Here is a 113,594-nt window from a genome sequence, read left to right as displayed (position 1 = left end):
CGGCGAAGCACTCGATAAAGGCCTCGACCGTGGTGGCGTGGCCGTCCCATCGATCGAAATAGAGGTCCATGCCCTTCCGGAAAGCCTCGGCCCCGATCAGGGTCTTGAGCATGCCGATGACCTCGGAGCCCTTCTCGTAGATGGTTGCGGTGTAGAAGTTGTCGATCTTCAGATAGCTCGACGGCCGCACCGGGTGGGCCAGCGGTCCCTGGTCCTCAGAGAACTGACGGGCGCGCAGGGCTTTCACATCCTTGATCCGCTGGACGGCGGCGCCGCGCATGTCGGCCGAGAAGCTCTGGTCACGGAAGACGGTCAGGCCTTCCTTCAGGCACAGCTGGAACCAGTCGCGACAGGTGATCCGGTCGCCGGTCCAGTTGTGGAAATACTCGTGGGCGACGACGCTCTCGATCCGCTCATAGTCGAAGTCGGTGGCGGTCGCCTGATCGGCCAGGAGGAGCGAGGAGTTGAAGATGTTCAGCCCCTTGTTCTCCATCGCGCCGAAATTGAAGTCCCGCACGGCGACGATCATGAACAGGTCGAGGTCGTATTCCCGGCCAAACGCCTCCTCGTCCCATTTCATCGAGCGCTTGAGGGCGTCCATGGCGTAGAGGGCGCGATCGGCCATGCCGGGATCGACATAGATGCGCAAATCGACCTTGCGGCCGCTCATGGTGACGAGGCTGTCTTCCAGCATGTCGAGCTCGCCGGCCACAAGGGCGAACAGGTAGCAGGGCTTGGGGAAGGGGTCGTTCCAGACCGCGTAGTGGCGGCCGTCGGCCGTCTGGCCAGACTCCATCAGATTGCCGTTGGACAGCAGGCGCTGGAACGCCTTGTCCGCCGTCATCCTCACTGTGTAGCGGGCCAGCACGTCAGGACGGTCCGGGAACCAGGTAATCTTGCGAAAGCCCTCGGCCTCGCACTGGGTGCAGAACCGGCCGCCGGACATGTAGAGGCCGTCCAGCGAGGTGTTGGCGGCCGGATCGATCTCGACCTCGGTCTCCAGCACGAAGGCGTCGGGGACATTGGCGATGGTGAGATGCTCGGCGTCGATGACGCGGTCGGTCTCAGCCAGGGCCCGGCCATCAATGGCCACAGAGATCGGGGTCAGCCGCTCGCCGTTCAGCACCAGCGGCTCGGCGTGGTCGCCGTTACGGCGCAGGCTGAGCCTGGCCTTCACCCGGGTGGCGCTGGGCTTCAGGTCGAAGTCCAGATGAATCTCGTCCACCAGGAAGGCCGGCGGGCGATAATCGGACAGGCGGATCGGCTGGGGCGTTTCGGTGCGCATCCCACCGATGTAACGCCCCGGGCGGCCGGTCGCCAGAGGCGGCGAAGGCCGAAGTGGCTCAGGCGGCGTCTTCTGCGATTTCCGGCGGCGCCTCGGCCGCAGCTGGGATCTGCTGAAGGAAGCGGTCGACCTTTCGGGCCTCCTCCGACAGGCGGCGAATCTCCGGCGGGGCGTCTTCAGGCGCCTCGTCCACCAGCGCCGACAGGTGACGGGCGATGGAGAGCAGGCGCTGAGTAGAGGTGATCAGCCGGGCCTGGAATTCGATCTTCAGTGGATCACGATCGTATTCCGCGCCTGGCACGCGCCAGCCGCCCCAGTCATTGGCGTCGGTCACCACCACCGGATAGGTGCCTGGATAGGGGTGGTGGGCGCAGTCGTCGGGCTGCTGCCACTTGTTGCGGGCCCGCAGCAGACGCCAGCTTGGCGCGTCATCGTCCACGAGTTCGTGGCTGGATTGCTCGGCGCGGAGCTCATGGGCGTGGAAATCGCGGCCCAGTCCCACGTCGTAGGTCACGCGCACGGGCTCGTCGAAACCCCGGGCCCAGACGGGCACGATCTTCTCGATCACGGCCCAGGCGCCGACGCTTTCGACCCACACCTTTTGATTACGTTGGAAGACAGCCTTGGCCATACGCACCCACCGATACTTATTTCCGCCCATAAGACCCTGAAATCCTTGACGCGAGGTCAATCTTTCCACGCCGGCTGCGATGCGTATGGTGGGGTTTCAAGGGAAACGCAGGCGCCGTGAACGCGGCGGGACAAGACGGGCATGAATTTCGATTTTTCCGACGACCAGAAGTTTCTGAAGAATGAGGCGCGAAAATTCCTCGACGCCCAGTGTCCGACCAGCCGGGTGCGCAAGGTTCTGGATGAGGATTCCAGGTCCTATGACGAGGACCTCTGGAGGGCGGTGGGCGAGCAGGGCTGGCTCGGCGCGGCCATACCCGAGGAATATAACGGCCTTGGCCTGGGGCGCCTGGAGCTGTGCGTGATCGCCGAGGAGCTCGGCCGCGCCGTGGCGCCGATCCCCTTCGCCTCCACGGTCTATTTCCTCGCTGAGGGGATCATGCTGGCGGGCTCCGAGGAGCAGAAGGCCTACCTGCTGCCCCGCATCGCCGCCGGTGAGGTGATCGGCGCCATGGCGGTCTCCGAAGGTCCCGGCGTCACCACCGCCTCGACCCTGCAGGCCACGGTCGAGGGGGGAAAGCTCAACGGCGTGAAGCTGCCCGTCACCGACGGCGATATCGCCACCGTCGCCCTGGTGCTGGCCAAGGAGAACGGCCGGCCGGGCCTGTTCATCGCCGACCTGACCGACGCCTCGGTGACGCGGGACGCGCTGAAGACCCTGGATCCGACCCGGGATGCCGCGCGGCTGACCTTCAAGGATACGCCGGTCAAACGACTGGGCGACGCTGGCCAGGGCTTTGAGGTCCTGGAGCAGATCAACGACCGCGCCGCGGTGCTGCTGGCCTTCGAACAGTGCGGCGGCGCTGACCGCTGCCTGGAGATGGCCAAGGGCTACGCCCTTGAGCGCTACGCCTTTGGCCGGGTGATCGGCTCCTACCAGGCCATCAAGCACAAGCTGGCCGACATCTATGTGAAGAACGAACTGGCCCGCTCCAACGCCTATTACGGCGCCTGGGCGCTCAATACCGGGGCCCCTGAACTGCCCGTGGCCGCCAGCGCCGCGCGGATCGCCGGGTCGGAGGCCTACTGGTTCGCGTCCAAGGAAAATATCCAGACCCACGGAGGCATCGGCTTCACCTGGGAGATGGACTGCCATCTGCACTACCGGCGCTCGCGCCAGCTTTCCCTCGTGGCGGGCGCGCCGCGGGTCTGGAAGGAACGGCTGGTCAGCCAGCTCGAACGTCGCAACGCCGCCGCCTGAAAGGGATCATGAACATGGACTTCAACGACACCCCCGAAGAGGCCGCCTACCGCCAGCAGGTCCGCGAGTGGCTCACCGCCAACGCACCGAAAAAGCGTGAGGGCGAACCCGATCCGCTGGGCGAATCCAGCGACGGTCTGGCCGCGTCCAAGGCCTGGCAGGCCAAGAAGGCCTCTGCCGGCTACGCCTGCATCACCTGGCCCAAGGAGTGGGGCGGGCAGGGCGGCAACCCGATCCAGCAGGTGATCTTCGGCCAGGAGGAATCCACCTTCCCGACGCCGGGCAACCCGTTCCAGATCGGCCTGGGCATGTGTGTGCCCACCGTGATGACCTTCGCCGATGAGGACACCAAGAAGCGCTTTGTCGGCCCCGCCATGCGCGGCGAGGAAATCTGGTGCCAGCTCTTCTCCGAACCCTCGGGCGGCTCCGACGTGGCCGGCGCCCGCACCCGGGCCGAGCAGGCTCCGGACGGTTCGGGCGACTGGATCATCAACGGCCAGAAGGTGTGGACCACGGGGGCCCAGTTCTCCGACTTCGGCATCGTCATCTGCCGCACCAATCCGGACGCGCCCAAGCACAAGGGCATGACCATGTTCTGGATCGACATGAAGGATCCGGGCGTCGAGATCCGGCCGATCCACCAGATGTCCGGCGGCTCAGGCTTCAACGAGGTCTTCTTCACCGACCTGAGGGTCAAGGATAGCCAGCGGCTCGGCGCCGTCGATGATGGCTGGCGGGTGTCCCTGGTCACCCTGATGAACGAGCGCCTGGCCGTGGGCGGCTCATCCGGCGCCGGCTGGAGCGCCTTCCTCGAAGCCGCCCGGGAGACCCCTGGCCTGGACGGCGGCGCGGCCATCAAGGACCAGGCGCTCCGCGAGAAGCTGGCCGATTGGTATGTCCAGGCCGAAGGCCTCAAGCACACCCGCAACCGCACCATGACGGCGCTCTCCAAGGGCGAGACCCCTGGACCAGAAAGCTCCATCGGCAAGATCATCTCGGCGGTGCAGATGCAGGAGCTGGCCCATTCGGCCGTGGAGATGCTCGATCAGTACGGGATCATCAATGATCCCGCCCTGGCGCCCCTGCGCGGGGCCTTCCACGCTTCACTGATGTCTGCGCCAGGCATGCGGATCGCCGGCGGCACCGACGAAATCCTGCGCAACATCATCGCCGAACGCGTGCTCGGCCTGCCCGGCGATATCCGGGTCGACAAGACTGTGGCCTTCAAGGATCTGCCGACCGGACGTTAGGCGGTGAAGGGCGGGACCCCAGCGGGTCCCGCCCTAAGCGCTCAGAGCCATCGGGCGGCGGGGGGCGAAGGTCCCCGCCAGGCGCCCGTAAAGACCGGTGAGCCCGCGGAAGGTCGAATCCCAACCATGGCGCTGCTCGGCCCGCAGCCGGGCGGCGTGGGCGCGATCCTGCAAATCCCCATCAAACAGGGCTTCAATCGCCTCGGCCAGGTGGTCGGCCCGCGCGCTCTCCGCCCTTTGGCCCACGGTCTCGTCGATCAGCTCGCCGATCCCGCCCCGGCGGGGACCGACCACCGGGGTCCCGGAGGCCAGGGCCTCAAGCACCGCCAGGCCGAAGGGCTCGTGTTCATTGGCGTGCAGAAAGGCGTCGGCGCTGGCCACGAAACGCGCCAGGGCGCCGGTGTCGCGCACATAGTCCAGGGCGATCACCTGGGGGCAGGAACGCGCGTCGCGGCCGGCGCCCACCAGCAGCAGGCGGTAGGGATCGCCCAGGCGCTCCACCGCTTCGATCATCGCCTCAATGTTCTTTTCCCGCGCCGCCCGCCCCGCGAACACCAGCAGGCGTGTGGCGGGACCAAGGCCCAGCTCTTCCAGCAGGCCCGCCCGGTCGGCCAGCCTCGGGTGGAAGCGGTCCAGATCAACGCCGAGGGGCTGCACGACCACGTCCTTGACCCCGGCCTCGGCCAGACGACCCGCCATATGGCGGCTGGGGGCGACCACGGCGTCGAAGCGGGCGAAGGTCTCCGCCCACTGGCGTCGCGCCGGCGCCCGAGCCCACTCGCCCAGGTGAAGCGCCGCCAGGGCCGCGGCGTCGGTGTGACAGAAGCCCACGACCGGCCGGCCCAGGGCCTGACCGGCGTCCAGGGCCGCGAGACCCGGAACAAAGACGTCACCAGCCTCGATCACATCCGGGTCCAGACGCCCGATCGCGTCAGACCATTTGGTCAGGCTGGCGGGCATCCGATAGCCGTCGCCAAAGGGCAGGCGGGCGGCTGCGATGGTTACATGTCCATCGGCGCCCCTGCGATTGCGGGCTCCGGGAGCGACAATGGTGTGGTCGATGTCGGGGCGGTGGGCGCTGAGCCAGGCGCGCTTGGCCAACAGGTAGCGTTTCACTCCGCCTGATCTGGGGGCGTACATCATCGTCACGTCCACCAGGTGGAAGCCCTGCCCAGCGGCTCTGAGGGCCCGCCCTCGGCCTGGCCAAATCGTCTGGATTTCCTCCGACTCCTGATCCCCAAACACCCTTGCGTCCTCGCGTCACACGTCAGCCTTGTCTGAGGACACAACGGGCGGCGACGGGCTTTCGATCCCGGGTCTTCAAGGCGCCCCAGGCCGCACGCGGGCGTCAGCGGCGCTTCGCACCAGGGTCACGAACTCGGCCCGATCACCATCGATGTCCTGTCCGCGGGCGCCCTGAGCGAGAGCCTCGATCTCGGTCCAACCGAAGCGCGCCGAGAGCCAGGGGTCCCCCCGCAGTTTCTGGCCGTACGCCGCGACGGCCAGCGCCCAGCGGGTGGCCTCTGGCGCGGCGGCCAGGCTGCGCGCCCGGTCGCTGGCCGTGACGGGTCGGGTCATCAGGTTGGACGCGCCGCCGCCTGGCGGCTGATAGCGCACTTTGACGAAGGCGAGCTCCGACCCCTGGCCCGGGCTGCGGGGCTCGGCCTGGTAGCGCAGGGGATCGCTGGAGCCGGGCGCGCCGACTGGCGTGATCTCATAGAGGGCGGTCACCGAGGCGCCCGAGCCGACTTCGCCGGCGTCGACCTGGTCATTGTTGAAGTCCTCCCGGTTCAACAGCCGGGTCTCATAGCCGATCAGCCGATACTCGCTGACCCGGGCGGGATTGAACTCCACCTGGATTTTCACGTCCTGGGCGATGGGGAACATGCTGGCCGGCAGATCCCGCAGGAACAGGCGACGGGCTTCGGCCAGGGTGTCGATATAGGCCGCCGTCCCGTTCCCGTTCTGCGCCAGGGTCTGCATCATCTGGTCGTTGTAGTTGCCCCGACCAAAGCCATAGACCGACAGAAAGACGCCACTGGCGCGCTTTTCAGCCACGAAGTCCTCAAGCCGGGCCGGGTCGGACAGGCCGACATTGAAGTCGCCGTCGGTCATCAGGATCACCCGGTTGATCGCCTGGGGATCAAAGTTCTGCTGGGCCAGCTCATAGGCCAGCGCCAGGCCCTGGCCGCCGGCCGTGGATCCGCCGGCCGACAGGGCGCCCAAGGCGCAGCGCATCATCAGTTTCTGCCGCCCATCGGTGGGGGGCAGGACGGCGCCGGCCGAGCCGGCATAGGCCACCATGGCCACCCGGTCCTGCGGGCCCAACTGGTCGATCAGCACATTCATCGCCTTGCGGGCCAGGGGCAGGCGGTCGGCGCTCTCCATCGAACCGGACGTGTCGATCAGGAAGACCAGGTTCAAGGGCGGCTTGGCCGAGGCGGGAAGCTCATAGCCCTGCAGGCCGATGTGCAGAATCTCCCGCTGATCGGACCAGGGGGAGGGGACGACGGAGATGCTGGTGGCGAAAGGGGTGTCGCGGCTGGCGGGCGCTCGGTAGCCGTAGTCGAAATAGTTGACCAGCTCCTCCACGCGAACCGCATCGGTGGGCGGTCGCTCGCCGTCGTTCAGAAACCGCCGGACATTGGCGTAGCTGGCCGTATCGACGTCGATGGAGAAGGTGGAGACGGGCTCCTCAGCTGTTCGCTTGACCGGATTGGCGGTGGCCTCGGGATAGCGCTCTGTGTCGATTGTCCCTGGCGCGGGACCAGACGGAAGGACGATGGAAACCGGGGGTCTCGGTTGCATCGCCGACTGCTCGGCCACCATGGGCGGTGGCGGGGGGGCGGGGGCCATTCGCGCCATCGGCGCGGCCATGCCCGGGGGCGGCGGCGACCCGCTCGCCCACAGGCCGCGGGGCTCTGGCGCGCGAAAGCCCAGGCGGGCGCAGGCCGCAGCCGTCGGTTCGCCATCCAACGGTCCTCGGGGGGCGGCGCTGCTGGCCATGGGCGCGCCGGCCATCAGGGCCGCCAGGCTGAGGGTGAGAAGGTTGCGAATCGCCATTGGCGCCATGCGCGTGGTCCCCGTCTGATGCGTCCCTTGGAACCTAGCTTGTCCGTGCGACTAGGGCGAAAAAATGGACGAACCCGGGTCATTGACCCTGATTGGGCTGAGCCGGGGCGATCGGGGGGAAATCTCCCCCACGGCTCTGGGGCAAGCTTGACAGCGCGGCTCCCCGGACGGCTACTGCCAAGGTCAAAATTATGGTTAACGCGCTCTGAACGTGGGGGAGCAACGGGCCATGGTCCCATCGACGGACCCATTGCTGCACGGGGGCCTGCGCAAGGGCATGACCGTGGCTGTGCTGTTGGCCCTGGTCCCTCTGCTCGGCTGCGAGCCGGGCCCCAAGGGCCCCGGCGGCCCGTCGGCCGGAGTGGCGTGTCCGCGGCCCCAGACCTTCCTCACCACCCAGGCCTTCAACGTCCAGGAACAGGAAATCCGCGCCCTGCGGCGACAGGCCTTCGCCGGGGACTTCTTCGCCCAGATCGACCTCGCCCGCCGCTATGGCGGGGCTGAGGCCGAGGCGCGCAAGATCCACGATCCGGTCGAGGCCGCCAGCTGGTATCAGCTGGCCCTGTCCAATCCCGACGGCTTCGCGCCGATTGTCACCGGCGCCCAGGGGCAGCGCCGGAACGGCCGACTTCAGGACTGCCGGGAAGCCGAGCGTCAGGGCGCCTACAATGCGCTCGAGCGTCTGCTGGAGCGGATGAGTTCCGAGGAGCGACAGGACGTTCGCGACCGGGTGATCTATGTGCTCTCCACCCAGGGCGCCCCGGGTTTCCGCACCCTGGCGCGACTGCATGACGTGGGGTTCGGCCCCTTTGGCGATCCGGTGGACAGCTCGCCGATTGAACCTCGAGACCTGAATGGCCGAAGACCACCGGCCGCCGCGACCCTGTTCACCCGCAATGACGTGGACGTCTACCTGTTCAACTACCTCGCCGCCCAAAGCGGCGATGTGGCGGGCTTCGTCATGCTCAAGGACTTTGAACGCTCGTCCACGGGGCGCGCCGCCTTGGGCGCTGACGCCCAGGCCAAGGCCAAGCGCTGGACGCCGCCCTTCGAATTCTACCCGCCCCAGGCCCCGGAATCGGGCGTACCCCTGTCCGATGAGAGTCTGCGCGCCGGTGAGGCCGAGGCCCTGGCCCTGGCGCGGGTGGACGAACTGCCCTTCGTCCATGTGGGTCACGCCCTGGCCTTCCTGCGGGTGACCGACAAGCCGGCGGTGACCAAGGCCAGCCTGACGGCCACCGAGGTCCAGGCCTTCCAGGCCATGCTGGGCCGCCCCGCCACCGGGCGGCTGTCCAGCCTGGAGGAGGTCCGGGCCATCCAGTACGCCGCCGTCAACGGTCAGGCCCGCTCCCAGCTGACCCTGGCTGTGATGTACGCCGAAGGGGTCGGGGTGCCGAGGGACTACGCCCGGGCCTTCCACTGGTTCTCCCAGGCCGACCGGCAGGGTAACGCCGAGGCCAAGTACGCCATGTCCACCTTCTTCTCCCTGGGAATGGAGGGGGTGGCCGACCAGGACAAGGCGAGCGCGGTGGTCTATCAGATCGACGCTGCGCTGGCTGGTTTCAAACCCTCCGCTCAAAGGCTGCGCGAGCTCCTGGCTCAGGTCTCCCGCGCGCCGCGAACCTGACAAAGGCGCAAAGACGGTGACTGCTCAACCTCTGCGGCCCGGCCGCCTTCTCCCCTTCATCGCCGGCGCCTGCGCGCTCCTGGTCCTGGCCCTGGGCGCCCCGGCGCAGGCCTATCCCGACGCCCGGGTCGATGCGCAGATCCGGCCCAATTTCGGGGGCCTGATCACGCCGCCCCTGCGCTCGCCCTACCGTCCCAACCAGTGGCGCAAACCTGACCACAAGCCCAAGCGGCCCTATCCACACCCCGGCCGGCCGCACCTGCCGCTGCAAGGGGGATATCTCAACAGTCTGAGCATCGACTGCGCTGACCCAAATCTCGGGCCATATCCGGTCTCCGACGCCCTGTGGGCCCTGGCCGACGGCGGCGTGCTGTTCATCCGCGCCCGGGGCGGGGTGTGCCGCGAGACCCTATATATCGACCGCCCGGTGACCATCATCGGCGAGAGGGCCCCGGCCTTCTCCACGGGGCCCGAGCCTCAACCGGCTCGACTGTCGCCGCCGGCCGGGGCGCCCTGTATCCGCGTGGCGCCCGGGACAAAGGGCGTCGAGATCCGCGACATGATCATCGAGGCTGACCAGGGCGGACGCAGCGCCTGCATCGAGGCGGTCGACGCCGAGATCGCCCTGGTGAACACCTATGTCCGCTATGCGGGCGAGGCCGCAGCCATCTTTGTGTCCGGCGGCCGTCTGATCGGACGCCAGAGCACGATCGAGGCGCGCACCAATGACGCCGCGGTGCTGGTGGACACCGCGACCCTCGACTTCGTCCAGGTGCGTATCGCCGCTGATGTCCGCGGGCTCGACGTCACCCCAGCTGCTGGCGAGAGCCGTCTGGTCCAGGTGGGGGTGGTCGCCGAAGGGGGAACCCTGCCGGGCTCCACCGGCGTCACCGTGCGCGGTCTTCGCAGCGGCGGCGGCAAGCTTGTGGTGCGAAACTCCTATGTCGGCGGCTGGATCACCGGGCTCTATGTGGACCGGGGCGCCAAGCTGGAGCTGATCCGCACCCGTGTGCGCGCCCGACGCGGCGTCATCTCCGACTGGGGCGAGGTGGTGGTGCGGGAGTCCGCAATCTGGGGGGATGAGTACGGCGGCTATTTCGCCGGCGGCGCGCCGGTGATCGAGCACAATCGCTTCGGCGGTCCCCGGGGCGGGCTGATGTTCGACAGTCAGACCCGGCCGGCCCTGGCGCCCAACTATCTCTACGCCTCAGACCTGTGCGATCCCTACGCCCAGCCGCAGGGCCTCTATTGCCAGTCCCTGGGGGCCGGGCCGCTGCAGGCCTTCGCAGCCCCCGACCCGTATGGTCAGCCCGCCTATGGCCCCCCGTCCTATGGCTGGACACAGGACGGCTATGATCGCGGCTATCAGCTGGACGGGGCTCCAGTCGCCCTGCCGCCGCCGCCGCCGCCCAGCCGTCGGGGGCTTTTCGGGCGCCCCGCCTACTGAGGCGTGGCGTGCGTCACTGGGAGTCGAAAAAGGCCTCCGGCCCCTCTACCTCGATCAGCCGGCCCTTGCGGATTTCCAGGAAGCGGGTCGCGGCCGTACGGGTGAAGTGCCGGTCGTGGGAGACGAACAGGCAGGTCGTCTCGGCCTCCTCCAGCTGGCTCTCCAGGGCCTCCTGGCCCTCGATGTCCAGGTGATTGGTGGGCTCGTCCAGCAGGTAGAGGTTTGGCCGGGCAAGCTTCAGCCGCAGGAAGATCAGCCGGGCCCGCTCCCCGTGGCTGAGATCGCCGATCGGACCGCTGACCCGGGCATGGGAGAAGCCCGCCTTGGCCAGCAGGGCGTTGGTCTGGGTCTTGGTCGCCGCGTCGGCCTGCGCCACATAGTCGAACAGGCTCATCTTGAGGGGCAGGTCGCGCATGGCCTGGTCGAAATAGACCATGCGAATGGCCGGGTTGAACCGGATGGGCGCTGAGCCGTCATAGTGGGTCTGGGCCGGGTCATAGGCCCCCGCCAGGGCGTTAAGCAGCATGGACTTTCCGGCGCCGTTGATCCCCAGCACGGCGATGCGATCGCCGACCGCCACGTTCAACCGGTCAATCCGGTACAGCGGGCGTGCGTCAGGGGTGGCGACCGTAACCCCGTCCAGTCGCAGGGCGACCTTGGCGTCCATCTCGCCTTCGCCGAGCTCCAACCGGCGCTCGCGCCCTGTATAGGTTTCGGTCCGCTCGGCTTCGATGCGGGCGATCCGTTTTTCTGTGGCCTTGGCCCGCTTGTGGAACTTGTCGTTCAGCACCCCCCACTGGCGATAGCGGCGGGCGACGGCCTCCAGCCGATCGATTTCCTTGGTTTCCAGCTTGCGCCGGGTCGCCTCGGCGGCGTCGCGGGCCATCAGTTCGGTGCGGGCGGCCACGAAGGGCAGGGCGAAGCTGTGCGCCCCATCTGAGCGCAGGAAGATGGTGCGGCTGGTGGTCCGCTCCAGAAAGGCCCGGTCATGGCTGACGATCAGCATGGGCAGCCGGCGCTCGGCTCCCAGCCAGCGCTCCAGCCGGTTGATGTTGGAAAGATCGAGATGGTTGGTAGGTTCGTCCAGGATCAGAAGATCAGGCTCGGCCAGGCGGACGGCTGAGGCGATCAGGAACAGCCGTCGCCAGCCGCCACTGAGGGCCGAGAACTTCGTCTCCGCCAGCGCCGCGGGAATTTCGAACTCGTCCAGCAGGACGTCGATACGCCAGTCTTCCGAGCCGTCCTGCGGCAGGGCGGTGGCCAGCACCTCCCGGGCGGTGAGATTCAGCAGATGATCGGGGGCCTCCTGGGGGACGTAGCCGACCTTCAGACCCCGTGAGCGGATGATCTTGCCGCTGTGCAGTTCCAGTTCCCCGGTCAGGCACTTGAGCAGGGTCGATTTGCCCGCCCCGTTCTCCCCCACCAGGGCGGTTCGAGCGGCGTCCAGACCGAAGGTGACGCCCTCGAAAATGCGGGTGGCGCCATAGTAGAAGCTGGCCTCTTCGACCCCCAGAACCGCGCTCGCCATGTCAGCCTCCCCGCCACCTGCGCCAAGATCGATCCCCGCTGTCGCCTCGGCGCGCGCCCCTTGCGGCGGGCTAGACTAGCCGGGCCAGGGCGATCTGCGAAATGAGCGTCACGTCGTCCGGGGCCGTGGCGGTGTCCAGGCGCAACTGGTCGATGCGACTGCGCCTCCAGTCGCCGCCGCCCTTGGCCATGCGGGTCATGTCATAGACCAGGACGCTCGCGGCCCCCTCCGGCGGCGGGCCGTTGAGGGGGGCGTTCATGTAGTGGCCCGTCTCGCCATGCCGCTCAGTGGCGTAATAGAGCGCACCATCCCAAGCGCCGACGGCCCGTCGCCGAACCAGGCGAACCAGGACGAGGTCGGCGGCGGCGCCGGCGATGTCGAGCCCTGCAGGGGAGCGGAGGATCGGGTCAGGGCTCTCGCTCGTCACCTCGTGACCCTCCCCTGGAATGTGCCGCGCCCGGGCGCCGGCGACGGTGAACCCATGGGAATTGGCGGTGAAGTCCCAGGCCCGGCTGACCGGCAGGTCTTCACCCATGAGCTGGAAGCTGCGGGTTTCCGGGTTCCAGCCGAAGTCGCTGGCCAGGCGGGGGCGGCCGGCGACGGGGGGCTTGTCACAGGCCGCCAGCGCGGCTGCGCCCAGCTGGGCGAGCAAGAGGCGTCGGGGGATCATCGGAGCGCCTCACGCGGCGGCTCGGGCAGCGCGCCTGGACGCGCATAGAGGCTGAGGGCCTCGCCAGAAAAAGTCGCCGCCCAGGGGGCGGGGGGCGGCTGGTCGCCCATAATCGCCACCTGTTCGACCCCGTCCAGCAGGGCGGCGGGAATAGGCCCGGGCGGGCGCACGATCACGCGGACCTTGCCTTGATAGGCCAGGAAGGCGGTATGGCTGGCGTTATGGTCGAAGGCGACCAGGACCGGCAGGCTCTGGTCGGGCGCCTGGGCGACCGCGACCGGCAGATCACGCTCCAGCGCGGCCCGGTGAGCCGCGACACCGGTGCTGACCCAGCTGTGATCATAGTGGGTTGAGACCAGCCCAAGACCCACCAAGGCCCCTGTCCAGACGCGCAGGGGCGCAGCGCCGCGCAATAGGGCCAGGCAGAGAAGGCCAATGATGGCGGCGCTGATCCCGGCATAGGGAAGCGGCGCAGGAAAATTCCAGGCCGTCAGATGCGGAATGTAGAAGGCCGACAGGGCGGCGCTGTCCCAGGGGGTCAGGGTGACGCCAAGGCCCCAGGCGATTAACAGGCCCAACAAGCCGACCGCGGGCATGGCCGCCAGCCACAGCCGGGCGCCTCGACCGCCGTCCGTCCACAGGGCGTTCACCGGGCCAGCCGCCGCGATCCAGAGCAGCGGCGTGTAGAACTCAAAGTACCGTCCCCATAGCCGGCCGCTCTCGCCGGGTATGGCCGAAATTCTGACGGCGAACAGCACGATCATGGCCAGGGTCGCCAGCAAGGCGGCGGCCAGCACCAGGAAGGCCACCTCGTCGGGGGCCGGCGCTTCGCGACGGCGCCATCGGCCAGCCAGGGCCCGTCCGCCGGCCAGCAGCGGCGCGCCGGTCAACAGCAGAGTCGCCGACCCCAGGCTGAGCGAGGTCACAAAGGCGGTGCGCAGGGGCTCTGGCGGAATACGGGCGAAGTGGTCGGCATAGGCTGAGCCCAGGAAGAAGGTGATGGCCGCATCCCCCCGGCCGGTCATCACCTGAATCGTGGCGCCGGTGATCAGAAAGGCTCCGGTGAACAGCGCCCCCTGGCCGGCCGCCTGCCAGATGCGGCGCTGGTCAAGGACAACCAAGGCCATCAGCAAGACCCCCATGGCAGGGATGATGACCACCCCATGGGGCTTGACCAGCACCAGCGCTGCGCAAAGCGCGCCAAGGACCGCCGCCAGCGCCCAGGGTCGCGACAGGGCCCACCGGGCGGCGGCGGCGGCGATGACAGCCAGAACCAGGACGAACAGGCCCTCGGGCATGGCGGTGACGACGAAGCGGTGGAAGGGGTAGGCCAGCCCGGCCGCCAGCCCCCAGAAGGCTATGCGGCCTGGCTGCGACGGCCGCAGGGTCCGGTGAAGAAGGGCCAGGCCCCCAATATAGGTGGCCAGGCCGATCAGTCGCATCCAAGGCAGCAGATTGGCCGACATGGCGTCCACCAGTCGGATCAGGGCCATATAGAGGGTGTTGCCGACGGGATGCAGGGTTGGGTGACGCTCTGGCCGTGCATCCAGCAGATCGCCATAGAGGGCGCGGATGAGGTATGCGCCCTCGTCCCCGGCGTAGAGTGGCCAGGGGGTGAAGATCCGGTTCAGGTAGAACAGGCAGACAAGGGCCGCGCCGATGATAAGGACCGCGCCAACGAGGCCTGCGTGCTTGCCCGGCGCCCTCAACATGCCCACGCTCTGTATCACGCCACACTCCGCCTACAGGCTGGGCCCGGAGCCGGCTCGGCGCGGCGCTTATCGATGTTTGGTGACAAAATCTGGACCGCCGCCGCCAGACCGCCCGGACGACGGTGAGGCCAAAGAAAAGGCGCCGACCCTGGGGGCCGACGCCTGATACGAATTGATGCGAAAGCCTATTTCTTCAGGGCGTCGCGGGCGCCTTCCTTGAGGTCGCCAACGCCCTTTTGAACCTTGCCCTTGGCCTGGTCCATATGGCCTTCGGCTTCAAGGCGCTCGTTGCCGGTCACCTTGCCGGCAGCTTCCTTGACCTTGCCGCCCATATCCTTGGCGGCGCCTTCGGCTTGATCCTTATGCATCGGAATCTCCTTGAGTTTCTGGAGGAGCGGGGGCGCCTCGTCTGTTGCAAAAGGAATGCGCGAAGCCCCGGGCTTGTTCCCTCCGATGTGGCCCGCCCGGTTGCGCCGAGGCCGGCAGGCGTCTATTTCCTGCTCCAATTCCGAAATCGCAATTTAAAGGCGGGCGCGGCACCATCCATGGCGCAGCAACATATTTTTCAGATGCAGGGCCTGACCAAGGCCTATCCCGGCAGCAAGAAGGTGTTCGAGAACATCTGGCTGTCCTTCTATTCCGACGCCAAGATCGGGGTGGTGGGGGTCAACGGCTCGGGTAAGTCCTCTCTGCTGAAGATCATCGCCGGGATCGACAAGGAGTTCACGGGCGAGGCCCGCGCCGCAGACGGCGTGAAGATGGGCTATCTCGAGCAGGAGCCGCACCTGGACGAGAAGCTCGACGTCTGGGGCAATGTCATCTCCTGGTGCGAAGAGAAGAAAATCTTCGACGCCTTCAACGCCGTCGCCGCCAAGATGGGCGAGGAATATACCGACGAGCTGATGGAGGAGATGACCGCCCTCCAGGAGAAGCTGGACGCTGGCGACCTCTGGGACATCGACAGCCGCATCGAGATGGCCATGGACGCCCTGCGCTGTCCGCCCAACGACTGGCCGGTGGACAAGCTGTCCGGGGGCGAGAAGCGCCGGGTGGCGCTGGCCCGCCTGCTGCTGTCGAAGCCCGACATGCTGCTGCTGGACGAACCCACCAACCACCTGGACGCCGAGAGCGTCGCCTGGCTGCAGCACCACCTGGAGGCCTTCCCGGGCTGCGTCATCCTGGTGACCCACGACCGCTACTTCCTGGATCAGGTGACCAAGTGGACCCTGGAGCTCGATCGCGGCAAGGGCGTGCCCTATGAGGGCAACTACTCGTCCTGGCTGGAACAGAAGGCCAAACGCTCGGCCGTCGAAGACCGCGAGAGCGAAAGCCGCAAACGCACCCTGGAGCGGGAGCTGGAATGGGTGCGCTCCTCGCCCACGGCCCGCCGGACCAAGTCCAAGGCCCGCCTGGCGGCCTTCGACGAACTGGTCAACGCCTCCGAACGCGAGAAGCAGTCGTTCGCTCAGATCCAGATCCCGCCCGGCCCGCGCCTGGGCAATATGGTCATCGAGGCTGACCATCTGGAAAAGGCCTATGGGGACAAGCTGCTCTTCAAGGACCTGACCTTCCGCCTGCCGCCGGGCGGCATTGTCGGCGTCATCGGGCCCAACGGGGCGGGCAAGTCGACCCTGTTCAAGCTCCTCACCAAGCAGGAAGTCCCTGACGCCGGCGATATCCGCCTGGGTGAGACCGTCCAGCTCTCCTATGTGGACCAGAGCCGCGACGCGCTGGATCCCAACAAGAACGTCTGGGAGGAAATCTCGGGCGGCCTCGACATCATGAAGGTCGGCGCCCGCGAGATCATCAGCCGCGCCTATGTGGGCTCGTTCAACTTCAAGGGCGGCGATCAGCAGAAGAAGGTCGGCCTGCTCTCGGGCGGTGAGCGCAACCGCGTTCACCTGGCCAAGACCCTGGCCTCTGGCGGCAATGTCATCCTGCTCGACGAACCGACCAACGACCTGGACGTGGAGACCCTGCAGGCCCTGGAAAGTGCGCTGGAGGACTTCCCCGGCTGCGCCGTGGTCATCAGCCACGACCGCTGGTTCCTCGACCGCCTGTGCACCCACATTCTCGCCTTCGAGGGCGACAGCCATGTGGAGTGGTTCGAAGGCAACTTCGACGCCTATGAGGAAGACAAGAAGCGTCGCCTCGGCACCGACAGCCTCATCCCCCACCGTCTGAAGTTCCAGAAGTTCAGCCGCTAGAAATTCTCTCGTTTGGCGACTCTGGGTTGTGATCTCCTGAAGCCGGCGATAGGTCTCCGCGACCGAATGTCGCGTATGGGGAGATTACGCTGTGGCCATCATCAGCGCGGGCGCCGAGCTTAACTTTGACACCTTGCATCTGGGCGCCCTGGGCGACCGGATCATAACATCCTATTCGACCACCTTCGCCCGAGCGGAAGGCGGCGGGGTCACCGACAACTACTGGGGTAACTTCGTCTATAACGGCGCCGGCGAGCTCGTTGGCGGCACGATAACCCAGTATAGCCAGGTGTCGGCGGGGGTTGTGCTCCTGCAGATTTCCAATGTCGCCGTCCCCGTCGTGGAAGTAGCCTTTGGCATCTTGAACGACATCTCCCTGGGCCAATTGCAGATCTTCTCAGGTCCTGACCTGATCACGGGGTCTTCGGCCAATGATCTGATACGCAGCCAGGGTGGCGACGACCGGGTCTATGGCGATGGCGGGGCTGATACGGTTTTCGCCGGGACGGGCAATGATTCCGTCTGGGGCGGCGAGGGGCGCAACTATCTGCGTGGCGACGACGGGAACGACAGCCTGACGGGCGGCGGCGATTTCGACGACCTGCATGGCAACGCCGGCAATGACACGGTCCGTGGCGGCGCGGGCGACGACTGGGTCGTGGGCGGCAAGGACCAGGACGAGCTCCATGGCGAGGCCGGAGCCGACATCGTCTACGGCAACCTCGGCAACGACACCTGCTATGGCGGCGACGGCAATGACCTGATCCGCGGAGGGCAGCAGAACGACATCCTCTATGGCGGGGCCGGCGATGACTGGCTGTCGGGCGACCGGGACAACGACACCATCAGCGGCGGGTCCGGCGCCGACATCTTCCACACCTTCGGCGACGCCGGAATCGACCGGGTGCTGGACTTCAACCGCGCCGAGGGCGACCGGGTGCAACTGGACCCCGGCACGACCTACAGCGTCGCCCAGGTCGGCGCCGACACGGTCATCAGTATGGGCGGCGGCGCCCAGATGACCCTGGTGGGCGTCAGCATGGCCAGCCTCACCGAGGGTTGGATCTTCATCTGAAAAGATAAGGCCGGGGGCGAAGCTGCGCTGAGGAACCTCCGGCCATTCCACCTGTTCTCCGCGGGACATTCCAATCCCAAAGGAGAACGCCATGGCGAGCCCTCGTATCGAAGGCGCCAAGGTGGCTGTGCTGGCCACCGACGGCTTTGAACAGTCCGAACTGGAACAACCGGTCGCCGCCCTGACGGCGGCCGGCGCCACCGTCCATGTGATCGCCCCCAAGGGCCCTGAGATTCAGGGCTGGGAGCACCATGACAAGGGACGCGCCACCCCCATCGATCTGGAACTGGCCAAGGCCAAGGCCGCAGACTACGACGCCCTGGTCCTGCCGGGCGGGGTGATCAATCCCGACGCTCTGCGCCTCGAGAAAAAGGCCATCGCCTTCATTGGCGAGTTCGTGAAGGCCGGAAAGCCGATCGGCGCCATCTGCCATGGTCCCTGGACCCTGATCGACGCCGGGGGCGTCGAGGGCAAGACCCTGACCTCCTGGCCGTCGCTGGAGACCGACTTGAAGAACGCCGGCGCCAAGTGGGTGGACAAGGAGGTGGTGGCCGACCAGGGCCTGGTCACTTCGCGCAAGCCCGACGATCTGCCAGCCTTCTGCAAGAAGCTGATCGAGGAAATCGCTGAGGGTCGCCAGGCCGCGGCGGCCTGACGACCCGTGGCCACCCTGGCCACAGGGTCGCCGCACCGGCTATAGGGCGGGGAGCAAGCTGGAGCATCGCCCATGTCAAACGCCCCGCCCGTTGTCCTTCTGTCCCACGTCATGCTGGCCCCGATGCAGGCCGGCCTGGAGGCGAAAGGCTATCGCGTGGTCCGTCGCTGGGATCTGGCCGAGGCCGACCGCGGCGCGGTGGTCGCCATCGCCCATGCAGGCGAGGTGGTGCTGGAGCCTGAGTTTCTCGAGACCCTGCCGGGCCTTACGCTGATCGCCAATATCAGCGTCGGCTATGACGGGGTGGACGTAGCCTGGTGCCGGGCGCGGGGGATCGAGGTCACCCATGCTGATGGCCTCAACGCCGAGGACGTGGCCGACCATGCCGTGGGCCTCTTGATCGCCTCGTGGCGCAACATCGTCGAGGGCGACCGCCACGTGCGCGAGGGCCGCTGGGCGCCCGACGACCGGCTGGGCGCTCGCCCCGCCCTCAAGGGCCGCAAGGTCGGCGTGGTCGGCATGGGCCACATCGGCCAGGCCTGCGCCACCCGCGTGGAGGCCTTCGGCCTTGAGGTGGCCTGGTGGGGCCCCAATCCCAAGCCGGACCTGCGCTGGCCCCGGGCCGAGGGCTTGCTGGCCCTGGCGCAGGCCAGCGACATCCTGATCGTCGCCTGCCGCGCCGACGCCGCCAATCGCGGCCTGATTTCGCAGGACGTGATCGAGGCCCTCGGCCCTCGGGGCCTGCTGGTCAATGTGGCCCGGGGCTCTGTCGTGGATGAAGACGCCCTGATCGCGGCCCTGAAGGACAAGCGCCTGGGCCGAGCGGCCCTGGATGTCTTCTGGCAGGAGCCGACCCCGGCCGCCCGCTGGACTGATGTGCCCAACATCGTGCTCTCGCCCCATTCGGCGGGCGGCACGCTGGAGTCGATCCCGAAGATGATCGGCCAGGCCCTGGAAAACCTGCGCCGCCACTTCGCCGGCGAGCCGCTGCTCAGTCCTGTCCCCTGACATTCCCGTGAATCGCGCAAGCGGCGTGAACCTCGGGGCGCAAGAGGCATTTGGACTGGCCAGCAGGTCCTCAGGTCAGTTCCATGTTTGCGTTGTCTTCACCGCCGCCCGCCATGCTCGATGCGGCGCTCATCGACTTGTGCGCGGTCTATGACGTGCTTCTGACGGACGGCGCGGCAGTTCTCTCCAAGGCGGCGCGGACAGACCTGTGGGCCTTTTCCCGGCTGTTCGATCTGCCGCTTGAAGGGGCCAGCCAGGTCGAGGTCTGGCGGGAGGTGCGGCTGCGGCTGACAGAGGACCTGGAGACGCCGCTACAGATAGCGCCCGAATGGGGTTATGAGGATCAGAAGCGAGCGGCCTGACGGCGCTCAGCGCCTTGACATAACCACATAAGGATATCTTTATGTGACCCATGTCGATCTCCACTGTCCAGATCGTTGATGTCCTGCGCGCGGCCGGCGAGCCGACGCGTCTGCGCATACTTGCCCTGCTGGCCCATGAGGAGCTGGCGGTGCTGGAGATTTGCCGTGTGCTGGATCAGAGCCAGCCGCGGGTCTCCCGCCATCTGAAGCTGCTGGCGGAAGCGGGTCTGGTGGAACGCTTTCCCGACGGCGCCTGGGTGTTCTACCGCCTCGTGACCGCCGGCGACGCCCGCCGGCTGGTGGACGAGGTCCTGGACCTGATCGAACCCGATGACAGCGTGCTGGCCCGCGACGCCGAGCGCCTGCGCAGCGTCCAGGCTGAACGGGAGACCGAGGCCGGCGCCTACTTCGCCCGCAACGCCGCCCGCTGGGACGAGATTCGGGCTCTCTATGTGGCTGACGAGGCCGTCGAGGCGGCTATTCGTGGCGCCGTCGGCCCCGGGCCGTTCCGCCGCCTGGTGGACCTGGGCTCTGGCACCGGCCGCATGTTGACCCTGCTGGGTCCCCAGGCTGAGCAGGCGCTCGGCCTCGACCTGTCACAACAGATGCTGAACATCGCCCGCAGCCATGTGGGCAAGGCTGGCCTCGACCATTGCGAACTGCGCCACGGGGACATTTTCGGCACCCGCCTGCCCGGCGAGAGCGCTGACCTGGTGGTCGTCCATCAGGTGCTGCACTATCTCAGCGAGCCCGCCGCCGCCGTGCGCGAGGCGGCCCGCCTGGTTGAGCCAGGGGGGCGTCTGCTGATTGTCGATTTTGCGCCCCATGGCCTCGAACACCTCCGGGACGAACACCAGCACCGCCGCCTGGGTTTCTCCGACGCCGAGATCGAGCGCTGGCTGCACGACGCGGGCCTGGGTGAGGTGAGGGCCGACGCCCTGCCGCCGACCCAGGCCGCCGGCCTGACCATCAAGATCTGGAGCGCCGAGCGCGTGCCGCTCCGCAAGAGGACCGCCGCATGACCTTTGTTCCCCCCAACGCCCTGGGCCCCGTGGCCCGGGCCGGCGCCGGCGTCGGCAAGCGCCCCTCGGTCTCCTTCGAGTTCTCGCCCCCCAAGGGGCCCAAGAGCGAGGCCAGCCTCTGGGAGGCGATCCGGCGGCTGGAGCCGCTCAACCCCAGCTTCGTGTCGGTGACCTATGGCGCCGGCGGCTCCACCCGTGACCGCACCCACCGCACGGTGGTGCGGATGCTGACGGAGACCACGCTCAAGCCCGCCGCCCACCTGACCTGCGTCGAGGCCAGCCGCGACGAAGTGGACGAGGTGATACGGGACTACTGGGCCGCCGGCATCCGCCACATCGTCGCCCTGCGCGGCGACCCGCCAGGCTCCCTGGGCGGCGCCTATACGCCGCGCTCCGACGGCTATCAGAACGCGACGGAGCTCACCGCGGGCATCAAGGCCATCGCCCCCTTCGACGTCAGCGTCGGGCTCTATCCGCAGATCCACCCGGAAAGCCCGTCGGTGGACCACGATATTGATGTGCTGAAGGCCAAGGTTGACGCTGGAGCGACCCGGGCGATCACCAACTTCTTCTTCGATATCGACGGCTATCTGCGCTTCATCGACAAGGTGCGAAAGGCCGGCGTGACCATCCCGATCCTGCCTGGGATCATGCCGGTGTCCAGCGTCGAGGGCCTGTCCAACATGTCCCAGCGGATCGGGGTCACCATCCCCGACTGGCTGTCGAACCTGTTTGACGGCCTTGATCAGGACCCTGAGACCCGCAAGCTCGTCGCCGCCTCGGTCGCCACCGAGATGTGCGCCCGCCTGGCGGAGGAGGGGTTCTCTGACTTCCACTTCTACACGCTCAACCGCGCCGACCTCGTCTACGCCATCTGCCGGGTGCTCGGCGTGCGCGAGGCAGATCCCCAGCCCACCACGGAGGCCGCATGACCAAGGTCCATCCCGGCCGCGCTGCGCGCATCGCCGCGCTCAAGGCCGCCGCCAAAGAACGCATCCTGATCCTCGACGGCGCCTGGGGGGTGATGATCCAGAAGCGCAAGCTGGAGGAGTCCGACTATCGCGGGGACCGGTTCAAGGACCATCCCGTCGACATGAAGGGCAATAACGACATCCTCTGCCTGACGCGGCCTGACATCATCGCCGAACTGCATGAGGCCTACTACGCCGCCGGCGCCGACATCTCCGAGACCAACACCTTCTCGGCCACCACCATCGCCCAGGCCGACTATGACGCCGGCCAGGCGGTCTATGACATCAACTTCCAGGGGGCCCGGATCGCCCGCGAGGTGGCCGATCGCTGGACGCAGAACGAGCCGGACAAGCCGCGTTTCGTGGCCGGCTCCGTGGGTCCGCTGAACCGCATGTTGTCCATGTCCTCGGACGTGAATGATCCCGGCGCGCGGACCGTCACCTTCGACCAGGTCTACGAGGCGTACCGCCAGCAGATGATCGCCCTGCACGACGGCGGGGTGGACCTGTTCCTGATCGAGACCATCACCGACACCCTCAACTGCAAGGCGGCGATCAAGGCGATCCTTGATCTGGAAGACGAGGGCTATGAGCCCCTGCCGATCTGGATTTCCGGCACCATCACCGACCGGTCTGGCCGCACCCTGTCGGGCCAGACGGTGGAGGCCTTCTGGAATTCCGTGCGTCACGCCAAGCCCTTCGCCATCGGCCTGAACTGCGCGCTGGGCGCTGATCTGATGCGGCCGCACATCGCCGAACTGGCGCGGATCGCCGACACCCTGGTCTCAGCCTATCCCAATGCCGGCCTGCCCAACGCCATGGGCGAGTATGATGAGAGCCCCGACCAGACCGGCCACCAGCTGCACGAATGGGCCAAGAGCGGCCTGGTCAATATCCTCGGCGGCTGCTGTGGCACGACGCCGGACCATATCCGCCACGTGGCCGACGAAGTCCGCGGCATGACCCCACGCCAGCCGCCCGAACGCGCCACCGCCCTGCGGCTGGCAGGGCTGGAGCCTTTCGAGCTGGCCTGAACCCTTGGCTTGGCCCTTCCCATGCGGGAGAAGGGCCTGAACGAACCTACCTGACGTCGCAGCTTTCGCCGCGGCGCGACCGCCTATCGGAGCCTCATGCGTCCCACCTTCATCAACATCGGCGAGCGGACCAATGTCACCGGGTCGGCGAAGTTCAAGAAGCTGATCATTGAGGGCGACTTCAACGCCGCCCTTTCGGTGGCCCGCCAGCAGGTGGAGGCCGGCGCCTCGGTCATCGACGTGAACATGGACGAGGGCCTGCTGGATTCGCAGCAGGCCATGGTCATATTCCTGAACCTCATGGCCGCCGAGCCCGACATCGCGCGGGTGCCGGTGATGATCGATTCATCCAAGTGGGAGGTGATCGAGGCAGGCCTGCGCTGCGTGCAGGGCAAGTCCATCGTCAATTCGATCAGCCTCAAGGAGGGCGAGGCCAAGTTCGTCGAGCAGGCCAAGGCCTGTCTGCGCTATGGCGCGGCCGTGGTGGTCATGGCCTTTGACGAACAGGGCCAGGCCGACACCGCAAAGCGCAAGGTCGAGATCTGCACCCGGGCCTATCGCAAGCTGGTGGACGATGTCGGCTTCCCGCCGGAGGACATCATCTTCGACCCCAATATCTTCGCCGTGGCGACAGGGATCGAAGAGCACGACAACTACGCCGTCGACTTCATCGAGGCGACCAAGGCGATCAAGGCCAGTCTGCCCTATGCGCGGATTTCGGGCGGGGTCTCCAACGTCTCATTCTCGTTCCGCGGCAACGAACCGGTGCGCCGGGCCATCCACTCGGTCTTCCTCTATCACGCCATCCAGGCGGGCATGGACATGGGCATCGTCAACGCCGGCGACCTGCCGGTCTATGACGAGATTCCGGGAGAACTGCGCGAGGCGGTGGAGGACGTGATCCTCAACCGGCCGCAACGGACCAACATCACCAATACCGAACGGCTGGTGGAGCTGGCGCCCAAGTACAAGGGCGGCAAGAGCGAGGCCAAGGGTCCTGATCTCGCCTGGCGCGAGGCCGATGTCGCCGAGCGGCTGAAGCACGCCCTGGTCAAGGGCATCACCGAGTTCATCGAGGCCGACACCGAAGAGGCGCGCCAGCAGGCCGAGCGTCCCCTGCACGTGATCGAAGGCCCGCTGATGGCCGGTATGGACGTGGTCGGCGACCTGTTCGGTTCAGGGAAAATGTTCCTGCCCCAGGTGGTGAAGTCCGCCCGGGTGATGAAACAGGCCGTGGCCTATCTGATGCCCTTCATGGAGGCCGAGAAGGAGGGCAAGCCCCGCGAGGCCGCCGGCAAGATCCTGATGGCCACGGTCAAGGGTGACGTCCACGACATCGGCAAGAACATCGTCGGCGTGGTCCTCCAGTGTAACAATTACGAGGTCATCGACCTGGGCGTGATGGTGCCGGCCGACCGCATCCTGGATGAGGCCAAGGCCCACGGGGTCGATATCATCGGCCTGTCGGGGCTGATCACGCCGTCCCTGGACGAGATGGTCTTCGTGGCCGCCGAGATGGAGCGCCGCGGCTTCGACATCCCCCTGCTGATCGGTGGAGCAACCACGTCTAAGACCCATACGGCGGTGAAGATCGCCCCCTCCTACAAGGCCGGCTCCACCACCTATGTGCTGGACGCCAGCCGGGCGGTGGGCGTCGTCTCTGGCCTGCTGTCGCCAACCGAGCGTGACCGGATTCAGGCTGAGACGGCGGCGGAATACATCAAGGTCCGCGAGCAGTACGCCCGAGGCCTGACCAATCGCGCGCGCGCCAGCCTGGCTGAAGCCCGCGCCAAGGCCTTCTCCATCGACTGGGCCGACTATGATCCGCCCAAGCCCAGCTTCACGGGGCTGCGCAGCTTCGAGGCCTGGGACCTGGGGGATCTGGCCGCCCATATCGACTGGACGCCGTTCTTCGCCTCGTGGGAGCTGGTGGGACGTTTCCCGCAGATCCTGGACGACGATGTGGTCGGCGAGGCCGCGACCAACCTCTATGCCGACGCCCAGGCGATGCTGAAGACCATCGTTGATGAGAAGTGGTTCACCGCCAAGGGCGTGGTCGGCTTCTGGCCGGCCAACGCCGACGGCGACGACGTCGTGGTCTATGCCGATGAGGCCCGGGTGACCGAGCTCGCCCGCTTCCACACCCTGCGCCAGCAGATCGCCAAGACCGGTGATAAGGCCAATGTGGCCCTGGCCGACTTCATCGCCCCCATCGGGACCAGGCCAGACTGGATCGGCGGATTCGCCGTCACCGCCGGCCACGGCGAGGCGGCCATCGCTGAGCGCTACAAGGCGGCCGGCGACGACTACAACGCCATCCTCTCGGCGGCTCTCGCCGACCGTCTGGCCGAAGCCTTCGCCGAGGCCATGCACCGCAAGGTCCGCACCGAGCTGTGGGGCTTTGCGGCTGACGAGCCCTTCGACATCGACGCCCTGATCTCGGAAAAATACCAGGGCATCCGACCGGCGGCCGGCTATCCGGCCCAGCCCGACCATACGGAAAAGGAAACCCTCTTCCGCCTGCTGGACGCCACCGACAAGACCGGCATCGAGCTCACCGAGAGCTTCGCCATGACGCCGCCGTCCTCGGTCTCGGGCCTCTATTTCGCCCATCCCCAGTCGCACTATTTCGGGGTCGGCCGGATCGAGAAGGATCAGGTGGAAGACTATGCCCGTCGTAAGGGCTGGGACCTGAAAAAGGCCGAGCGCTGGCTGGCCCCCATTCTCAACTATGAGCCTTGAGGTCTCCCCCGAGACAGCCCCTGACCCGGAGCTTCCCATGACCGAGATCGACGACAAGACCGCGGCCGAGGCCTTCCGCCGACTGTTGAGCCATCTGCAAATGCGCACCGACGCGCAGAACGTCGATCTGATGGGCCTGGCGGGCTTTTGCCGAAACTGTCTCGCCGACTGGGTCAGCGAAGCCTCTGATGGGGTTCTGGACCGCGACACCGCTCGCCAGGCCGTCTACGGCATGCCCTACGACGCCTGGAAGGCCGATCAGCCGGGGGCGACTGCAGAGCAACTGGCGAAGATGGACGCCAGCCTGGCCCTCAACGAGAGTCTCCGCCGTCAGGCCGACTGACCAAGTCTGACGAGGCATAAATCTCGCCACCACCTTGGCCTTGAGGCGTTGAACCCACCGGAATGCCCAGTCCGCAAAGTTGGCGGTGGGCTCTTTGACGGAGGTTCACGTGCGACGCTTGATCTATCCCGCCCTGATCACGGCCCTGGCCGCCCTTGGCGCCTGCTCGACGGAGCGCGCCGCCGAGACCGATCCCTATGCCGGGTTGAGCGAGGCGGTGCGCGACTGGCGCCTGGCCCTGGTCGACTCCCCGGCCTGTCCTGCGCCGGCCCCTGAGGCTGGCGTCGAGGGACCGGGCGCGCGGGAAGGCTGTCGCAGTTTCGCGGAGACCTGCAAGGTCGAAGCCCCGCTCACCGAGGCTGAGCGCGCCAGCGGCGCTCAGGTCAAGGCCTTGACCGGCCTGCGGTGGGAGGCCTGGGATCCCGTGGCTTCAGAGTTCCGGAACGCCTCAGCGGCGGCCTACTTCACCCGTGCAGGGGAGACCTGGACCCGGAGCGACGCCCCGCCGGTCAATCTCAGCACCTGCCAGCCCTTCGCGGCGGGCTGACGAAAAAGGGGCGGCGCCTTGCGGCGCCGCCCCCGATCCGTCGTCCGTGAGGTCTGCGCCTAGAAGCGCTTGGTCACGTTCAGCTTGAAGTGACGGCCGTAGGGGTTGGCCGTGAAGGGGTCGTAGGACAGGTCCAGCCGCGCGAAGGACGGGTCCTGGTCGAACATGTTGATCACCGAGGCGCTGACCGTCGTATCCCAGGGCAGGAAGACCCGGTAGGCGAGATCTGCGGTCACGAAGGCGTCGATCTTCTGGCCTTCCTGATTGGTGGCGAAGGTCGCCGAACCCGCGCGGGTGTCGATCATGTTGTCCAGGTAGCGGATGGTGGCCCGCACATTGTGGATGCTGCGGTTGTACTCGGCGAAGAAGGTGCCTTTCCACTGCGGCTGCGAGCCGTAGCCGAGGTAGTCCATCGTGCCGACATAGTCGGTGGCCTCAGCCACCGCGACGCCTTCGATGGTGTTGGCGTCAACCTGGTACTCGAGCACATAGGTCAGGTCCGCGCCGAAGGTCATGTCGCCACCGACGACATCCCGGGCCCGGTAGCTGGCCGAGAAGTCGAGACCGCTGGTCTTCACATCCGGGCCGTTCACGAAGTTGATGCGGACGCGGTTGATGTTGGCCGCGCTGCAGGCGCCGGTGAAGGTGACCCGCGACAACAGGGGCGCGAAGGCCGGGTTTGCGCAGTTGTTGGCGCCAGCGGGCCCGTTGGGGAACAGGGCGTTGACGATGTCGGAGCCGGACTCGTTGTCGATCGGACCTTCGAAGTCGAAGCTCCAGTAGTCCACCGAGGCGCGGAAGTCGCCGAAGTCGAACAGGGCGCCCAGGTTCAGCGTGATGGCTTCTTCCGGGGCCAGGTTCGGGTTGCCGAAGGTGTCATAGGCCCGGTAGCCGCCCGCCGCGGTGGTGTAGGCGAGGTTCGTGGTCGAGGCCGGGCTGATCTGAGTGGTCGGCGGGGCGCGGAAGGTCGAGCCGGCCGAGGCGCGGAAGGCCAGCCAGTCGGTGGCCTGGTAGCGCAGGGCGATCTTCGGGTTGGTGGTCGAGCCGACATTGCCGCCGTAGTCCTCGTGACGCACCGCCAGGGTGGCGTTGAGGCTGTCGGTGATCGGGATCGCCATTTCGCCGAAGAACGAGATGACCGACTGATCGAGATCATAGTCGGGCAGGGCGCCGAAGAAGGTGAAGGGGCCATTCTGCGCCACGCAGGTGGCGGCCGGATTGACCGAAGAGTCAGCGCAGGGGTTCACCGCGATATTGGTGAAGTCGCTGTTCTGACGCTCCAGGCCCGACCAACGGTACTGCGAACCCGCCGCCCAGCCGATCTGGCCCGCGCCGAAGTCGATGGGCAGGCGGCCGTTGAACACGATGTCAGCCGTGTAGAGCTGCGAGCGGATGTCGTAGGCGTATTCCTCGAAGATGTAGTCGAGGACTTCGCGGCTGTTGGCCGTGCCGGCGACGAAGTTGGGATTGGTGCGGCCATCGACGGCGTTGCCCGAGGTCCCCGACGAGAAGGGGTTGAACCACAGGCAGCCATTGGCGCCCGGCGTGGAGCCGTTGCAGTTCGCGCCGCCCAAACCACGCAGGGCCAGTTGGAGACGGCCGACCAGGATGTCCTGAGTGGCGATGGAGCTCCAGTTGTCCATGTAGGTCATGGAGGCGTCCCAGCCGATGCCGCCGCCGAACTCGAACTCGCCCTTCAGGCCAGCCGAGACGCGGTAGGCGTCGAAGCGACGCTTGTCTTCCTTGCCGCCACCGCCGAACAGGTCGTTGCCGTCCACGCCGATCGGACGCCAGGCCACCGAGGTGAACAGGCCCGCCGTCGCGGCCGAGGCCGGGATCTGGCCGGGGTTGGTCGCCAGCAGGGCCTGAAGGCCCGGGTTGCCCGCCGGGATGAAATAGCCATTCCCCTGGATCTTGGTGGTCAGGGCTGACGAGGGGAAGTTGTTCGGCGGGTAGGACGGCGAGGAGTTCTCGGCCGACACGTTGTGGCCGGCGTAGAGAACCTCGGCATGGAAGGTGGTGGTGTCGGTGACGTCGAAGTTGAACTCACCGTACAACTGCCAGTAGTCCTCTTCCTCAACCAGATTGTTGAAGCCGATGTACTGGAACTGGCACAGGGTGCCGGTCTGGGGGCCCGAGATCACGTTACAGGCGGGATCGACCACGGGGTTCGTATAGGTGAAGCCGGCGTTGGCGCTCGACAGATAGAGGCCGGGATTGCCAAAGGAGGACCAGCCGCCCTGCGGGTTCTCTGCAAACGAACGCACGGCGAAGTCGCGTTCGACGGTCGGCAGTTCCGAGCGGTGGCGATAGCCGCCGCTGAGCAGCAGGCTGGAGCGGTCGTTGGTGAAGCCGTAGGTCAGGCTGGCGTTGTAGTCGCCGTCCGAGCCGTCGACATAGGTGTAGCCGCCCTGCAGTTCGAGGCCGCTGAAATTCTTGCGGGTGATGAAGTTGATGACGCCGCCGATCGCGTCAGAGCCGTAGGTCGCGGCCGCGCCATCTTTCAGCACCTCGACGCGGCCGATGGCCGACTGAGGCAGAAGGTTGGTGTCGACGAAGATCGAACCAGGCGAGGTCGCCATCCGGCGTCCGTTGAACAGCACCAGGGTCCGCTCGGCGCCGAGGCCGCGGAGGTTGGCGCTGCCGACGCCGGTCGTCTGGCCGGCGCCAAACTGGTTGGATTCACCCACCGCGCCTTGCACGGCCGGAATCGACTTGAGCAGGTCAACCGTGGAAGGCGAGCCTTGCTTCTGCAGTTCGTCGGCGCCGATCACGTTCACCGGCAGGGCGGCGTCTTCAGGTGTGCCGGCGATGAAAGAGCCGGTGACAATGACTTCTTCAACCATAGCGGGGGCGTCGCCGCCCGAAGTCTGGGCCGTGGCGTGACCGGCTGACAGGGCCGTGGCGACGGCGAGGACCGAAGCGGTCACCAGATAATGCGAGCTTCTCATACGTTTCCCCGTTTTGCTTAATTAGTAGGCGTTGCGGCCAAATCTGACCGCGAGGCGGCTTTGTTGCGGACTTGGCGGGCAAAAATCAAGGTTCTTGATGCGAGGCGTAAGAAACGTTGGGCCATGAAAAAGACAAGAGTGACAAAAATGGGAGCCATGTACGGTATATAAAACGACGGTTGGTCAAATATGGCGTGTGACCGAAGGGCAACTGTGAAAAATACCCAGAAAAATCATGGAGCCGTATTCGTACGGGGCGTCAAAAATATCGCCGACGCTAAACTGTCGCAATGGGGCCACACCTCCCTGAAAACCGTCCTGAGGCCGGTGTTCCTGCCTCTGGTCAGGGTGGCAAGACGCAAACCGCCCCATACCGAGTCCTACAATAACAGGTGAATCCGTGGCCCTTGAAGGACCATCGCCACGGCAAAGCCCAGAACCCCGAAGTGGCTGAGCCAGCCTCACGCCGCGCGGCGGCCACAAAAAAGGGGCGGCCCCACGAGGCCGCCCCTTCAGTCAAAGCCAGTATCTGAACTTAGAACTTCTTGCGCAGACCGAGCTTGAAGTTTCGGCCGTACACATTGCCGATCGCCGGATCGTACGAATACTCAATCCGGGATGCGGAAGGATCTTCGTCCGTCACATTGAGGATCGACGCGGTCAGGGTGGTGTTCCACGGCAGGAAGACCCGATAGGTCAGGTCCAGCGTCGTGAACGAGTCCACTTCCTGACCGAAGTCCACCAGCTGGCATCCTGTGGTGGCGGCCGCATTGGCCACCGTGCAGGGAACCGCCGAGAAGCCGGTGTTGACGACCGTCGGGCCCCGGTTGTCGGTCACGCCGTCGATGTGGTTGACCGTCGCGCGGACATTATGCGGACCGTTGTCGTATTCGGCGTAGAAGGCGCCGCGCCATTCCGGGATGGTGCCGGGCAGGCGGTCATAGTTGGCGAAGCCGACGGCCTCATAGGACGGGGTCAGGGTGATGCCGTTCACGATGAAGGCGTCCTGCTCGTACTCCAGGACATAGCTCACCGTGCCGTGCAGGCTGACTCGGCCGCCGAACACGTCGCCTGGGTAGGCATAGTCCAGGGTGGCGTCGATACCCGAGGTCTTCAGCGTCGGACCGTTGACCAGATCCGACCGAACCCGCGAGATGTCCGACCCCATGGTCACGCCCTGGATACAGGCGTTGTTGTTGGAGAAGGTCACCAGGCTGCGCAGCGGATCAGCGCAGTTGACCAGTTGGGCGCCGTTGCCGGGGCCGTTGGCGACCCGGTTGGCGACCACATTGGCCGGGACGCGAACGATCTGATCCTCGAGCTCGATGCTCCAGTAGTCGAACATGGCCCGAACGTCGCCGAAGTCGAAGAGAGCGCCGAGGCTATAGGTCAGGGCCTGTTCCGGACCGATGGCCGAGTTGCCGAAGGCGTCCACCGACTTGAAGGCGTTGCCCGCGGCCTGGATGCCCGCCAGACCCGTTGCGCCGCCGGGAGCCCGGTCGGTCGGGGTCGGGCCGCGGAAGGTGGTGCCCACCGAACCGCGGAAGGACAGCCAGTCGGTGGTGTCCCACTTCATCGACAGCTTCGGATTGGTCGTCGAGCCGGTCTCGCCGCCGTAGTCCTCGAACCGCACAGCCAGGGCGGCGTTGAGGTTGTCGAGGATCGGCAGGTTCATTTCACCGAACACCGCGTAGATCGACTCATCCACATAGTAGGGCTGGGACTGGCCCAGGAACATGTAGGGGCCGGTCTGGATCGTGCAGCTCGTGTCGCCGGGGACCGGGCAGGGCGTGATGTTGCGGTCGTAGAAATTGCTGCCGAGGCGGCGGGTCTGTTCTGACGAACGCCATTGGGCGCCGGCCGCCCAGTTCACGATGCCGCCGGGCAGTTCAAAGCCCGTCGTGCCGTTGAACACCAGGTCGACGACGTACAGCTCGTTGGTGGTCTCGCCGATCTGGTCATCATAGAGCCAGCGGGCGAGCGCCGGGCTGTTGGCCTGGGCGGGGTTGTAGGTCGGGTTGGTCCCACCAAGCATGGGATTGCCGGGATAGGCGGTGGAGAAAGGGTTCAGCCATTCGCAGCCGTTGGCGCCCGGGGTCGTGCCGGTGCAGTTCGCGCCCCCCAGGCCGCGCAGCGCCTGATCGAGGCGGTTGATCAGGATGTCGCGGGTGACCCCGTAGGCCTGATTGCGCGAATAGGTGAAGGCCAGGTCCCAGCCGATGCCGCCGGCGACATCAAACTCACCCTTCAGGCCAGTGGCGATGCGGAACAGCTCATAGGAGCGCTCCCCCTTCTGACCGTCATAGCCAAAGGCCGGGTTGCCGCCGCTGGCGAACGGACGCCACAGGGTCAGCTGCAGGCCCGAGCCCGGAAGGGCTGCATAGGCCCCGGCCGCGGCCGGGGTGCCGAAGATCTGCGGGTTGGCCGCCAGGAAGGCCTGGACGTAGGGGTTCGACTTGGGCGCGAAATACTGGGTGCTGCCCGGGCCGAAGGGCCCTTGAGTCGGAGGATAGGACGGCGAGTAGCCGATGTTGGGCACGTCGGTCTTGGAGTACATGCCCTCAAGGAAGAACTCGACGGTCTCGGTCAGGTCGAAGTTCAGTTCGCCATACAGCTGATAGCGGTCGGTCTCTTCGATCAGGTTGGCGAAGGGGACATAGCTGTAATAGCAGGCCGGCAGCTGGCTGGCGCCCGACTGATAGACCCCTTCATAGCCGCCCACCGCGCCGCAGCTGGCTTCGCGAATCGAGCCCACGGCGTCGCCGTAATAGGGATCAGGCGTGCCCGGGATGGTGGGCAGGTCAGCGCCGAGGCGCGCGACATAGAAGCCCGGATTGGACAGGAAAGACCAGCCGCTCGGATTGGTCGTGTAGTCCTGGTAGGTCCAGTCGCGCGCCTGAGTGTCGAGTTCCGAGCGATGCTGATAGCCGGCCGCGATGAAGGCGCTGCCGCGTTCACCCTGCCAGCCCCAGGCGGCGCTCATATTGTACTCGCCGTCGGAGCCGTCCACGTAACGGTATTCGCCGGAGACCTCGAAGCCCGAGAAGGTCTTCTTGGTGATGAAGTTGATGACCCCGCCAATGGCGTCGGAGCCGTAGGTGGCGGCCGCGCCATCCTTCAGCAGCTCCACACGGCCGATGGCCGCCGTCGGGATCAGGTTGGTGTCGACGCCGGTCAGCGGGTCGGTCGACATCAGGCGCCGACCATTAAACAGCACCAGGGTCCGCTGGGGCCCGAGGCCGCGCATGTTGATCGAGCCCGCGCCGATCGCGCCCTGAGCTGAGGTCGCGAACTGGTTTGAGTCGCCCAGCACAGGACCGCTGATCGTCAGCGACTTGATGAGTTCAGTGGTGGAGGGCGAGCCCTGCTTTTCCAGCTCTGCGGCGCTGATCACGTCCACAGGCAGGGCGGCGTTTTCGGGCGTCCCGGCGATGAACGAGCCGGTGACGACAATTTCCTCGACCTCAGTCTGAGCCGAAGCCTGACCTGCCGCGAGGCTGAGAGCGAGGGCGACAGCCGCAGTCGAGACCGTCGACAAGTATTTTGAACTCCTCACACGTTTCCCCTTCGAGTTTAAGAAGCATCTAGGATCAAAACCAATCCGATGCCGCGTAAAGACGTTCAGGAAGACAATAAATCAACCCCAGTATCTGACGATGATGTTCAAACACACTGAGAATAGTGTGCGGGTACGTCAGTTATAAATGCATCGTAAACAGAAATAAGGGGGGTATGTCAAAATCTGTACCCGCTCTTCGAGGGATCAACGAAAAACCTTATTGAAAACAATGGGCAAAACTGGGCGGCGCGTTGAAAATCTGTGACCGCTGGTTGCGTGTCGCGTTCCCGCCACACCCGGGTCAAAAAGAGCCGCCGGCGTGATTTTGACCGCCTATCGCGCGGCTGGCGTTCGTCAGCGGTCGATTTCCCAACAAAAAACCCCGCTGGACCGGCGAATCCGGTCCAGCGGGGCATTGAGCTTGCCTTTTGGTCGAAGGGGCGTCAGCCGCCCGCGACAGGCTCATCTGTCAGAATCGCCGGTTCCTCGACGGTGGGCGCCAGCGGTTCAGCCTCCGGGGCCGCGGGCTCCATTTCAGCGGAAAGATCGAACGCCGGCCCCATGAGCAGCGCCCGCTGCTCAAGACTGGCCGCCGTGGTTTCGCACTGGGCTGGCAGGGTCCAACTCATCCACTCCTGGGCCAGACGCGCACGGGGCAGGTCGGCCGCCCGGCTCCAGGTGCCACGCCCGCGGCGAAGGGCGTCGGCCCCCTGGGCGTTGATCGGCCGCGGGCTCGCCTTTTCAGCGGCTTCCATGGCGCGGGTGAACAGGGCCAGGTTTTGCTCGCTCAGCTGGTCCAGCTCGTCATAGGCCTTGAGATCGTCGGCCAGGGAGGATCCCGGACGACGAAAGGCCGTCTCGATGCGGATCACTTCGGGCATGACCTGTTCGCGCAGCCCCTTGTGGGCTGACAGGGCGCCATAGCACCAGGCGACCAGCCCATAGGGATTGCGGGGCGCGCCAGGCGGGTAGGCGGCCGCGGCCACAGCGGGCGCCGGGGTCGCAGTTTCCAGCGGGGCGGCGGCGTCAGTGTCCTGCGCCACGAGGGCCAGGGCGATCAGGAGCGGAGATATCACGGAATTGCACCTCGAAAGGTCTGGGGTCAGAAGGGCGCCGCAGATCCGAACCCCCCGCCCCCCGGGGTGTGGATCTCAATCGCGTCGCCGGGCGCCACTCGAATGGAGAAGCAGCCCGAAAGTTCCTTTACCTCGCCATCGGCCGCGATCAAAGCCTGCCAGCCGGCCGCGCCGTCCTCGCCCCCGGCGAGGCCCTCGGGGGGATAGGTCCTGCGGCTCGACAGTAGCGCCGCCTCCATCGGCGCCAGGAAGCGCAGCCGCCTCACCACTCCGTCACCGCCACGCTGGGCCCCGGACCCGCCTGAACCCGGCCGCAGGGCGAACCGCTCCAGGCGGACTGGGAACCGACGCTCAAGGATTTCAGGGTCGGTGAGCCGGGAATTGGTCATGTGGGTGTGAACGCCGCTCGCCCCAGGAGCCGCGGCCGTCGCGCCCGCCCCCCCGCAGAGAGTTTCGTAGTACTGGCGGGCCTCATCGCCGAAGGTGAAGTTGTTCATCGTCCCCTGCGCTCCGGCCATGACGCCCAGCGCCGCATAGAGGACATCGACCACGTGCTGGCTGGTCTCCACATTGCCGGCCACCACGGCCGCGCCGGGGGCGGGATCGAGCATGGAGCCTGGCCTGACCCGGATCTCCAGAGGCGCCAGGCAGCCGGCGTTCAGGGGGATGTCGTCCTCGACCAGAGTGCGGAACACATAGAGGGCGGCCGCGTCGACAATGGAGGCCGGGGCGTTGAAATTGGACGCCAGCTGATCTGAGCTTGCGGTGAAGTCCAGCACGGCGCAGCCGGCGTCGGCGTCCACCTTGATCTGGACCCCTATGGTGGCGCCCCCGTCCATCTGGGTCTGCGCGGCCCCGTCGTGCAGCCGCCCGATGGCCCGCCTGACCGCGGCCGTGGCGTTGGCCTGGACGTGGCTCATATAGGCCATGACCGTGGCGGCCCCGAAGGCTGAGATCATGTCGGCGACCGCCTCGCCCCCGGCCCGGCAGGCGGCGATCTGAGCCTTCAGGTCGGCGATGTTGCGGTCTGGCGCCCGCGAGGGCCACGGTCCCGCGCCCAGGGCGCGCCGCACCTCGGCCTCCAGGAACCGCCCCTCGGTCATGATCGGCAGGGCGTCCAGCAGCACCCCCTCCTCGGCGATGGTGGTCGAGAACGGCGGCATGGAGCCCGGCTGCACGCCGCCCACATCGGCATGATGGCCCCGGGCCGCCACATAGAAGCTCGGCCGCATGTCCTCGCCGACAAAGATCGGCATGACCACGGTGATGTCGGGCAGGTGCGTGCCGCCGGCATAGGGATTGTTGAGCGCAAAGGCCTGGCCGGGCGCAAGGACGGGGTGACGGTCGCGTACGGCCCGCACGCTGGCCCCCATTGAGCCCAGATGCACCGGCATGTGCGGGGCGTTGGCCACCAACCCGCCATCGGGATCAAACAGCGCGCAGGAGAAGTCCAGCCGCTCCTTGATGTTCACGGACTGGGCGGTCCGCTCCAGGGCCGCGCCCATGGCCTCGGCCACCCCCATGAAGCGGCGGTTGAACAGTTCCAGGGTAATGGGGTCGGCGGTGGTCAGGTCGGGCCCTGAGACGCTGGCCTCTTCAAGCGCTTCGTGGCGCTCCAGGACAATCAGACCCTCATCGCCGCCAAACGCCCGCCAGCCAGGCGCCACGGCGATCTGGGTGTCAGGCCGGATGATCAGCGCTGGCCCCTCCAGGCGCGTCAGGTCGGCGGCCTCGACCACGGGAACTTCAATGGAGGCGCCCTGGATGAAGGCGGTGGCGAGGCCTGAGGCAGCCGCGCCAGGCGCCGATGTCCCTGCCTGCGCCGCCTTGGCCAATCCTGGGCGGGCGCTGGCGCTGACCTCGGCCTCCACCGTGGCGATCAGGATCGCGCGGTCGGGCTCGATGAAGCCGAACAGCCGGGCATGGGCGGCCTCGAACGCTGAGCGCACCGTGTCGACCTCGCCCGGCGCCACCGGCAGTTCGGCGTCGGCGCCGTCATAGCGCAGGCGCAGGGTGACCTGGCGCAGGTCCGGCTCCGCCCCCTGGTCGAGCAGATCATCGGTCGCCGCCGCGATCAGCCCCTCGGCGAGGCGCCTAGCCGCCGCCAGGCCCTCAGCGTCCAGAGGCGCCTCAAGGCCCCCCTGCCGCAAGGCGCGGACCTGGGCCTGGCCGATCCCGTAGGCTGAGAGCAGGCTGCCATAGCGCGGGCACAGCACCCGCGTGATTCCCAGGGCCTCGGCGGTCTGGCAGGCCACCTGTCCGGCCGCGCCGCCAAAGGCCACCAGGCCGTGGTCCCGGGGGTCGAAACCCCGCGCGGTGGAGATCTTGCGGACAGCCAGGGCCATCTGTTCGACGGCGATGGCCAGGAAGCCCTCAGCCGCGCGCTCAGGGCTGTCGGCCCCCATGGCCACCGCGAGTTCGGCAAGCCGCCGCCGGGCGGCCTCAGCGTCCAGGGGCGCGTCTCCATTTGGGCCGAAAATGGACGGAAAACGTCGAATGTCGAGCCTCCCGAGCACAATATTGGCGTCCGTCACCGTGGCTGGGCCGCCCCGGCCATAGGCGGCGGGACCGGGGTCCGCCCCGGCGCTATGAGGCCCGACCCGGGCGCGCAGGCCGTCGAAGTCGAGGATCGACCCGCCGCCGGCGGCGACGGTCTCGATGTCCAGCATGGGACTGCGCAGGCGCACGCCGGCGATCTCGGCCTTGTCGCGCCGCTCCAGCCGACCGGCGTAGCGGCAGACATCGGTAGAGGTGCCGCCCATGTCGAAGCCCAGCACCGCAGGCGCGCCGGCCGCTTCTGCGGTCTGCGCCACCCCCACCACTCCACCGGCCGGCCCCGAGACCACCGCGTCCCGGCCCCGGAAGCCTGCGGCCGAGACCAGAGCGCCGGCCGAGGTCATGAAGTAGAGGGGGGCGCCGTTCACCGCCTGCGCCACGGCCTGAACATAATTTCGCAGAACCGGCGTCAAATAGGCGTCCGCCACCGTAGTCTCTGCACGCGGCAGGAAACGGGGCAGGGGTGAGACCTCATGCGAAAGGGCCACGAATTCGAACCCGGCTTCGGCCGCCAGCCTCCCCGCGCGCCGCTCATGCCCGGGGTTCAGATCGGCGTGCAGGAAGGCGATCGCGATGCTGGTGAACCCCGCCTCGCGGGCCTGCGCCAAGGCGCTCGCCAATGGGGCCTCGGCCAGAGGCGCAACCACGGCGCCGTCGGCGTCCAGGCGCTCCTGGGCTTCCACCACCCCGGCGTAGAGCGGCTCTGGCCGCACGATGTTCAGGGCGAACAGGTCGGGCCGAGTCTGGTCGCCGATCCGCAGGGCGTCTCCGAAGCCCGACGTCGTGACGAACAGGGTCTTGGCGCCCTTGCGCTCCAGCAGCGCATTGGTGGCCACCGTCGCCCCCATGCGGATGACGGCGACCCGCTCGGCGGGGAAAGCCGCCCCGTCGGGCGTCTCCAGCACCCGCCGCATCGCCTCAATGGCGGCGTCGGGATAGGCGTGGGACGAGGACAGCAGCTTCAGGGTCTGGACCAGACCGTCGTCCCGGCGGGCGATCACGTCGGTGAAGGTGCCGCCTCGGTCGATCGAGAAACTCCAGAGCCTGTCCAAAACTTAACCTGCCTGATGTTCGATTGGCGTTGTCATCCTGACGCCACCTTCCTAAGGCTTGTGGCATTAGATCAATGAGCTTCTGGCGCAAAATTGCTGGCCTGGCCGTCCGTTCTCCGGATGACGCCGGTTGCCCTGACTGCCCGGCTGGCCTGCCGGGAGAGGACCCTGCGTTCTCGACGGCGGTCACAGCCCTTGGCGCCAAGTTGGCCCGGGCCGATGGCGAGGCCGGTCGCGCAGAATTCGACGCCTTCTCCGAAGTGTTCCAGTCCGACGAGGCCTCGCGACCCAATGTCCGGCGTCTCTACAATCTGGCGCGGCAGACGACCCGGGGGTTCGAAAGCTATGCGCGTCGGCTGGCCCGGCGCTATCGAAACTGTCCCCAGATCCTTGAGGATGTCCTGGACGGTCTGTTCCACATCGCCGCCTCCGACGGGGCGGTCAGCGATGAGGAGATGGCCTATCTGGAACGGGTGGCCGAGCTGTTTGGCTTCTCGGAGCTGGTCTTCCGGCGCCTGAAGGCCACCCATCTGGGGCTGGCCGCCGATGATCCCTATGCCGTTCTGGGCGCCCCACATGACGCGACCGACGCCCAGTTGCGGGCGGCCTGGAAAATCGCGCTGATCGAGAGCCATCCTGATCGCGCTCGCTCGCGGGGCTTGCCGCAGGAATTCATCGAGGTGGCGGAGGCCAAGGCCAAGGCCATCAACTCGGCTTTCGAGTCCGCCATGCGCGAAAGACGGGAACTGGCCCTGGTCGGCGCCGCTTAGCGCGTCATCCTGTCGCCACCTTCCTCCCGGAGGTTGACCTTCCGGCGCGCAGACCGAACATTGATCTACAGGCCCCTAGAGAGAGGCGATCCGAGGAGACCATGGACCAGCAAGACCCCCGGAGCGGCAAGCCCGCTCTCCGTCGCCTCACAGCCTTCGGCGGCGTCATCGCGGCCGCTGCGGCGGTGGTGGTCGGCGTGGTCGTGGCCTTCGTGTTCGCCGCCACCGTGGTGGTGGTGGGCCTGATGCTCAGCCTGCTGGTGGGCCTCGCCGCCTTCGCGATCCGCGCCAGCCGGATGGGGCGCAAGAAGGACAGGGGTGCGGCCGACGACGGCGTGATCGAGGCCCGGCACCTGGGCGGCCACCACTGGGTCGCCTACGGCTGGAACGAACGCGCCTAGAGCGCCTGAATCGCCGCGGCGCTTGCCCCGCGCCGGGGCCGCCTCTACCCTCGATTCAAACAATCGTTGGGAGATGAAGCGAATGATCGGCGTAGTGGCGACCCTCAAGGTCCAGGACGGCAAGGGTGATGAGTTCGAGGCCGTGTTCAAGGACCTCATGGCCCAGGTGAAGGCCAACGAGCCGGGCTGCCTGGCCTATCAGCTGACCAAGAGCCGCACTGAACCGGGGACCTATAAGGTGCTCGAACTCTACGCCAACGAAGACGCGCTGAAGGCGCACGGCCAGAGCGAGTACTTCAAGGCCGCGGGTCCCAAGATGGGCCCCTGCCTGGCCGGTCGTCCCGAGATCGAATATCTCGACGCCGTTCAGTAGGCGTCCGTCGCCGTCGCAAAGCCCGGGCTGTCTGCATGGCCCGGGCTTTTGCATGTCTGGCCCAGAGCGCCCCATCGCTCCCATGGCGCCGCTGCCAGAATTTCTCGCGTGACGCCGGCCACGGCTTGTCCGTAGGGTCCGGGTCGAACGTTCGTTTGAATGGAGTCTCCATGGCCGCCCTCGACGCCCTCTTCCGTCCCTTCAGCTTCAAGGGCCTGCACCTCAAGAACCGGATCGTCATGGCCCCCATGACGCGGTCCTTCTCCCCTGACGGCGTGCCGACGGAAGAGGTCGCCCAGTACTACCGCCGCCGCGCCGAAGCCGATGTCGGCCTGATCATCTCCGAAGGCACGGGCGTCAACCGGCCGGCCTCAATCAACGACAAGAACGTGCCGCGCTTCCACGGCGAAGCCGAACTCGCCGCCTGGAAGCGAGTGATCGATTCCGTCCACGAGGTCGGCGGCAAGATGGCCCCGCAGCTCTGGCATGTGGGCGCTGTGCGCACCCGCGATCCGGAATGGACGCCGTCGGGCCCCTATGACAGCCCGTCAGGCCTGTCACGTCCCGGCAAACAGTTCGGTGAGGCCATGACCGACGAGGAGGTGGCCGACGCTATCGCCGCCTTCGCCCAGGCCGCCGCCGACGCCAAGGCGCTCGGCTTTGACGCCGTCGAACTTCATGGCGCCCACGGTTATCTGATCGACCAGTTCTTCTGGGACGGCACCAATGTCCGAGAGGACGCCTATGGGGCCAAGGACCTGCCTGGCCGCGCCCGCTTCGCCGCCGACATTCTGAAGGCCGTCCGCCAGGCGGTGGGGCCCGACTATCCGGTGATCATCCGGATCAGCCAGTGGAAGCAGCAGGACTATGAGGTGAAGATGGCCGCCAACCCCAAGGAGATGGAGGCCTGGCTCGGCACGCTTACCGCGGCCGGCGCCGACATGCTGCATTGCTCGCAGCGCCGCTTCTGGGAGCCGGAATTCGAGGGTTCGGACCTGAACTTCGCAGGCTGGGCCAAGAAGCTGACCGGCGTGCCGACCATCACGGTCGGCTCCGTGGGTCTGTCGGGTGAGTTCATCGCCGCCTTCGCCGGGGAGGGGTCGCAGCCCGCCTCCCTGGACAAGCTCCTCGACCGCCTGGAGCGCGATGAGTTCGATCTGGTCGGCGTCGGCCGCGCCCTGCTGCAGGACCCCGAATGGGCCCGCAAGGTCAAGGAAGGCCGCAGCGAAGAGCTGGTCCCGTTCGAACGGGCGGCTATGGCAAAGCTCTACTAGACACGGGCCAAATGAGGTTCGTCGGACCCGGCCGCGCGCGCCGGGTCCGACCGCCCATCCAGCCCCCCGCAAGATTTATGCGGCGACCTCGGAGCCTGGGGCGCTTTCGCACAGAACTTGCGCCCGCGCGGAGCTAGGCTCGTCCTCCTCAGGAGGGGCCCATGTTCCACGGCGTTCAAACCATCTTCCGCTCAGGTCTGCTGGCGCTGGCCCTCGGGTTGAGCCTGACCGCCGCCGCCGCGGCCCAGGGCGGCCCGCCCCCTCGCCTTGACCTGACCCTGACGCCCCGGGCCGAGGCCCTGGATGTGCGGATGCGGATGGCCGCCCCGGCCCTGGTGGCCGGCGGGGGCCTGGTGCGCCTGCCCCTCAGTCTGGTGGGCATTCCCAGCGCCCGCTACGATGGGGACGCGCTGCGGGCCGAGGATGATCTCGGGCTCATTCCCTTGCGCCAGGAAGAAGAGCCGCCGACGCCGCAGGGGACCTATCGCCGCTGGCTGGTGGAACGCGCGACCCAGGGCGACGTCATCATCAGCTACGCCGCCCCGCCGCGGGCGGTGAGCGCGGCGACCAATAACGGCCCGCTGTTTGATCTGCGCCAGGAGGCCGGCGGCTTCATCGGCGCCGGGGTCGGCTTCCTGGCCGCGCCCGTGGCGCCGGGCCCCTGGTCGGTGCGCCTGGAATGGGACCTGTCGCAGGCGCCGGCCGAGGCCCGGGGCGCCTGGACCTTCGGTGACGGCGCGGTGGAGACCGTGCTGCCGTCCCAGGCCCTGGCCTTCAGCTATTATGCGGGCGGCCCCCTGGGCGTCTTCCCGGCCGAGGGGGGCGAAGGCTTCCATATGTACTGGCTGACGGAGCCACCCTTCGACCCGGCGGCGCTCGCCGAAAAGACCCAGCGGCTCTACGACCATATGTCGGCCTTCTTTGGCGACGCGCCGGGCACGCCCTACCGGGTCTTCATGCGCGCCAATCCCTATGACGGGGTCGGGGGCACGGCGCTCGGGCGCTCCTTCATGTTCGGCTACAATCGCGCCGACAATCCCACCGTCGACAGCCTGCTTGGCCTCGTCTCCCACGAGGTGGCCCACACCTGGCCGGCCATGGCTGGCGAGCACGGCGAGACGGCCTGGTACAGCGAGGGCATGGCCGAGTTCTACTCCCTCGTCCTGTCCTGGCGGGCCGGCGTGACCCCCCTCGAGCAGGTCGTCGAGACCATGAACAGCCGCGCCGACGCCTATTACGCCAATCCGCATATCGCCCTGACCAACGCCCAGGCCGCCGAGATCTTCTGGACCGACCCGGTGGCCCAGACCGTGCCCTATGGCCGGGGCTGGATGTATCTGCTGCAGACCGACGCCGAGATCCGCCGGGCCACCGCCGGCGCCGCAAGTCTGGACGATATCGTCAAGGCGGTCCGCCAGGCCCAGCTGGCCGGCGAGCCCTATGGCGTTTCCGTCTGGCTTGCGCTGGTGGGCGCCCAGATCGGCGACGAAAAGGCCCAGGCGCAGTTCGACGCCATGGCCGCTGGAACCCGGCTGCTTCCCCCCGCCGACCTCTATACCCCCTGCCTGCAGGTCGTCGCGCGGCAGGTCCGCACCTTCGAGCTGGGCTTTCCCCGGGCGGTGCTGAACGGCGAGCGCATCGTCTCAGGCCTCGTCCCCGGCTCGGCGGCGGCGCAGGCGGGCCTGCGCGAGGGCGACGCCATCACTGATGTCCGCGACCTAAACGTGGCGCGCAAGGACCAGGAGCAGACCATCACCCTGACAGTTGAGCGTGACGGCGCGGCCCTGACCCTCACCTATCTCCCCCGCGGTCAGACCGTGGAGGCCTGGGGCTGGGCTAGGGACGCCGCAGCACCCGAAAGCGCCTGCCGGTTCTGATTCTCAGGCGTTGTAGTTGAGCTTCAACCCGGGCCTTGGCCAGCGCACCCTGTAGAGCCGTCCGGTCGAGGAGGCGGTGATCCAGGCGTCGCGCATGTCGGCGCCCCCAAAGCAGATGTTGGTCACGATCATGTCGGGGATGGGGAAGTGCTCCGTCGTCCCGGACGGATCGAAGGCGGTCACGCCGCCATTGATGATGGTCGCCACGCACACCTTGCCGCCGGCCTCGACCGCCAGGCTGTCCAGCAGCTGATAGCCGGGCAGGTTGGCGATCACCCGACCTGGCGCAAAGCCCGTGGGCGCCTTCAGCTGTCCGGGCTGGTCGATATCGAACGCCCAGAGCCGTCCAAGCTGGGTGTCAGCCAGGTAGACCACATCTTCATCCGGCGAGAGGCCGACCCCGTTGGGCGCGATCAGGTGGTCGCGCAGCCGCGCCACATGACTGCCGTCGGCCTTGGCGTAGTAGAGCGCCCCGAACTTGCGCCCCTCCGGCGTCGAGCAGCCATGGTCGCTGAACCAGAAGCCCCCCTGGCGGTCGAAGACCAGGTCATTGGGCCCGACGAAGGGGCGGCCGTCGCAGGTCTCATAGAGGGTGGTCAGGGCGCCGGTCGCAAGGTCATAGCGCTGGATCATGCCGCCGGTGTGGGTGGGCGGCGTCGAGCCTGGAATGGTCAGACCGTCCTGCTGCGGCCAGGTGAAGGAACCGCCATTATTGGTGATGTAGATCGCCCCGTCCGGCCCGATGGCCGCGCCATTGGGCCCGCCGCCGGTCTCCACCAGGGTCTCGCGCCGACCGTCCGGGGTGATCCTTGACAGGCGCTGGGCCTTGATCTCGGTGAGGATGACCGAGCCGTCGGCCATGGCGATGGGGCCTTCGGGGAATTCCAGGCCTTCGCAGACCAGTTCGATGTCCATGGGGCGTCCTCCTCTTGTCTTGTTGAGGGGGAGTATGGCTGGCGCCGCTGCGTAAGGACCAGGGGGCTTTGAGGCGCCTCAGCGCCGTTCCAGCACCCGCAGGACGAACGGATACTCGTCGTCCTCGCCGGCCGGATGGCGCACCGCGCTGACCTCGGTCCAGGCGCTTTCGTCGAAGGGGGCCAGGACCACGTCCCCGTTCACCTCGGCCTCGACCTCGGTCAGATAGATGCGCTGGGCGCGGGCCAGGGCCAGCTCGAACAGGGAGGCTCCGCCTATCACGCACACCTCCTCGGCGCCCTCGTCGTCGGCCATCTCCCGGCCGATCTGCACCGCCTCCGTGAAGTCTTCACACACCAGGGCGTCCCGGGGGGCGAAAGAGCCGTCGCGACTGAGCACGATGTTGGTGCGGCCGGGCAGGGGCTTTTTCGGCAGGCTGTCCCAGGTCTTGCGGCCCATGATCACCGGCTTGCCCAGGGTCAGGGCGCGGAAGTTGACCAGATCGCTCTTCAGCCGCCAGGGCAGCCCCCCGTCGCGGCCAATGACGCCGTTGCGGGCGCGGGCGATGGGACCGGCGGTGAGAAGGATGCGTGCCATGGGTCTCGGGGTAGCCGACCCATGGCCTTCAGGGAAGCGCCGCTTGGCCGCTCAGACCGCGATGGGCGCGGCGATCTTCTCGTGGGCCTTGTAGCCGCTGACCTTGAAGTCCTCGTAGTCGAAGGAAAACAGGTCGCGCTTGTCGGCGATGGTCAGGGTCGGGAAAGGGTAAGGCTCGCGGGTCAGTTGCTCCCGGGCCTGGTCGAGATGGTTCAGATAGAGGTGGGCGTCGCCGAGCGTATGGACGAACTCGCCGGGCTCCAGGCCCGTCACCTTGGCCACCATCTGGGTCAGCAGGGCGTAGCTGGCGATGTTGAATGGCACGCCCAGGAAGACGTCGGCCGAGCGTTGGTAGAGCTGGCAGGACAGCCTTCCCTCGGCGACGAAGAACTGGAACAGGCAGTGGCAGGGAGGGAGGGCCATGTCGTCCACATCGGCCGGGTTCCAGGCGCTGACGATGTGCCGGCGCGAATGGGGCGTGGTCTTCAGGCTCTCGACCACATTGGCCATCTGGTCGATCACCCGGCCGTCCGGCGCGGTCCAAGAGCGCCACTGCTTGCCATAGACGGGGCCAAGCTCGCCGGCGTCGTCGGCCCATTCGTCCCAGATGCTGACGCCCCGCTCCTGCAGCCAGCCGATATTGGTGTCGCCGCGCAGGAACCACAGAAGTTCCAGGATGATCGACTTGCGGTGCAGCTTCTTGGTGGTCAGGAGCGGAAAGCCCTTCGCCAGGTCGAAGCGCATCTGGCGGCCGAACACGCCCAGGGTGCCGGTGCCGGTGCGGTCGCCCCGCTGGACGCCGCTTTCCAGGATATCGGCCAGCAGGTCGAGATACTGCCGCTCGGGGTGATCGGCGCGGCCGGCCGGCGATGGGGCGTGGGCGTTCACGGGCGAGGCTTTCGCATCAGCTTCAGGGCTCAGAGCTTTTCATGATTCGCCCATGGGTCGGCCGGGTCGGCAAGGCCCCCGACGGCTCTATCCACAGACCGCTCGCCGCACTCAGCCGGAGAACCCGCCCTCATCGAGAAAGGCCTGTTCGCTTGGGCTGGTCCGGCGACCGAGGGCTGCGTTGCGGTGCGGGAACCGACCGAAGCGGACGATGATGTCCCGATGAACCTCCGCCCACTTCAGGGTGTCCTCGTCCCCCTCTTCGGCCCTCAGGGTGGCGCACAGGCGTACGGCCTCGTCCTGGTCGCCCATTTCCTCGGAGTGCTCGAAGGGAAGATAGAAAAAGGGGCGCAGGATCGCGGTGGTCGCCTTGTCGTGACCCGCCGTGATGGCGGCCTTGGCGATGGCTCGGGCCTTGCCGTCGGTGGCGAAGGCGTGACCGGAGCCGCGGAAGATGTTGCGGGGCACCTGGTCGAGGAGGATCAGCAGGGCCAGAGCCCCTTCGGCCGTCTCGGCCCAGGCGTCCATCTCGCCTCGGGCCGCGGCGTGGTGGGCGGCCTCGAAGTCCTTCGCAAGGCTGCGATCGAAGGCCTCGTCCTTGGCGAACCACTTGGGCGGCCCGGCCTCCCGCCAGGTCTTCACCACCTGCTGCGCGGTTACGTCCATGGTGGGTCTCCCTGTGTCGGGCGCACTCTCTGTGCGCAGCCTGATGGGCGCAAGGGTGGCGCATGACGCTGCGCCCCTTGACCTTTGCGCAAAAAAACGGTCGATGGCGCGGCCTTTGTCGCGGCGCCAGTGCACGGCTCCGCGCTCGAATCTTGTTTCAGGAGAACAATCATGCGCGTCTACTATGATCGCGACGCCGACCTCGCCCGCATCCTGGACAAGAAAATCGCGGTGGTAGGCTATGGTTCCCAGGGGCGCGCGCACGCGCTGAACCTGGTGGACTCCGGCGTCAAGAACGTGGTGGTCGCCCTGCGCCCCGGTTCGGCCACCGCCAAGAAGGTCGAGGCTGACGGGCTGAAGGTGATGACGGTGGCCGAGGCCGCCGCCTGGGCCGACGCCATGATGGTTCTGGCCCCCGACGAACTGCAGCGCGAGATCTACAACAACGAGATCGCCCCCAATATCCGGGACGGCGCGGCCCTGCTGTTCGCCCACGGCCTGAACGTGCACTTCAACCTGATCGAGCCCAAGGCCTCCATCGACGTTCTGATGGTCGCGCCCAAGGGCCCCGGCCACACCGTGCGCGGCGAGTACCAGAAGGGCGGCGGCGTGCCCTGCCTGATCGCCATCCACCAGAACCCCACCGGCAACGCCCTCGACTTCGGCCTGGCCTATGCCTCGGCCATCGGCGGCGGCCGTTCAGGCGTGATCGAGACCACCTTCCGCGAAGAGTGCGAGACCGATCTGTTCGGTGAACAGGCCGTGCTCTGCGGCGGCCTGGTGGAGCTGATCCGCGCCGGTTTCGAAACCCTGGTCGAGGCCGGCTACGCGCCGGAAATGGCCTATTTCGAGTGCCTGCACGAGGTGAAGCTGATCGTCGACCTCATCTATGAGGGCGGCATCGCCAATATGAACTACTCGATCTCCAACACCGCGGAGTACGGCGAGTACGTCACGGGACCCCGCATCGTCACGGCCGAGACCAAGGCCGAGATGAAGCGCGTGCTGGAGGACATCCAGTCGGGTCGCTTCGTCCGTGACTTCATGGCTGAGAATCAGGCCGGCCAGCCGAGCTTCAAGGCCACCCGCCGCCGCGGTTCGGAGCATCAGATCGAGGAGGTGGGCCAGCGCCTGCGCGCCATGATGCCCTGGATCACCAAGAACAAGCTGGTCGACCAGGCCCGCAACTAGGCGCGCCAGATTGATTGTCGTTCCAATGATGGAAGGCCCTCCGGTTTCGGAGGGCCTTCTTCGTTTGGGGACAGCGGAGCATGCTGAGGCTGACGCCCCGTTGATGGGAGAACGGCATGACGGCTCGGACCTATGGACGCCAGTCGAGGGAACAGATTCTGGCGGCGGCACAGGCCCTGTTCGCAGAGCGGGGCCTTCATGAGACCTCGATGAGCGACATCGCCAGGGCCGCCGGACTGTCTCGGGCGACGGTTTTCAACCAGTTCGGGTCCAAGGCGCTGATCCTCGATGCGCTCACCGCACGCTCGCTTCGGGCCTATGGTGACCTCCTGGACAGGGCGTTGGCCGCGCAGGCGGCCACCACATCGGAACTCTTGCGCGAACTCTTCCGTCAGATGGCGCTGGGCCTGGAAGCCAACCGCGCCGTGCACCGTGCCGTGTTCGGCGAAATCCGGAAGGTCTCCATGGGACTGGAGGCCGAGGGGGAATCCCCGGCCCTGCGTCGCCTCGCCTTTGATCGCCTAGTAGACCTCATGCGGCGTGGGCAGGGGCTCGGCGAACTCGACCCAAGGCCAGGGGCCGAAACCCTGGCGACGGCCTTTGACAGTCTTCTGGCCGGGGCGGTGACCCAGTGGCTGCACGGGCCTAGCGACGCGGCGCTGGAGCCGATGCTGTCAGACTTGGCCGGCGTCCTCCTCGACGGGATCGCGGTCGCGAAAACAGATTGACCCGACCCCCGCTGAATTTAGACTTGAGTCTAGATTAAGCGGGGGTTGCTCTCATGGTCACGCACAGGTCGATTGCAATCTGGCTGCTTGTGGCCTGTGTCGTTTCAGGGGCGCCTGGTCTCGCGCTTGGGCAGACCTCGCCAGACCCGGACACGCGCGCCCAGAGCTATCCAGCGGACTACTTTTCACCGTTCAATCCTGTCACCGCCGAGGACATGGTCAGGCGGATTCCAGGATTCACCCTGACGGACGGACAGGACCGACGGGGTTTCGCCGCCTCGGCGGGAAACGTTCTGATCAACGGGGATCGTCCAAGTTCAAAGGTCCTTATCTCTGAGCAGCTTTCCCGGATCTCAGCGCGGGATGTGGAGCGTGTCGATGTCATCGCCGGCGGCGGCGCGGCTGATGGGGGTGGTCATGCCCTGATCGTCGATGTGCGGCTTCGGCCTCGCCAGGCGGGAGCCACCAACACCTTCGTCCTGCAAGCCGGCCTTCTGGAACCCGGCTGGACGGTCAATCCGATCGCGATTGCGACCAGCGCCTTTCGCATCGGCCAAGCCGATATAGGCCTCTCCATACAGGCTCAGCCCGCTCGACGTGGCCGGATCGAGTATGAGAAGGTCACCACCGACCCCCGCGGCGCGCCCCGCGAATTCGGCCCCGAATATCTCCAGGGCGCCTATTACGAATACAAGCTGAACGGGCGGGTGACCTGGCGTCCCACGCCCCGCGACACGCTGAATGCGAGCCTGCAGGTGACGCCGACCCGCGAAGGCCGTCACACCTATTCCGAGGTGTTTGCCCCAGGCGGGTCGCGGATCAGAACCGAAGACAGCCTTGTGCGCGGCGACCCTGCCCTGGCGCTTGAGATGGGGGGCGATTGGGAACACCAGCTGACGTCCAGAACCTCTATTAAGCTGCTCGCCCTGGGCGCTCGGCGCGATAAGGGCTCGAATGAGCGCTACGCGACCCTCCCCAGCACGGGCCTTGGCCGCAGCACCTTCATCCGCCGCGAGAGCGAGAGCGGCGAATACATCGGCCGGGTCATTTGGTCGTTCAGTCCCACGCCGGGGCGGAACTTCGAGGCCGGGGCGGAGGCGGCGTTCAATTTCCTGGAGAGCGGGCTCGATATCGACGTCGATGTGGGTCGCGGGCGTCAACCCACCGTGCTCCCGGTCGCCAATACCGAAGTGGAGGAGGTGCGAGGCGAACTCTTCCTGACCGAAACCTCGAACCCAACCGAACGGCTTCGGATCGAGAGGGGGATCGTCATCGAAACCTCGCGCATCACCCAGTCAGGGGACGCAAACCAGGAGCGCAGTTTCACCTTTGTGAAGCCGCGCCTTGTCGCCACCTGGACACCAAGTCCCCGCGAACAGGTCAGGCTGCGTCTTGAGCGTGACGTCGCTCAGCTGGATTTCAACGAGTTTGCCAGCGCGGTCTCCCTTTTCGATGGGACCGTGGACCTCGGCAATCCCAATCTGGAGCCCGAGCGGACCTGGCGCGCCCAACTGGACTGGGAGCGCCGGTTCGGCGCCAAGGCCGTTCTGACTCTCTCGGCATTCTATGAGCATGTGGAGGCCGTACAGGACCAGATTCCGGTGAGGTCGCAGTTTGATGCGCCGGGCAATCTTGGCGACGGCTGGCGTGCTGGGGGACGGATCGACGCCCTGCTTCCCCTGGATTCTGTCGGCCTGACGCGGGGCGAACTCAGACTGCGCGGACTGGCCCGGGAGACCCGCGTCGATGATCCCCTGACCGGCCAGCCGCGGCGGTTCGCCAACGAGACCCACTGGAGCTACTCGATCGACCTCCGCCAGCCCCTCCCAAACCAGAGCCTGGCCTGGGGCGCGCTGTGGGAACGGGCCGAGGAGGTTGACGTATTTCGAGTTCGGGAACAGCGTTCGACGGTCTGGGATCGTGGGAGCCTCGACCTGTATGTGGAGACCACGGCCATTCCAGGCCTCGTTATCCGCCTGACGGCGGCGGATATCCTGTTGCCCGAGGAAGTGCGTGAGCGCCGCTTCTTCCTCCCCGACCGATCGCTGCCCTCCAATCTGTCAGGCATCGAGACCAGGCGGGCGACAGGCGGCTTTGGGACGCGATCCTACACTCTGCGGATTTCGGGACGGTTCTAGCGCACAGAGGCGCCGTCTCCTGCGAGCAAAGATTACCCCAGCAGGACGAACGCCCTCCGTTTCCGGAGGGCGTTTATCTGGTTCGGGAACTCGCCGGTTTCGTCTCAGTGGCGGGCGGGAATGATGACCGGCAGGGTCTCGTAGCCGTGGACGAAGGACGAGAAGGTGCGCTGCGGCTCGGCCAGCACCTTGATCTCCGGGAAGCGCTTGAGGATCTCCTCCCAGATGATGGTCAGCTGCATCTCGGCCACCCGATTGCCGACGCAGCGGTGGATGCCGAAGCCGAAGGACAGGTGCTCGCGGGGGCGCTCCCGGTCGATGATGTAGTCGTTGGGCCGCTCGATGCGGCCCTCATCCCGGTTGCCCGAGATGTACCACATGACCACCCGGTCGCCCTGGCGGATCATCTTGCCGCCCACCTCGATATCCCGGTTGGCCACCCGGGCCATGTGGGCCAGCGGGGTCTGCCAGCGGATGGTCTCCGACACCATGGAGGAGATCAGCTCCGGATTGGCCCGCAGCTTGGCGTACTGGTCGGGGTTCTTGTTCAGCGCATAGACGCTGCCGGAGATGGTGTTGCGGGTGGTGTCATTGCCACCGACGATCAGCAGGATGACATTGCCCTGGAATTCCTGGACCGGCATGTCCCGGGTGGCGGTGTTGTTGGCCATCATGGAGATCAGGTCGATCCCGGGCTCAGGGGCGTCGACCCGCTGGTCCCAGATCTGCTTGAACGTGCCGAAGCAGTCCATCATTTCCCGGGCCTTCTGCTCCCAACTGGTCACAGGGCCATGGCCAGGGGCGTTGGTGACCACGTCAGACCAGTAGGTCAGCTTGCGCCGGTCCTCGAAGGGAAAGTCGAAGAGCGTGGCCAGCGTCATGGCCGTCAGCTCCTTGGACACCAGATCCACCCAGTCGAATTCCTGGCCGATGGGCAGGGAGTCCAGGATTTCGCCGGCCCGCTCGCGCACGATGGGGGACATCTTGGCGATGTTGCCCGGCGCCACCGTCGGGCTGACCGCCTTGCGCTGCCGGCCGTGGTCAGGCTCGTCCATGGTGATGAATCCGGCGCCGGCGCGGCGGGGCCGGTCTTCGCCGAGCGCCTTGCGCTGCGCTTCGAGCGCTTCAAGGTTGGGCAGGGTGATGCCCTCGGCCGAGGAGAAGGCCTCGTGGTTGGTGTCGACGGCCAGGATGTCGTCCCACCGGGTCACTGACCAGTAGCGGCCAAACTCGCTGTCCTCGGTCAGGTGGACCGGGTCCTCCCGGCGCAGGCGTTCAAACACCGGCCAGATGGTGTCGTCCTGGAAGCGCGCCGCCCGACCGGGGTTGAGCTGGCTGAGCGGGGTCGCCGCGACGGCTTCGACGGAGTCGTCCTGGGGGCTCACTCTGATGTTCATCGCATCCTCCCTGGGCGTTGACCGCCCTAGTCCGGCGCTTCGACCGTGCAGGTCCGCGCCTTGTCGGGTTCATTCCGACCTTCCGAACAGCATTCGGCAAGCGAAGAATGCGGGCCTGACCGGGGGGGAGGGGCGGGGTCTTAGTCGGCGGCGGTCTCGACGGCGACGTAGCGGGCGACCAGCACCTCTGTGGCGTCGAAGCGGCTCTTCGCCTTGGCCAGCTCCAGGTGAACATGGTCGGTCATGCCGCCGGGATACTTGTCCTGCAGGCCGCGAGCCGTTCCGATGGGGGCGCCCAGGCGGACGGCCTGACCCTCCCTGACCCCAGGCTTGATGTAGAAGACCCGCGCCTCGTAGCCGAGGGCAGGATTGGTGATCTCCACGAACTGCAGGCTCGTATCGCTGGAATAGGCGTGGCCGATCTTGGTCACATAGCCGGAGATCGGCGCGACCACGACCTGTCCGGCGGTGGCGGCGTAATCGACGCCCTCATGGGCGCGCACCCCGCCGTCCCGCGACGCGCCATAGGCCCCGGAGCCATAGGCGTCATGGGTGCGCGGCGCCTGCCCGGTCGGATTGACGAAGTCGGGCTGACCGTCCCCGTCGATGTCCTGCCCCTCCCATTGCAGTTCGCGGACCACGGGGGTGGGCAGGGTGGCCGGCGCGTTCAACATGGGCCCGACAGACACCTGTGAAAGCCGCGCTGCCAGGCCGATGCTGGCGTCGGCGACGGCGCTGGTGGCCATGGTCGCGGCCATGGTCGCGGCGGTGAGGGCGAACAGGCGGGGGGCGAGGAAACGCGCGTCCATCCGGGGCGCGATCAGGTCAGACAAACTCAAAACGCAGGATCTCTTCGATACGGGCCGGGAACTTTCGGCGGGTTTCGGCAGTTTTCAGGTCAGAGCCGGGGTTGCATGGCGCCGTCCCGTGGGCCGGCGTATCCGGCCGCCTGTGACCCTATAGGTCCAAAATGGGGCGCCCATGCGGCGCATTGTCCCGCAGAATCAACAGTTTCCAGCCAAGCTTCTCAGAGCCACGGAAGATCCGCCTCGCCGCGCAGGATCGCTTCGGCCTCAGGCGTGTGCTTTTCCGCGCCCTGCCGCGGATGCAAAACCAGCGGCGGCAGGAGCCGCAGGGGCGCCTTGCCGGTCTTGATCGCGCGCACCAAAATCCGCTTGGCTGGCGCATCGGCGAAGGGGTGGATCCCCCGCACCTGGAAAGAGCCGGCGCCGGTCCCAAGGCTGCTCAAAAGGTCGGCCAGCCGGTCGGCGCGATGAATCACCGTCAGGCTACCCCCCTCCCGGATCGCTTTCAGCAGAAACCCCGCCCAGGCGGCCAGGCCGCCGTCCGCCATCCAGGCGCCCGTCTTCTCAGGGGCAGGGGCGCGCAGGGCGGCTGGATCGTCGAAGAAGGGCGGATTGGCCAGGGCCGCGTCAAAAGGCTGCAGGCCCAGCGCCCGGAAACCCGCCTCTACGTCGCCGCTTTGGACCGTGACCCGGGCCGCAAGCCCGTTCAGCCCGACATTGGCGAGCGCCAGGGCCAGGGCCTCTGAGTCCCGCTCTACCCCTGTGAACAAGGCCCCTGGCCGCCGCGTCGCTGCGACCAGCAACGCGCCGCCCGCCCCGCAGCCCGCCTCGATGACCCTGTCGCCAGGACCTGAGTCGCAGGCCGCCGCCAGCAGGGCCGCATCCAGACCGGCCCGGTAGCCCCGCGCCGGCTGGCGCAGGACGACGCGGCCCCCCAGGAGGCGGTTCTCCGTCGGCGGCTCGACCGGGGCGTGTGACGGCTCGGACATCAGCGGCTCCAGAAGCGCGGGCGCGCCTTGACCGCCCCCTATCGCGTGACCATTGTCCGGACGCAACGGCGGCCCCGCAAACGGCCGCCCTATCTGGAGTATTTCGTCGTGGACGCCGCCGCCGCAGACACCAGGGCCAAGCCGGTCAGCCTCGACCACCTGCTTAAGCTCGCCCGCCCGGACATGGCCGGTGTCGACAGCCTGATCCGTGACCGGATGCAGAGCCCGGTTTCTGTGATTCCGGCCCTGGCGGAGCATCTGATCGGCGGATCGGCCAAGCGCCTGCGCCCCCTGCTCACCGTGGCCGCCGCCCGTCTGGCTGGCGCCCAGGATGACTCCTGCCGAAAACTCGCTGCGGCGGTGGAGTTCATCCACACCGCGACTCTCCTGCATGACGATGTGGTGGATTCCTCTGAGCTGCGCCGGGGCAAGGTGGCCGCCCACCTGATCTGGGGCGCGCCCTCGAGCGTACTGGTCGGCGACTTCCTGTTCGCCCGGGCCTTTGAGCTGATGGTGGAGACCGGCTCCATGTCGGCCCTGGAGATTCTCGCCCGGGCCAGTCGGGTGATCGCCGAGGGGGAGGTTCTGCAGCTGACCCGCGCCCACGACCTCGATCTGGACGAAGCGGTCTATCTGGAGATCATCAAGGCCAAGACTGCCGAGCTGTTCGCCGCCGCCGCCGAAGCCGGCGGGGTGTGCGCCGGGGCCAGCCCCGAGCAATGTCGCGGCCTGCGCCGGTTCGGCCAGGACCTGGGCCTGGCCTTCCAGCTGGTGGACGACTCCCTCGACTATTCCGGGGCGAGCGAGACCCTGGGCAAGAATCCGGGTGATGATTTCCGCGAGGGCAAGGCGACGCTGCCGCTGATCCTGGCTATCAAGCACACCGGCGCCCAGGAGCGGGACTTCTGGATGCGGACGGTGGACGCCCGCGAGCAGACCGAGGCCGACTTTGAGCGCGCCCGCCAGCTGGTGCGCGACAGCGGCGCCCTGGACGCCACGCTCACGGCCGCTGCGGGCTACGCCACCAGCGCCAAGGCCGCGCTGGCCGTCTTCCCGGCCGGTGACTGGCGCGCGGCTCTGGAAGACCTGGCCGACTTCGCCGTCGCCCGCCTGGCCTAGTACGCCTCTGGCCGAAAACGTCTCTGGCCTATTTTCCGGCCTCTGCGGCGCCGGCCATGTCCAGCAGGTTCAGGCGGATGCCGCCGGGCAACTCCATGTCGCCAGGGCGGAAGCCTTCGGGGCATGCGCCCTGCCAGACCGCCTCGATGTTCACAGTGCGGGTTCCGTTCATCTGCGGCGCGGCAGCCCCGACCGTCGAGCTTTCTCCGGTGATCACATAGCGGGTGTTGAAGTCGCCTGTGGCCGCGCCGGAGGTCGTCGTCTTGCCGCCCGAACCCATGTCGCAGACCGAAGAGAACTGCCAGCCGCCGTCCGCTCGCCGGCTCACCAGGTTTTTCTCGCAGGTCTCGTTGGTGCCCTGCTGACCCCACCAGCTCAGCCGTTCTTCCAAGGCGTCATCGATGCAGATGCGGCTCACCTGGACCATGCCCTCCGACGAGATGCGCTGCTCCCACAGGCCCGCCCGCCGGCGGGGGGCGGCCGGGGCGGCCGGCTGACCCGCAATGGGCGCCTCGGCGCCGGCGGTGGCCGCCGGCGCGGGGTCACCGCCCTCGGTCTCGTTGCTGCGGTTGCAGCCAGCCACGACCAGGAGGCAAAGGCCCATCGCCGTGCTCATCGCAATCCCGCGCATCTTTTCCATCTCCGGCTCATGGCCCTGGCCCAGGACGCCGGGCCGCGTCATCATCATCCAACAGGCTTAGCTGGGATCGAAACCCCCGTTAAGTCCGTTGCGGAGGCATGATGAGCGAACTTCGAAACAACAGCGCCGCGTCCCGCTATGAGATGGACGAACAGGGCCAGACCTCCTGGGCCGACTACCGGCTCCAGGGCGAGCGCCTTTACATTGATCATGTGGAAAGCCCGCCGATCCTGCGGGGCACGGGCGCGGCCGGCCGGCTGATGCAGGCCCTGGCCCAGGACGCCAAGGACCGTGGACTGAAAATCACGCCGATCTGCGGCTATGCGGCGACCTGGCTGCGGCGCAGCCCGGACTACAGGGATCTGGTGGCATGAGCGGAGATCGGAAAGACGAGCCGCGCGAGCCGCCCCGGGAGCCCGGTTCCGACAGCGACCAACGCCGCCGGGACATAGAGACCAACCCGGCCTTCAGCCCGGTGGGCCCGCAGGGTGGGGCGGCGATCGCCCCCCTGCGCAAGAGGAAGCCGGACGGGGACTGAGCGCCCCCGTCCTCGCGCGGCGTCAGTTACGCGCCATGATGGCTTCCAGGGCCTGGGCCTTGACCTCGGCGTCCTCGGTCAGGCGCCGGGCGATCTCGCGGATGCCGGGGGGATAGAGCTCCCCGCCGCCGGCGATCTCGGCGCTCAGCCGCTCGACCTCGTTCAACGCCGCCTCAAGGGCGCGCACATGTTCGCCCACCAGGCTTCGGGCTTCTGATTGCAGCCGGCGCACGCGCTCGGCCACGGCGGTTTCAGGTTTCGTACGGTCCAGAGCGACGACCTTGCCGTCGGCGCCTGCTACGCTGAGAGACGGTGACATGGATCACCCCATTCTAATGTTGGCGGAGCTGCGGCGGGTCCGAAGGAAACCTCGCCATGACCAGCCCCTGATCAGTCACATCTACGATTGGCGAAGCCGGAAGTTCCGTCCCCGCCGTCGCAGGATCGTCATGTGGGGCATTTCGGCCACGGTTCGAGGGGCGTGGGCGACGACTTAACTTGCAAGCGCCATGAGGTTCGCTGAAACCCGGTCGGGCGATTGGCCCGCGGCAGACCTACAGCCGCCCCTTCCGGAACCGCTCCTGCGCCTCGGCTCTCGCCTCGGCCTTGACCCGCTTGACCGCTGAGCGATCCACCGTCTCACCTTCGCCAGTCAGGACCTCGTTGGCGAATTCCAGGTCCATGAGCTTCAGGCGCTTGATCTCGTCACGCAGGCGCGCGGCGGTCTCGAACTCCAGGTCGGCGGCGGCCTGGCGCATCTTGCCTTCCAGGTCGCGCAGGGTGGCCTTGAAGTTGTCGCCCATGAAGGGCTTGGCCTCTTCGGCCAGCTCGGTGCGGACCAGGGGACGGTCCTTCTCATAGGTGCTGGCGAGGATTTCCTTGATCTGACTCTTCACGCTCTCGGGCGTGATGCCATGGGCGATATTGTACTCTTCCTGCCGCTCGCGCCGGCGCTGGGTCTCGGCCATGGCGCGCTCCATGGAGCCGGTGATGCGGTCGGCATAGAGGATGACCCGGCCGTCGATGTTCCGCGCCGCCCGGCCAATGGTCTGGATCAGGGAGGTCTCCGAGCGCAGGAAGCCTTCCTTGTCGGCGTCCAGGATGGCCACCAGGCCCACCTCGGGAATGTCCAGGCCTTCGCGCAGCAGGTTGATCCCGACCAGCACGTCGAAGACGCCCAGGCGCAGATCGCGGATGATCTCGATGCGCTCGATGGTGTCGATGTCGGAGTGCATGTAGCGGACCTTCAGGCCCTGCTCGTGCATGTACTCCGTCAGGTCCTCGGCCATCTTCTTGGTCAGGACGGTGATCAGGCCGCGATAGCCCTGGGCGATGGTCTGGCGCACCTCGTCGATGACGTCGTCGACCTGGGAGAAGCCGTCCTTGGAGACCGGACGGACTTCCACCGGCGGATCGATCAGGCCGGTGGGGCGGATGACCTGCTCGACGAAGACCCCGCCGGTCCGCTCCATCTCCCATGTGCCCGGGGTGGCCGACACATGGACGGTGTCGGGCCGCATGGCGTCCCACTCCTCGAACTTGAGCGGGCGGTTGTCGAGGCAGGAGGGCAGGCGGAAGCCATACTCGGCCAGGGTGAACTTGCGGCGATAGTCCCCCCGATACATGCCGCCGATCTGCGGCACGGCCTGGTGGCTCTCGTCGACGAACAGCAGGGCGTTCTCGGGAATGTATTCAAAGAAGGTCGGCGGCGGCTCGCCGGGCCTGCGGCCCGACAGATAGCGGCTGTAGTTCTCGATCCCGGCGCAGGAGCCGGTGGCCTGGATCATCTCGATATCGAAGGTGGTGCGCTGCTCCAGCCGCTGGGCCTCCAGCAGCTTGCCATTGGCCACCATCCATTCCAGCCGCTCCTTGAGCTCGGCCTTGATCTGCACGACGGCCTGATTGAGCGTCGGCCGGGGCGTCACATGGTGGCTGTTGGCGTAGATCTTGACCCCGTCCAGGTCGGCGGTCTTCTTGCCGGTCAGGGGATCGAACTCGACGATGGTCTCCACCTCGTCGCCGAACAGGCTGACCCGCCAGGCGCGATCCTCATAGTGGGCCGGGAAGATCTCGATGGTGTCGCCCCGGCGGCGGAAGGTCCCGCGCTCGAAGGCCTGATCGTTGCGCTTGTACTGCAGGGCCACCAGGTCAGCCATCAGCTGCTTCTCGTCGATCCGCTCACCCGGCGCGAGGGTGAAGGTCATGGCCGTGTAGGTCTCCACCGAGCCGATGCCGTAGATGCAGGAGACCGAGGCCACGACGATGACGTCGTCCCGCTCCAGGATCGCCCGGGTGGCCGAGTGCCGCATCCGGTCGATCTGCTCGTTGATGGAGGAGTCCTTCTCGATGTAGGTGTCCGTCCGGGGGACGTAGGCCTCCGGCTGGTAATAGTCGTAGTAGGACACGAAGAACTCGACGGCGTTCTCCGGGAAGAAGGCCTTGAACTCGGAATAGAGCTGGGCGGCCAGCGTCTTGTTGGGCGCCAGGATCAGGGCCGGACGCTGGGTCTCGGCGATGACCTGGGCCATCGTATAGGTCTTGCCCGAGCCGGTGACGCCCAGCAGCACCTGGTCGTGCTCGCGCCCCTCCAGGCCCGCGACAAGCTCCTTGATCGCCTGCGGCTGGTCGCCGGCCGGCTGATAATCCGAGACCAGCTTGAAGCGCTTGCCGCCCTCCGACTTGGCCGGCCGGGCCGGGCGGTGGGGCTTCCACAGCATCGGCAGGGCGGCGTCGTCATAGTCGAAGCTCGCCGACATGTCGGCGACGCCCGACCCTTGAGGAAGGGGGGCGGGGGGAGGGGAGGCGGTCTTGGAACGCGGCATGGGCAAGAAGGTAGGCGTGCGGGGCGTCGGGCGCCAGCGGCCCTGCTGACATCGTGGCGTCAGCAGGCGCGTCGTCAACGGGCTTTAGAATAGCCCCCCGGTGCTGGCGATGACCGCATAGGCCGCCGCCAGCACGCCGAGGGACAGGATCAGGTGGCGCATGGTCGCTCTCCAGCCGACAAGTCGACCGGAGATAGGCCTGCTTAAGACGTCCGGCATGATCCAGACGGACTAAGGCCGGGTCAGCTGTCCGACCCCGGGGGCGGAGAGGGGCCCCTAGTTGTCGACGGACTTGCTAACCGCCGTGCCGACCGCGGCCCCCGCCGCAGCGCCGATCGGGCCGCCGACAACGGCCCCGGCTACGGCCCCGGTCGCCGCCCGCTGTTCCACATTGTGGCCACAGGCGGCGAGTAGAAGCGCGCCCGAAACCGCAATAACGCCAAGGACCTTAGGCATGTCGAATTCTCCGAGAGTTGTTCCCCTCAAACGGCCGGCAACGGCCAAGGTTCCGGCCCCCACCGAACGGCGCGCCAAGGTGGAGCTACGGTGCGGCGCAATATCACCTTGCGAATCCATCACGCAGCCGTCATAAGGCGAGCCACTTTGTCGTAGACCCGTCCCGTAAACAGTGCGGACGGGCTTCGTCTTCGAGATTTCTCCCGCAGTGAGGCGGGGTTTCTTTGAGCGATGATGTCGGGGGGCCTTGCCCTCGCCGCACAGGACAGGACGTTTTGCAAAATGATAAACGGGTGCGCGCCGATTGGCGTGCCCTGACCGTTGCCGCCGTTCTCGGCTCGACGGTCGGACTGGCGCTTGGCGGCGCCTATATGGCTGGCGGCATGGCCGGCGCTGCATCAGACCACGCTCGCGCCGCCCGACTGGCGGCCGGTGCGGCGGATGGCTACTCGGAGCAGGCGCTCCAGGACGCCGCCGCGCGCATGGACCCTGGAGTCCTGCGCATCGCGCGTCGCCATGATCCCTTCACCGTCGCCGGCGCCGCCGAACGCGACCGGCAGAGCGCCATTCTCGTCGCCCGGCTGGAGCGTGGGGTCGGATCGGACCACCAGCCGCCGCTGCTGCGGGCCAGCCTCAATCCAACACCGATCCCCGCGGCGCCGTTCCGCCTCGGGGGCGCGCTTGAGGCCTCCCGTGACATGGAATGCCTGACCCAGGCGGTCTATTACGAGGCCCGCGGGGAAACCCCGGCCGGCCAGGCGGCCGTCGCACAGGTGGTGCTCAACCGGGCCCGGCATCCAGCCTTCCCCAAGACCGTCTGCGGCGTCGTCTTCCAGGGCGCCAACAGCCGGGTCTGCCAGTTCAGCTTCGCCTGCAACGGCGCGATGCGGGCCCGGGTCGAACCCGCCGCATGGCGCCGCGCCGAGCGGGTGGCGCACAAGGCCCTGTCCGGCGAGGTCATGGCCGAGGTCGGCCGGGCGACGCACTTCCACACCACCGCCGTGGCGCCCTCCTGGGGCCCACGCCTGACCCGGGTCACCCAGGTCGGCGTCCATATCTTCTATCGCTTCGGCCGCGATCCCGCCCCCAGCCGTATGCTGGCCAGCGCCCATGAGATCACCCCCGAACAGACCGACGCGCCGGTCTATGCGCGGGTTGGCGAGACGCCGGACGTGCGCGCCAGGACGGAGGCCGAGAGCGATATTCGCCTCACCTCTGCGACCCTGATCCCCCCCCAGGTCATGGGTATGGGCGGGCCCGCCCTTCCGCCCAAGGAGCCGGCTTCGGCGCCGACTGGGCCCAAGGCGACAGAGCGCGCTGATGGAGAAATCCTGAAAACCGGGGCGCCGAAGGCGGCTGCGGTGAAGCCGGGTTCGACGACGGGCAAGACTGCGGTCCAGGATGACAAGTCAGCCGAGGCCAAGGCCGCGACAGGCGAGCGCGCCAAGGAGACCTGAGCCGACGCCCTCGGCTCAGCTTCTGCTGCGGGCCGCCCGCCGCAGGGCCTGTGGGGTCTGTCCATAGGCCCGCAGAACCGCCCTGCGCATCCGTTCGGCCTCGCCGAAACCTGCCGCTCGGGCGGCCTGTTCGATGCTGGCGCCGGCCTCCAGCCGATCCCGGGCGTTCTCGACGCGCAGGTGTTCGACGGCCTTGGCGGGGGTCATCCCCACCTCGCGCACGAAGGCGCGGGCGAAGTTGCGGGGGCTCATGGCGCAGGCCTGGGCCAGGTCCTCGACGCTCAGCCGGGTCTCCAGCCTCTGGCGGGCCCAGTTCAGCAGGTCAGCGAACCGGCCGCTGGCGCCGCCCACCTCCACCAGGCCTGAAAACTGTGACTGGCCGCCGGCCCGCTGGCGGGGCGCGACCAGTTGCTGGGCCGTGGCCCGGGCGACCGCCTCACCCAGATCCTCGGTGATCAGCGCCAGGGACAGGTCGATGCCCGCCGTGATCCCCGCCGAGGTCCAGATGTCCCCGTCCCGGACATAGATGCGGTCAGGCTCCAGCAGGGTCTTGGGGAAACGGCGGCGAAAGTCGGCGGTGCGATTCCAGTGTGTCGTCGCCTGACGGCCGTCCAGCAACCCCGCCTCGGCCAGGATGAAGGCCCCCGAACAGATGCTGACGATCCGGCGGGACCGACGCGCCGCTGCGCCGACCATTTCGACCACTGCGGGATCCAGCCGTTCCGGGCGCGTCCCGTCGCCCCCGGACACGACCAGGGTGTCGATGGACGCCTCCCCCAGGGCTTCGGTTCTCAGCGCCGCGCCGGACGAGCTGACCACCCAGCCGGGCTCCAGCGCTACGACCCGCAGAGCGTAGGCGCCGGGGACAAAGCGTCCTGCGATCTCGAAGGCGGCGACGGGTCCCGCGGCGTCGAGGATCTGGAAGTCCGGAAACACCACGACGGCGATCGGGCGGCAGATCATGGCAGAATCCGTGGGAAGAATGTCATTTCAGCCAGAACCAGATGGGGCGATGGTGCCCATGTCAACCCCGGAGGCCCCATGACCCAGACCTGTCGCATCGTCTTCCCGCTCTATCCTGGGGTGACCCAGCTGGACTTCACCGCCCCCCATCAGGTTTTCAACCGTCTGCCCGGCGCCGAGACCATCGTCGCCTCGGTGGGCGGGGTCGAAATCGAGGGTGATGGCCTGGTCTTCGCCAGACTGGCCGATCTTGGCCAGATCGAGCACTGCGATGTGCTCTGCGTGCCCGGGGGCTTCGGGACGACGGCGGCCATGCTGGATGAGGACTTCATGGACTCGATCCGCCGCCTGGGGGCCAGCGCCCGTTACGTGACTTCGGTCTGCACCGGCTCCCTGATCCTGGCGGCGGCGGGCCTCTTAAAGGGACGCCGGGCGGCCTGCCACTGGGCCTGGCGCGACCTGCTGCCCCTGTTCGATGTGGAGATCGACGAGGGCCGCGTCTGCCGGGACGGCAATGTCATCACCGGCGGCGGGGTCACCGCTGGCCTCGACTTCGCCCTGGTCGCCGCCGCAGAAATCTTCGGTGAAGACGCGGCGCGGCGGGTGCAACTCGGGCTCGAATACGCCCCGGAGCCTCCATTTGAGGGCGGTCGGCCCGAGCTCGCCCTGCCGCACATCCGCGATCAGGTGCAGGCGGTCATGGCCGCAGCCCTGGCCGATCGCCGCGCCGGGGCCCTGGAGGCCGCCCGCAGGCTCAAGGCGCGGGCCGCCTGAGCGCTCAACGCCAGTCGAGCACCCCCATCTTGCACAGCCAGACCAGGCCGTAGGTGGTTCGCGCCCGCGCGGGCGGCGGGACGGTGGCCAGCAGGTCGCCAACCCGTCGCCAGCCCGCGCCTTGCAGTCCCTCGACCAGGCCCGTCAGCTCGACACGCCCCAGCCGCCACGCTTCCCCGTAGGTGTCGAGGGTGACGCCCGAATTCAGGGCCGGATCGCTCGCCGGGTCCACGCCCGGGCGCAGATTGATCTCGGTGTCGGCGGTCAGGCTGAGGGTGGCGAAGCTCCTGTGATCCCGGAAGGGATCCCCATGGATCGGATTCAGCCTCGGCCCCGGCACGGCCGCCGGCGCCTGGCGGCGAATTTCGGCCAGGCTGTCGAACAGGTCGCGATAGCCGACCACCACCTGCTTCCAGTCGAAGATCTCCCGAACCCGCGCCCGGCCGGCCGCCCCCATGCGCTTGCGCAATTCAGGGGAGACGGCGAGGTCGGCCAAGCCCCGGGCCGCGGCGCCGATGTCCACCGCTGTGTGCTGGGCCAGCTGTCCGGCATAGGCCTGGTAGGAATCAATGCGCTGCAGGTGCCGCCGCAACAGGCTGACGCTGGGGGGGCCAGGCGAGGGGATCAGGGTCGGGGCCAGGAACCCCTCCTGCCCATGGCGGATGGTGTACCGGTAGCCATCCCAGTCGCTGGCCACCACCGGCAGGCCCGCGGCCATGGCCTCCACCGGCGCAAGGCCAAAGGTCTCCTGGATGTTGTCCACAAGGGACAGGAAGATGTCGGCCGCCGCCCACATCTCGCCCAGCAGGACCGGGTCGTTGCCATCGATCCAGTGCAGGGTCGAGTTCGGCGCATAGGCGCGCCCGGCCGCCTCGAAATAGGCCCGGTGGCTCGCATCGGGAAACCAGCCGGCCAGGGCGAAGTGCAGGGGTCGCCCGGCGATCTGTCCGGCCTCCTCAACGGCCCGGAACATCGGCTGGGGCGTCGCCTTTTCGTAGAACGACAACCGGCCGACCCACAGGGCGAGCACGTCGTCGTCCCCCAGCCCGAGGCGCGTGCGTGTGGCCTGCCGGACATCGGGGCGATCGGCCAGGGCGAGGATCTCGTCCAGCTCGACCCCCAGCGGCAGGATCGGCAGGTGCGGCATAGGCCGCCTGGGTCCCCCGAACCGCTCCCCCAGATAGTCGGTCCAGCCCTCGAACAGGTCGCTGATGGACTCGTGCACCGAAGGCGAGGTGCAGATGATGGCGTCCCACGGGTGAACCGGCGCGAGGCTGGCCTGGGCGATCTCCTCCCGGGTCATGGGCGGGGCGATAGTGTGGATCAGGCCCACCAGGCTGTAGGCGCTGTCGAGGCCCGGTCCACGCCTGGCCCAGGCCATTTCCGCGAGATCGGCCTTGCCGCGGAACAGGGTCCCGGCCTGCCGCGCCCGGCTCAGCTCCAGCAGGGAGCCGGTCTCGATCTCGGTGGTCAGGGGGCTCGCCCCCTGCAGAGCCTCGGCGATCTCCTCCGCCGATGTTTCCAGGGCGGTCAGCAGATGAAGGCGGTCGAAGCCCCCGTGCCGGGCGAAGGCGCGGTAGAGGGCGAGGTTGGCCACATCGCGCCCGAAGGGGTTGGGTCCCAGGCCGAGCCCGCCGCCCAGATGGTGGATCGCCAGTTCGCCGGACATGTCTGATTCCCACCGCACATCACGGCGGTCGGCTGTTATCAGACGGCGTCGAGGCCGATGTCCAGCGCCGCGGCGGAGTGGGTGAGGGCGCCGACGCTGATCACGTCCACCCCGGTCTGCGCTATGGCCCGCACGCTTTCCAGATTGACCCCGCCGGAGGCTTCGAGAATGGCCCGGCCCTTGGCCGAGGCGACCGCGGCGCGCAGGTCGTCCAGGCTGAAATTGTCCAGCATCACCACGTCGGGACCATGCCGCAGGGCGTCTTCCAGCTGGTCCAGGCCGTCGACCTCCACCTCCACCTTCATCAGATGGCCGGCGAAGGCGCGGGCTCGCCGCACCGCCTCGGCGACCCCCCCGCAGGCGGCGATGTGATTATCCTTGATGAGGATGGCGTCATCCAGGCCAAACCGGTGATTGACCCCGCCGCCGCACCGCACGGCGTACTTCTCCAGAAGGCGCAGCCCAGGCGTGGTCTTTCGGGTGTCGACGATACGGGCGCCTGTCCCCTCGACCGCGTCCACATAGGCCCTCGTCAGGGTGGCCACGCCGCAGAGCCGTCCCAGCAGGTTAAGCCCCGTCCGTTCGGCCGACAGGATCGCCCGCGCATTTCCCTTCGCCCGGGCCAGAACTGAGCCCGCCGCCAGCCGCTCGCCGTCGGCGATCAGGGTCTCGAACTCGGCCGTGGGATCCAGGGCGGCCAGGGCCAGCCGCGCGCAGGCCAGGCCCGAAGCGACTCCCGGCTTGCGGGCGGCGAAGGCCACCGACAGCTGGGCGTCGGCGTCGATGCAGGCCATGGCCGTGACGTCGCCTGCCCGTCCCAGGTCCTCGGCCAGGGCCGCCCGGACAATGGGTTCAATGAGGAGATCAGGCAGGGGCGCGGTCATTCGGCGGCGATACAGGCGGAGGCGCCGGAGGCCGCGCCGAGGGTCAGAAAGGTGCGCTTGGGCTCGGCGGGCGCCTCCGGGGCGTCGAGCCGGAAATGGGCGCCCAGGCTTTCCTTGCGGTTCAGGGCGCAGCAGGCGGTGAGGCGCGCGGCGGTCAGATCGGCGCAGGCGCCATAGGCGCCCTCCAGCTCGTCGATCAGGCCGATCAGGCGGGTCAGGCCCGGGGCGTCGCGCACCACGCCGGCCTCGGCGCTCATGGCCATGCGCAGGCCCGAAAGGGCGGCGTCCGGCAGGACGGGCGCCACCACGCCAGGCAGGATGCGGGTGCGGACCTCGGCGGCCTCCCGGGCCGCGGCGCCGGCGCGGGTCCCGAATACGGCGGCCTCCAGCAGGGAGTTGGACGCCAGCCGGTTGGCGCCGTGCACCCCGGTGGAGGCGCACTCCCCCGCCGCATAGAGGCCAGTCAGGGTGGTGGCGCCGTCGGCGTCAGTGACGATCCCGCCCATGTGATAGTGGCAGGCCGGCGCGACCGGAATCGGCTGCGTCCGCGGATCAACGCCGCCGGACAGGCAGGCGGCGAACACCGCCGGAAAGGCCTCGGGGAAATGGTCGCCCACGGCGGCCCGCGCATCCAGATAGGCCCCGCGGCCGGCGGCGCGCTCGGCGTGGATGGCCCGGGCCACAACGTCCCGGGGGGCCAGTTCGGCGGCGGGATGGTAGCGGGCCATGAAGGCTTCGCCCGAACTGTTGATCAGCAAGGCGCCCTCGCCCCGCAGGGCCTCGGTGGCCAGGGGGGCGGGGTCGCGGCCGATATCGATGGCCGTGGGGTGGAACTGGACGAATTCAGGGTCGGCGATCATCGCTCCGGCCCGGGCCGCCAGGCCCAGACCCTCGCCGCGCAGCTCCGGCGGGGTGGTGGTCACCGCATAGAGGCCGCCAATGCCGCCGGTGGCCAGGATGACGGCGGGCGCCGTGATCTCATGGATCTGGCCGCCCTGTTCGACGATCACCCCGCGGACCTGCCCCTCTGCGTCCTGCAACAGGCCGCGCAGGCGCATCCCCGAACGGACTTCGATGTGACGCTGCGCAAGAGTGGCGGCGGTGACCGCGGCCATGATGGCGCGTCCGGCCTGGTCGCCCTTGACCCGGGCCACCCGGGCGCGGCTATGGGCGGCTTCAAGGCTGAGCGAAAAGGCCCCGGCGGCGTCGCGGTCGAAGGGCGCGCCCAATTCGGCCAGATGCCGTACGGCCGCCGCGCCCTCCCTCGCCAGCAGGGCCGCGCGGTCAGGATCCACCAGGCCCGCGCCTGCGGCGATGGTGTCGGCGGCGTGCAGGGCGGCGTCGTCCTCGTCTGACAGGGCTGCGGCCATGCCGCCCTGCGCCCAGGCTGAGGAACAGCCCTTGTTCAGGGGCGCACCGCTCAAGACCAGGGTCTTGCGAGGCGCAGCGGCCAGAGCCGCTGACAGTCCCGCCAGCCCCGCGCCGACGACGAGGACGCCGTCGTGCTGGGTGCGATGGGCCATCAGATCAGCTCCACATCCACATGGTGGCGGGCCTTGACCAGGTCATAGCGGGCCGGGACCGCCGGCGGCGGCAGGTCGATCATCCGCTGCACGGCCAGACGGGCGCGATCGGCGATCATCGGATCGACGAACACCTCGTACTGCTCCTTGATCAGGGCCTCGTAGATGTTTTCCAGGCTGATCCGCTTCATATGCGGGCACAGGTTGCAGGGCCGCAGGAACTCGGTGTCCACCGCGTCCACGGCCACATTGTCGGCCATGGAGCATTCGGTGACCAGGATCACCTGCTTGGGCTTCTTGGTCAGGACATAGTCGTTCATCGCCGCCGTCGAGCCGGCGAAGTCGGACACTTCCAGCACCTCGGCGGGGCATTCGGGATGGGCGAGGACCTGGGCGCCGGGATAGGCGGCCTTCATCTCCAGAATGTCCTTGGCCTCGAAGCGCTCATGCACCTCGCAGCGGCCCTGCCAGGCGATGATCTTGATGTCGGTCTGGCGGGCCACATTGCGGGCCAGGAATTCGTCGGGGATCAGGATCACCCGGTCGACGCCCCATTCCCTGGCCACATGCTCCACCACCTGAACCGCATTGGCGCTGGTGCAGCAGACATCGGTCTCGGCCTTCACGTCAGCGGTGGTGTTCACATAGGTGACCACCGGAATGCCGGGATAGCGGGCCTTGATCAGCCGCACGTCGTCCCCGGTGATCGAGGACGCCAGGCTGCAGCCGGCGCGCAGGTCGGGGATCAGGACGCGCTTGTCCGGCGACAGGATCTTGGAGGTCTCGGCCATGAAGTGCACGCCGGCCTGGATGATGATGGCCGCGTCCGAACGGGCGGCCTCCTTGGCCAGGCCCAGGCTGTCGCCCACATAGTCGCCGACCCCGTGGAAAATCTCCGGGGTCATGTAGTTGTGGGCCAGGATGACCGCGTTCTTCTCCCGCTTGATGCGGTTGATCTCGGAGATCAGCGGGGCCTGGAGACGCCACTCCATGGGCGTGACGTGTTTCTTGACCCGTTCCCAGAGCGCCTGGGTTTCGGCTTCGACCTGCGGGGTGAAGGCGAGGGGGGCAAATCCGTCGGCGGCCATGGCGTCCTCCTTATGCTCAAAGTGAGCATTTCTCTGGCCCAAAAAAGTGCGCCTGGGGCTGTGATCGAGGCGCTCTGATATGCTCAAAACGAGCATAAGCTGTCGAAACACATATAGACCCTTGGCCGCCGGATGCAAGCACCCGCTTTTTCGCCGTCTTCTTGTCGCCTATAGCTGGTCTCCCGCTGGATGGGTCCAGCGTAGCTTTGGACGTCACTTGACCGCTCTCTTCCGCCCCCTGGCCGTGCTGCTCGCGAGTCTCACCCTGGCAGGGTGCCTGACCAGCTATGATCGGCCCCTCAACGCCGGTCGGTCCGCGGGCCTGGCGACGGTGGCGCGCAGTCTGTCGGACACGGGGCTGGAGCGGCTGACCGCTGACATGGATCCGGCCATGCTGGCCCTGGCCCAGCGCCATGATCCAGTCCGGCGCAAGGATTACTGGGGGCGGACGCCGGGCTGGGAGACCTACGACCTGGCCACCCTGCCGACCCTGGGCTTTGGCTCCGCCTTTGATCTGGCGGCCCGGGAGATCAACGCCTTCAAGCCCTTCGCCGGCCTGCCGATCAACGCCATGGACCCCTTTGTCCTGCGGGCGTCACGTCAGGACCGCACCCAGGCCCTGCGCTGCTTGAGCCAGGCCATCTATTACGAGGCCGCGCGGGAGCCCCGGGATGGCCAGCGGGCCGTGGCCCAGGTGGTGCTGAACCGGGTTCGCCACCCCGCCTATCCGAACTCGGTGTGCGGCGTGGTCTTCCAGGGCTCGGCGCGCAGCACCGGCTGCCAGTTCAGCTTCACCTGCGACGGCTCTCTGACCTGGGCCCCTGAGCCCTGGCTGTGGCGCGAGGTAGAGGCGGTCGCGCGCGAGGCCCTGGACGGCTTTGTCGAGGGCGGGGTCGGGTCGGCCACCCACTATCACGCCGACTATGTGGCCCCCTACTGGGCCCCAACCCTGGTGAAGATGACCAAGGTCGGTGCGCATATCTTCTATCGATGGACCGGCCCCATGGGGGAGCCGCCGGCCTTCACCAGCCGCTATGCCGGGGGGGAGGAAAACCTGTCAGTGGCCATCCTGGGGGGTGTCGATTCGCGTACCCAGGGGCTGTTCAACATTGGTGGCCAGGGCCTGACGCCGGGCCGTCAGGTCACCCTGGCCCTGGCTGGCGAGGTCCGGACCTATGAGGTGGCCGAGCCGGGGGTGGGCGAGGCCCAAACCCGGGTCTCTGGCGTCCTCCAGCCCAGTCGCCGCCAGCCGACCCCTGAGGAAGTGCGCCAGATCAACGAGCGCCTGGCTCAGATTGAAGCCGACCTGGACGGGCCGCCTGCGCCGCAGGGCGCGCCCCTCGACTAGAGGCCGTTGAACGCGTCCGGATAGGCCAGGGTCAGGGGCGCTTCAAAGGCGCCGTCCTCCAGGGCCAGGGCCATGAAGGCCGGCGAGCCCGCATAGGGCGAGGCGATCACGCCTGCGGCCTGGGCCGAAAAGCCGAACCGTGGATAATAGTCAGGGTGACCCAGCACCGCGACGCCATGGGCCCCGCATTCCTTGCAGAACTCCAGTCCCGCCTGCACCAGGGCCGAGCCCAGACCCTTGTGCTGCCGGTCAGGGACCACCGCCATGGGGGCCAGGGCCAGATAGAGATTTACGCTGTCGGCCCACAGGCGGCTGAACAGGATGTGGCCGACGATCTCGCCGTCCTCTTCGGCCGCCATCTCGAACACCGCGTCGCCATCCGCCCGAAGCCGCTCCACCAGATCAGCCTCGGCAGGCCCGGAAAAGGCGGCCAGATTCACCGCGCGGATGGCGGCGTGGTCCGCAGGGCGGGCGTGTCGGATCATGGAGTCGTATCCCTTCCAAGCAAACACCCGCAGTCCAGTCGCCATGGGTCCTCGGGTGGGGCCCAGGGGCGGCGGTCGAGTTGCGCCGAGCCTCCTCAGTCCCCCAGGACCCACTCCACGTCGGCGCCCAGGGCATTGAGGTTCTCGACGAAGTTGGGGTGGGCGCGCTTGATCGGGGCGGCGTTGTAGATGGTCGATTTGCCCTCGATGCTGGCGGCCAGCATGAACAGCGCGATCGCCACCCGGATGATGTAGGGGCTCTCCACCTCGGCCGGGAACAGCGGCTTGCCCCCATAGGTGATCACCCGGTGGGGGTCGCACAGCACCGCGTGGCCGCCGAACTTGGCCAGTTCAGAGGTCCAGCCGAGCGCGCCCTCATAGACCTTGTTCCAGAACATCACCGAGCCCTCGGCCCGGACGCCCAGGGCGATGAAGATCGGCAGGAGGTCGGCCGGAACATAGGGCCAAGGCGCGGCCTCGACCTTCTGCAGGATGTGGGTGGTGTAGGGCTGGCGCACCCGGAGCGGGCCGTCCAGCCGGGCCCGCGACCAGCCGTCCTGGTGGGTCACCTCGACGCCGAACTTGGCGAAGGTCCGGTCGATCAGGGGGAAGGACTCCGAGGCGCCGTTGCGCACCGCCACGTCGCCGCCGGTGATGGCGCCCATGGCCAGGAAGGTGGCCACCTCGTGGAAGTCGTCCTGGAAGGTGAAGGTGGTCCCCGTAAGTCCTTCGACCCCCTCGATGGTCAGGGTCGAGGCGCCGACCCCCTGGACGCTGGCGCCCATCTGGATGAGGAAGCGACAGAACTCCTGGACGTGCGGCTCGCAGGCCGCGTTGACCAGCTGCGAGGTCCCCTTGGCCGTGGCCGCGCAGATGGCGAAGTTCTCGGTGGTGGTCACCGAGGCGTAGTCCAGCCAGTGGCGGGTGGCGTGGAAGCCGTCCGGCGTGGAGATCAGGATGGCCCCTTCGCGGGTCTCGACCCGGGCGCCGAAAGCTTCAAACACCTCCAGGTGCGGATCGATCTCCCGGGCGCCCAGGGTGCAGCCCTTGGCCTCGTCCTCCAGGCTCGCCTGGCCAAACCGGTGCAGCAGGGCCGGGATCAGCATCACTGAAGACCGCATGCCCAGCGGCAGGTGCGCGCCCTCGGCCCGCAGGTTCTCGCCGTGGTGCAGGCGCAGGGTCCCGGTGGCGTAGTCCATGTCCACCTGGCTGCCCAGGGACTGGAAGAATTCCAGGATCTTGCGCACGTCGGTGATGTCCGGCACCCGGTGCAGCACCAGGGGCGCGTCGCTGAGCAGGGTCGCGCACAGCACCGGCAGGACGGCGTTCTTGTTGGCGGAGGGCGTGATCTCGCCCCGCAGGGGGCGACCCCCGCGTACGATCAGATTGGTCATAGGCCCTCGTGTAGCAGTCGGGGGAACGCCTACCAGGCGCCGATCTTCTCGGCTTCGGCGTGGCTGATCGGATTATGCGCCTTGCGGTGGTCCTCCTCGGCGAGGAATCGCACCGCCTCCAGGGCGGCCATACAGCCCATGCCCGCCGCAGTCACCGCCTGTCGATAGACGTCGTCGGTGACGTCGCCGGCGGCGTAGACGCCCTCGATCTCGGTCGAGGCTGTCCCGGCCTTCACGTCAAGATAGCCGGCGGCGTCCATGGACAGCTGGCCCTTGAACAGCTCCGAGGCCGGCGCGTGACCGATGGCCACGAAGACGCCCGCGCTGTGGATGATCTGGGTCTCGCCGGTCTTGACGTTTTTCAGCCGCACCCCGGTGACGCCCAGGGGATCGGTGTCGCCAAGCACCTCGTCGACGGCGCTGTCCCAGATCACCTCGACCTTGGGATGGGCGAACAGGCGCTCCTGCAGGATCTTCTCGGCCCGCAGCTCGCCCCGCCGGTGGACTAGGGTCACCTTGGACGCGAAGTTGGTGAGGAACAGGGCCTCCTCCACCGCGGTGTTGCCGCCGCCGACCACCACCACATCCTTGCCGCGATAGAAGAAGCCGTCGCAGGTGGCGCAGGCCGAGACGCCGAAACCCTGGAACTTCTGCTCGCTGTCGAGACCCAGCCACCGGGCCTGAGCGCCGGTGGCGATGATCAGGGTCTCGGCCAGCCACACCTGGCCGGAATCGCATTCCAGGCGGAAGGGCCGCTGGGATAGGTCCACCTTCAGGACGATATCGTTGACGATTTCCGTGCCCACATGCACGGCCTGGGCCTGCATCTGCTCCATGAGCCACGGGCCCTGGATCGCCTCGGCGAACCCCGGATAATTTTCCACGTCGGTAGTGATGGTCAGCTGTCCGCCGGGCTGGAGGCCGGCGATCAGGACGGGGTTCAACAGGGCCCGGGCGGCGTAGACCGCAGCGGTGTAGCCGGCGGGGCCGGACCCGATGATGAGGCAGCGTGTGGTGCGAGGCTCAGACATGGGTCCTATTTAGAGAAGATTCCGCGATGCGCGAGGGGCGGGGGCGCAACAAGATGGTCCACCGCCCGTTGAGTGGGCATGACCGACCAACCCGCCACGCCCCCCACAACGCCCCTCGACACGCCGCAAACCTCGCCGCCAAGCGCCGCGTCGGCCCCGCCGGGGACGGCCAGCCGCAGCAGCCTGCGGACGACAGGGACGTGGCTGGGTATCGGGACCGCCTTGGGCGCCGGCGCGGGCGCGGCCCTGGGGAGCATCGCCCTGGGGGTCGCTTTTGGCGTGGGAATAGGCGCCGTTTTTGGCGTATTTCGTGCGCGAAAAGGGCCTATTCGACCGATTTAATGGGCTGTTTCCAGGTGGGGCGCTAGGCTGACGCCCTGGCTGCAGGAGCCCGCCGTGCCCAACCCCTTCGAAATCGAGATCGCCGGCCGCAGGATCGGTCCGGGCCACCCGCCCTTCGTGATCTGCGAGCTGTCGGGGAACCACAACGGCGACCTCGACCGCGCCCTGGCCATGATCGATGCGGCGGCGGCCACCGGCTGCGACGCCATCAAGATTCAGACCTACACCGCCGACACCATCACCATGGACATCGACCGCCCGGAGTTCCGGATCGAGGGCGGACTTTGGGACGGCCGCAGCCTTCATGAGCTCTATCAGGAGGCCCAGACCCCCTACGAATGGCATCCGGCCCTGTTCGCGCGGGCCAGGGCGCGGGGCGTGATCCTGTTCTCAAGCCCGTTCGACGAGACCGCGGTCGATCTGCTGGCGGAGCTGGATGCGCCGGCCTTCAAGATCGCCTCCTTTGAGGCCATCGACCTGCCGCTGATCGCCTATGCGGCCCGGCGCGGCAAACCCCTGATCATCTCCACCGGCATGGCCAACCTGGCCGAGATCGAGGCCGCCCGGGACACCGCGCTCGCGGCCGGCGCCGCCGGCGTCGTCCTGCTGCATTGCGTGTCCAGCTATCCGGCCAGCTTCGCCGACGCCAATCTCCGCACCATCCCCGACATGGCGAGCCGGTTTGGCTGTCCGGTCGGACTGTCGGACCACACGCCGGGTACGGCGGCGGCGGTGGCCGCGGTGGCCCTGGGCGCCTGCGTGATCGAGAAGCACTTCACCCTGGCCAGGGCTGACGGGGGCCCGGATGCGGCCTTTTCCCTGGAGCCGGACGAGTTTTCCGCCCTGGTGCGGGACAGCCGCGCGGCCTGGGAGTCCCTCGGGGCGGCGCAGTACGAGCTGCTGGGGTCGGAGCGGGCCAACGCCCAGTTCCGACGCTCCCTCTATGTGGCGGCCGACGTGAAGGCCGGGACACAGCTCAGTCCCAGCGATGTACGCTCGATCCGGCCGGGCATGGGTCTTTCGCCCCAACACCGCGACGCGGTCGTCGGTCGTGTGGCCGCCCGGGATCTCCGGCGGGGCGAACCCCTGGCCTGGAACATGCTGAAGGACGCCTAGTCGAAGGCGTAGCCCTTGGCGCGCAGGCGGTCTCGGCTGGCCTCGCGCACCATGGCCCAGTCGTCGGCCAGCAGGCCGAGGCCCACCACGTCGCGGGGCTCGCCGTTTTTCCACACGTGCTGGCGCAGCAGGGCCTCACGGCGGAAGCCGAAGGACTCGTGCAGCCGCCACACGGCCTCGTTCTCCACCAGGACTTCGCAGCAGAGCTTGGAGAGGCCCATGGGCCCAAACACATGCTCGATCACCCAATATTCCACATAGGCGCCCACGCCCTTGCCCCGCACCGAGGGCGAGGCGAGGTAGTAGGCCCAGGCGCATTTCCGGTGAGCCGGCGAGATGTCGGCGAGGTTGGCCAGCCCCACGGGCTCGCCGTCCAGCTCGATGATCCAGTAGCGCCGGGCCGGGTCTGAGAGCGCCGCGGCGAACCAACGGGCGTGGTCGGCTTCGCTGATCTCGGCGTCCGTATACATCCATTGCGCAACGTCGGACTGGTTACGCCAGGCGCGCAGGCGGTCGCGATCAGCGGCGGAGACGTCGCGCAGCAGGACCTGCGGACCGCTCATCAGGCCACCGCCGAAATCCTGGCCGCGGGACCCAGGCTTTGGGCCATCCGCCCGGCCAGGGCCGAGAACCGGGCCCCAATGTCGGCGGACTCCCAGCCGGCCACGATGAAGCGGCCCTGATGACGTTGGTCGAGTTCTGCCTCAAGGCGGGCCAGGCGTTGCACCGCCTCGACCGAGGGACAGGCGAAACGGGTGCGCATATTGGTCAGGACGCAGGCGTCGAGGATCATCGGGCGCCGGGCGAAGGGGGCGAGCAGGCGCAGGACCTCGGCTCGCAGCACCTCGTCGCCGACCTCATCGACGCATTCGACGCTGACCAGGGTCTCGCCGCGGCTCTGATAGACGCGCAGCGCGCTGACCATGCCCTCACCGGTATAGTTGCGGATGGTGAGCGGCAGGGGGGCTTCCAGCCGGGCGCGGAACACATAGCTCGCCACCCGCTCGCCAATCAGGCGGGGCTTGGGCGATTTCTGATCGGCCAGATCGAACAAGGGGAGGGGGTCTGCGGCCCAGACCACCCGCTCGTCCTCGGTGCAGCCATGGGCGGCTTCCCGGGGCGAAACCAGGCTGTGCAGCCGGATCTCGACGCCAAGGCGAGCCAGGGCGCGGCTGGCCGATGCGAACAGGCCATTCAGCCCGTCCCGCGGGACGGCGCCGCGGCGGGGGGTGGAGACGTTGGCGGCGGCGGCTTCGCCCACCGGCGTCAGGCGGACCTCGTGGAGGCCGAGCGCCGGGGCGGCGCTGGCATGGACCTGATCGAGCCAGACGCCCAGGCGCCACTGGCAATAGTGGGCCAGGGGATCGGCGGCGGCCCGGGGATAGGCCCGCAGAATGTCACTGAGGGTTTCCGGTCCGGGGCCTGCGGAACCGGCCAGCGCCTCGGCGGCGAGGACGGGCCCCTCGCCCCAGCTCGCGCGAGGCCCGGTCGGGGACGGGCTGATGGCTCCGGCATGGAGATCAACCTCGTCGAAGGCGATACCGCACCACTCAAGGGCCTGGCGGATCGGGTCCTGAGCCGGGCCAAAGGCGAATTCGCCGTCGCGGAGCTCAAGGCCGTGCGACACCCGCGGCAGGCTCCAGCCCCCGAGCCGATCGAGGGCGTCCTCCAGGACGATCTCCCGGGCGCCGAGACGGTGGGCCTCAAAGGCGGCGAGGATGCCCGTGAGACCCCCGCCAATGATACGAACCTTGGTCATGCCTTGGCCTCCCCGACCCGCATGTGAAGGGCGAGCATGCAGGCCAAGGTCGGAAAACTCGGTTAAGGCGCCTGCGTCAGACGGTCGCGGCCTGGACGAGCAGCGGCCAGAAGGCCTCGGCCACCCGGGCAGCGCCTTCGCCGTCGCACAGTTCAGCGCTCTTTTCGGCCAGGCTGGCGCGCAGGGTCTCGTCGATGAACAACCGGGTCATGGCCCGGTCAAAGTCGACGCCGAAGGAGTCTGACCGCCCGTCGACCATCAGCACCGCGCCGGCCTTGGCGAGCGCCGTGGCGGCGGGGACCTGGTTGTCGGCGATGGTCACCACGACGCTGGGCAGACCCAGGACGCAACGCTCCCACATGGCCGAGCCCGCCGCGCCGACGGCGAGGTCTGCGGCGGTGGCCAGTTCGGCCATTTCCGGGGTGTCCACATGCAGGGTGAGACGTGGGTCGTGGGCGGCGACACGGGTCAGGCCCTTGCGGCTCGGGGCGCTCGCGCCGACCACCACGTCAAGCTGCGTTTCGCCGTAGCGACGGCGCAACTGCTCGACCACCTTGCCGGTGATCCCATCCAGATCGGTCAGGCCCATGGAGACCAGCACCCGGCGAGGCGCGCCCTGACGCCGGGCCAGCGCGGCGTTGCGCAGGGCGGCGAAGGCTGGCCGTACGGGTGCGTATTTCGGCCCCAGCAGCAGGCGTGCGCCGGTGGTCAAGCCGCGATAGTCGGCCTCGATGCGGGCGGGACCGGAGTCCAGCACCAGGGCGCCGCCCAGGGGCCGGTTGGCCAGATCGTCGATGACCAGGGCCGGGCGGCCGTCGGCGATGGCCTCATGCTCGGCGCGGGCGAGGCCATAGTGGTCGAACACCACCGCCTCGAAAGCCTGGCGGCCGGTGAGGTCGGCGAGGATCTCCGGCGCCATGGAGGCCACGGCCCGCCGGGGCAGGTCCGGGGCGTAGACCGCCAGGATCGCCTCCACATGGGAATCGGCCATGAACTCGCACCGGGCGCCGCGCTCGGTGAGAGCCGCGGCCAGGGTGAGGCTGCGCATGACATGGCCGCCTCCGACCTCTGGGCCGGCATTGGCGATGAACAGAACCCGCGGGGTCATAGGCGTGGCGCTCCGCCAAAGGAGGTCAGCTCCGGCCGGGCCCGCACAAAGGCGCGGACATCGTCGGAGGAAAAGGCCGGATTGCCCGGATAGAGCCCCTCATAGACCCTGCGGACGAACTCATAGTCGTCGCCGGTGTCGACGGTCCAGCGGACCTGGCCCTCATCGACGGGGGGATCGAGACGCGCGACGCGGTAGCGGTCGGGCCCGTTGCGCACCGCCCAGGTGACGTGCTCCCGGGCCTCAGGGCTGTGATCCTCGGCCGCCGTGCGCCGCAGGGCGGCCGCGGCGATAACCTCCACGTCCTGGCCCTTGGGGTAGCCCGACGGGTCATAGCGGTTGTGGGTGTAGTCGGCGTTCTGCGTCAGGTGCAGGTCGATGGTGGCGTCGATGACCTCGGGGTCGATCAGCGGGCAGTCCCCGGTCAGCCGCACCACATGGTCGGCGGGCCAGACCTCCAGGGCGCCCAGGAAGCGGGCCAGGACGTCAGCCAGGGGGCCGCGGTGAACGGCGACTCCGGCCTCTTCAAGAACCTGGACCAGGCGGTCGTCGCTGGCCTCCAGGCTGGTGGCGACCACGATCTGGTCGATCTGGCGCGCGCGCCGGACCCGCTCGATCTGGCGCAGCAGCAGGGGCGCGCCGGCGAGCGGCAGCAGCACCTTGCCGGGCAGACGGGTGGAACTGAGGCGGGCCTGAAGAAGGGCGAGAATCAATCGGGGGCTCCTGTGCGCGCAGGGTAGCCCTCATTGCGGCGGCAAGGCGCCGTCCTGCGCGCTGAAGCGCCCTATTCCTTGACGAAAAAGCCCCCAGGCGCCGAGGCCCAGCCAAATTTCTCGATCCGAGGCGGCGCGCCGTCGAAGAATTCCTCCAGGGCCTCGCTTTCGCCGGGCCATTCGCGGATGGCGTATTCATCGAGCAGGACCACGCCGCCGGTGAGGATGCGCGGCCAGAAGGCCTTCAGGGCCTCCAGGGTCGGTTCATAGAGGTCCATGTCCAGGTGCAGCAGGGCGATGCGCAGGCCCGGATGCTCGGCCACATAGGCGTGGGCGGTCTCCTTCACGTCGCCGTCGATCAGCTCGACCCGCGGCCGCTGGGGCACGAAGGAGTCGGCGTTGAAGGCGTCGACCAGGGCGAACAGGGTGTCGCGGAACTGGGCCGGGTTCCAGCCCTCGGCGGTATTGCCGACGCGGGCGTCCAGACCGTCCTTTTCGGAGCGGTCGGCCAGGCCCCGGAAGTGGTCGAAGCCCAGCACTTTTCGCGTGCGGTCGCCGGGGCTGAAGGTCTCCAGGAAGCGGGCGAAGGTCAGCAGGGAGGCGCCCTTATAGACCCCGCACTCGACGATATCGCCGGGCATGTCTTCGATCAGCTTGAAGACCTCGTAGTGGGCGAAGGCCTTCATGAAGTGCATCCGCCGGCCAAAGGAGGCCAGGTTGGCGATCAGGTCGTGATCGTCCAGGTGCGACTTCAGCAGGCTGCGAAGGGTCTCGTCAGCGGGGATCTTGGGGGCGGGGCTCATGGGCGTTCCTCGGAGGCGATCAGGTCCGGATGCAAGGCGGCGAAGGCCTCGAACCCGTCGGCCCGACGATTGCGCCAGCCGCGCGCGATGACCTCGGGCGCAAGCAGGTCGCCGAACCGGACCTGGATGGAGTAGCGATGCCGTGGGCCGGGATTGTAGCCTGACCGGTGGGGCACAGTGTTGTGGAACATCAGCACGTCGCCGGGCTGGAGTTCAGGCTTGCGGCTCCGGGCCTCGAAGTCCGCATGGAGGGCCTGGGCGACAAAGGCGTCACGCCCGCCCAGGGGCTGGCCGGCCGCATCACGCTTGAGGCGGATATCGACGGGGTGGAGGCGGGCCTCGGTGGTCTCCACCACATCGACCCCGCCATTGGCTGCACCCGAGGGCGTCAGCGGCGTCCAGGCGGTGACTGAGCGGTGGCAGAGCATGTTGTAGGGATAGTCCTGGTGCCAGTCGAACCCGCGCCAGGGCTCGCCCGCCAGGTCCATGCGGAAGACGGCGTGCTGGAAAGGGCTGTGTAGTCGCTTCGCCCCGGTCATCGCCTGGGCGGCCTGCCGGAGGGGTTCGGCGGTGACGATGCGGCGAAAGACGTCGGTCTCGCGCATGGCGTCATAGACCTGGCCCAGGGCCCCGCGGTCAGCGGCCCGCAGGGCGTCGATCAGGGCGTCCACATCGGCGTCTGACCCGGCGTCCGCACCGGCGGCCCGCAGCATGTCAATGAAGGTCTCCAACGCCTCGTTCACGAGCGCCGCGGGCAGCAGGCCCTTCAGCTCTTTGACAAGGGGCGGGGCGGTCACGGCGGGGCTCCAGCGCTGGGAGAACCGGGGCAGGCTAGGGCGGCGGCTCTAAGCAATTGTTAACCGTAGGAGGCCTGCGACAAGCCGCGCCGACGGGAACCGATCAGCCATGGCGACGCTGTGTTGAGGCAACAGACCTTGAGGGACGCTGATGATCCGTTTGACCCTGTCGGGCGCCGCCTGCGCCTTGCTTCTGGCCGGCTGCGGCGATCGTGAGGAGCCCGCCGAGCCGGTGGATCCGGTGGCCGAAGCCGCCGCAGCGCGGGCTGAACCCTCGCCATTGGCGGCCCAGAACGCCGCGCCCGCCCCAGCCAGACCCGCGGCGACCACGATCCAGACCAATACCGGCCCCGACGGAACTCAGGTGGATCTGACCCGCGTGCGCGTAACCGGTAATGTCCTGACCGTTGAACTGAGCTATCGCCCGGCGGGCAACGACACCCAGTGGGTCTATCTGGACGCCGACGAGGTGAGCATCATTGATGACGCCACCTCCCAGCGCTACGGCGTGCTTCGCGACGACAGCAATCAATGGATGGCCGCGCCCCTGCAATCGGCCTCCCGCGACCGTCTGTCGGTCCAGCTGCGCCGTGGTCAGCCGGGCATTGTCTGGTTCAAGTTTCCTGCCCCGCCGGCGGGCTCGCCGACGGTCTCCATCAATATTCCGAATGTCGGTCCCTTTGACGGGGTGGCGGTCCAGCGGTGATCACTTGGCGATCGGCTACGCTCTGCGGCGCGCTGTGGGCCCTCGCCGCGTGCGGGGCGCCAGAGGGGGCCGCCGATCCGCAAGGCCCAGAGCCTGGGCCGCCGACTGAAGCGGTCGCCCCGCCACCACAGGCCCCGCCGTCCTCGCCCCTAGGGGGTGGAACGGGAATGACCGGCGCGGTGGGGGCGCTATCGGGCGCCATCACGGCCTTCCAGGTGCGGGAAACCGCCACGACCTTTGTGGTCGAGCTGGCCAGTGATGTGCTGTTCGCCTTCGACAGTTCAGAGCTGTCGGCCGGCGCGCCTGAGCAATTGCGGCGCACTGCGGCCCTGGTGACCGCAGGCGACCAGAAGATCGAGGTGATCGGGCATACCGACTCCCTGGGCCAGGCGGACTACAATCTCGCCCTGTCCCTGCGCCGCGCCCAGGCTGTGGCCAGGTGGTTCTCAGAAAACGGCGGCGTGCCCGAGGATCGTCTGGCCGCGTCCGGGCGGGGTGCGGCCGAGCCGGTGGCGCCCAACCAGACCGCCAGCGGCGCGGATGATCCGGCGGGACGGGCCCTGAACCGCCGGGTGGTTGTGGTGATCCCCAAGCGCGCCGAATGAAGCGGCGCGATCAGGCGGCGTGATAGTCCCGCAGGCGAGCGATCTCGGCGGCCGAGCCCAGCATGACCGAGGCCCGTTGATGCAGGCTGGTCACCGGGGCGTCCAGGGTCGCGGCCTTTCCGTCGAAGGATGCGCCGCCGGCCTGTTCCACCAGCAGGGCCATGGGATTGGCCTCGTACATCAGGCGCAACTTCCCCGGCCGATCTGGCTCACGTTTGTCCCAGGGGTACATGAAGACGCCCCCGCGGCTCATCACCCGGTGGACGTCGGCGACCATGGAGGCCACCCAGCGCATGTTGAAGTCCTTGCCCCGGGCGCCTTCGACGCCGGCCAGGCACTCGTCCACATAGCGGCTAACGGGCGCCGCCCAGTGGCGGGTGTTGGCGGTGTTGATGGCGAATTCCCGGGTCTCGGCCGGGATGGTGATCTCGGCGGCGGTCATCACCCACTCGGCGCTGTCGGGGTCGAGGGTGAAGGCGCTGACGCCCGCGCCCAGGGTCAGGACCATCTGGGTCTGGGGGCCGTAGACGACGTAGCCGGCGGCGACCTGCCGGCGGCCGGGCTGCAGGAAGTCGGCCTCGACGACGGCGCGACCGGCGCTGTCGGCCGGTGTCGGCAGGATCGAGAAGATGGTGCCGATGGAGACATTGACGGCGATGTTGCTGGAGCCGTCGAGGGGATCGAACAGCAGCAGATAGCCGCCGTCGGCGCCCACCTGGCGCACGGGATGGATGGTGTCCATCTCCTCGGAGGCCATGGCGCAGAGGCCGGCGGCCCGCGCGCAGCCTTCCAGCAGGATGTCGTTGGAGAGCACGTCGAGCTTCTGCTGGACTTCTCCCTGGACGTTTTCGCGGCCGAGCGCGCCCATGGCCTGGCCCAGGGCGCCGCGGCGCACATGGGCGTTGATCGCCACACAACCGTCAGCCACGGCGAGGACCAGCTCACTCAGGCGCGGATCGACGGCGCCTCGGGAGAGGAAGGCGGCCAGATTGGTCGTGCTCACGTCACACCTCGGGATTGAACGGCCCCGGCGGGTATCGCGCCTGGACGGGGCTGTCTAGCCGTTCCCGGTCCGGGCGTCATAGCGCCGAAGCAGCTCGGCGGCGGCGCGCGCGGTCTCGGTCAGGGGCTCGTAGGTCCAGCTGTGGAAGGCGCCGCCGAAGGGCCGCGCGGCGCCCAGCCGCTCCAGCTCCTCGTGATAGAGGCGGAACTTGAGGCTCTCGCCCTCCATCTTCAAGATGAACACCGGCTTGCCGGTAGAGGCGGCCTCGGTGGTCATATTGGTGGATTCCTCGGTGACGAGGACATAGTCGGCCGCCGCCAGGAAGGCGAAATAGGGGTTCTCTCCCTGGCCGTCCCAGATCATTCCGGGAAGATGGCGCAGGCGGGCGGTGATCAGGGCCTTGGCGTCCTCTGGCGTGCGCCGGGAAAAGGTCACCATGACCGAGCCGCCCTCCTGGAGGATCGGCAGTTCGATCTCGTGGGCCATGGCCGCGGCCCGTTCCTGCGACAGGCCAAAGGCCTTGGACTTGCCGCCGATCAGCACCGCCACCCGGGGATGGGGCAGGGGCGCCAGGACGTTCTCAAAACGGGCGAAATCAGCCGCCAGCCGGTCTGGCGTGACCCGGTGCGGGGCGCCGATGATGGGCAGGACATTGTCGCCCTGCAGGCGGTCATGCTTGGGGGGAATGACCAGGTCGAAGGCGCCGGCGGGGACCCGGGGGTCCTGGAGCTGGACGACAAAGGTCTGGCCCTTGCTCCAGCGCCGCATCCGCAGGGACAGGGGCAGGGTGGCGCGGCCGGCGGCGATCCAGATGTCGGGCCAGGGCGGGGCGATGTCGGAACCGGGCGTAAGGCCTGGAAGGGGCGCCAGGTTCAGCCACCAGGGCAGGGCGCCCAGGCCGCCGCGCCAGCCGACCCGCTTTATGGTCAATTCGACGGGACGCAGGGCGCCCAGGGCCTCGACGAGGCCCAGGCCCTGGTTCTCGATTCCCGTCCGGCCGTCGGAGACGACCCAGACCCGGAGCGGCGTCTCGGTGGAGTCAGTCACAGTCACGTCCATCGCCGCGCCGGAAGGGCGCTGCGGCTATGGAAATGTCCGATCATTGCGGCGCCGGCGTGGCGGACCTAGATCCAGTCGACCCTGAGAAGCTCATAGGACCGCACGCCGCCTGGGGCGTTGACCTCGACCACATCACCGATCTCCTTGCCGATGATGGCGCGGGCGATGGGCGAGGAGATCGAAATCCGGCCAGCCTTCACATCGGCCTCGTGCTCGCCGACGATCTGGTAGCGAGCCTCTTCCTCGGTGTCCTCGTCGACGAGGGAGACCGTGGCGCCGAACTTCACCTGCTTGCCGGAGAGCTTCGAGACATCGATGACCTGCGCGCGGGCGAGCTTGTCCTCGATGTCGGCGATCTGGCCTTCGATCCAGCCTTGCCGCTCCTTGGCGGCATGATACTCAGCATTCTCCGACAGGTCGCCGTGCTCGCGAGCCTCGGAGATCGCAGCGATCACAGACGGCCGTTCGACCGTCTTCAAACGCTTCAGTTCTTCGTCGAGAGCCTGATAGCCCCCGGCGGTCATCGGGACTTTTTCCATGGCGGATGAGGACTCGGGTAGTGCGCCTAAGGGAATTCTCCGGCCGCGGGCGCCAACGTCCGGGGGGGAGACGATATGAGTGTGCGCTGCGAAACGCAAGGGGCGGCGGCGGGTTCAAAAACCCTCGCCCGGCCCAGACGGCCCGATCGGTCAGTCGCTCTCGCTGACGACGCAGCCGCGAAGTTCGGCCTCGTCGGGCGCCTCATAGGCCTTTTCGGAGAAGTGGAACATCTCCGGCGTCACCAGGAGCCGGAACCCCTCGCCGCTCACCTCCTGGCGTCCGAGCACCCGCTCGCGGCGGACCTCGGCCGGGGCGGTGACGAAGTGGAACTGTAGCGGAATCTCCACGGCCTCGGCGATCTGCGCCACGCGCTGGCGATCGCTGCGACGCATGAGCCCAAGATCCATCACCACCGAGGTTCCCGCCGCCAGGATGCCGGCGGCGGTCGACCAGATCTGCGCCTCGCAGCGATCGACCCGGTCCATCATCCACTCGAATTCCAGGGGCTCGGGCATGTCGGGGCCAAACAGCCGCCCCATCCAGTCGTCGATGGCGAAGCCCACCGCGGGCAGGCGACGGGCGAGGTCGCGGGCATAGGTGGACTTGCCGGCGCCCTGAGGGCCGAAGATCACATGCAGCGTGGCGGTCATGGCGGCGGCTTTAGCGGACCGAGAGGCCGCCGTCGATCACCAGTTCGGCCCCGGTGACATAGCGGCTCTCGCTGCTGGCCAGCCAGAGCACGGCGTCGGCGATGTCGGAGGGATCGCCCTTGAAGCCCAATGGTGTGGCGACGCTGGCCATGGCGTCGAGGCTGGCGGCCCGCTGGGGGCCGGCGTTGGCGCCGGGTCCGCCGGTTCCGATGATGGTGTCCCAGATCGGCGTCTCAATGATGCCGGGGTGGACGGAGTTCACCCTCACCTTGTCGCCGGCGCCGGCGCATTCCAGGGCCACAGCCTTGGTGAACAGGCGCACCGCGCCCTTGCTGGCGCAGTAGCCGGCGAGGGAGGCTGCGCCTTTCAGGCCAGCGACGGAGGACATGTTGATGATGCTGCCGCCTTCGCCGCTCTCACGCATCAGGGGAAGGCTGTGTTTCACACCGAGGAAGACGCCCTCGACATTGACCGCCATCTGCTTGCGGAAGTCAGCCAGGCTCATATCCAGCACCGAGCCGCCGAGGCCGATGCCGGCGTTGTTGACCAGGATGTCGAGGCGACCAAAGGCCTGACGCACATCGGCGATCACCTGGACCCACTGATCCTCATCGGTGACGTCCTGGTGGAGATAGGTCGCCTGTCCGCCGCGGCTGTTGATCTCTGCCGCCAGCGCAGCGCCGGTCTCGTCGGTCAGGTCCGTGAGGACGACCCGAGCGCCCTCCGCCGCCAGCCGCTCGGCGCAGGCGCGCCCGATGCCGCTCGCGGCCCCGGTCACCAGGGCTACCTTCCCGTCCACCCGTCCCGACATGATTTCTCTCCGTCCCTGTGCGTCTGACTGCGCTTTGGAACGGAATTAGCCCAGGCGCAGGGGTGAGGGAAGGCTCACCGCCTGAGCCGGGTGTGCGAATTCCAGGCCGAGCCTCGGCCGTGGGGAGCCAAGGCTCGCCTGGAGGCGCCTCGTCAGGTCACTGCATGTAGGTTGGGCTGCCCCCGGCCGTGAGCAGACCAAACAGCATGGCCCCCCCCAGCAGGACGATCAGTGCGACCACCATCAGGTCGGTCGCGCCCTCAAATTTCTGCAGCAGATGACGGCGCCTCGGCGGATGGGCGGTGTCGTGCCCTTCATCCATATGCATGGCGTGCTCCCTAAACAGTCTTCTGGTTGCGGGCCCAGGCCGTAGGGCCAGGGCTCGATGCCGGACTGCGACAGGCGTCACGGGAGACGCTGCATTGCGGGCGACCGCATAGTCTGAACTGGGCCGCCCGTAAGCGCCCGTGCCTGTCTTGAGTCAGGCGACTTGAAAAGCCTGCGCCTGACTCGGGGTCGCGTCAACTTCAACCGAACGGTGTTTTTGCCAAATGCGACAAAAACACGTCATTTTTGACATAAGCGGCGAAAACTGAGGGTGTTTGGGCCTCAGCCGTGAGCGTAACTTTGCAGGGGGCGCACATCCAGACTGTCCGTGGCGGTCGCCGCGATCGCCTGGGCGGCTGCAAGCGCGCCGGCGGCGGTGGTGAAGTAGGGGGTCTTCATCATCAGGGCCGTGCGGCGGATTTCGAAGGAGTCCGACAGGGACTGTTTGCCCTCGGTGGTGTTGAACACCAGCTTGACCTCGCCATTCTTCATCGCGTCGACGATGTGGGGACGACCCTCGAGGACCTTCTTGATGGACGCCACCTGCAGGCCCTGGGCGGTCAGATACTCAGACGTGCCGCTGGTGGCCAGGATGGTGAAGCCCTGAGCCAGCAGCAGGCGGACCGGCTCCAGGATCCAGGGCTTGTCGCTGTCCTTGACCGAGACGAAGACCGCGCCGGACTTGGGCAGGACCGTCCCGCCGCCCAGCTGGCTCTTGGCGAAGGCCCGGGCGAATGCGGCTGAAGAGTCGGGCTCCCCCTCGCGGCGCCAGTCCAGACCCATCACCTCGCCGGTGGAACGCATCTCCGGGCCCAGGACCGTGTCGACGCCCGCGAAGCGGGCGAAGGGGAAGACCGCTTCCTTGACGGCCACGTGGTCGTAGGGCGCCTCGACCAGGTCGAACTCCGACAGCTTGCGCCCGGCCATGATCTTGGCGGCGATGGCCGCCAGGGGCCGGCCGATGGTCTTGGCCACGAAAGGCACGGTGCGGCTGGCCCGAGGATTGACCTCCAGCACGTAGATGCGCGGGTTCTCGCTGTGCGGCTCCTCGATAGCGAACTGCACGTTCATCAGGCCGCGGACCTGCAGGGCGTGAGCCATGGCCTCGGTCTGGCGCTTGAGCTCGGCGATGGTCTCGGGCTTCAAGGAGAAGGGCGGCATGGAACAGGCGCTGTCGCCGGAATGGACGCCGGCTTCTTCGATGTGCTCCATCACCCCGGCGACAAAGACGGCCTCGCCGTCGCACAGGGCGTCCACGTCCACCTCGGTGGCTCGCGAGAGATACTGGTCGAGCAGGACGGGACTGTCGCCGGACACCTGCACGGCGTCGCGGACGTAGCGGGCCAGCTGCTCGTCGTCGCGGATGATCTCCATGGCCCGGCCGCCCAGCACGTAGGAGGGGCGGATGACCACCGGATAGCCGACCTGGTGGGCGGCCGTGAAGGCCTCCTCGTCAGAGCGCGCGATGGCGTTGATCGGCTGGGCGATCTTCAGGCGGTGCAGCAACTGCTGGAAGCGCTCACGATCCTCCGCCAGGTCGATGGCGTCCGGGGTGGTGCCCAGGATCGGAATGCCGGCGTCCTCAAGGGGCTTGGCCAGCTTCAGCGGCGTCTGGCCGCCGAACTGGACGATGACGCCCAGCAGGGTTCCCCGCGTGCGCTCGACCTCGATCAGTTCGAGCACGTCCTCGGCGGTGAGGGGCTCGAAGTACAGGCGGTCGGAGGTGTCGTAGTCGGTGGAGACGGTCTCGGGGTTGCAGTTGACCTTGATCGACTCCACCCCGATGTCGGCCAGGGCGAAGGCGGCGTGACAGCAGCAGTAGTCGAACTCGATTCCCTGGCCGATCCGGTTGGGACCGCCGCCGAGGATGATGGCTTTCTTGGCGTCAGACGGGTCGCTCTCGCACTCGGGGATCTGGCCGAGCGCGCCCGTCTCATAGGTCGAGTACATGTAGGGCGTTTCGGCGCGGAACTCGCCGGCGCAGGTGTCGATGCGCTTGAAGACCGGGCGCACACCCAGGCCGCGCCGCTGCTCGCGGACCTCGGCCTCGGTGGTGTGGCTCAGGGTCGCCAGACGGGCGTCAGAGAAGCCCTGGGCCTTCAGGGTCCGGAACGCCTCGGCCGAGCCGGGCAGGCCGTCGCGGGCGACCCGGGCCTCTTCGGCGACCAGGTGCTCGATCTGGCGGAGGAACCAGGGTTCGTAGGAACAGGCGGCGTTGACGTCTTCGACGCTCAGGCCGTGGCGGAAGGCCTGGGCGATGACCCGCAGCCGGTCCGGCGTCGGCTTGCCGAGGGCGCGGACAATGGCGGCATGACCCATCTCGGGGTCGCCGGCGTTTTCGATGGCGATCTCGTCGAGACCGGTCAGGCCGGTCTCCAGGCCCCGCAGGGCCTTTTGCAGGCTCTCGGCGAAGGTGCGGCCAATGGCCATGACCTCGCCCACCGACTTCATCGAGGTGGATAGCGTCGCCTCGGCGCCCGGATATTTCTCGAAGGCGAAGCGGGGGATCTTGGTGACCACATAGTCGATGGACGGCTCGAACGAGGCCGGCGTCGCGCCGGTGATGTCGTTCATCAGCTCATCAAGGGTGTAGCCGACGGCCAGGCGCGCGGCGACCTTGGCGATGGGGAAGCCGGTGGCCTTGGACGCGAGCGCCGAGGAGCGCGACACCCGGGGGTTCATCTCGATGACCACCATGCGGCCGTCAGCGGGATTGACCGCGAACTGCACGTTGGAGCCGCCGGTCTCGACGCCGATCTCCCGCAGCACCGCGATCGAGGCGCGGCGCATCCACTGATATTCCTTGTCGGTGAGGGTCAGGGCCGGGGCGACGGTGATGGAGTCGCCGGTATGGACGCCCATCGGGTCGATGTTCTCGATGGAGCAGACGATGATGCAATTGTCGGCCTTATCGCGGACGACCTCCATCTCGTACTCTTTCCAGCCGAGTACGCTCTCTTCGATGAGCACCTCGGTGGTGGGGGAGAGATCGAGACCACGCTCAACGATCTCGCGGAATTCCTCGACATTGTAGGCGATGCCGCCGCCGGTGCCGGCCAGGGTGAAGGACGGTCTGATGATCGCCGGCAGGCCGACGAAGTCCAGGCCCTCCAGGGCCTCGTCCATGGTGTGGGCGGCCTTGGACTTGGGGCTTTCCAGCCCGATGGCGTCCATGGCGTTGCGGAACTTCTGGCGGTCCTCAGCCTTGTCGATGACCTCGGCCCGGGCCCCGATCATCTCGACATTGTAGCGGGCCAGGGCGCCGGACGCCTCGAGGGCCAGCGCGGTGTTCAGGGCCGTCTGGCCACCCATGGTGGGCAACAGGGCGTCGGGGCGTTCCTTGGCGATGATCTTCTCGACCATCTCAGGGGTGATCGGCTCGATATAGGTCGCATCGGCCACATCGGGGTCGGTCATGATCGTGGCCGGGTTCGAATTGACCAGGATGATCCGGTAGCCCTCGGCCCGCAGGGCCTTGCAGGCCTGGACGCCGGAATAGTCGAACTCGCAGGCCTGGCCGATGACGATGGGGCCGGCGCCAATGATGAGGATCGAGGAGATGTCGGAGCGTTTGGGCATGTTTTTTCCGCGCGCAAGGACGGCCGCGCACATCAGCGCGCCCGACACCGGTCAGAATGCAGGTTAAGTCGCCCGTTTAGAGAGGGAGTCGGGAGCGTGCAAGCGCCGCCTTCACCGCGGGGGTTAACGGGGCTCGCTTGCTGTACGGGACGGTCCCCAAACCAAAGAAGGCCGGCGCTGGAGCGCCGGCCTTCTGGAAGGTTCTTGCATGAGGCCGTCGGGCCCGCGGGATCAGACCTGCAGGTTGGTCGCGGCCATCTTGCCGCTGCGGCGGTCGCGCTCCAACTCGAAGGTGATCTTGTCGCCTTCGTTGAGCGTGCGCAGGCCGGCGCGCTCAACGGCGGAGATGTGAACGAAAACGTCGGGGCCGCCCTCATCGGGGGTGATGAAGCCGAAGCCCTTCTGGCCGTTGAACCACTTTACGGTGCCGGTAGACATGGAAGGTATCAGTCCTTGGATAGGTCAGCCGCCCGCACACAGTTTCATGCGGGGGATCAAGGTCGGAAGGGGGGTGGCTGAGCGTGTCCGGGCCGGGAAATAGGCTGGAAAAGTCGACCGTGCCCTAGCGAGATTGACCTCAAAAATCTGGCCGAGTTTCGGATCGATCGCAAGTCGAATCACGGGCTTTTGCGAGCCTTCCGGCGTCCCGATTCGGGGCGCCTGGCCCGCCAAAATTTCTCCTGCAACGCGATCATGCCCTCGCCAGTTAGGAATAGCTGGGCTGGCCCGCTGCGTGCTACGGGGTCATGCGGGAGGACCATTATGAGAAAATTAACCCTTATCGGTCTGCTGGCGGCGACCTTGCCCGGACTGGCCTTCGCCGCGCCCAGCCCGCCCCGGGCCATGGACGCCGTCCAGACCTCGCCCCTCAGCCTCGCCCTGCCGCAGGATGACGAGCCTGGTCAGGGCGACAAGGTCCGCATGACGGTCGTCCAGGCGACCCTGGCGCCCGGAGAGAGCGTGCCCGACAACGCCCGAACGGCCTTGCGCTATATCTATGTGAAATCCGGCCGGCTGCAGGTGTCCAACCTGGTCACCGGCGATCGCCAGGACGTCGAGGCCGGCGAGTTCGCCGTGGAGGCGGCGGGGCAGTGGCACACGGGCAAGGCCATCGGCGTCGAGCCCGTCGAGATCCTTCTGATCGAACAGGCCCCAGCCGACCTCTGAGATATCGGGCCGAAAGGCCAGCCGAAGCCGGGATGCGGCGCCGATAGAGCCTTGCTCCCGCCCGGCTCCCCCGGCAGGTTGATGTCCGGCAGATTCTGCTGCCTTCATTTCGAAGAGACGCCGTGCCCGCTGTCACCGCCGACGACCTCTCCGCCTTGATGTCCCGGGTCGCCGTTGGCGATCGCGAGGCCCTGCGACAACTTTACCAGGCCACCTCCTCGAAGCTATTTGGCGTCTGCCTGCGTATCCTCTCCGACAAGGATGAGAGTGAGGACGTATTGCAGGAGGTCTATGTCACCATCTGGCGCCGCGCCGACCGGTTCGACCCGGCCCGGGCGAGCGTCATGACGTGGATTTCGACCATCGCCCGCAACCGCGCGATCGATCGCCTGCGCGCCCGTGGCCCCCTGGCCCGCGCGGACCAGATCGACGATATGGAAATCGCCGACGAGGCGCCCAGCGCCACGGCCCTGCTGGAATCGGCTGAACAGGTGGGCGCCCTGCAGCGCTGCCTGGCCGAACTGGACGACCGCACCGAAACGGCGATCCGCACCGCCTTCTTCGAGGGTGTGACCTATGAGGCCCTGGCGCAGCGGCTCGATACGCCGCTTGGCACGGTTAAGAGCTGGATTCGGCGGGGGCTGATGAAGCTGAAAGGGTGCCTGGAGCCATGAGCGATACGGGTCTTGAACTGACCGAAACCGAAGGGCTGGCGGCTGAACACGCCCTGGGCGTACTGACGGCGTCTGAGCGTGCGCAGGCCGAGCGCCGGATGGCCAGCGAGCCCGCCTTCGCGCAGGCCGTGGATGACTGGCGGCGGCGGATCGCGCCGCTGGCCGCCGAGGTCGCGCCGGTCCAGCCTTCCAATGAGGTCTGGCCGCGGATCGAGCGCGCCTTGCCCGTCAATGACAACAACCCCCAACTGGCGCGGCGCCTGGCCTTCTGGCGGAGCGCTACGGTGGGGGCCATGGGCCTGGCGGCCGCCAGCCTGATGGTGGCGGTCTATCTCGGCAATCGCCCGCCGGTGGTCATTCCGGCCCAGGCGCCTGCGGTCATGCCGATGCTGAACGCCAGCCTGAACACCGAGGGCGGACAGCCCCTGTTCGTGGCCTCCTATGATCCGGTTCGCCAGGCGCTGATCATCACCTCCCTGGTGCCGCCGGGAACAGATCCGCTGCATGTGCACCAAGTCTGGCTGATCCCGCCGGAGGATGGGGTGCCGCGCTCGCTGGGCATGGTGGAGCCGGGGACGGCCAAGACCGTTCCCCTGGACGCCTCAATCTCCGACCTGGCCCATGAGGGCACAGAGATCGCCGTCTCGGTGGAGCCGCTGGGCGGCTCGACTCAGGCCGGCCCCAGCGGACCGGTGGCCGCCATCGGCGCCCTGGGCCAGATCTGAGCCCTCAGCCGGCCTCGTCCATCATGCTGGCGAAGCGGTCAAACAGGTAGAGGGAGTCCGTGGGGCCAGGCGAGGCCTCCGGATGATGCTGGACCGAAAAGACCGGGCGATCCTTCAGGGCGATGCCGGCATTGGTCCCGTCGAACAGGGAGACGTGCGTCTCCACCACCGGGGCGGGCAGGCTGTCGCGATCGACGGTGAAGCCATGGTTCATCGAGACGATCTCCACCTTGCCGGTGGTCAGATCCTTGACCGGATGGTTGGCGCCATGGTGGCCCTGGTCCATCTTCACGGTGCGGGCGCCGAGCGCCAGGGACAGCATCTGGTGACCGAGGCAGATGCCGAACACCGGCACGCCGCTGTCCACCAGTTTGCGGATTTCCGGCACGGCGTAGGCGCCGGTGGCCGAGGGGTCGCCCGGGCCGTTGGACAACAGAATTCCCTGAGGCTTGCGGGCCAGGACGTCCTCAGCGGAGGTGGAAGCGGGCACGACGGTGGCCCGCGCGCCGACGCTGGTCAGGGCGCGCAGGATGTTGCGCTTGACCCCGTAGTCCATGACCACGACTTCGAACTTCGGCTCGGGCGCCGGCTGGGCATAGCCCTCGGGCCATGTCCACAGGCCTTCCCCATAGACGAAGGGCTGCAGGCAGGACGCGTCCTTGGCCAGGTCCAGGCCGACCAGGCCATTCCATTGGCGCGCCTTGGCCACCAGGGCCTCCAGGTCGAATCGGCCCTGGGGATCATGCGCGATCACGGCGTGGGGCATGCCGCGCTCGCGGATGCGGCGGGTCAGGGCCCGGGTGTCGACGCCGGCCAGACCAATGACCCCGCGACGGGCCATCCAGCTGGCCAGGTCCGAATTGGCCCGCCAGTTGGCCGGCGCCGTCGGAACGTCGCGAAAGATCGCGCCCCGGGCCGAGGTTTCGGCCGCGCCGGACATCTGCTCGACGTCCTCAAGATTGGTCCCGACATTGCCCACGTGAGGGAAGGTGAAGGCGATGATCTGCGCCATGTAGGAAGGGTCGGTGAGAATTTCCTGATAGCCGGTCATGGCGGTGTTGAAGCAGACCTCGCCCACCGCGTCGCCGATGGCTCCAACGCCGATCCCCTGCAGGATGGTCCCGTCGGCCAGGGCGAGCACGCCGGTCGCGCCGGAGAGAAGTTGGCTCGTCATGGGGGACTCCTATTAGGGGCGGGCTATGGTCGCAAAAAGGCGGGCGAGGGTGAACCCCGCCCGCCGTGCAAACGGCGGCGTAGGTACTCCAGTCCCACCGCCCGGGTCAATGCAAGGTGACCCCGCCGGCGCTTCAAACTAGGCTTTCGACCTATAAGGCGACCGAGCGCAAGGGGGATGCATGTCGAGGCCAGGCCATATCGATCCGGACCGCGAGGCCTGGGGGGCGTTCAAGTCGCTGCCTCGGGACCAGCCCATCCACATGCTGAACCTCGTTCGCCTGCGTCCTATAGCCGAATATCCGGTCGGTCACCCTGACCACGGCAAGGGTCTGACCGGGCTGCAGGCCTACCAGGCCTATGGCCGAACCACCGCCCACATCTTCAAGCGCCTGGGGGGATCGCAGGTCTGGGTGGGGGCGCCGCAGGTGACCCTGACGGGCCCGCAGGACGAGGCCTGGGACCTGGCCTTCATCGCCGCCTATCCCCATGCCGAAGCCTTCATCTCCATGGTCCGCGATCCGGAGTACCAGGGCCTGGTCGCGCACCGCACCGCCGGGGTGGCTGATTCCCGGCTGATCCGCATGGCGCCGGCCGAGCCTGGGGAAGGCTTCGGGGAATAGGACCTAGTCGCCCAGCACCTCGCTGATCGCGCCAAACAGGTTCTCAGCGCGGATGGGCTTGGCGATGTGGCGGTCCGCGCCGGCCTGCGCGCTGGCGTCCCGATCCTCAGGCCCGGCATTGGCCGAGACGACGATGATCGGCAGGCGCTGGCCAGGGGCCTCGGCGGCCCGGATCGCCCGGATGGCCTCGAAGCCATCCATGACCGGCATGCGCAGATCCATCAGCACCAAATCAAAAGCGCTTTCGCCCAGGGCGGCGACGGCTTCTGCGCCATTCTCCACGCTGACAACCTCGACGTCGGCGGCGTGAAGCATCAGCTCGACCACCCGCCGGTTGGTCGGATTGTCGTCGGCGAGCAGCACCCGCAGTCCGGCCTCGGCGCTGACCGCCTGCGCGGAGGCGCGGGGGGCAGGGGTGGGGCCCAGCTCGTATTGCAACAGCCCTGCGACAAGGCTCTCCAGGCGGGCGCCGGAGGCGAACAGCTCGGCCAGGATCGCCCGTTGCGGCTCATTCAGGGGCGTGGCCTCCAGAGCCTGGGCCAGGCCCATGACGCCATTTAGCGGGGTGCGGAATTCATGGCTCATATCGGCGAGAAACTCGCTCTTGGCCCGACTGGCGGCGGCCTCCCGCAGCAGGGCCTGGGCCAGCTCATCGGACTGGCGCTTCATTTCGGTGATGTCCACCCGCAGGCCGATCAGCCCGCCATCGGCGGTGCGGCGATCTTCGATCATCAGCCATCGGCCATCCGACAGTCGCTGCTCAAGCCGTTCGCCGGAGGGTTGCGCCATCTTGGCGAGGCGCTCGGCGAGCCAGGCTTCCTCGCGGCCAGCCGCTTCGGGATAGTCGCCCCGGGCGACTCCGATCCGCAGGGTCTCAGACAGCCGCCGTCCGGAGGCGAACAGGTCTGCAGAACGATGATAGATTTCGGCGTAGCGCTGGTTCCAGAGGATGTAGCGTCCCTCGGCGTCCAGGAAGACGACGCCCTCCGGGAAGGCGTCGATGGCCGCTTTCAGCCGGGCCTCGGCGGCCTCGCCTTCCGCCTCGCGCTTCGTCAGCGCCCCGCCGCCGATCCACCGATCCAGCGCCCGGACCACGGCGCGCCCGACCGCGCCGACCCCCACCCCTGACATACGCTACTCCAACACCCCTGAGGTGCAGGAAATGGACCCCACAGGTGTTGCGAAAGTCCTGCCAGGCGCGTCACAAACCGGACGTCTGGGCGATTGTGCAACCTGTGGGCGTCACAATCCTGTGGGCGCCGAAGCCTGAGGCTCTGTTCGCAAATCGCTGCTTCGGGACTATGAGGCGTCCATGACCATCACCACCCTTGGCTTGGACGCCGACGACACCCTTTGGCACAACGAGACCATCTTCCGCCTGACCCAGGCGAGGCTGTTCGATCTGTTGTCCGACATAGCCGACACCGACACCCTGGGCGCCCGCCTGGCGGAGGTCGAGCATCGCAACCTGCGGCTCTATGGCTATGGGGTGAAGGGCTTCACTCTCTCGATGATCGAGACCGCCATGGAGCTGACCGGCGGCGAGGCGCCGCCGCATATCGTGCGCGAGATCCTGGCGGCCGGTCGGGCCATGCTGACCGAGCCGGTGGAGCCGCTGCCCGGGGTGGATGACGCCTTGGCCCTCCTGTCGGAGCGCTATCGCCTGGTGCTGATCACCAAGGGCGACCTGCTGCACCAGGAACAGAAGCTGGCCGCCTCGGGTCTGGGCGACCTGTTCGTGGCCGTCGAGATCGTCAGTGAGAAGGACGCCTCGACCTATGAGCGGGTGTTCGCCCGCTACGGGACCGGGGCCGCCCAGGGCGCGATGGTGGGCAACTCCCTGCGCTCAGACGTGCTGCCGGCCCTGGAGGCCGGCGCCTGGGCCGCCCACGTCCCCTATCCCGTGACCTGGGCCCATGAGATGGCCGAGACCCCCAAGGGCCATCCCCGGTTCGCGGAACTGGCCAGCATTTCGGAGCTGCCGGCCTGGCTGGAAAAGGTGAGCTGAAGGCCCTCCCGTGTCACACACGACGGCCGCCGCGCGTCCTTGTCACATCATGAGGGAGGCGCGGGATGTTGCGACGATGGGAAAGGATCTTGGGGGGCTTTTTGGGTCTGGGCCTCGGGGCGAACGGGCTCTTTATGCTGGGAGCGCCCTTCGATTGGTATGAGGCTGTGCCCGGGGTTGTGAAGACTGGGCCATTCAATGGCCACTTCGTGCGCGACATCGGCGCGGCCTATCTGGTTTGCGCCGTCGCGCTGGCGGTCTCTGTCTGGAAACCAAGCAAGGCTTGGCCGGCCCTACTGGCCGCCGGAGGGTTCCTGAGCCTGCATGCAGGCATACATCTGTTGGACACCATCTGCGGCCGCGCCAGCCTTGGCGATCTCGCCCGCGACCTTCCCGGTGTGTTCCTGCCGGCGCTCCTGACGGTCGGGCTTGGCCTGCGCGCGGCGAGGGAGGCCTGAATGCTGAAGGCAATTCTGGCACGGCAGCTCGACCGTTTCGAGCAGGCCTGGTCCTATGATGCGAGCTACCTACGTCGGTTGCTGGCGGCCAATCCTGTGAGTGTCCTGAAGTTCAGTCTGGTGAGCGGAATGGCGCCAAGGCGCGCCGCGCCGCTTGGCGCCGTAGCGGCGGCGGAAATCGTCGCCACCCTCTCCGAGGATTGCGGCCCCTGTGTCCAGATCGTTGTCGACAGGGCCGTGGCCGCAGGGCTGGCGCCAGATATGCTCCGCGCCATTCTCGACGGGAATCTGGAGGCCATGGGAGAGGAGGCGGCGATCGCCTGGCGGTTTGCGCGGGCGACCTTGGATCGAGACCTCGAAGCGGCTGACCGTCATCGGGACGACATTGTGCGCCAGTGGGGAGAGCGCGGCCTCGCCGCCATTGCGCTCTCTCTGACCGCCGCCAGGCTCTATCCGACGCTGAAATATGCGCTCGGATACGGAAGGACTTGCACGCAGGTGGTCGTCAGCGGCGAACCGCTGGTCCTGACGCCGAGGGGGGGCGACCTGTAATGACGACCTCCGATCTCGCCGCCTTCGAGGCGGCGCGTCCGCGGCTCCAGCGGCTCGCCTACCGTATGCTGGGCTCGGTGACCGAGGCGGAGGACGTGGTGCAGGACGCCTGGATCCGCTGGAGCCAGACCGGGGGCAAGGTCGAGGACCCCGCCGCCTGGTTGGTGCGCACGACGAGCCGGCTCTGCATTGACCGCCTGCGGGCGGCCAAGGTGCGCCGCGAGGCCTATCGTGGCCCCTGGCTACCTGAGCCGCTGATCGAAGACCTGAACGAAGATCCCCTTGAGCGAGCCGAGGACGTCTCGGTGGCCTTCCTCCTGGCGCTGGAGCGCCTGTCGCCGCTGGAGCGGGCGGTCTTCCTGCTGCACGGGGTATTTGACGAAGACTACGCGGCCGTCGCCCGAGCGCTCGGCCGCAGTGAGGCGGCGGTGCGCCAGCTGGCGAGCCGGGCGCAGGCGCATCTGAAGGCGGCGAAGCCGCGCTTCGCCGTCGACCAGGCCGCCGCCACGCGTCTCGCCAGCGCCTTCATGGGGGCTGCGGAACGGGGCGACATAGCCGGCCTGCGCGGTCTCCTGGCCGAGGACGCCGTGATGATCACGGATGGCGGCGGAAAGCGCAGCGCCGCCCTACGACCGCTCGTGGGCGCGGCGGACATTGTCGCGATGATCCAGGGGCTGGCCTGGCGAGGCCGCGCCTGGCCCATTTCGACCGAGGGGTCGCTGAGCTACCGTGCCGTCCGCATCAACGGCCTTCCGGGTCTCGTCCTGGAGCCGGATGATGGCCCCATGACCATCGCGTTCCAACCTGACGAGGCAGGGCGGCTTGCCGCCATTTATATCACCCGCAATCCCGAAAAGCTGGCGCACCTCAGCCGCTGAAGGGTGACGGAGGCTGGACCCTGGCGCATATGTCGGGGGTGAAGATCGACGAACGCTTCCTCGACGAGATCAAGGCCCGCCTGCGCCCCTCCGACGTGATCGGGCGCACGGTGAAGCTGCGCAAGCAGGGCCGGGAGTTCGTGGGGCTCTCCCCCTTCACCAAGGAACGCAGTCCGTCCTTCTTCGTCAACGACGACAAGGGCCAGTTCTTCGATTTCTCGTCCGGCAAGAACGGCGACCTGATCACCTTCCTGCAGGAGACCGAGCGGCTGACCTTCATGGAGGCGGTCGAGCGGCTGGCCGCCGAGGCGGGCGTGCCCATGCCGGCCCCCGATCCCCAGTCGGCCGAGCGCGACCGGGTGCGCCAGGGCCTGGCCGAGTGGTTGGAGCAGGCCGGGGCCTGGTTCCAGGCCGAGCTGCGCCGGCCGGTCGGCCGGGACGCCCGGGACTATCTGGAAGGCCGCGGCCTGCCGGAGACGGAATGGGCGCGGTTTGGCATCGGCTACGCGCCGGGCGGCCGCACCGCGCTGAAGGACTATCTGGTGGCCAAGGGCGCTCGGCCTGGCGAGCTGGTGGAGGCCGGCCTGCTGATCGCGCCGGAGGACGGCGGGGCGCCCTATGACCGGTTCCGCGACCGCATCATGTTCCCCATCGCCGACGGGCGAGGCCGCATCGTCTCGTTTGGCGGCCGGGCCATGGATCCCAAGGCTCGCGCCAAGTACCTGAACGGGCCGGAGACCTCGGTCTTCCACAAGGGCCATGTGCTCTATGGCATGGGCGAGGCGCGCAAGATCCTCGGCGCCGCGCCCTCCGGCGAGAGCCCGGCGCTGGTGGTGGTCGAGGGCTATATGGACGCCATCGCCTGTCATCGGGCCGGGGTGGCGGCCGTGGCGCCCATGGGCACAGCGCTGACGGAGGAGCAGATGGAGATGCTCTGGCGGCTGCATCCTGAGCCGACTCTCTGTTTCGACGGCGACCGGGCCGGTCAGCAGGCCGCCTCCCGGGCCATGGACCGCGCCCTGCCGATCCTCAAGCCCGGCAAAAGCTTCCAGTTCTCCCTGGTGGAGGGGGGCAAGGATCCCGACGACGTGCTGCGCGAGCAGGGGGCCGTCGCCCTGCGCCAGCAGCTGGCCAACACCACGCCCTTCGTCCAGGCCCTGTTCGACCGCGAACGTGATCTGGAGCCCCTGGACACTCCGGAGCGGCGGGCCGGCTTGAAGGGGCGACTGCGGCAGGCCGCGGCGTCCATCGCCGACGCTGATCTTCAGCAGGCTTACCGGCAGGACTTGCTGGAGCGCTATGACGGCATCTTCCGCAAGGCTGACGCCGGACCAGGCGCCCGCCCGCCATGGCGCCCCTCCGGCGCGCGGCAGGGACGCTGGAAGGGCCCAGGCGCCTGGGAAACCCCGCAGCCGCCCACCGCCCGGGGCAAGGCCGCAGCGGGCCAACTGGCCACCGGGCTGGAGGCGACGCCGGCCGCCCTGGCCGCCTTTGCGCTGGCATATCCGGCCGTTCTCGACACCCATCTGGAGGACGCCTTCGCCACCGATGGCTTCGGTGAGCCGGCGCTTTGCGAATTGGTGAAGGAAATCATTCGCCTGCGGCTGGAGTCCGACCACCTTGACTCAGCGACCCTGACGCGCCATCTCGCATTATGCGGGTTTAATACGCTGCTGACAGACATCGACCGGGCCGCCGCGAAATCGGGCGCGCCCTTTTTGAAACAGGATGTCTCCCTCGAAGCCGCGAATTCGCAGTGGTCGCAAGCCTTCGCCCGCCTCTCACGGCTGGCGTCGCTCGACAAGGCGCTCGACGCCTCGAAGGGAAACCTTCGGGGACGTTCGGACATGGAAGCCTTCGAGCGACTCAAGGGGGAACGTGACGCACTCAGACGCGCGACCAGAGAGTGGAACGATTGAAGCCGGTTTCGGGTCGTACTTGATACGGCCGTTCCGGCCCCTGTTAGTCATAATCGGCCCGTTCCTTGCATGAGGCGACGGACCGAACCGGAGAATTCGATGAGCACCAATACGGCCGAAGCGGAAACGACCGAAGCCCAGACCAGCGATGGTCCGCTGCTCGACCTGACGGACGCCGCGGTCAAGAAGTTCATCAAGCAGGCCAAGACCCGCGGCTACGTCACGATGGACGAGCTGAATAAGGTCCTGCCGTCCGAGGAGGTGACCTCCGAGGCGATCGAAGACACGCTCGCCATGCTTTCGGAGATGGGCGTCAACGTCGTCGAGGCCGAAGAGGACGCCGAGGGCGGCGAGGTTGCGGTCCGCGAGGAAACCGCCGTCGTCGAGACGACGAAAGAGCCGGCCTATGACCGCACCGATGACCCCGTGCGCATGTATCTGCGCGAGATGGGGTCGGTGGAGCTGTTGTCGCGCGAAGGCGAGATCGCCATCGCCAAGCGCATTGAGGCCGGCCGCGACACCATGATCCGCGGTCTGTGCGAGAGCGCGCTGACCTTCGAAGCCATCATGGTCTGGCGCGAGGAGCTGGCCTCGGGCCGCATCCTGCTGCGCGAGGTCATCGACCTTGAACAGACCTATGGCGGCCAGAATACCGGGACCGAGGAGGAGACCGCCGAGGTCAAGCCCCCCGGCGAGCCTGCGCCTGGGGAGGCCAAGGCCGAAGGCGAGGGCGACGACGACGACGACGATTTCGACGACGGCGCCGGCCCCACCATCAGCGCCATGGAGGCCGAGCTGCGGGACGGGGTCATGGAGACCCTCGACGCCATCGCCTCTGAGTTCGACGCCTTCCGTCGACTGCAGGAAAAGCTGGTCGCCAAGAAGCTGGCCGGTGAAGACCTGGGCGACGCCGACCGCAAGGCCTTCGAGGCCGCGACCATGGTCATCGTCCAGCACCTGAAGACGCTGAAGCTCAACAACAACCGCATCGAGGCCCTGGTTGAGCAGCTCTATGCGATCAACAAGCGCCTGATGGGGCTGGAAGGCCGCCTGCTGCGTCTGGCCGATTCCTACGGCATCAGCCGGTTGGAGTTCCTGAAGGCCTATTTCGGCGCCGAGCTCGATCCCAACTGGTCGGACAAGGTCAAGGAACTGGGGGTCCGCTGGACCAAGTTCGCCGAGAACGACGCCGGGCAGATCAACGATATCCGCACCGAGGTCGCCGCGCTGGCCACCGAGACCGGCGTGGCCATCGACGACTATCGCCGCATCGTCCAGACGGTTCAGAAGGGCGAACGCGAGGCCCGTCAGGCCAAGAAGGAAATGGTCGAGGCCAATCTGCGCCTCGTGATCTCCATCGCCAAAAAATACACCAACCGCGGCCTGCAGTTCCTGGACCTGATCCAGGAGGGCAATATCGGCCTGATGAAGGCGGTCGATAAGTTCGAGTACCGCCGCGGCTACAAGTTCTCCACCTACGCCACCTGGTGGATCCGGCAGGCGATCACCCGCTCGATCGCCGACCAGGCCCGGACCATCCGCATCCCGGTGCACATGATCGAGACGATCAACAAGATCGTCCGTACCTCGCGCCAGATGCTGCACGAGATCGGCCGCGAGCCGACCCCGGAGGAACTGGCCGAGAAGCTGGCCATGCCGCTGGAAAAGGTCCGCAAGGTCCTGAAGATCGCCAAGGAGCCGATCAGCCTCGAGACCCCGATCGGCGACGAGGAAGACAGCCATCTGGGCGACTTCATCGAAGACAAGAACGCGATCCTGCCCATCGATGCGGCCATTCAGTCGAACCTGCGGGAGACCACCACGCGGGTGCTCGCCTCGCTGACCCCGCGGGAAGAGCGGGTTCTGCGCATGCGGTTCGGCATCGGCATGAACACCGACCACACCCTGGAAGAGGTTGGACAGCAGTTCAGCGTCACCCGCGAACGGATCCGCCAGATCGAGGCCAAGGCGCTTCGCAAGCTCAAGCACCCCTCGCGGTCGCGAAAGCTGCGCAGCTTCCTCGACAGCTAAGACCTCAAGACCCCGCCGGAAACGGCGGGGTTTTTCGTGGTCGGCGTCTTACCCCCCTAGGGCGTGGGCGTCCGACGTCGCCCGCCGCGCCCGGAAGGCTTCCTCCACCGACGGCATGACCAGCCAGCTGATGTCTTCGCCGACGGATTCCAGCTCCTTGGCGGTGCTGGAGGAGACGTGCAGGAACTGGGCGTCGCAGATGAAGTGGACCATGGGGATGGTCGGGTCGAGCCGCTCGGCCAGGCCGTGCAGGTTGAATTCCTCGTGGAAGTTGGTGGCCTCGCGCAGGCCGCGCACGATGTGGGTGGCGCCGATGGCCCGGGCGTAGCGGACCAGGCTCTGGCGGGCATATTCGCCGACCTCCAGGGACTGGTCGAGGATCGCGCCGGCCTCGGGCCACAGGTCGAGCACTGAACGGCGGATAAGCTCGGTGCTCTGTTCGACGCTGAAGGCCCGCTGTTTGCGGACATTGGTGCCCACGGCGACATGGACGGCGTCGAAGGTGGTCAGCGCCTTGCGGATGATGTCGAGATGGCCCCGGGTCACGGGATCGAACGACCCGGCATAGAGCGCCTTGGTCCGGTGGGCCTTGTGCATCTGCATCTCAAACACCTGTGGGTCTGAGATGCAGCCTCCGTCGCCGACGCGCCAGGCGCAAGGGGCGTCGCGCTGTCATCGGCTACGGCTAGGGGTCAGCGGCGTTCCTGCAGGCGCAGAAGGGCGTCCCACATGTCCTGGGCCGCGCCGATGGTGGCGAGGTTGGCCTTGAACTGGTGCTTGGCCGTGATCTGCTCGACGGCCTCCTGTTCATAGCTGGTGGTCGAGCCTTCGACGCCCATGGTGGCGGTGCGCTGGGCGGAGGCTTCGAAGCGGCGGCTGGCGGCGAGCATGCCGTAGCTGGCGGTGGCGATCGGGTCCATGGGCGGGTTCTCCTGCGCCCACAGACTGCAGCCTTGCGGTTAAGGTCCCGCTTTCAAGGATGGTGAACGCGGGTTTTTCACCGCCAGCCGTAGTTGAAGCTGATGCTGATCCGGGGCGTCCTGGCGGCGTTGGCCGGCACCTCGTGGCGCAACCAGCTTTCCCACATCAGGATCGTGCCGGGTTGCGGCTGCAGATAGACGAAGGCGCGCTCGGCCTCTGGCGCGTCGGCCAGGCGAGGCGGCGCGGCCATCATCAGGGGGAGGCGGGGATCCTCCAGCTTCAGCGCGCTGGCGCCGGGCGGTGTGCGCACATAGATCGTGCCCGACAACACGCTGTGGGGGTGGATGTGACCGCTGTGGCCGGCGCCGGGCTTCAGCAGATTGACCCACAGGCTGTCGAGCTTCAGCCGCCGGGCGCCGAGGTCGAGGTTCAGGGCCTGGGCATAGGTCTTGGCGTGACGGTCGAGCCTTGTCTTGAGCAGGCCGAACACTGTCGCCCGCTGGGGCAGGTCATCCAGGGACGCGTAGGAGGTATAGCCCCCATAGGCGTTGGCCTTGCACCAGGCCCGGCCGGCGCCGTCCTCGGCGGCCAGCATCTCGACGGCTTCCTCAAGCTCGGCGTTGAAATCGTCAAAGCCCGGCTCCTGGGCGAGGCTGGACTCATAGATCTGGGTGACGAAGAGGGGGCGCAGGCTCATGATGGGCCCATAGCCCAGCCAGACGAGCAGGGGAAGGCGCGCCTGAAACACGCCGCATTTCCAAGGCTTATGGGCGGTGGAGGATTACGCGCCATGACTCGACTGACCATTCTGGCCGCCCTGGCGGCCCTGAGCTTCGCCGGCGCCGCCCACGCCCAGGAGCGGAGCCGGGACTATCTCACGCCGACGACCACAGAGGTCTGTCTGGACGTCGGCGGCGCGACCCTGCCCGTCGTGTGCAAGGTGCCCGCCAGCCGCCTGGACAAGCGCGAGGACATCTGCAGCTGCCCGCAAGGCATGCGGACCAAGGTCGCCGTCTGCGCGCCGGGTCAGGCCGCGCCAGGGGAGACCGTGTCGCTCAACGCCGCGCGCCGGGAAGCCGCCCGCGATGGCAGCCTGATCGGCGACCTGTTCCAGGGCAAGCCGATCTGCGTCGCCCCCCGGGGCTGATGGGCGCCGCCTGGGCGGCTCAGCCGCCCAGGGCGCCGTAGACCATCTTCTGAAAGACGGGCAGGGCCGCGCGGCCGCCCATGCGCTGGCCCGTGGCCAGTTGCGCTGCGGCCTCCGGCCCAAGCGGCATGGAGTTCTGGATCAGGTAGATCAGGACCATGTCGGCCTGGGGATCGGCCTGCCACCAGGTGCCAAAGGCGCCGGGCCAGCCAAAGGCGCCGTCGTGTCCGGCCCCCATCCAGGCCTGCTTCACCGGATCGGTGATCACTGAGACGCCCAGACCGAAACCCTGGCCCAGCCAGAAGGGAATTCCCATGAAGGGGATCGCCTTCTGCGCCTCGGTCAGGCGGTCGGCGGTCATCATTTCCAGGGTCTGGGGCTTCAGCAGTCGCACGCCGTCGACCTCCCCCTGGCCCAGCATCAGGCGGGCGAACGTCAGATAGTCGTCGGCGGTCGAGACCAGCCCGCCGCCGCCCGCGGCGAAGACCGGCGGCGCCTGATGGTAGGGGAAGGCGACCTCCTCCATCACATCGGTCTCGGGGTTGATCCGGTAGAGACCCGCCGCCCGGTCCAGCTTCTCCGGCGGCACGTGGAAGGCGGTGTCGGTCATGGAGAGCGGCCCGAAGACGCGATCCTGCAGCACCTGATCCAGGGGCTTGCCCTCGATGCGGGCGACAATGAAGCCCAGGACATCGGTGGCGTGGCTGTAGTGGAACCGCGCGCCGGGCTGGTAGCTGAGCGGCAGCCCGCCTAAGCGCTTCATCCACTCGTCCGGGGTCAATGGGGTGCCGAGGGCCGGGCCAAGGGCCTTTTCATGGGCCTGGGCGATGGGCCCCATGGAGGTGAAGCCATAGGCCAGACCCGCCCGGTGGGTCATCAGGTCTTCGATGGTGATGTCGCGGGTCGCCGGCGTCGTCTGGTCCAGGGGGCCGTCGGCGGCATTGAGCACCTGCATGTCGGCGAATTCCGGGGCCCAGTGGGTGATCGGATCGTCCAGCTTCAGCCGGCCTTGCTCCAGCAGCATGAGGGCGGCGACCGAGGTGATCGGCTTGGTCATTGAAGCGATGCGGAAGATGGTGTCCCGGGTCATGGGCTTGTCGCCCGCAACGTCCCGCCGCCCCACCGTATTCACCTGGACCACCTCGCCTCGGCGCCAGACCAGGGTCACGAAGCCCGACAGGTCGCCGGCCTCGACCACGCCCTGCAAGGCCGGACCGATCGCCTCAAGGCCGCTTGCGGAGAATTCGCCATCCATCGGTGTCATCCGTTCGTACAGTGGTTCATGTGGTGCGCTGGCCGCCATAGCGCTGGGCCATCGGGCCCGCGTCAAGCCGAACCAAGGAGTCCCCTGACCATGACCTTGCCGCCCCTGCGTCAGGCTCTGGCGTTCGCCGCCCTCGCCCTGGCCCTGAGCGCCTGTTCGCCGCTGACCGCCTTCGCCAACCTGACGCCGACCGACCGCGCCCAACAGGCCGGCCAGGGCCTGGCCTATGGCGAGGCGCCCCGTCAGCGACTGGATCTCTACGCCCCCCCGCAGGGCGCAAAGGGCGCGCCGGTGGCGGTGTTCTTTTATGGCGGGACCTGGGAGGCCGGCCGGCGGCAGGACTATGGTTGGGTCGGCCGGGCCCTGGCGGCCGAGGGCTTCCTGGCGCTCGCGCCGGACTACCGGCTCTATCCGGAGGTCGCCTATCCGAGCTTTCTGGAGGACGGCGCCCTAGCCGTCGCCTGGGCCGTGGAGAACGCCGCGCGCTATGGGGGCGATCCCAGCCAGATTGTGCTGATCGGCCATTCGGCCGGCGCCTATAATGCGGTGATGCTGGGTCTGGATCGCCGCTATCTGCAGGCGGCCGGCGTCGATCCGTCCCGCATCCGGGCGGTGGCCGGTCTGGCCGGACCCTATGATTTCTTGCCGCTGGAGGGTGCGACGGTTCAAGCGGTGTTCGGCGGTGCGGGCGACCTTGGCGCCACCCAGCCGATCAATCAGGTGACCGCGCAGGCGCCGCCGGCCTTCCTGGCCACCGGCGATGACGACAGCGTCGTCCTGCCGCGCAACGCCGCAGCCCTGGCCGCAGCCCTGCGCGCCGAGGGTGTCGCCGTCGAGACCAGGGTCTACCCAGATCTCGGCCACGCCGGCATCCTGCTGGCGCTCTCCAGGCCGCTTCGGGGGCGGGCGCCTGTGCTGGAGGACCTGAGCGCCTTCCTCCGGCGCCATACCGAGCCCGGGGTTGGGACGCGCGACGCCGCTGCGCCGCGCCAGGGGACACGATCCCTTACGCAGTAAAGGACTGGCGGGCGCTTCCCTAGGGTCAGTCTATTGCAACGCGGCAATTGAACCGCGGAGCCGGAATGCGTATATGCCTCTTCCCCATCAGCCTTCGGGTTGGCGGATTTGTCAGTTTTCGTGAACGCAAGGACGCGGTCCGCCCATGCTGGTCACCCTCATGAAGGCCAAGCTTCACCGAGCTACGGTGACTCAGGCTGACCTGGACTATGAAGGCTCCATCGCCATCGACCGTGACCTGCTGGACGCCTCTGGCATCCTGCCGCACGAGCAGGTCGATGTGCTCAACATCACGACCGGCGCCCGCTTCACCACCTACGCTATCGAAGCCCCCCGGGGTTCCCGAGTGATCGGCGTGAACGGCGCGGCCGCTCGCCTGGTTCAGAAGGGCGACAAGGTCATCGTGGTGACCTACGGCATGCTGCCGGCCGAAGAGGCCCGCAACTATGCCCCCACGGTCGTGCTGCTCGGCGATGGCAACGAGATGAAGCAGGCCGCCTGATGGCCCGCTGGCGCGCCATCCTCAGCCTGGCCGCCACCGCCCTCCTTGCCGCCGCCTGCGCGCCCACGGCTCCGGACGGGATCGACACCGCCGTCCTGGACCGGGAGATCGGCCAGCGGATTGGCGATCCCTCCACCTGCGTGCTCCTGGCCGAGCCAAGCTCTGGGAAGATTGTCTACCGCTACGGGTCAAACACCGTCTGCGCGCGGTCCTATCCTGGCTGCCAGGACCAGCCAAACCGGACAGTCGAAGACCTCCTGAAAAGCCTCGATCCGGCGGCTGTAGGCGTGGCGACCAGCTGTCCCACCGCCGCTGACGGCTCCCGAAGCGTCGGCTGGGCCGCCGGCCCCGTGCCGGGCCGCGATCTGGTCTATGCCGCGGTGATGGAGGGCCAGCGCGCGCTGCCGGGCATGATCATCACCGATCGGCTGGCCAGCGCGTTCTCTGCGGGCATGGAATAGGCCTCCGCTCAGGACGAGCGAAGGCCCATGTCGCTCTATCGGGTCAGTTCGTAGAGGCCCGAAATATCCACCCGCACCGTCATCTCGCCGCCGGACACCGGGGTGGAGTCCTTCATGCTCTCACTGCGGGCCATGGCCATGTAGGGCATGGGCGGCTGAGGAGCCGAGTAGGTCGTGCCTTCGCTCAGGGTCACCAGACGTCCAACCCGGTAGCCGGTCGCCTGGGCGTAGAGCTGGGCCTTGGCCTGAAGGTCGCGCACGGCGGCCTGACGCGCCTGATTCTCGGCCTGGCTCCGGTCGTTCAGACCAAAGCTGATGCTGTTGATCTGATTTGCGCCGGCATTGACCGTGGCGTCCACCGCCGCCCCGAGACGGGCCAGGTTACGGACCTTCACCGTCACCTGGTTGCTCGCCTGATAGCCACGAAGACGGGGCGGCTGATTTTCCACATAGTCGTACTGGGCATTCAGATTGAGGTTCGAGGTCTGGATGTCGCGGCCCTCGATCCCGGCGCGGTTCAGGGCGGCCATCACCTGGCTCATCTGCTGGGCGTTGGCCTGCATGGCGGCCTGGGCGGTGGGGGCCTCGGTCTGGACGCCGAGATTGATGGTCGCCATGTCCGGCGCCACATCGACCTCGCCGACGCCCGACAGGTTGAGCGTGGTGGCGCGGAACATGGAGTCCGCCGCCGGCGCGGCCGGGGCGGGGGCCGAAGGGGTCTGGGCCAGGGCGGCCGGCGCCAGGGCCGCGAGGCTCAGGCTGAGCACGCCAGCGCGCATGAGGGTCTTCATGTAAATCTCCAGTCCGATTGAAACTTGACCTTAGGCCACTGCGGAAAGCGCCGCGACAGCCTTCACGTTCCACCCTGACAAGCTGAACCTGAACCGGAGCTTTAAGCGGCGTGCAGCCCATGCTAACCGCAGGCCCTCCGCTGATGGGGCCTGTAGCTCAATGGTTAGAGCCGGCCGCTCATAACGGTCTGGTTGCAGGTTCGAGTCCTGCCGGGCCCACCAGCGGAGTGTTTCGCGGGGTTTGCCTCTAGCCCGTAGCGACATGGTAAATAGCTGATTAAAAAGCGTTTTTACTATTTTGCGCACATTCTCTGGCTCAATCGGTTTCACCCGCATGCGGATCACCTGTTGGTACGCCTCGGGCTTGATACCAACAGATCGCCGCGCGATACCAACAACATGCCCCTATCAGACACCCAGCTACGCAGCCTCAAGCCCGAATCGAAGCCCCGTAAACTCAGTGATTTCGAGGGCTTATTCCTGTTGGTGAACCCCAGCGGGTCACGCCTGTGGCGCTTCAGTTATCGGTTCGGTGGGAAGCAAAAGCTACTGGCCCTCGGGGCCTATCCGGCCGTGTCTCTGCGAGAGGCGCGCAGAGCAAAGGATGACGCCCGTGAGCTGCTCGCCAAGGGCATGGATCCTGCTCACGAGCGCAAAGTCGCAAAAGCCCGGAAGAGGATGGCGGCCGCAAACACCTTCGAGGCGGTGGCCAATGAGTGGTTTGACGCCCGCAAGGATGGATGGGTGCCCAGCTATTCAGATCGGCTGAAGGCGCGCCTGGACGCCGATTTGATCCCCTATCTGGGGCGTCGGCCCATCGCTGAGATTGAGCCCGTCGAGTTGCTCTCGACGATCCGCAGCATTGAGGGCCGAGGTGCGCCAGAAATGGCTCGCAGGGTGCTGCAGATGGCCAGCGCGATCTTCCGATACGGCGTCGCCTTGGGGGTGTGCCCCAGGGATCCCGCCGCCGATCTCCGCGGCGCCTTGAAGAGCGCACCGCCGGCCAAACGGCGCTCCGCCATCCTCCCGAAGGACCTTCCGCAGTTCATGCAAGACCTCGCCGTCTACAACGGCGCGGCGCAGACGAAGCTCGCCCTCGAGCTGTTGATCCACACCTTCGTCCGCACGTCCGAGGTCCGCTTCGCGCGCTGGTCCGAGTTCGAAGACCTGGAAGGAGAGGTGGCGCTTTGGCGAATTCCTGCGTCGCGCATGAAGATGCGCCGTGACCACCTGGTGCCCCTGACGCCGCAGGTGGTCAAAATCCTGGCCGAGATCAAGGAAGCAGCTGGCCGTTCCGAACTACTGTTCCCGGCCCCGACCCGCAGCGGCGTGATCTCCGAGAACACGATGATCTATGCGATCTATCGCATGGGCTACCATGGGCGCGCGACCGTGCACGGTTTCCGCTCTACGGCTTCCACCGTGCTCAATGAACAGGAGTTCAATCGCGACTGGATCGAGCTCCAACTCGCCCACGCCGAGGGCGACATCCGCTCCGTCTACAATGCCGCCGAATGGCTTAGCGGGCGCCGCACCATGATGCGCTGGTGGTCAGATCACCTGGATGAGGTGACGAAGGTGAAGCCGGAGGCTGCATCGGAGTAGGCGCGGCGGGCTTGAGCAGTCCCATTGTGCCGAGGTCGCAGAGGGCTCGTCGCTGACGTTCGCAACGTCCGCTCCGGAGAGCCCGACAACCTGGAAGACGCCGACCAGTGCGGTGCCGAGGGCATCGAGATTGTGCAGGGCCATTCCCGGAGGCCGGGCCGGACAGTTGGGGCTGCGACGGTCGGTGGCGTGGCGCAGCGCGGAGATCACGGTCGTGGTCCCACCAGCCAAGCGCGCCGCCGACTAGCGCCACCTTGCTCTCGGCTACGATCAGCTGAACAATCGGGGTCGAATCGGATGCTCGGGGGAGGTCAAACGCAGCTGACCCCAGTGTGCTGGGAGCTCGCCATCGATGGCCACGCCGGCCCACCCCAAGATCTATCACATCACGCATGTGACTAATCTGGCGGGCATCATTGCCAACGGCGGATTGCGCAGCGACGCGCTGATGGTCGCGGCGGGCGGTCCCACGCAAACAATCGGCATGTCGTCGATTAAAAGCCGCAGACTGTCGCTGCCGGTGCGCTGTCATCAGGGCGATACGGTCGGTCAATACGTCCCGTTCTATTTTTGTTCTCGATCCGTCATGCTATATCTGCTACACAAGGGCAACCACCCTGAGGTCGACTACAAGGGCGGCCAGACGCCAATCGTCCACTTGGAAGCCGACCTGGGCGAAGCCGTTGCGTGGGCGCAGGCGAACGGTCGCCGCTGGGCCTTCACCCTGTCCAACGCCGGCGCGTATTACGCCGAGTTCCGCGACGACCTTGCGGCGCTAGGGGAGGTTCGTTGGGAGGCGGTGGCATCGACCCAGTGGTCGGCGCCGGACGTTCGAGAAGGAAAGCAGGCTGAATTTCTGATGCGCGACGATTTTCCGTGGGAGCTATTTTCACGTGTCGGCGTGCAGACGATGCCGATGAAGTTGCAGGTGGACGCGATCCTGGCCAATGCGGCGCACAAGCCGAAGGTCGATCTTGTCCCCGGCTGGTACTACTAGGAGGAGGGTGCCATGATTACTTTCACGACAGGCGACATCCTCAAGTCCAATGCCGAAGCGCTAGTGAACACCGTCAACTGTGTCGGCATCATGGGGCGCGGGATCGCGCTCCAGTTCAAGAACGCGTTCGCCGATAATTTCGAGGCCTATGCACGGGGCTGCGAGGGTGACGAAGTCCAGCCTGGCCGTATGTTCGTGTTCGAACGCCATCGGCTGGACAACCCGAGGTTCATCATCAATTTCCCGACCAAGCGCCATTGGCGCGGCAAAAGCCGCATCCAGGATATTGATGCGGGCCTGATCGACCTGGTGCGGGTGATCAAGGCGCGCAACATCCGCTCGATCGCCATCCCGCCTTTAGGGAGCGGCCTCGGCGGGCTCAATTGGAAGGACGTCCGGCCAAGGATCGAAGCAGCGATGGCCGCGCTTCCTGACGTCGATGTCATCATCTTCGAGCCTGGCGGCGCGCCGACAGCGCAAGAGATGGTCTCTTCGAGCGTGGTTCCGAAGATGACGCCAGGGCGCGCGGCCCTCGTCGTGCTGATCAACCGGTATCTGAGCGGCTTGCTCGATCCCTTCGTGACCCTGCTTGAACTCCACAAGCTGATGTACTTCATGCAGGAGGCGGGTGAGGGGCTCCGGCTGGACTACGCGAAGGCGCCCTACGGACCCTACGCCCAGAACCTGCGGCATGTCCTACGCGCGGTCGAAGGTCACCTGATCTCGGGCTACGCCGATGGCGGCGACGCTCCGGACAAGCAACTGGAGTTGGTGCCAGGTGCGGTGCGCGACGCCGAAGACCTTCTCGACCAGCGCGCCGCGACCCGCGAACGCTTCGATCGCGTCGGGAAGTTGGTCTCGGGTTTCGAGTCCCCATTCGGACTAGAGTTGCTCGCCACGGTCCATTGGGTGGCGTCGCGCGGTGGTGCGACGACGCCGGAGGAGGCCGTAGCCCAGACCTATGCCTGGGGCGAACGAAAGCACCGCTTCACCCCGGAGCAGATTGGCCTCGCCTATGAAGTCCTGCAGCGGCAGGGGTGGCTCGATCGCGCTAGCGCGGCTTGACCGCGGTGCACGAGCTCACGCTCAAGGCCAAGCAGGATCACATCGAAAAGGTGGTCCGAACCTCAGATCCGCTGCGCGGAATCTCGGAGCTGGTCTGGAACGGGTTCGACGCCCAGGCGACACGGGTCGATGTGGATTTACGTCGCAACGCGCTGGGCTCCATCGACGAAATCATCGTGACCGACAACGGATCGGGGATCACCGCTGAGCGCGCCGACTGCGATTTCGGACAGTTGGGGGAATCCTGGAAGCGGCACGCCCGGTCGAGCGGTCGGTCGCTGCACGGCAAGGAAGGGCGGGGGCGCCTGCGCTTCTTCTCGATCGCCGATCGCTGCCGGTGGAGCACCCGTTATGACGTCGGTGAGGGGCTCCAGGGCCTCACTATAGAAATTCGCGCGGAGGCCCTTGAGCGGTCGGCGATCAGCGAGCCCGAAGCCGCGACCGGACACACCGGTACGACGGTCTCGCTTCATCCCCTGAAGGGCTCTCAGGACTGGCTGGGCACCCTCGACGCCCGCCAGCAGTTCGTCACGGTGTTCGCGCAGTTCCTGCGGCTCTACCCTGACCTTGAACTTTGGTATGACGGAGAGCGGGTTGATCCTGCCGCCGCCATCGCATCGACCAACTCGTTCGAGCTTCCCGCGATCATCGGTCCGACCCAGACGATCCGCGGGTTGAAGGTCGATATCGTCGAATGGTCGACAACCATGGAAAGCCGCAAAATTCACTTTTGCGGAGAAAATGGCGTGGTGCTGGGCTCGCAGCCGGCGCGGGTACAGGCGCCCGACTTCTCATTTTCGGTCTACGCCACGTCGGACTTCTTCGTCGCGCTCGCGGCCGACAACGTGCTTGAGCTCGATGACCTAACGGACAAAAATTTCGCGCGTGTCCTCGAGGCGATCCGCGATCCCGTCCAAGAGCACTTCCGGCAGCGCACCCACGAGCGGGCGCAGGGGCTGATCCAGGACCTAAAGGACGCGGGGGCCTATCCGTACGACGGCGATCCCACAGACGACATCCAGCGGCGCGAACGGGACGTCTTCGACATGGCGACCTACGCGGTCTCCAACTACTCGAGGGAGTTCCGCAAGGCGGATAATTCGCTGAAGCGGATGACGCTGGCGCTGTTGCGTGAAGCGCTGCGACACAACCCGGACTCCCTGACCCAGATCCTCCGCGCCGTTGTGGACCTGCCGAAGGACAAGCAAAATCAGTTCTCATCGCTCTTAGAGCGAACGGAACTTTCCAACATTATCTCCGCGTCGAGCCTGATCGCCGACCGCGTGGCGTTCCTGCAAACCCTTGAACAGGCGGTGTTCGATCCGGCTTGGCGGAAGGTGCTCAAGGAACGGGGCGGGCTAGACGCCTTGGTCCGCGACAACACCTGGATCTTCGGCGAAGAATTCCACATCGCCCTACACGAGGTCGGGCTGACCCGCGTGATGGAGCGGGTGGCGACGGAGCAAGGCGTCAAGGCACCTGGCAAGGTCACCAAGTCAGACGGTCGTGCGGCTCGGCTTGACGAATTTCTCGGCCGAAGCATTCCTGGACCGCACGCGGACCGGCACGAGTACCTGGTCGTCGAATTGAAGCGGCCGTCGGTGCGGGCCGATCGCAAGGTGCTGAATCAAATCACCGACTATGCCCTCGCCCTGTCGTCGCAGCCGGCCTTCGCGCACACGGACACCCGATGGACCTTCTTCCTGGTCGTCGGGGAATACGATGACACGGTCAAACAGAGCATCACGCAAGACGGCCGAGAAGTGGGTATTGCTGTCAAGCAGCCGAATTACACCGTGTGGGTCAAGTGCTGGAGCGAGATCATCCGCGACTGCAACGCTTGCCTTCAGTACATCCAAGATCGGTTGAAGGTGCAGGTGTCGGACGAGGAGATCAACACACGGCTGCGGCAGCTGCAATCAAGCTTCGGTCGGTCTGTCACAGACTCGGACTGACGGGGGCCGGCATCACGGCGAAGACCGGCGCCAGCCCCAGCGCCGACGGGGAGGGGAATCTGGCCGGCAATTCGGCATTCTTGAAGGCGGAACCGACCCTGGCATGGCTCGGGCAGTTCGAGCCGGAGGACCAGCCGGTGGCGGTGGCGATACTGCGCGCCATGATGCTGGTCTCGCGCGACGCGTTCGCTGAGGGCCTCCGGAAGCTTTTGCTCGAACGCTTGGCTAAGGGAGGCGAGCCGATCGGCCTCTACGTCGAACGTGAGCTGCGACACCGCCACGGCGTTCCGTTCCGCTTATTCAAGGAGACCACGACCAAGGTGCGCCGCGCGTATGGCGTCGGGCCACGGCCGGTGGAGCCGACGCAATCCTATGACGCCGATGTGGGCAGCGAAGGGTTGGTGGCGCAGCTTGTCTCGGAAATTTGCCGGGCAGACCCGAAGAAGGTGTTCAATCACCCCGGGCCGGACGCGATCCGCAAACACAGGATCCGGCGCTTCGTGTTGGTCTCCGACTTCATCGGCTCGGGCCGGCGCGCGCAAACCTATCTGCAATCGGCTTGGCGGGTTCGGTCCGTCAGAAGCTGGTGGTCAGGCCGAGCCACCAAGGGACTCGCATTCGAGGTGGTCGCGTACGCGGCGACCAGACGGGGACGCTCTGTTGTCGAGCGACATCCGTCTCGCCCGTCCGTCCACGTGGTGGTCGGCTGCCCAACGCTGGACTCCGCATTCTCGACGGCGGATGCAAGGAAGCTGTGCTTCAAATACTCGCCCGTACCGCCAAGCGTGATGCCCCCGATGGGTTACTGCGGGGGCGGAGCCCTGATTGCCTTCGCTCATGGCGTTCCCAACAACGCCCCTCTGATCCTGCATAAGCGGGGACCAGGTTGGGCGCCGCTCTTCCCAGCGCGCGTGACATCGGCGACGCGCGCCCAATTCAGCGACGCCTCAGATGCCGACACTGTCCGGGCCCATCTGCTCGACATGCGACAGACGCGGCTCGCCACGGCGGGCACCGTCGCCGGCGCCAAGCCCCATGCGCAGACGATGCTCCTCGTTCTGGCGGCGTTGAGCCGGCCTCCGCGCGAAGCCGAGACGATCTCCCGCAAGACCGGCTTGACGGTCCTGGAGGTCGAGGCAGCGCTGAAGAAGGCGCTTAAGAACGAATGGGTCGACGGCGAAAATCGCCTGACGGATCTCGGCCATGCGGAGCTGAACCAGGCGCGCAAGTGCCCAGATGCGGCGCCGCTTCCACCTGAAGCGCCGCCGTTCTACTATCCCTCCTCGTTGAGGGTGCCGCGCGGAGTGTCTAGTTGATGCCGGCCGAGAGGTCGGTGCCAGCCGGGCGGCCACCGTGCCGTTCGTCTGTGGGCCGCAGAATCTGCGTGTCTCAGGAAAAGCGAGCGCTAGAAGCTAAGGCAGATCACGGAGTGCCGCCTGCGGCGGTTCGCGGCGATGTCTTGCTTCACTCCGTGATCTGTCTCACCCCCTGGGTGTCAAAGTAGATGGCCGCGTGGCGTCCTCAACTCTACGAGCGGCAGGGGAACGCCGCGGGTGTTGACCCGGTCGTCCTCACAAACGCGATCGCGACGGCGGACCTGCTGACGACGCCGGCGTTGCCCCCGGTGTTCACCCTGGCCCATCTCGCCCAGCAGGCGGGCGTCGACTATGGCGCGCTGCGGAAAGTGGCCGGGCGTTCCCCCAACGAGGGCTATCGAGTTTTCAGGATCCGCAAGCGGCCGGCGCATGATGGCGAGCGGCGATACCGCCATATCGCTGTGCCGTCGGCGAACCTGATGAAGGTGCAGCGCTGGATCACCCAGGCCATCCTCAGCAAAGCCGCAGCGCATTCGGCGAGCGTGGCCTTTTCAAAGGGCGACACCCTTGTGGCCGCCGCCGCTCCCCATTGCGGCGCAAAGTGGCTGATCAAGATGGACGTCCGCAACTTCTTCGAGTCCATCAACGAAATCGCCGCCTATCGGGTGTTCCGCTCTCTGGGCTACCAGCCGCTCATCTCGCTTGAAATGGCGCGCATTTGCACTCGGCTCGCGGGCTTCAGCGTACGCCGATCAACGGACCGCTGGCGTGTGAAGTTCTGGCGGGGCAGGGGCTGGCGTTGGTCGGAAATCGAGGCCTACCAAGTCTATCGCGCCGCGTGGGAGCCCAAGCTCGGACATCTTCCGCAGGGCGCGCCCACGAGCCCGATGCTCGCAAATCTCGTAATGCGGGACTTCGACGCGAAGGCGACGGAGATCGCCCGCAGCTATGGAATGACCTATACTCGGTACGCCGACGACCTTTCGTTTTCCACCAGGGGTGCCTTCTCCAAAGCCGAGTGCAGCCGTCTTGTAAGCAAAATCTACAGGCTGATGGGTCGCGTGGGGCTCTCGCCGAACGTGACGAAGACGCGGATTTCGCCACCAGGCGCGCGAAAGATCGTCCTGGGCCTGTTGGTTGACGGGCCCGCGCCCCGTCTCAGCCGCGAGTTCCGCGCGTTGATGCGGCTTCATCTGCACTATCTGCAAAAGAAGGAGGTCGGTCCTGCCGCCCACGCCAGGGTGCGCGGCTTCGTCTCGGTGGCGGGTTTTAGAAACCACCTTCAAGGCCTTGCGACCTACGCGAGGCAGATTGATCCTCCCTCGTTTTGGTGGACACCCATGCTAGCTTTTCGGAGCTAGAGAGGAGTGTCAGATGAGTGGTACTGACCTGCCCCCCGCCGCTCCCTCGATCATTGTGAGAGCCCAGGGGGTTGATAGTTGATCTCCAGCGTCGGCGGTAGCGGCCGGCCGGTGGAGCTGATCAAGTTGCGCAGCCGGCCGGCCGCGGGGTTCAGCCGCACGGCTTCCGGCGTAAGGCCGCCATGCGCCGAGTGCGGCCTGACGTGGTTGTAGTCGAGCCTCC

The 113,594-nt window shown here is 67.4% G+C and carries 103 protein-coding genes and 1 tRNA gene (1 of these 104 running past the window's edge); 52 read left to right on the top strand and 52 right to left on the bottom strand.

From position 1 onward, the window contains the following. Both pepN and Q8K84_RS02340 read right to left on the bottom strand, forming a co-directional pair. Positions 1 to 1,285 carry the 5' portion of an aminopeptidase N gene (gene pepN, locus Q8K84_RS02345; protein WP_305280272.1) on the bottom strand. 1,337 nt of this gene lie to the left of the window's left edge, so 1,285 of the gene's 2,622 nt are visible here — the first part of the coding sequence; it begins with the start codon at positions 1,283 to 1,285; its stop codon lies beyond the left edge, outside the window. Positions 1,286 to 1,343: 58 nt separating this feature from the next. After that, positions 1,344 to 1,916, bottom strand: coding sequence for a hypothetical protein (locus tag Q8K84_RS02340; protein ID WP_305280269.1), 573 nt, complete (start codon positions 1,914 to 1,916; stop codon positions 1,344 to 1,346). 141 nt (positions 1,917 to 2,057) lie between these two features. Between Q8K84_RS02340 and Q8K84_RS02335 the strand changes: the two genes are divergently transcribed. Then, the gene (locus tag Q8K84_RS02335; protein WP_305280267.1) at positions 2,058 to 3,176 is read left to right on the top strand and encodes an acyl-CoA dehydrogenase family protein; all 1,119 of its coding nucleotides are present in this window, start codon (positions 2,058 to 2,060) and stop codon (positions 3,174 to 3,176) included. A gap of 14 nt (positions 3,177 to 3,190) precedes the next feature. Further along, positions 3,191 to 4,426, top strand: coding sequence for an acyl-CoA dehydrogenase family protein (locus tag Q8K84_RS02330; RefSeq protein ID WP_305280263.1), 1,236 nt, complete (start codon positions 3,191 to 3,193; stop codon positions 4,424 to 4,426). Between the two features lie 33 nt (positions 4,427 to 4,459). On the opposite strand, the gene Q8K84_RS02325 is transcribed toward Q8K84_RS02330, so the two are convergent. Then, entirely contained in the window at positions 4,460 to 5,569 is a 1,110-nt protein-coding gene (locus tag Q8K84_RS02325; RefSeq protein WP_305280261.1) for a glycosyltransferase, read from the bottom strand. A gap of 177 nt (positions 5,570 to 5,746) precedes the next feature. Next, positions 5,747 to 7,489 carry a VWA domain-containing protein gene (locus Q8K84_RS02320; protein WP_305280259.1) on the bottom strand — a complete coding sequence of 581 codons (1,743 nt, stop codon included), beginning with the start codon at positions 7,487 to 7,489 and terminating at the stop codon, positions 5,747 to 5,749. 238 nt (positions 7,490 to 7,727) lie between these two features. Between Q8K84_RS02320 and Q8K84_RS02315 the strand changes: the two genes are divergently transcribed. Both Q8K84_RS02315 and Q8K84_RS02310 read left to right on the top strand, forming a co-directional pair. Further along, the gene (locus tag Q8K84_RS02315; RefSeq protein WP_305280257.1) at positions 7,728 to 9,125 is read left to right on the top strand and encodes a tetratricopeptide repeat protein; all 1,398 of its coding nucleotides are present in this window, start codon (positions 7,728 to 7,730) and stop codon (positions 9,123 to 9,125) included. A gap of 16 nt (positions 9,126 to 9,141) precedes the next feature. Continuing rightward, entirely contained in the window at positions 9,142 to 10,572 is a 1,431-nt protein-coding gene (locus Q8K84_RS02310; RefSeq protein WP_305280255.1) for a hypothetical protein, read from the top strand. A gap of 13 nt (positions 10,573 to 10,585) precedes the next feature. Here the strand turns inward: Q8K84_RS02310 and Q8K84_RS02305 are convergent, their stop codons facing one another. From Q8K84_RS02305 to Q8K84_RS17345, 4 genes are all read right to left on the bottom strand, one after another. Continuing rightward, on the bottom strand, positions 10,586 to 12,100 hold the full coding sequence (locus Q8K84_RS02305; RefSeq protein WP_305280253.1) for an ABC-F family ATP-binding cassette domain-containing protein: 1,515 nt from the start codon (positions 12,098 to 12,100) through the stop codon (positions 10,586 to 10,588). 70 nt (positions 12,101 to 12,170) lie between these two features. Continuing rightward, the gene (locus Q8K84_RS02300) at positions 12,171 to 12,770 is read right to left on the bottom strand and encodes a hypothetical protein (protein ID WP_305280252.1); all 600 of its coding nucleotides are present in this window, start codon (positions 12,768 to 12,770) and stop codon (positions 12,171 to 12,173) included. After that, on the bottom strand, positions 12,767 to 14,500 hold the full coding sequence (locus Q8K84_RS02295) for a hypothetical protein (protein ID WP_305280251.1): 1,734 nt from the start codon (positions 14,498 to 14,500) through the stop codon (positions 12,767 to 12,769). Before Q8K84_RS02295 ends, Q8K84_RS02300 begins: the two co-directional genes overlap by 4 nt. A 167-nt stretch (positions 14,501 to 14,667) precedes the next feature. Continuing rightward, the gene (locus Q8K84_RS17345) at positions 14,668 to 14,988 is read right to left on the bottom strand and encodes a CsbD family protein (protein ID WP_370867816.1); all 321 of its coding nucleotides are present in this window, start codon (positions 14,986 to 14,988) and stop codon (positions 14,668 to 14,670) included. Positions 14,989 to 15,027: 39 nt separating this feature from the next. Here Q8K84_RS17345 and ettA point away from each other — a divergent pair, with 39 nt between their 5' ends. The 11 genes from ettA to Q8K84_RS02235 all read left to right on the top strand — a co-directional run bounded on the left by ettA (position 15,028) and on the right by Q8K84_RS02235 (position 26,448). Next, positions 15,028 to 16,689, top strand: coding sequence for an energy-dependent translational throttle protein EttA (gene ettA, locus Q8K84_RS02285; protein ID WP_305280250.1), 1,662 nt, complete (start codon positions 15,028 to 15,030; stop codon positions 16,687 to 16,689). A gap of 91 nt (positions 16,690 to 16,780) precedes the next feature. Next, complete coding sequence (locus tag Q8K84_RS02280; RefSeq protein ID WP_305280248.1) at positions 16,781 to 17,764, top strand: calcium-binding protein; 984 nt, start codon at positions 16,781 to 16,783, stop codon at positions 17,762 to 17,764. 91 nt (positions 17,765 to 17,855) lie between these two features. Beyond that, complete coding sequence (locus Q8K84_RS02275; protein ID WP_305280247.1) at positions 17,856 to 18,419, top strand: type 1 glutamine amidotransferase domain-containing protein; 564 nt, start codon at positions 17,856 to 17,858, stop codon at positions 18,417 to 18,419. Positions 18,420 to 18,491: 72 nt separating this feature from the next. After that, positions 18,492 to 19,427 (top strand): 2-hydroxyacid dehydrogenase, encoded by a 936-nt coding sequence (locus tag Q8K84_RS02270; protein ID WP_305280246.1) that lies wholly within the window; start codon positions 18,492 to 18,494, stop codon positions 19,425 to 19,427. Positions 19,428 to 19,510: 83 nt separating this feature from the next. Then, entirely contained in the window at positions 19,511 to 19,789 is a 279-nt protein-coding gene (locus Q8K84_RS02265; RefSeq protein ID WP_305280244.1) for a hypothetical protein, read from the top strand. A gap of 50 nt (positions 19,790 to 19,839) precedes the next feature. After that, entirely contained in the window at positions 19,840 to 20,811 is a 972-nt protein-coding gene (locus tag Q8K84_RS02260) for a metalloregulator ArsR/SmtB family transcription factor (protein ID WP_305280242.1), read from the top strand. Beyond that, positions 20,808 to 21,743, top strand: coding sequence for a methylenetetrahydrofolate reductase [NAD(P)H] (gene metF / locus Q8K84_RS02255; protein WP_305280239.1), 936 nt, complete (start codon positions 20,808 to 20,810; stop codon positions 21,741 to 21,743). Before Q8K84_RS02260 ends, metF begins: the two co-directional genes overlap by 4 nt. Beyond that, positions 21,740 to 22,816: a homocysteine S-methyltransferase family protein gene (locus tag Q8K84_RS02250; RefSeq protein ID WP_305280236.1), complete on the top strand. Its 1,077-nt coding sequence runs from the start codon at positions 21,740 to 21,742 to the stop codon at positions 22,814 to 22,816. The genes metF and Q8K84_RS02250 overlap by 4 nt, the downstream gene beginning before the upstream one ends. 96 nt (positions 22,817 to 22,912) lie before the next feature. Further along, positions 22,913 to 25,558 carry a methionine synthase gene (gene metH / locus Q8K84_RS02245; protein WP_305280233.1) on the top strand — a complete coding sequence of 882 codons (2,646 nt, stop codon included), beginning with the start codon at positions 22,913 to 22,915 and terminating at the stop codon, positions 25,556 to 25,558. Between the two features lie 37 nt (positions 25,559 to 25,595). Then, positions 25,596 to 25,901 carry a DUF1244 domain-containing protein gene (locus Q8K84_RS02240; protein WP_305280230.1) on the top strand — a complete coding sequence of 102 codons (306 nt, stop codon included), beginning with the start codon at positions 25,596 to 25,598 and terminating at the stop codon, positions 25,899 to 25,901. A gap of 109 nt (positions 25,902 to 26,010) precedes the next feature. After that, complete coding sequence (locus tag Q8K84_RS02235; protein WP_305280227.1) at positions 26,011 to 26,448, top strand: hypothetical protein; 438 nt, start codon at positions 26,011 to 26,013, stop codon at positions 26,446 to 26,448. A 59-nt stretch (positions 26,449 to 26,507) separates the two neighbouring features. On the opposite strand, the gene Q8K84_RS02230 is transcribed toward Q8K84_RS02235, so the two are convergent. The 4 genes from Q8K84_RS02230 to Q8K84_RS02215 form a co-directional block, all read right to left on the bottom strand. Next, positions 26,508 to 29,399, bottom strand: a complete 2,892-nt coding sequence (locus Q8K84_RS02230) for a TonB-dependent receptor (RefSeq protein ID WP_305280224.1) — start codon at positions 29,397 to 29,399, stop codon at positions 26,508 to 26,510. A gap of 535 nt (positions 29,400 to 29,934) precedes the next feature. Beyond that, positions 29,935 to 32,937 carry a TonB-dependent receptor domain-containing protein gene (locus Q8K84_RS02225; RefSeq protein WP_305280221.1) on the bottom strand — a complete coding sequence of 1,001 codons (3,003 nt, stop codon included), beginning with the start codon at positions 32,935 to 32,937 and terminating at the stop codon, positions 29,935 to 29,937. Between the two features lie 464 nt (positions 32,938 to 33,401). Continuing rightward, on the bottom strand, positions 33,402 to 34,034 hold the full coding sequence (locus Q8K84_RS02220; protein ID WP_305280218.1) for a hypothetical protein: 633 nt from the start codon (positions 34,032 to 34,034) through the stop codon (positions 33,402 to 33,404). Positions 34,035 to 34,060: 26 nt separating this feature from the next. Next, positions 34,061 to 37,642 carry a hydantoinase B/oxoprolinase family protein gene (locus tag Q8K84_RS02215; protein ID WP_305280216.1) on the bottom strand — a complete coding sequence of 1,194 codons (3,582 nt, stop codon included), beginning with the start codon at positions 37,640 to 37,642 and terminating at the stop codon, positions 34,061 to 34,063. A 74-nt stretch (positions 37,643 to 37,716) separates the two neighbouring features. On the opposite strand from Q8K84_RS02215, the gene Q8K84_RS02210 reads away from it, so the two are divergent. From Q8K84_RS02210 to Q8K84_RS02190, 5 genes are all read left to right on the top strand, one after another. Beyond that, the gene (locus Q8K84_RS02210; RefSeq protein WP_305280213.1) at positions 37,717 to 38,412 is read left to right on the top strand and encodes a DnaJ family molecular chaperone; all 696 of its coding nucleotides are present in this window, start codon (positions 37,717 to 37,719) and stop codon (positions 38,410 to 38,412) included. Between the two features lie 101 nt (positions 38,413 to 38,513). Further along, positions 38,514 to 38,813: a hypothetical protein gene (locus tag Q8K84_RS02205; RefSeq protein ID WP_305280210.1), complete on the top strand. Its 300-nt coding sequence runs from the start codon at positions 38,514 to 38,516 to the stop codon at positions 38,811 to 38,813. An 82-nt stretch (positions 38,814 to 38,895) separates the two neighbouring features. Next, positions 38,896 to 39,186: a putative quinol monooxygenase gene (locus Q8K84_RS02200; RefSeq protein ID WP_300575319.1), complete on the top strand. Its 291-nt coding sequence runs from the start codon at positions 38,896 to 38,898 to the stop codon at positions 39,184 to 39,186. Between the two features lie 170 nt (positions 39,187 to 39,356). Continuing rightward, positions 39,357 to 40,460, top strand: a complete 1,104-nt coding sequence (locus Q8K84_RS02195) for an NADH:flavin oxidoreductase (protein WP_305280203.1) — start codon at positions 39,357 to 39,359, stop codon at positions 40,458 to 40,460. A 161-nt stretch (positions 40,461 to 40,621) separates the two neighbouring features. Then, a complete protein-coding gene (locus Q8K84_RS02190) occupies positions 40,622 to 42,337 on the top strand; it encodes a hypothetical protein (protein WP_305280201.1) in 1,716 nt (571 codons plus the stop codon). 3 nt (positions 42,338 to 42,340) lie between these two features. On the opposite strand, the gene Q8K84_RS02185 is transcribed toward Q8K84_RS02190, so the two are convergent. From Q8K84_RS02185 to Q8K84_RS02170, 4 genes are all read right to left on the bottom strand, one after another. Further along, positions 42,341 to 43,252: an SMP-30/gluconolactonase/LRE family protein gene (locus Q8K84_RS02185; protein ID WP_305280196.1), complete on the bottom strand. Its 912-nt coding sequence runs from the start codon at positions 43,250 to 43,252 to the stop codon at positions 42,341 to 42,343. 78 nt (positions 43,253 to 43,330) lie between these two features. Continuing rightward, a complete protein-coding gene (locus tag Q8K84_RS02180) occupies positions 43,331 to 43,849 on the bottom strand; it encodes a dihydrofolate reductase (RefSeq protein ID WP_305280194.1) in 519 nt (172 codons plus the stop codon). Positions 43,850 to 43,900: 51 nt separating this feature from the next. Further along, positions 43,901 to 44,737: a thymidylate synthase gene (locus Q8K84_RS02175; protein ID WP_305280192.1), complete on the bottom strand. Its 837-nt coding sequence runs from the start codon at positions 44,735 to 44,737 to the stop codon at positions 43,901 to 43,903. 111 nt (positions 44,738 to 44,848) lie between these two features. After that, positions 44,849 to 45,403, bottom strand: coding sequence for a DUF924 family protein (locus Q8K84_RS02170; protein ID WP_305280189.1), 555 nt, complete (start codon positions 45,401 to 45,403; stop codon positions 44,849 to 44,851). A 171-nt stretch (positions 45,404 to 45,574) separates the two neighbouring features. Between Q8K84_RS02170 and ilvC the strand changes: the two genes are divergently transcribed. The 3 genes from ilvC to Q8K84_RS02155 all read left to right on the top strand — a co-directional run bounded on the left by ilvC (position 45,575) and on the right by Q8K84_RS02155 (position 49,460). Then, a complete protein-coding gene (gene ilvC / locus Q8K84_RS02165; RefSeq protein WP_304755030.1) occupies positions 45,575 to 46,594 on the top strand; it encodes a ketol-acid reductoisomerase in 1,020 nt (339 codons plus the stop codon). Positions 46,595 to 46,710: 116 nt separating this feature from the next. Then, on the top strand, positions 46,711 to 47,322 hold the full coding sequence (locus tag Q8K84_RS02160) for a TetR/AcrR family transcriptional regulator (RefSeq protein WP_305280184.1): 612 nt from the start codon (positions 46,711 to 46,713) through the stop codon (positions 47,320 to 47,322). A 53-nt stretch (positions 47,323 to 47,375) separates the two neighbouring features. Then, positions 47,376 to 49,460, top strand: a complete 2,085-nt coding sequence (locus Q8K84_RS02155; RefSeq protein WP_305280181.1) for a TonB-dependent receptor domain-containing protein — start codon at positions 47,376 to 47,378, stop codon at positions 49,458 to 49,460. Positions 49,461 to 49,564: 104 nt separating this feature from the next. Here the strand turns inward: Q8K84_RS02155 and Q8K84_RS02150 are convergent, their stop codons facing one another. From Q8K84_RS02150 to Q8K84_RS02140, 3 genes are all read right to left on the bottom strand, one after another. After that, complete coding sequence (locus tag Q8K84_RS02150; protein WP_305280179.1) at positions 49,565 to 50,857, bottom strand: cytochrome P450; 1,293 nt, start codon at positions 50,855 to 50,857, stop codon at positions 49,565 to 49,567. A 140-nt stretch (positions 50,858 to 50,997) separates the two neighbouring features. Continuing rightward, positions 50,998 to 51,696, bottom strand: a complete 699-nt coding sequence (locus Q8K84_RS02145; RefSeq protein ID WP_305280176.1) for a M23 family metallopeptidase — start codon at positions 51,694 to 51,696, stop codon at positions 50,998 to 51,000. Positions 51,697 to 51,884: 188 nt separating this feature from the next. Continuing rightward, complete coding sequence (locus tag Q8K84_RS02140) at positions 51,885 to 52,652, bottom strand: tRNA1(Val) (adenine(37)-N6)-methyltransferase (RefSeq protein WP_305280172.1); 768 nt, start codon at positions 52,650 to 52,652, stop codon at positions 51,885 to 51,887. Positions 52,653 to 52,760: 108 nt separating this feature from the next. Between Q8K84_RS02140 and Q8K84_RS02135 the strand changes: the two genes are divergently transcribed. Continuing rightward, on the top strand, positions 52,761 to 53,771 hold the full coding sequence (locus Q8K84_RS02135; protein WP_305280448.1) for a polyprenyl synthetase family protein: 1,011 nt from the start codon (positions 52,761 to 52,763) through the stop codon (positions 53,769 to 53,771). A 28-nt stretch (positions 53,772 to 53,799) separates the two neighbouring features. Here the strand turns inward: Q8K84_RS02135 and Q8K84_RS02130 are convergent, their stop codons facing one another. Then, entirely contained in the window at positions 53,800 to 54,453 is a 654-nt protein-coding gene (locus tag Q8K84_RS02130) for a DUF3617 family protein (RefSeq protein ID WP_305280169.1), read from the bottom strand. A 59-nt stretch (positions 54,454 to 54,512) separates the two neighbouring features. Between Q8K84_RS02130 and Q8K84_RS02125 the strand changes: the two genes are divergently transcribed. Next, the gene (locus tag Q8K84_RS02125) at positions 54,513 to 54,785 is read left to right on the top strand and encodes a GNAT family N-acetyltransferase (protein ID WP_305280166.1); all 273 of its coding nucleotides are present in this window, start codon (positions 54,513 to 54,515) and stop codon (positions 54,783 to 54,785) included. A gap of 186 nt (positions 54,786 to 54,971) precedes the next feature. Here Q8K84_RS02125 and Q8K84_RS02120 read toward each other — a convergent pair whose 3' ends face one another. The 3 genes from Q8K84_RS02120 to Q8K84_RS02110 form a co-directional block, all read right to left on the bottom strand. After that, positions 54,972 to 55,268, bottom strand: coding sequence for a hypothetical protein (locus tag Q8K84_RS02120; RefSeq protein ID WP_305280164.1), 297 nt, complete (start codon positions 55,266 to 55,268; stop codon positions 54,972 to 54,974). A 235-nt stretch (positions 55,269 to 55,503) separates the two neighbouring features. Then, complete coding sequence (gene uvrB, locus Q8K84_RS02115) at positions 55,504 to 57,771, bottom strand: excinuclease ABC subunit UvrB (protein WP_305280161.1); 2,268 nt, start codon at positions 57,769 to 57,771, stop codon at positions 55,504 to 55,506. A gap of 276 nt (positions 57,772 to 58,047) precedes the next feature. Continuing rightward, entirely contained in the window at positions 58,048 to 58,227 is a 180-nt protein-coding gene (locus Q8K84_RS02110; RefSeq protein WP_305280159.1) for a hypothetical protein, read from the bottom strand. Between the two features lie 293 nt (positions 58,228 to 58,520). On the opposite strand from Q8K84_RS02110, the gene Q8K84_RS02105 reads away from it, so the two are divergent. Then, on the top strand, positions 58,521 to 59,684 hold the full coding sequence (locus Q8K84_RS02105; RefSeq protein ID WP_305280156.1) for a cell wall hydrolase: 1,164 nt from the start codon (positions 58,521 to 58,523) through the stop codon (positions 59,682 to 59,684). A 15-nt stretch (positions 59,685 to 59,699) separates the two neighbouring features. Here the strand turns inward: Q8K84_RS02105 and Q8K84_RS02100 are convergent, their stop codons facing one another. Then, entirely contained in the window at positions 59,700 to 60,647 is a 948-nt protein-coding gene (locus Q8K84_RS02100; RefSeq protein WP_305280153.1) for a GlxA family transcriptional regulator, read from the bottom strand. A 78-nt stretch (positions 60,648 to 60,725) separates the two neighbouring features. Here Q8K84_RS02100 and Q8K84_RS02095 point away from each other — a divergent pair, with 78 nt between their 5' ends. Beyond that, positions 60,726 to 61,421 (top strand): DJ-1/PfpI family protein, encoded by a 696-nt coding sequence (locus tag Q8K84_RS02095; protein WP_305280151.1) that lies wholly within the window; start codon positions 60,726 to 60,728, stop codon positions 61,419 to 61,421. Positions 61,422 to 61,425: 4 nt separating this feature from the next. Here the strand turns inward: Q8K84_RS02095 and Q8K84_RS02090 are convergent, their stop codons facing one another. From Q8K84_RS02090 to nadA, 4 genes are read right to left on the bottom strand one after another with little or no spacing between them, the layout of a single operon-like run. Further along, entirely contained in the window at positions 61,426 to 63,090 is a 1,665-nt protein-coding gene (locus tag Q8K84_RS02090) for a glycosyltransferase family 4 protein (RefSeq protein WP_305280148.1), read from the bottom strand. 38 nt (positions 63,091 to 63,128) lie between these two features. Continuing rightward, positions 63,129 to 63,974: a carboxylating nicotinate-nucleotide diphosphorylase gene (nadC, locus tag Q8K84_RS02085; protein WP_305280146.1), complete on the bottom strand. Its 846-nt coding sequence runs from the start codon at positions 63,972 to 63,974 to the stop codon at positions 63,129 to 63,131. Next, positions 63,971 to 65,500 (bottom strand): L-aspartate oxidase, encoded by a 1,530-nt coding sequence (locus Q8K84_RS02080; protein WP_370867817.1) that lies wholly within the window; start codon positions 65,498 to 65,500, stop codon positions 63,971 to 63,973. Before Q8K84_RS02080 ends, nadC begins: the two co-directional genes overlap by 4 nt. Continuing rightward, a complete protein-coding gene (gene nadA / locus Q8K84_RS02075) occupies positions 65,497 to 66,585 on the bottom strand; it encodes a quinolinate synthase NadA (protein WP_305280141.1) in 1,089 nt (362 codons plus the stop codon). Before nadA ends, Q8K84_RS02080 begins: the two co-directional genes overlap by 4 nt. 217 nt (positions 66,586 to 66,802) lie before the next feature. On the opposite strand from nadA, the gene Q8K84_RS02070 reads away from it, so the two are divergent. Continuing rightward, complete coding sequence (locus tag Q8K84_RS02070) at positions 66,803 to 67,933, top strand: cell wall hydrolase (protein ID WP_305280137.1); 1,131 nt, start codon at positions 66,803 to 66,805, stop codon at positions 67,931 to 67,933. On the opposite strand, the gene Q8K84_RS02065 is transcribed toward Q8K84_RS02070, so the two are convergent. The 3 genes from Q8K84_RS02065 to trxB all read right to left on the bottom strand — a co-directional run bounded on the left by Q8K84_RS02065 (position 67,930) and on the right by trxB (position 70,843). Continuing rightward, positions 67,930 to 68,418 (bottom strand): GNAT family N-acetyltransferase, encoded by a 489-nt coding sequence (locus tag Q8K84_RS02065; protein ID WP_305280135.1) that lies wholly within the window; start codon positions 68,416 to 68,418, stop codon positions 67,930 to 67,932. The genes Q8K84_RS02070 and Q8K84_RS02065 overlap by 4 nt on opposite strands. 95 nt (positions 68,419 to 68,513) lie before the next feature. Continuing rightward, positions 68,514 to 69,812, bottom strand: a complete 1,299-nt coding sequence (locus tag Q8K84_RS02060) for a UDP-N-acetylglucosamine 1-carboxyvinyltransferase (RefSeq protein WP_305280133.1) — start codon at positions 69,810 to 69,812, stop codon at positions 68,514 to 68,516. A gap of 29 nt (positions 69,813 to 69,841) precedes the next feature. Next, a complete protein-coding gene (gene trxB / locus Q8K84_RS02055; protein WP_305280131.1) occupies positions 69,842 to 70,843 on the bottom strand; it encodes a thioredoxin-disulfide reductase in 1,002 nt (333 codons plus the stop codon). 396 nt (positions 70,844 to 71,239) lie between these two features. Here trxB and pseI point away from each other — a divergent pair, with 396 nt between their 5' ends. Next, the gene (gene pseI, locus Q8K84_RS02050) at positions 71,240 to 72,301 is read left to right on the top strand and encodes a pseudaminic acid synthase (protein ID WP_305280129.1); all 1,062 of its coding nucleotides are present in this window, start codon (positions 71,240 to 71,242) and stop codon (positions 72,299 to 72,301) included. Here pseI and pseH read toward each other — a convergent pair. The 6 genes from pseH to Q8K84_RS02020 all read right to left on the bottom strand — a co-directional run bounded on the left by pseH (position 72,298) and on the right by Q8K84_RS02020 (position 77,481). Then, the gene (gene pseH / locus Q8K84_RS02045) at positions 72,298 to 72,864 is read right to left on the bottom strand and encodes a UDP-4-amino-4,6-dideoxy-N-acetyl-beta-L-altrosamine N-acetyltransferase (protein ID WP_305280126.1); all 567 of its coding nucleotides are present in this window, start codon (positions 72,862 to 72,864) and stop codon (positions 72,298 to 72,300) included. The two genes, pseI and pseH, sit on opposite strands and share 4 nt — an antisense overlap. Beyond that, positions 72,864 to 74,060, bottom strand: a complete 1,197-nt coding sequence (locus Q8K84_RS02040; protein WP_305280125.1) for an NAD(P)-binding protein — start codon at positions 74,058 to 74,060, stop codon at positions 72,864 to 72,866. Before Q8K84_RS02040 ends, pseH begins: the two co-directional genes overlap by 1 nt. A 76-nt stretch (positions 74,061 to 74,136) precedes the next feature. Then, positions 74,137 to 75,168 carry a UDP-2,4-diacetamido-2,4,6-trideoxy-beta-L-altropyranose hydrolase gene (gene pseG, locus Q8K84_RS02035; RefSeq protein ID WP_305280123.1) on the bottom strand — a complete coding sequence of 344 codons (1,032 nt, stop codon included), beginning with the start codon at positions 75,166 to 75,168 and terminating at the stop codon, positions 74,137 to 74,139. Then, complete coding sequence (locus Q8K84_RS02030; RefSeq protein WP_305280122.1) at positions 75,165 to 75,881, bottom strand: glycosyltransferase family protein; 717 nt, start codon at positions 75,879 to 75,881, stop codon at positions 75,165 to 75,167. The genes pseG and Q8K84_RS02030 overlap by 4 nt, the downstream gene beginning before the upstream one ends. Positions 75,882 to 75,952: 71 nt before the next feature. Continuing rightward, positions 75,953 to 76,684 (bottom strand): TylF/MycF/NovP-related O-methyltransferase, encoded by a 732-nt coding sequence (locus Q8K84_RS02025; RefSeq protein ID WP_305280121.1) that lies wholly within the window; start codon positions 76,682 to 76,684, stop codon positions 75,953 to 75,955. Then, positions 76,681 to 77,481: a phytanoyl-CoA dioxygenase family protein gene (locus tag Q8K84_RS02020; RefSeq protein ID WP_305280119.1), complete on the bottom strand. Its 801-nt coding sequence runs from the start codon at positions 77,479 to 77,481 to the stop codon at positions 76,681 to 76,683. The genes Q8K84_RS02025 and Q8K84_RS02020 overlap by 4 nt, the downstream gene beginning before the upstream one ends. Positions 77,482 to 77,632: 151 nt before the next feature. On the opposite strand from Q8K84_RS02020, the gene Q8K84_RS02015 reads away from it, so the two are divergent. Together Q8K84_RS02015 and Q8K84_RS02010 are read left to right on the top strand one after the other, a co-directional pair. After that, the gene (locus Q8K84_RS02015; RefSeq protein ID WP_305280117.1) at positions 77,633 to 78,187 is read left to right on the top strand and encodes a hypothetical protein; all 555 of its coding nucleotides are present in this window, start codon (positions 77,633 to 77,635) and stop codon (positions 78,185 to 78,187) included. Positions 78,188 to 78,354: 167 nt separating this feature from the next. Then, positions 78,355 to 78,792: an OmpA family protein gene (locus Q8K84_RS02010; RefSeq protein WP_305280114.1), complete on the top strand. Its 438-nt coding sequence runs from the start codon at positions 78,355 to 78,357 to the stop codon at positions 78,790 to 78,792. A gap of 10 nt (positions 78,793 to 78,802) precedes the next feature. Here the strand turns inward: Q8K84_RS02010 and Q8K84_RS02005 are convergent, their stop codons facing one another. From Q8K84_RS02005 to Q8K84_RS01970, 8 genes are all read right to left on the bottom strand, one after another. Next, entirely contained in the window at positions 78,803 to 79,795 is a 993-nt protein-coding gene (locus Q8K84_RS02005; RefSeq protein WP_305280112.1) for a class 1 fructose-bisphosphatase, read from the bottom strand. Between the two features lie 54 nt (positions 79,796 to 79,849). Beyond that, complete coding sequence (locus Q8K84_RS02000) at positions 79,850 to 80,854, bottom strand: mitochondrial fission ELM1 family protein (RefSeq protein ID WP_370867815.1); 1,005 nt, start codon at positions 80,852 to 80,854, stop codon at positions 79,850 to 79,852. A gap of 65 nt (positions 80,855 to 80,919) precedes the next feature. Next, positions 80,920 to 81,393 (bottom strand): transcription elongation factor GreA, encoded by a 474-nt coding sequence (greA, locus tag Q8K84_RS01995; protein ID WP_305280110.1) that lies wholly within the window; start codon positions 81,391 to 81,393, stop codon positions 80,920 to 80,922. Positions 81,394 to 81,543: 150 nt separating this feature from the next. Beyond that, a complete protein-coding gene (locus Q8K84_RS01990) occupies positions 81,544 to 82,044 on the bottom strand; it encodes an ATP-binding protein (protein WP_305280107.1) in 501 nt (166 codons plus the stop codon). A 10-nt stretch (positions 82,045 to 82,054) separates the two neighbouring features. After that, positions 82,055 to 82,855 (bottom strand): glucose 1-dehydrogenase, encoded by an 801-nt coding sequence (locus tag Q8K84_RS01985; protein WP_305280106.1) that lies wholly within the window; start codon positions 82,853 to 82,855, stop codon positions 82,055 to 82,057. 157 nt (positions 82,856 to 83,012) lie between these two features. Further along, entirely contained in the window at positions 83,013 to 83,183 is a 171-nt protein-coding gene (locus Q8K84_RS01980; protein WP_305280105.1) for a hypothetical protein, read from the bottom strand. A gap of 281 nt (positions 83,184 to 83,464) precedes the next feature. Continuing rightward, positions 83,465 to 86,761, bottom strand: coding sequence for a carbamoyl-phosphate synthase large subunit (gene carB / locus Q8K84_RS01975; protein ID WP_305280104.1), 3,297 nt, complete (start codon positions 86,759 to 86,761; stop codon positions 83,465 to 83,467). Between the two features lie 231 nt (positions 86,762 to 86,992). Further along, complete coding sequence (locus Q8K84_RS01970; protein WP_305280101.1) at positions 86,993 to 87,199, bottom strand: cold-shock protein; 207 nt, start codon at positions 87,197 to 87,199, stop codon at positions 86,993 to 86,995. 324 nt (positions 87,200 to 87,523) lie between these two features. Here Q8K84_RS01970 and Q8K84_RS01965 point away from each other — a divergent pair, with 324 nt between their 5' ends. From Q8K84_RS01965 to Q8K84_RS01955, 3 genes are all read left to right on the top strand, one after another. Further along, positions 87,524 to 87,928: a cupin domain-containing protein gene (locus tag Q8K84_RS01965; RefSeq protein WP_305280098.1), complete on the top strand. Its 405-nt coding sequence runs from the start codon at positions 87,524 to 87,526 to the stop codon at positions 87,926 to 87,928. A 122-nt stretch (positions 87,929 to 88,050) separates the two neighbouring features. Beyond that, positions 88,051 to 88,602 carry a sigma-70 family RNA polymerase sigma factor gene (locus Q8K84_RS01960; protein WP_305280095.1) on the top strand — a complete coding sequence of 184 codons (552 nt, stop codon included), beginning with the start codon at positions 88,051 to 88,053 and terminating at the stop codon, positions 88,600 to 88,602. Further along, entirely contained in the window at positions 88,599 to 89,327 is a 729-nt protein-coding gene (locus Q8K84_RS01955; RefSeq protein WP_305280093.1) for an anti-sigma factor domain-containing protein, read from the top strand. The genes Q8K84_RS01960 and Q8K84_RS01955 overlap by 4 nt, the downstream gene beginning before the upstream one ends. 4 nt (positions 89,328 to 89,331) lie before the next feature. Here Q8K84_RS01955 and carA read toward each other — a convergent pair whose 3' ends face one another. Beyond that, positions 89,332 to 90,501: a glutamine-hydrolyzing carbamoyl-phosphate synthase small subunit gene (carA, locus tag Q8K84_RS01950; protein ID WP_305280090.1), complete on the bottom strand. Its 1,170-nt coding sequence runs from the start codon at positions 90,499 to 90,501 to the stop codon at positions 89,332 to 89,334. Between the two features lie 181 nt (positions 90,502 to 90,682). Here carA and Q8K84_RS01945 point away from each other — a divergent pair, with 181 nt between their 5' ends. Then, the gene (locus Q8K84_RS01945) at positions 90,683 to 91,123 is read left to right on the top strand and encodes a DUF1330 domain-containing protein (protein ID WP_305280088.1); all 441 of its coding nucleotides are present in this window, start codon (positions 90,683 to 90,685) and stop codon (positions 91,121 to 91,123) included. A gap of 3 nt (positions 91,124 to 91,126) precedes the next feature. Here the strand turns inward: Q8K84_RS01945 and Q8K84_RS01940 are convergent, their stop codons facing one another. After that, positions 91,127 to 92,254: a response regulator gene (locus Q8K84_RS01940; protein WP_305280084.1), complete on the bottom strand. Its 1,128-nt coding sequence runs from the start codon at positions 92,252 to 92,254 to the stop codon at positions 91,127 to 91,129. 181 nt (positions 92,255 to 92,435) lie between these two features. Between Q8K84_RS01940 and Q8K84_RS01935 the strand changes: the two genes are divergently transcribed. The 6 genes from Q8K84_RS01935 (at position 92,436) to rpoD (ending at position 98,969) form a co-directional block, all read left to right on the top strand. Next, positions 92,436 to 93,131, top strand: coding sequence for an HAD family hydrolase (locus Q8K84_RS01935; RefSeq protein WP_305280082.1), 696 nt, complete (start codon positions 92,436 to 92,438; stop codon positions 93,129 to 93,131). Positions 93,132 to 93,265: 134 nt separating this feature from the next. Further along, positions 93,266 to 93,589, top strand: coding sequence for a hypothetical protein (locus Q8K84_RS01930; protein ID WP_305280080.1), 324 nt, complete (start codon positions 93,266 to 93,268; stop codon positions 93,587 to 93,589). Then, positions 93,590 to 94,141: a hypothetical protein gene (locus Q8K84_RS01925; protein ID WP_305280077.1), complete on the top strand. Its 552-nt coding sequence runs from the start codon at positions 93,590 to 93,592 to the stop codon at positions 94,139 to 94,141. Further along, positions 94,141 to 95,019: an RNA polymerase sigma factor SigJ gene (sigJ, locus tag Q8K84_RS01920; protein WP_305280075.1), complete on the top strand. Its 879-nt coding sequence runs from the start codon at positions 94,141 to 94,143 to the stop codon at positions 95,017 to 95,019. Before Q8K84_RS01925 ends, sigJ begins: the two co-directional genes overlap by 1 nt. A gap of 38 nt (positions 95,020 to 95,057) precedes the next feature. Further along, entirely contained in the window at positions 95,058 to 96,938 is a 1,881-nt protein-coding gene (gene dnaG, locus Q8K84_RS01915; protein ID WP_305280444.1) for a DNA primase, read from the top strand. A 99-nt stretch (positions 96,939 to 97,037) separates the two neighbouring features. Beyond that, positions 97,038 to 98,969 carry an RNA polymerase sigma factor RpoD gene (gene rpoD, locus Q8K84_RS01910; protein ID WP_305280072.1) on the top strand — a complete coding sequence of 644 codons (1,932 nt, stop codon included), beginning with the start codon at positions 97,038 to 97,040 and terminating at the stop codon, positions 98,967 to 98,969. Between the two features lie 48 nt (positions 98,970 to 99,017). Here rpoD and coaD read toward each other — a convergent pair whose 3' ends face one another. From coaD to Q8K84_RS01895, 3 genes are all read right to left on the bottom strand, one after another. Further along, a complete protein-coding gene (gene coaD / locus Q8K84_RS01905; protein WP_305280070.1) occupies positions 99,018 to 99,572 on the bottom strand; it encodes a pantetheine-phosphate adenylyltransferase in 555 nt (184 codons plus the stop codon). Positions 99,573 to 99,661: 89 nt separating this feature from the next. After that, a complete protein-coding gene (locus Q8K84_RS01900; RefSeq protein WP_304712380.1) occupies positions 99,662 to 99,889 on the bottom strand; it encodes a flagellar basal body rod C-terminal domain-containing protein in 228 nt (75 codons plus the stop codon). A 77-nt stretch (positions 99,890 to 99,966) separates the two neighbouring features. Continuing rightward, a complete protein-coding gene (locus Q8K84_RS01895; RefSeq protein ID WP_305280442.1) occupies positions 99,967 to 100,587 on the bottom strand; it encodes a TIGR02466 family protein in 621 nt (206 codons plus the stop codon). A 93-nt stretch (positions 100,588 to 100,680) separates the two neighbouring features. Here Q8K84_RS01895 and Q8K84_RS01890 point away from each other — a divergent pair, with 93 nt between their 5' ends. After that, positions 100,681 to 101,037 (top strand): hypothetical protein, encoded by a 357-nt coding sequence (locus Q8K84_RS01890; protein ID WP_305280066.1) that lies wholly within the window; start codon positions 100,681 to 100,683, stop codon positions 101,035 to 101,037. A 19-nt stretch (positions 101,038 to 101,056) separates the two neighbouring features. Here Q8K84_RS01890 and Q8K84_RS01885 read toward each other — a convergent pair whose 3' ends face one another. After that, positions 101,057 to 102,292, bottom strand: coding sequence for a serine hydrolase (locus Q8K84_RS01885; RefSeq protein ID WP_305280064.1), 1,236 nt, complete (start codon positions 102,290 to 102,292; stop codon positions 101,057 to 101,059). A gap of 99 nt (positions 102,293 to 102,391) precedes the next feature. Between Q8K84_RS01885 and Q8K84_RS01880 the strand changes: the two genes are divergently transcribed. The 3 genes from Q8K84_RS01880 to Q8K84_RS01870 all read left to right on the top strand — a co-directional run bounded on the left by Q8K84_RS01880 (position 102,392) and on the right by Q8K84_RS01870 (position 104,281). Then, positions 102,392 to 103,318, top strand: coding sequence for an alpha/beta hydrolase (locus Q8K84_RS01880; protein ID WP_305280062.1), 927 nt, complete (start codon positions 102,392 to 102,394; stop codon positions 103,316 to 103,318). A gap of 145 nt (positions 103,319 to 103,463) precedes the next feature. Beyond that, entirely contained in the window at positions 103,464 to 103,820 is a 357-nt protein-coding gene (panD, locus tag Q8K84_RS01875; protein WP_305280059.1) for an aspartate 1-decarboxylase, read from the top strand. After that, on the top strand, positions 103,820 to 104,281 hold the full coding sequence (locus Q8K84_RS01870; RefSeq protein WP_305280057.1) for a hypothetical protein: 462 nt from the start codon (positions 103,820 to 103,822) through the stop codon (positions 104,279 to 104,281). Before panD ends, Q8K84_RS01870 begins: the two co-directional genes overlap by 1 nt. A 35-nt stretch (positions 104,282 to 104,316) precedes the next feature. Here Q8K84_RS01870 and Q8K84_RS01865 read toward each other — a convergent pair whose 3' ends face one another. Further along, a complete protein-coding gene (locus tag Q8K84_RS01865; protein ID WP_305280055.1) occupies positions 104,317 to 105,072 on the bottom strand; it encodes an SIMPL domain-containing protein in 756 nt (251 codons plus the stop codon). A 146-nt stretch (positions 105,073 to 105,218) separates the two neighbouring features. Here Q8K84_RS01865 and Q8K84_RS01860 point away from each other — a divergent pair. From Q8K84_RS01860 to Q8K84_RS01830, 7 genes are all read left to right on the top strand, one after another. Further along, a tRNA-Ile gene (locus Q8K84_RS01860) sits at positions 105,219 to 105,294 on the top strand. 126 nt (positions 105,295 to 105,420) lie between these two features. Next, on the top strand, positions 105,421 to 106,677 hold the full coding sequence (locus tag Q8K84_RS01855) for an integrase arm-type DNA-binding domain-containing protein (protein WP_305280053.1): 1,257 nt from the start codon (positions 105,421 to 105,423) through the stop codon (positions 106,675 to 106,677). A 352-nt stretch (positions 106,678 to 107,029) separates the two neighbouring features. Then, on the top strand, positions 107,030 to 107,674 hold the full coding sequence (locus Q8K84_RS01850) for a DUF4433 domain-containing protein (protein ID WP_305280051.1): 645 nt from the start codon (positions 107,030 to 107,032) through the stop codon (positions 107,672 to 107,674). 12 nt (positions 107,675 to 107,686) lie between these two features. Continuing rightward, positions 107,687 to 108,739, top strand: coding sequence for a macro domain-containing protein (locus Q8K84_RS01845; protein ID WP_305280049.1), 1,053 nt, complete (start codon positions 107,687 to 107,689; stop codon positions 108,737 to 108,739). A gap of 5 nt (positions 108,740 to 108,744) precedes the next feature. Further along, on the top strand, positions 108,745 to 110,694 hold the full coding sequence (locus Q8K84_RS01840; protein WP_305280440.1) for an ATP-binding protein: 1,950 nt from the start codon (positions 108,745 to 108,747) through the stop codon (positions 110,692 to 110,694). Between the two features lie 80 nt (positions 110,695 to 110,774). Then, the gene (locus Q8K84_RS01835; protein WP_305280046.1) at positions 110,775 to 112,010 is read left to right on the top strand and encodes a hypothetical protein; all 1,236 of its coding nucleotides are present in this window, start codon (positions 110,775 to 110,777) and stop codon (positions 112,008 to 112,010) included. Between the two features lie 188 nt (positions 112,011 to 112,198). Then, positions 112,199 to 113,371 carry a reverse transcriptase family protein gene (locus tag Q8K84_RS01830; protein ID WP_305280043.1) on the top strand — a complete coding sequence of 391 codons (1,173 nt, stop codon included), beginning with the start codon at positions 112,199 to 112,201 and terminating at the stop codon, positions 113,369 to 113,371. Positions 113,372 to 113,594 lie beyond the last annotated feature (223 nt).

The sequence above is a fragment of the Phenylobacterium sp. genome, from assembly GCF_030679875.1.
GTDB lineage: Bacteria > Pseudomonadota > Alphaproteobacteria > Caulobacterales > Caulobacteraceae > Phenylobacterium.
The sequence above is the reverse complement of the archived record's forward strand: the minus strand, read 5'-3'. Positions and strand labels throughout refer to the sequence as shown.

Coding starts and splice junctions, on each gene's coding strand:
- Q8K84_RS02270 (WP_305280246.1), top strand. CDS start 18,492: ATGTCAAACGCCCCGCCCGTTGTCCTTCTGTCCCACGTCATGCTGGCC.
- pseG (WP_305280123.1), bottom strand. CDS start 75,168: ATGACCCCGCGGGTTCTGTTCATCGCCAATGCCGGCCCAGAGGTCGGA.
- Q8K84_RS01925 (WP_305280077.1), top strand. CDS start 93,590: ATGCTGAAGGCAATTCTGGCACGGCAGCTCGACCGTTTCGAGCAGGCC.
- Q8K84_RS01870 (WP_305280057.1), top strand. CDS start 103,820: ATGGCCCGCTGGCGCGCCATCCTCAGCCTGGCCGCCACCGCCCTCCTT.
- Q8K84_RS02315 (WP_305280257.1), top strand. CDS start 7,728: ATGGTCCCATCGACGGACCCATTGCTGCACGGGGGCCTGCGCAAGGGC.
- Q8K84_RS02025 (WP_305280121.1), bottom strand. CDS start 76,684: ATGAGCCCCGCCCCCAAGATCCCCGCTGACGAGACCCTTCGCAGCCTG.
- Q8K84_RS02010 (WP_305280114.1), top strand. CDS start 78,355: ATGACCGGCGCGGTGGGGGCGCTATCGGGCGCCATCACGGCCTTCCAG.
- Q8K84_RS02095 (WP_305280151.1), top strand. CDS start 60,726: ATGACCCAGACCTGTCGCATCGTCTTCCCGCTCTATCCTGGGGTGACC.
- Q8K84_RS01865 (WP_305280055.1), bottom strand. CDS start 105,072: ATGAAGACCCTCATGCGCGCTGGCGTGCTCAGCCTGAGCCTCGCGGCC.
- Q8K84_RS02260 (WP_305280242.1), top strand. CDS start 19,840: ATGTCGATCTCCACTGTCCAGATCGTTGATGTCCTGCGCGCGGCCGGC.
- Q8K84_RS01885 (WP_305280064.1), bottom strand. CDS start 102,292: ATGGATGGCGAATTCTCCGCAAGCGGCCTTGAGGCGATCGGTCCGGCC.
- Q8K84_RS01990 (WP_305280107.1), bottom strand. CDS start 82,044: ATGACCGCCACGCTGCATGTGATCTTCGGCCCTCAGGGCGCCGGCAAG.
- Q8K84_RS02325 (WP_305280261.1), bottom strand. CDS start 5,569: ATGATGTACGCCCCCAGATCAGGCGGAGTGAAACGCTACCTGTTGGCC.
- Q8K84_RS02230 (WP_305280224.1), bottom strand. CDS start 29,399: ATGAGAAGCTCGCATTATCTGGTGACCGCTTCGGTCCTCGCCGTCGCC.
- Q8K84_RS01940 (WP_305280084.1), bottom strand. CDS start 92,254: ATGTCAGGGGTGGGGGTCGGCGCGGTCGGGCGCGCCGTGGTCCGGGCG.
- Q8K84_RS01890 (WP_305280066.1), top strand. CDS start 100,681: ATGACTCGACTGACCATTCTGGCCGCCCTGGCGGCCCTGAGCTTCGCC.
- Q8K84_RS01965 (WP_305280098.1), top strand. CDS start 87,524: ATGAGAAAATTAACCCTTATCGGTCTGCTGGCGGCGACCTTGCCCGGA.
- Q8K84_RS02040 (WP_305280125.1), bottom strand. CDS start 74,060: ATGACCAAGGTTCGTATCATTGGCGGGGGTCTCACGGGCATCCTCGCC.
- Q8K84_RS02120 (WP_305280164.1), bottom strand. CDS start 55,268: ATGTCACCGTCTCTCAGCGTAGCAGGCGCCGACGGCAAGGTCGTCGCT.
- uvrB (WP_305280161.1), bottom strand. CDS start 57,771: ATGCCGCGTTCCAAGACCGCCTCCCCTCCCCCCGCCCCCCTTCCTCAA.
- Q8K84_RS02170 (WP_305280189.1), bottom strand. CDS start 45,403: ATGGACGTAACCGCGCAGCAGGTGGTGAAGACCTGGCGGGAGGCCGGG.
- Q8K84_RS01945 (WP_305280088.1), top strand. CDS start 90,683: ATGTCGAGGCCAGGCCATATCGATCCGGACCGCGAGGCCTGGGGGGCG.
- Q8K84_RS02090 (WP_305280148.1), bottom strand. CDS start 63,090: ATGTCCGGCGAACTGGCGATCCACCATCTGGGCGGCGGGCTCGGCCTG.
- Q8K84_RS02205 (WP_305280210.1), top strand. CDS start 38,514: ATGGACCAGCAAGACCCCCGGAGCGGCAAGCCCGCTCTCCGTCGCCTC.
- Q8K84_RS02300 (WP_305280252.1), bottom strand. CDS start 12,770: ATGATCCCCCGACGCCTCTTGCTCGCCCAGCTGGGCGCAGCCGCGCTG.
- Q8K84_RS02065 (WP_305280135.1), bottom strand. CDS start 68,418: ATGATCCGACACGCCCGCCCTGCGGACCACGCCGCCATCCGCGCGGTG.
- Q8K84_RS02210 (WP_305280213.1), top strand. CDS start 37,717: ATGAGCTTCTGGCGCAAAATTGCTGGCCTGGCCGTCCGTTCTCCGGAT.
- Q8K84_RS02330 (WP_305280263.1), top strand. CDS start 3,191: ATGGACTTCAACGACACCCCCGAAGAGGCCGCCTACCGCCAGCAGGTC.
- Q8K84_RS02100 (WP_305280153.1), bottom strand. CDS start 60,647: ATGATCTGCCGCCCGATCGCCGTCGTGGTGTTTCCGGACTTCCAGATC.
- Q8K84_RS01900 (WP_304712380.1), bottom strand. CDS start 99,889: ATGGACCCGATCGCCACCGCCAGCTACGGCATGCTCGCCGCCAGCCGC.
- Q8K84_RS02265 (WP_305280244.1), top strand. CDS start 19,511: ATGTTTGCGTTGTCTTCACCGCCGCCCGCCATGCTCGATGCGGCGCTC.
- pseH (WP_305280126.1), bottom strand. CDS start 72,864: ATGAGCGGTCCGCAGGTCCTGCTGCGCGACGTCTCCGCCGCTGATCGC.
- Q8K84_RS02000 (WP_370867815.1), bottom strand. CDS start 80,854: ATGGACGTGACTGTGACTGACTCCACCGAGACGCCGCTCCGGGTCTGG.
- Q8K84_RS01980 (WP_305280105.1), bottom strand. CDS start 83,183: ATGCATATGGATGAAGGGCACGACACCGCCCATCCGCCGAGGCGCCGT.
- carA (WP_305280090.1), bottom strand. CDS start 90,501: ATGACGAGCCAACTTCTCTCCGGCGCGACCGGCGTGCTCGCCCTGGCC.
- ilvC (WP_304755030.1), top strand. CDS start 45,575: ATGCGCGTCTACTATGATCGCGACGCCGACCTCGCCCGCATCCTGGAC.
- rpoD (WP_305280072.1), top strand. CDS start 97,038: ATGAGCACCAATACGGCCGAAGCGGAAACGACCGAAGCCCAGACCAGC.
- Q8K84_RS02250 (WP_305280236.1), top strand. CDS start 21,740: ATGACCAAGGTCCATCCCGGCCGCGCTGCGCGCATCGCCGCGCTCAAG.
- nadA (WP_305280141.1), bottom strand. CDS start 66,585: ATGGCCGCCGACGGATTTGCCCCCCTCGCCTTCACCCCGCAGGTCGAA.
- Q8K84_RS01845 (WP_305280049.1), top strand. CDS start 107,687: ATGATTACTTTCACGACAGGCGACATCCTCAAGTCCAATGCCGAAGCG.
- greA (WP_305280110.1), bottom strand. CDS start 81,393: ATGGAAAAAGTCCCGATGACCGCCGGGGGCTATCAGGCTCTCGACGAA.
- Q8K84_RS01970 (WP_305280101.1), bottom strand. CDS start 87,199: ATGTCTACCGGCACCGTAAAGTGGTTCAACGGCCAGAAGGGCTTCGGC.
- Q8K84_RS02335 (WP_305280267.1), top strand. CDS start 2,058: ATGAATTTCGATTTTTCCGACGACCAGAAGTTTCTGAAGAATGAGGCG.
- Q8K84_RS01935 (WP_305280082.1), top strand. CDS start 92,436: ATGACCATCACCACCCTTGGCTTGGACGCCGACGACACCCTTTGGCAC.
- Q8K84_RS02180 (WP_305280194.1), bottom strand. CDS start 43,849: ATGGCACGCATCCTTCTCACCGCCGGTCCCATCGCCCGCGCCCGCAAC.
- metH (WP_305280233.1), top strand. CDS start 22,913: ATGCGTCCCACCTTCATCAACATCGGCGAGCGGACCAATGTCACCGGG.
- Q8K84_RS02340 (WP_305280269.1), bottom strand. CDS start 1,916: ATGGCCAAGGCTGTCTTCCAACGTAATCAAAAGGTGTGGGTCGAAAGC.
- Q8K84_RS02305 (WP_305280253.1), bottom strand. CDS start 12,100: ATGGCGAGCGCGGTTCTGGGGGTCGAAGAGGCCAGCTTCTACTATGGC.
- Q8K84_RS02130 (WP_305280169.1), bottom strand. CDS start 54,453: ATGACGCGGCCCGGCGTCCTGGGCCAGGGCCATGAGCCGGAGATGGAA.
- Q8K84_RS01930 (WP_305280080.1), top strand. CDS start 93,266: ATGCTGGGAGCGCCCTTCGATTGGTATGAGGCTGTGCCCGGGGTTGTG.
- Q8K84_RS02060 (WP_305280133.1), bottom strand. CDS start 69,812: ATGACCAATCTGATCGTACGCGGGGGTCGCCCCCTGCGGGGCGAGATC.
- Q8K84_RS02110 (WP_305280159.1), bottom strand. CDS start 58,227: ATGCCTAAGGTCCTTGGCGTTATTGCGGTTTCGGGCGCGCTTCTACTC.
- metF (WP_305280239.1), top strand. CDS start 20,808: ATGACCTTTGTTCCCCCCAACGCCCTGGGCCCCGTGGCCCGGGCCGGC.
- Q8K84_RS02160 (WP_305280184.1), top strand. CDS start 46,711: ATGACGGCTCGGACCTATGGACGCCAGTCGAGGGAACAGATTCTGGCG.
- Q8K84_RS02240 (WP_305280230.1), top strand. CDS start 25,596: ATGACCGAGATCGACGACAAGACCGCGGCCGAGGCCTTCCGCCGACTG.
- Q8K84_RS01830 (WP_305280043.1), top strand. CDS start 112,199: ATGGCCGCGTGGCGTCCTCAACTCTACGAGCGGCAGGGGAACGCCGCG.
- coaD (WP_305280070.1), bottom strand. CDS start 99,572: ATGCAGATGCACAAGGCCCACCGGACCAAGGCGCTCTATGCCGGGTCG.
- Q8K84_RS02195 (WP_305280203.1), top strand. CDS start 39,357: ATGGCCGCCCTCGACGCCCTCTTCCGTCCCTTCAGCTTCAAGGGCCTG.
- Q8K84_RS02150 (WP_305280179.1), bottom strand. CDS start 50,857: ATGAACATCAGAGTGAGCCCCCAGGACGACTCCGTCGAAGCCGTCGCG.
- Q8K84_RS02320 (WP_305280259.1), bottom strand. CDS start 7,489: ATGGCGATTCGCAACCTTCTCACCCTCAGCCTGGCGGCCCTGATGGCC.
- carB (WP_305280104.1), bottom strand. CDS start 86,761: ATGCCCAAACGCTCCGACATCTCCTCGATCCTCATCATTGGCGCCGGC.
- Q8K84_RS01850 (WP_305280051.1), top strand. CDS start 107,030: ATGGCCACGCCGGCCCACCCCAAGATCTATCACATCACGCATGTGACT.
- sigJ (WP_305280075.1), top strand. CDS start 94,141: ATGACGACCTCCGATCTCGCCGCCTTCGAGGCGGCGCGTCCGCGGCTC.
- Q8K84_RS02015 (WP_305280117.1), top strand. CDS start 77,633: ATGATCCGTTTGACCCTGTCGGGCGCCGCCTGCGCCTTGCTTCTGGCC.
- Q8K84_RS02190 (WP_305280201.1), top strand. CDS start 40,622: ATGTTCCACGGCGTTCAAACCATCTTCCGCTCAGGTCTGCTGGCGCTG.
- Q8K84_RS01955 (WP_305280093.1), top strand. CDS start 88,599: ATGAGCGATACGGGTCTTGAACTGACCGAAACCGAAGGGCTGGCGGCT.
- ettA (WP_305280250.1), top strand. CDS start 15,028: ATGGCGCAGCAACATATTTTTCAGATGCAGGGCCTGACCAAGGCCTAT.
- trxB (WP_305280131.1), bottom strand. CDS start 70,843: ATGTCTGAGCCTCGCACCACACGCTGCCTCATCATCGGGTCCGGCCCC.
- Q8K84_RS02200 (WP_300575319.1), top strand. CDS start 38,896: ATGATCGGCGTAGTGGCGACCCTCAAGGTCCAGGACGGCAAGGGTGAT.
- Q8K84_RS01985 (WP_305280106.1), bottom strand. CDS start 82,855: ATGTCGGGACGGGTGGACGGGAAGGTAGCCCTGGTGACCGGGGCCGCG.
- panD (WP_305280059.1), top strand. CDS start 103,464: ATGCTGGTCACCCTCATGAAGGCCAAGCTTCACCGAGCTACGGTGACT.
- Q8K84_RS01880 (WP_305280062.1), top strand. CDS start 102,392: ATGACCTTGCCGCCCCTGCGTCAGGCTCTGGCGTTCGCCGCCCTCGCC.
- Q8K84_RS02275 (WP_305280247.1), top strand. CDS start 17,856: ATGGCGAGCCCTCGTATCGAAGGCGCCAAGGTGGCTGTGCTGGCCACC.
- Q8K84_RS02155 (WP_305280181.1), top strand. CDS start 47,376: ATGGTCACGCACAGGTCGATTGCAATCTGGCTGCTTGTGGCCTGTGTC.
- Q8K84_RS01895 (WP_305280442.1), bottom strand. CDS start 100,587: ATGAGCCTGCGCCCCCTCTTCGTCACCCAGATCTATGAGTCCAGCCTC.
- Q8K84_RS02125 (WP_305280166.1), top strand. CDS start 54,513: ATGAGCGAACTTCGAAACAACAGCGCCGCGTCCCGCTATGAGATGGAC.
- nadC (WP_305280146.1), bottom strand. CDS start 63,974: ATGACCGCGCCCCTGCCTGATCTCCTCATTGAACCCATTGTCCGGGCG.
- Q8K84_RS02185 (WP_305280196.1), bottom strand. CDS start 43,252: ATGGACATCGAACTGGTCTGCGAAGGCCTGGAATTCCCCGAAGGCCCC.
- Q8K84_RS02140 (WP_305280172.1), bottom strand. CDS start 52,652: ATGTCCGAGCCGTCACACGCCCCGGTCGAGCCGCCGACGGAGAACCGC.